The 92,481-nt window shown below is 40.9% G+C and carries 89 protein-coding genes, 1 pseudogene and 1 other annotated feature; of the genes and pseudogenes, 58 read left to right on the plus strand and 32 right to left on the minus strand.

Going from position 1 to position 92,481, the window contains the following annotated elements; translation table 11 throughout:
* Positions 1-99 precede the first annotated feature (99 nt).
* The gene (locus tag E2626_RS14695) at positions 100-1,014 is read right to left on the minus strand and encodes a peptidylprolyl isomerase (RefSeq protein ID WP_134382548.1); all 915 of its coding nucleotides are present in this window, start codon (positions 1,012-1,014) and stop codon (positions 100-102) included.
* A 177-nt stretch (positions 1,015-1,191) separates the two neighbouring features.
* On the opposite strand from E2626_RS14695, the gene E2626_RS14700 reads away from it, so the two are divergent.
* The gene (locus tag E2626_RS14700) at positions 1,192-1,275 is read left to right on the plus strand and encodes a YjcZ family sporulation protein (protein WP_134382656.1); all 84 of its coding nucleotides are present in this window, start codon (positions 1,192-1,194) and stop codon (positions 1,273-1,275) included.
* 30 nt (positions 1,276-1,305) lie between these two features.
* On the plus strand, positions 1,306-1,401 hold the full coding sequence (locus E2626_RS14705) for a YjcZ family sporulation protein (RefSeq protein ID WP_134382549.1): 96 nt from the start codon (positions 1,306-1,308) through the stop codon (positions 1,399-1,401).
* A 316-nt stretch (positions 1,402-1,717) separates the two neighbouring features.
* Here E2626_RS14705 and E2626_RS14710 read toward each other — a convergent pair whose 3' ends face one another.
* From E2626_RS14710 to E2626_RS14735, 6 genes are all read right to left on the minus strand, one after another.
* The gene (locus tag E2626_RS14710) at positions 1,718-1,906 is read right to left on the minus strand and encodes a hypothetical protein (protein ID WP_134382550.1); all 189 of its coding nucleotides are present in this window, start codon (positions 1,904-1,906) and stop codon (positions 1,718-1,720) included.
* Positions 1,907-1,997: 91 nt separating this feature from the next.
* Entirely contained in the window at positions 1,998-2,558 is a 561-nt protein-coding gene (locus tag E2626_RS14715) for a DUF3267 domain-containing protein (protein WP_134382551.1), read from the minus strand.
* Between the two features lie 181 nt (positions 2,559-2,739).
* A complete protein-coding gene (locus tag E2626_RS14720) occupies positions 2,740-3,327 on the minus strand; it encodes an HTH-type transcriptional regulator Hpr (RefSeq protein ID WP_134382552.1) in 588 nt (195 codons plus the stop codon).
* A 337-nt stretch (positions 3,328-3,664) separates the two neighbouring features.
* Entirely contained in the window at positions 3,665-4,045 is a 381-nt protein-coding gene (locus E2626_RS14725) for a YtxH domain-containing protein (RefSeq protein WP_134382553.1), read from the minus strand.
* 368 nt (positions 4,046-4,413) lie between these two features.
* Entirely contained in the window at positions 4,414-4,932 is a 519-nt protein-coding gene (locus E2626_RS14730) for a tryptophan transporter (RefSeq protein ID WP_134382554.1), read from the minus strand.
* A gap of 100 nt (positions 4,933-5,032) precedes the next feature.
* On the minus strand, positions 5,033-5,455 hold the full coding sequence (locus tag E2626_RS14735; protein ID WP_134382555.1) for an HIT family protein: 423 nt from the start codon (positions 5,453-5,455) through the stop codon (positions 5,033-5,035).
* Positions 5,456-5,617: 162 nt separating this feature from the next.
* On the opposite strand from E2626_RS14735, the gene E2626_RS14740 reads away from it, so the two are divergent.
* The gene (locus tag E2626_RS14740; RefSeq protein ID WP_134382658.1) at positions 5,618-6,367 is read left to right on the plus strand and encodes an ABC transporter ATP-binding protein; all 750 of its coding nucleotides are present in this window, start codon (positions 5,618-5,620) and stop codon (positions 6,365-6,367) included.
* Positions 6,351-7,574, plus strand: a complete 1,224-nt coding sequence (locus E2626_RS14745) for an ABC transporter permease (RefSeq protein WP_134382556.1) — start codon at positions 6,351-6,353, stop codon at positions 7,572-7,574. Before E2626_RS14740 ends, E2626_RS14745 begins: the two co-directional genes overlap by 17 nt.
* 298 nt (positions 7,575-7,872) lie before the next feature.
* On the opposite strand, the gene E2626_RS14750 is transcribed toward E2626_RS14745, so the two are convergent.
* The gene (locus tag E2626_RS14750) at positions 7,873-9,048 is read right to left on the minus strand and encodes a M20 family metallopeptidase (protein ID WP_134382557.1); all 1,176 of its coding nucleotides are present in this window, start codon (positions 9,046-9,048) and stop codon (positions 7,873-7,875) included.
* A gap of 120 nt (positions 9,049-9,168) precedes the next feature.
* On the opposite strand from E2626_RS14750, the gene E2626_RS14755 reads away from it, so the two are divergent.
* Positions 9,169-9,777, plus strand: a complete 609-nt coding sequence (locus E2626_RS14755; RefSeq protein ID WP_166786843.1) for a phosphatase PAP2 family protein — start codon at positions 9,169-9,171, stop codon at positions 9,775-9,777.
* A gap of 49 nt (positions 9,778-9,826) precedes the next feature.
* Here the strand turns inward: E2626_RS14755 and E2626_RS14760 are convergent, their stop codons facing one another.
* The gene (locus E2626_RS14760; RefSeq protein ID WP_134382559.1) at positions 9,827-10,339 is read right to left on the minus strand and encodes an antibiotic biosynthesis monooxygenase family protein; all 513 of its coding nucleotides are present in this window, start codon (positions 10,337-10,339) and stop codon (positions 9,827-9,829) included.
* A gap of 281 nt (positions 10,340-10,620) precedes the next feature.
* Here E2626_RS14760 and hemE point away from each other — a divergent pair, with 281 nt between their 5' ends.
* From hemE to hemY, 3 genes are all read left to right on the plus strand, one after another.
* A complete protein-coding gene (gene hemE, locus E2626_RS14765) occupies positions 10,621-11,652 on the plus strand; it encodes a uroporphyrinogen decarboxylase (protein ID WP_134382560.1) in 1,032 nt (343 codons plus the stop codon).
* A gap of 93 nt (positions 11,653-11,745) precedes the next feature.
* Positions 11,746-12,675 carry a ferrochelatase gene (gene hemH, locus E2626_RS14770; RefSeq protein ID WP_134382561.1) on the plus strand — a complete coding sequence of 310 codons (930 nt, stop codon included), beginning with the start codon at positions 11,746-11,748 and terminating at the stop codon, positions 12,673-12,675.
* 54 nt (positions 12,676-12,729) lie between these two features.
* Entirely contained in the window at positions 12,730-14,145 is a 1,416-nt protein-coding gene (gene hemY, locus E2626_RS14775; protein ID WP_424955139.1) for a protoporphyrinogen oxidase, read from the plus strand.
* Between the two features lie 32 nt (positions 14,146-14,177).
* Here the strand turns inward: hemY and yhfH are convergent, their stop codons facing one another.
* Positions 14,178-14,306, minus strand: coding sequence for a protein YhfH (gene yhfH, locus E2626_RS14780; RefSeq protein ID WP_082029158.1), 129 nt, complete (start codon positions 14,304-14,306; stop codon positions 14,178-14,180).
* Between the two features lie 174 nt (positions 14,307-14,480).
* On the opposite strand from yhfH, the gene E2626_RS14785 reads away from it, so the two are divergent.
* The 3 genes from E2626_RS14785 (at position 14,481) to E2626_RS14795 (ending at position 18,244) form a co-directional block, all read left to right on the plus strand.
* Positions 14,481-15,245, plus strand: a complete 765-nt coding sequence (locus E2626_RS14785) for an MBL fold metallo-hydrolase (protein ID WP_134382562.1) — start codon at positions 14,481-14,483, stop codon at positions 15,243-15,245.
* Positions 15,229-16,221: a lipoate--protein ligase gene (gene lplA, locus E2626_RS14790; RefSeq protein WP_134382563.1), complete on the plus strand. Its 993-nt coding sequence runs from the start codon at positions 15,229-15,231 to the stop codon at positions 16,219-16,221. Before E2626_RS14785 ends, lplA begins: the two co-directional genes overlap by 17 nt.
* 469 nt (positions 16,222-16,690) lie before the next feature.
* Positions 16,691-18,244, plus strand: coding sequence for a fatty acid--CoA ligase family protein (locus E2626_RS14795; RefSeq protein WP_134382564.1), 1,554 nt, complete (start codon positions 16,691-16,693; stop codon positions 18,242-18,244).
* Positions 18,245-18,289: 45 nt separating this feature from the next.
* Here the strand turns inward: E2626_RS14795 and E2626_RS14800 are convergent, their stop codons facing one another.
* On the minus strand, positions 18,290-18,541 hold the full coding sequence (locus tag E2626_RS14800) for a hypothetical protein (protein WP_134382565.1): 252 nt from the start codon (positions 18,539-18,541) through the stop codon (positions 18,290-18,292).
* A 5-nt stretch (positions 18,542-18,546) separates the two neighbouring features.
* Entirely contained in the window at positions 18,547-20,181 is a 1,635-nt protein-coding gene (locus E2626_RS14805; RefSeq protein ID WP_166786844.1) for an ABC1 kinase family protein, read from the minus strand.
* A 139-nt stretch (positions 20,182-20,320) separates the two neighbouring features.
* Between E2626_RS14805 and E2626_RS14810 the strand changes: the two genes are divergently transcribed.
* The 5 genes from E2626_RS14810 to E2626_RS14830 all read left to right on the plus strand — a co-directional run bounded on the left by E2626_RS14810 (position 20,321) and on the right by E2626_RS14830 (position 23,558).
* Entirely contained in the window at positions 20,321-21,097 is a 777-nt protein-coding gene (locus E2626_RS14810) for an enoyl-CoA hydratase-related protein (protein WP_134382567.1), read from the plus strand.
* A gap of 157 nt (positions 21,098-21,254) precedes the next feature.
* Complete coding sequence (locus tag E2626_RS14815) at positions 21,255-21,974, plus strand: AzlC family ABC transporter permease (RefSeq protein ID WP_134382662.1); 720 nt, start codon at positions 21,255-21,257, stop codon at positions 21,972-21,974.
* Positions 21,971-22,276, plus strand: a complete 306-nt coding sequence (locus tag E2626_RS14820; RefSeq protein ID WP_134382568.1) for an AzlD domain-containing protein — start codon at positions 21,971-21,973, stop codon at positions 22,274-22,276. Before E2626_RS14815 ends, E2626_RS14820 begins: the two co-directional genes overlap by 4 nt.
* Before the next feature lie 71 nt (positions 22,277-22,347).
* Positions 22,348-23,166 carry a YihY/virulence factor BrkB family protein gene (locus tag E2626_RS14825; RefSeq protein WP_134382569.1) on the plus strand — a complete coding sequence of 273 codons (819 nt, stop codon included), beginning with the start codon at positions 22,348-22,350 and terminating at the stop codon, positions 23,164-23,166.
* Complete coding sequence (locus E2626_RS14830) at positions 23,166-23,558, plus strand: thiol-disulfide oxidoreductase DCC family protein (RefSeq protein WP_134382570.1); 393 nt, start codon at positions 23,166-23,168, stop codon at positions 23,556-23,558. Before E2626_RS14825 ends, E2626_RS14830 begins: the two co-directional genes overlap by 1 nt.
* Here the strand turns inward: E2626_RS14830 and E2626_RS17280 are convergent.
* The 3 genes from E2626_RS17280 to E2626_RS14845 all read right to left on the minus strand — a co-directional run bounded on the left by E2626_RS17280 (position 23,555) and on the right by E2626_RS14845 (position 24,878).
* Positions 23,555-24,043 (minus strand): hypothetical protein, encoded by a 489-nt coding sequence (locus tag E2626_RS17280; RefSeq protein ID WP_166786845.1) that lies wholly within the window; start codon positions 24,041-24,043, stop codon positions 23,555-23,557. The two genes, E2626_RS14830 and E2626_RS17280, sit on opposite strands and share 4 nt — an antisense overlap.
* Positions 24,044-24,119: 76 nt before the next feature.
* The gene (locus E2626_RS14840; RefSeq protein WP_134382572.1) at positions 24,120-24,494 is read right to left on the minus strand and encodes a hypothetical protein; all 375 of its coding nucleotides are present in this window, start codon (positions 24,492-24,494) and stop codon (positions 24,120-24,122) included.
* Between the two features lie 144 nt (positions 24,495-24,638).
* A complete protein-coding gene (locus tag E2626_RS14845) occupies positions 24,639-24,878 on the minus strand; it encodes an IDEAL domain-containing protein (RefSeq protein ID WP_166786846.1) in 240 nt (79 codons plus the stop codon).
* Positions 24,879-25,086: 208 nt separating this feature from the next.
* Between E2626_RS14845 and E2626_RS14850 the strand changes: the two genes are divergently transcribed.
* The gene (locus tag E2626_RS14850; protein WP_134382574.1) at positions 25,087-25,728 is read left to right on the plus strand and encodes a competence protein ComK; all 642 of its coding nucleotides are present in this window, start codon (positions 25,087-25,089) and stop codon (positions 25,726-25,728) included.
* Here the strand turns inward: E2626_RS14850 and E2626_RS14855 are convergent.
* On the minus strand, positions 25,668-26,063 hold the full coding sequence (locus tag E2626_RS14855; protein WP_134382575.1) for a YhjD family protein: 396 nt from the start codon (positions 26,061-26,063) through the stop codon (positions 25,668-25,670). The genes E2626_RS14850 and E2626_RS14855 overlap by 61 nt on opposite strands.
* Before the next feature lie 162 nt (positions 26,064-26,225).
* Here E2626_RS14855 and E2626_RS14860 point away from each other — a divergent pair, with 162 nt between their 5' ends.
* The 11 genes from E2626_RS14860 (at position 26,226) to E2626_RS14910 (ending at position 44,065) form a co-directional block, all read left to right on the plus strand.
* Positions 26,226-28,205 carry a S9 family peptidase gene (locus tag E2626_RS14860; RefSeq protein ID WP_134382576.1) on the plus strand — a complete coding sequence of 660 codons (1,980 nt, stop codon included), beginning with the start codon at positions 26,226-26,228 and terminating at the stop codon, positions 28,203-28,205.
* A 186-nt stretch (positions 28,206-28,391) separates the two neighbouring features.
* Positions 28,392-29,096: a TVP38/TMEM64 family protein gene (locus tag E2626_RS14865; RefSeq protein ID WP_134382577.1), complete on the plus strand. Its 705-nt coding sequence runs from the start codon at positions 28,392-28,394 to the stop codon at positions 29,094-29,096.
* Positions 29,051-29,602, plus strand: a complete 552-nt coding sequence (gene lepB / locus E2626_RS14870) for a signal peptidase I (protein ID WP_134382578.1) — start codon at positions 29,051-29,053, stop codon at positions 29,600-29,602. Before E2626_RS14865 ends, lepB begins: the two co-directional genes overlap by 46 nt.
* Before the next feature lie 310 nt (positions 29,603-29,912).
* The gene (addB, locus tag E2626_RS14875; RefSeq protein WP_134382579.1) at positions 29,913-33,362 is read left to right on the plus strand and encodes a helicase-exonuclease AddAB subunit AddB; all 3,450 of its coding nucleotides are present in this window, start codon (positions 29,913-29,915) and stop codon (positions 33,360-33,362) included.
* Positions 33,359-37,024: a helicase-exonuclease AddAB subunit AddA gene (gene addA / locus E2626_RS14880; RefSeq protein ID WP_134382580.1), complete on the plus strand. Its 3,666-nt coding sequence runs from the start codon at positions 33,359-33,361 to the stop codon at positions 37,022-37,024. Before addB ends, addA begins: the two co-directional genes overlap by 4 nt.
* Before the next feature lie 32 nt (positions 37,025-37,056).
* Positions 37,057-38,217: a DUF418 domain-containing protein gene (locus tag E2626_RS14885; RefSeq protein WP_134382581.1), complete on the plus strand. Its 1,161-nt coding sequence runs from the start codon at positions 37,057-37,059 to the stop codon at positions 38,215-38,217.
* A 67-nt stretch (positions 38,218-38,284) separates the two neighbouring features.
* Entirely contained in the window at positions 38,285-39,193 is a 909-nt protein-coding gene (locus E2626_RS14890) for a fumarylacetoacetate hydrolase family protein (protein ID WP_134382582.1), read from the plus strand.
* A gap of 410 nt (positions 39,194-39,603) precedes the next feature.
* Positions 39,604-39,975, plus strand: a complete 372-nt coding sequence (locus tag E2626_RS14895) for a YisL family protein (RefSeq protein ID WP_134382583.1) — start codon at positions 39,604-39,606, stop codon at positions 39,973-39,975.
* Positions 39,976-40,267: 292 nt separating this feature from the next.
* Positions 40,268-41,782: a phytoene desaturase family protein gene (locus E2626_RS14900; protein WP_134382584.1), complete on the plus strand. Its 1,515-nt coding sequence runs from the start codon at positions 40,268-40,270 to the stop codon at positions 41,780-41,782.
* Positions 41,779-43,257: a phytoene desaturase family protein gene (locus E2626_RS14905; protein ID WP_134382585.1), complete on the plus strand. Its 1,479-nt coding sequence runs from the start codon at positions 41,779-41,781 to the stop codon at positions 43,255-43,257. The genes E2626_RS14900 and E2626_RS14905 overlap by 4 nt, the downstream gene beginning before the upstream one ends.
* Positions 43,235-44,065, plus strand: a complete 831-nt coding sequence (locus tag E2626_RS14910; protein ID WP_134382586.1) for a phytoene/squalene synthase family protein — start codon at positions 43,235-43,237, stop codon at positions 44,063-44,065. The genes E2626_RS14905 and E2626_RS14910 overlap by 23 nt, the downstream gene beginning before the upstream one ends.
* Positions 44,066-44,114: 49 nt before the next feature.
* Here E2626_RS14910 and E2626_RS14915 read toward each other — a convergent pair whose 3' ends face one another.
* From E2626_RS14915 to E2626_RS14930, 4 genes are all read right to left on the minus strand, one after another.
* The gene (locus tag E2626_RS14915; protein WP_134382587.1) at positions 44,115-45,497 is read right to left on the minus strand and encodes an ammonium transporter; all 1,383 of its coding nucleotides are present in this window, start codon (positions 45,495-45,497) and stop codon (positions 44,115-44,117) included.
* A 22-nt stretch (positions 45,498-45,519) separates the two neighbouring features.
* Positions 45,520-45,861 (minus strand): P-II family nitrogen regulator, encoded by a 342-nt coding sequence (locus E2626_RS14920; RefSeq protein WP_134382588.1) that lies wholly within the window; start codon positions 45,859-45,861, stop codon positions 45,520-45,522.
* 208 nt (positions 45,862-46,069) lie between these two features.
* A complete protein-coding gene (locus tag E2626_RS14925; RefSeq protein ID WP_134382589.1) occupies positions 46,070-47,413 on the minus strand; it encodes an MATE family efflux transporter in 1,344 nt (447 codons plus the stop codon).
* Positions 47,414-47,482: 69 nt separating this feature from the next.
* Positions 47,483-49,231, minus strand: a complete 1,749-nt coding sequence (locus E2626_RS14930) for a glycoside hydrolase family 13 protein (RefSeq protein WP_134382590.1) — start codon at positions 49,229-49,231, stop codon at positions 47,483-47,485.
* Between the two features lie 267 nt (positions 49,232-49,498).
* On the opposite strand from E2626_RS14930, the gene E2626_RS14935 reads away from it, so the two are divergent.
* The 5 genes from E2626_RS14935 (at position 49,499) to E2626_RS14955 (ending at position 55,731) form a co-directional block, all read left to right on the plus strand.
* Positions 49,499-50,776 carry a sugar ABC transporter substrate-binding protein gene (locus E2626_RS14935; protein WP_134382591.1) on the plus strand — a complete coding sequence of 426 codons (1,278 nt, stop codon included), beginning with the start codon at positions 49,499-49,501 and terminating at the stop codon, positions 50,774-50,776.
* Positions 50,777-50,870: 94 nt separating this feature from the next.
* Positions 50,871-52,181, plus strand: a complete 1,311-nt coding sequence (locus E2626_RS14940) for a carbohydrate ABC transporter permease (RefSeq protein ID WP_134382593.1) — start codon at positions 50,871-50,873, stop codon at positions 52,179-52,181.
* A complete protein-coding gene (locus tag E2626_RS14945) occupies positions 52,181-53,023 on the plus strand; it encodes a sugar ABC transporter permease (RefSeq protein ID WP_134382595.1) in 843 nt (280 codons plus the stop codon). The genes E2626_RS14940 and E2626_RS14945 overlap by 1 nt, the downstream gene beginning before the upstream one ends.
* An 81-nt stretch (positions 53,024-53,104) precedes the next feature.
* Positions 53,105-54,649 (plus strand): alpha-amylase family glycosyl hydrolase, encoded by a 1,545-nt coding sequence (locus E2626_RS14950; protein WP_134382597.1) that lies wholly within the window; start codon positions 53,105-53,107, stop codon positions 54,647-54,649.
* Positions 54,650-54,699: 50 nt separating this feature from the next.
* The gene (locus E2626_RS14955; RefSeq protein WP_134382599.1) at positions 54,700-55,731 is read left to right on the plus strand and encodes a LacI family DNA-binding transcriptional regulator; all 1,032 of its coding nucleotides are present in this window, start codon (positions 54,700-54,702) and stop codon (positions 55,729-55,731) included.
* Between the two features lie 18 nt (positions 55,732-55,749).
* Here E2626_RS14955 and E2626_RS14960 read toward each other — a convergent pair whose 3' ends face one another.
* Both E2626_RS14960 and E2626_RS14965 read right to left on the minus strand, forming a co-directional pair.
* Positions 55,750-57,099: a CoA-disulfide reductase gene (locus E2626_RS14960; RefSeq protein ID WP_134382601.1), complete on the minus strand. Its 1,350-nt coding sequence runs from the start codon at positions 57,097-57,099 to the stop codon at positions 55,750-55,752.
* A gap of 13 nt (positions 57,100-57,112) precedes the next feature.
* Positions 57,113-57,976 carry a DegV family protein gene (locus E2626_RS14965; RefSeq protein ID WP_134382608.1) on the minus strand — a complete coding sequence of 288 codons (864 nt, stop codon included), beginning with the start codon at positions 57,974-57,976 and terminating at the stop codon, positions 57,113-57,115.
* 146 nt (positions 57,977-58,122) lie between these two features.
* Between E2626_RS14965 and E2626_RS14970 the strand changes: the two genes are divergently transcribed.
* Positions 58,123-59,007: a YitT family protein gene (locus E2626_RS14970; RefSeq protein WP_244094352.1), complete on the plus strand. Its 885-nt coding sequence runs from the start codon at positions 58,123-58,125 to the stop codon at positions 59,005-59,007.
* 127 nt (positions 59,008-59,134) lie between these two features.
* Here E2626_RS14970 and E2626_RS14975 read toward each other — a convergent pair whose 3' ends face one another.
* A complete protein-coding gene (locus E2626_RS14975) occupies positions 59,135-59,941 on the minus strand; it encodes a Cof-type HAD-IIB family hydrolase (protein WP_134382666.1) in 807 nt (268 codons plus the stop codon).
* Positions 59,942-60,076: 135 nt separating this feature from the next.
* On the opposite strand from E2626_RS14975, the gene yjfP reads away from it, so the two are divergent.
* Positions 60,077-60,841 (plus strand): esterase, encoded by a 765-nt coding sequence (yjfP, locus tag E2626_RS14980; protein WP_134382610.1) that lies wholly within the window; start codon positions 60,077-60,079, stop codon positions 60,839-60,841.
* A 60-nt stretch (positions 60,842-60,901) separates the two neighbouring features.
* The gene (locus E2626_RS14985) at positions 60,902-61,210 is read left to right on the plus strand and encodes a metal-sulfur cluster assembly factor (RefSeq protein ID WP_134382612.1); all 309 of its coding nucleotides are present in this window, start codon (positions 60,902-60,904) and stop codon (positions 61,208-61,210) included.
* Between the two features lie 101 nt (positions 61,211-61,311).
* Here the strand turns inward: E2626_RS14985 and E2626_RS14990 are convergent, their stop codons facing one another.
* Positions 61,312-62,142, minus strand: coding sequence for an undecaprenyl-diphosphate phosphatase (locus tag E2626_RS14990; RefSeq protein ID WP_208528156.1), 831 nt, complete (start codon positions 62,140-62,142; stop codon positions 61,312-61,314).
* Positions 62,143-62,279: 137 nt separating this feature from the next.
* Here E2626_RS14990 and clpB point away from each other — a divergent pair, with 137 nt between their 5' ends.
* Positions 62,280-64,859, plus strand: coding sequence for an ATP-dependent chaperone ClpB (gene clpB / locus E2626_RS14995; RefSeq protein ID WP_134382614.1), 2,580 nt, complete (start codon positions 62,280-62,282; stop codon positions 64,857-64,859).
* Between the two features lie 35 nt (positions 64,860-64,894).
* Here clpB and E2626_RS15000 read toward each other — a convergent pair whose 3' ends face one another.
* Complete coding sequence (locus E2626_RS15000) at positions 64,895-65,080, minus strand: YjzD family protein (RefSeq protein ID WP_134382616.1); 186 nt, start codon at positions 65,078-65,080, stop codon at positions 64,895-64,897.
* 139 nt (positions 65,081-65,219) lie between these two features.
* Between E2626_RS15000 and E2626_RS15005 the strand changes: the two genes are divergently transcribed.
* The 9 genes from E2626_RS15005 (at position 65,220) to E2626_RS17580 (ending at position 74,193) form a co-directional block, all read left to right on the plus strand.
* Positions 65,220-65,402: a ComZ family protein gene (locus E2626_RS15005; RefSeq protein ID WP_134382618.1), complete on the plus strand. Its 183-nt coding sequence runs from the start codon at positions 65,220-65,222 to the stop codon at positions 65,400-65,402.
* Between the two features lie 164 nt (positions 65,403-65,566).
* Entirely contained in the window at positions 65,567-66,502 is a 936-nt protein-coding gene (locus E2626_RS15010; protein ID WP_134382620.1) for a beta-ketoacyl-ACP synthase III, read from the plus strand.
* A 54-nt stretch (positions 66,503-66,556) separates the two neighbouring features.
* A complete protein-coding gene (gene fabF, locus E2626_RS15015) occupies positions 66,557-67,792 on the plus strand; it encodes a beta-ketoacyl-ACP synthase II (RefSeq protein ID WP_134382622.1) in 1,236 nt (411 codons plus the stop codon).
* Between the two features lie 339 nt (positions 67,793-68,131).
* Positions 68,132-69,160: an ABC transporter ATP-binding protein gene (locus E2626_RS15020; protein ID WP_134382624.1), complete on the plus strand. Its 1,029-nt coding sequence runs from the start codon at positions 68,132-68,134 to the stop codon at positions 69,158-69,160.
* Positions 69,157-70,170, plus strand: coding sequence for an ABC transporter ATP-binding protein (locus tag E2626_RS15025; RefSeq protein ID WP_424955140.1), 1,014 nt, complete (start codon positions 69,157-69,159; stop codon positions 70,168-70,170). The genes E2626_RS15020 and E2626_RS15025 overlap by 4 nt, the downstream gene beginning before the upstream one ends.
* Positions 70,171-70,201: 31 nt before the next feature.
* Complete coding sequence (gene opp4A / locus E2626_RS15030; RefSeq protein WP_134382626.1) at positions 70,202-71,962, plus strand: oligopeptide ABC transporter substrate-binding protein; 1,761 nt, start codon at positions 70,202-70,204, stop codon at positions 71,960-71,962.
* 34 nt (positions 71,963-71,996) lie between these two features.
* Entirely contained in the window at positions 71,997-72,965 is a 969-nt protein-coding gene (gene opp4B / locus E2626_RS15035; protein WP_134382628.1) for an oligopeptide ABC transporter permease, read from the plus strand.
* A gap of 15 nt (positions 72,966-72,980) precedes the next feature.
* Positions 72,981-73,886 (plus strand): oligopeptide ABC transporter permease, encoded by a 906-nt coding sequence (gene opp4C / locus E2626_RS15040; protein WP_134382630.1) that lies wholly within the window; start codon positions 72,981-72,983, stop codon positions 73,884-73,886.
* 91 nt (positions 73,887-73,977) lie between these two features.
* Complete coding sequence (locus E2626_RS17580; RefSeq protein ID WP_481808268.1) at positions 73,978-74,193, plus strand: YuzI family membrane protein; 216 nt, start codon at positions 73,978-73,980, stop codon at positions 74,191-74,193.
* A gap of 13 nt (positions 74,194-74,206) precedes the next feature.
* Here the strand turns inward: E2626_RS17580 and trpS are convergent, their stop codons facing one another.
* Positions 74,207-75,202, minus strand: coding sequence for a tryptophan--tRNA ligase (gene trpS, locus E2626_RS15045; protein WP_134382632.1), 996 nt, complete (start codon positions 75,200-75,202; stop codon positions 74,207-74,209).
* 72 nt (positions 75,203-75,274) lie between these two features.
* Positions 75,275-75,485: a binding site (T-box leader), on the minus strand.
* 260 nt (positions 75,486-75,745) lie between these two features.
* Here trpS and E2626_RS15050 point away from each other — a divergent pair.
* The 6 genes from E2626_RS15050 to pepF all read left to right on the plus strand — a co-directional run bounded on the left by E2626_RS15050 (position 75,746) and on the right by pepF (position 82,840).
* Positions 75,746-76,936, plus strand: coding sequence for a putative glycoside hydrolase (locus E2626_RS15050; protein WP_424955141.1), 1,191 nt, complete (start codon positions 75,746-75,748; stop codon positions 76,934-76,936).
* A gap of 382 nt (positions 76,937-77,318) precedes the next feature.
* Entirely contained in the window at positions 77,319-77,891 is a 573-nt protein-coding gene (locus E2626_RS15055) for a GNAT family N-acetyltransferase (protein ID WP_134382634.1), read from the plus strand.
* Between the two features lie 272 nt (positions 77,892-78,163).
* Positions 78,164-78,559: a transcriptional regulator SpxA gene (spxA, locus tag E2626_RS15060; RefSeq protein ID WP_039808451.1), complete on the plus strand. Its 396-nt coding sequence runs from the start codon at positions 78,164-78,166 to the stop codon at positions 78,557-78,559.
* 475 nt (positions 78,560-79,034) lie between these two features.
* A complete protein-coding gene (gene mecA, locus E2626_RS15065; RefSeq protein ID WP_134382636.1) occupies positions 79,035-79,691 on the plus strand; it encodes an adaptor protein MecA in 657 nt (218 codons plus the stop codon).
* Between the two features lie 69 nt (positions 79,692-79,760).
* Positions 79,761-80,960 carry a competence protein CoiA gene (locus E2626_RS15070; protein WP_134382638.1) on the plus strand — a complete coding sequence of 400 codons (1,200 nt, stop codon included), beginning with the start codon at positions 79,761-79,763 and terminating at the stop codon, positions 80,958-80,960.
* A gap of 62 nt (positions 80,961-81,022) precedes the next feature.
* Positions 81,023-82,840: an oligoendopeptidase F gene (pepF, locus tag E2626_RS15075; RefSeq protein ID WP_134382640.1), complete on the plus strand. Its 1,818-nt coding sequence runs from the start codon at positions 81,023-81,025 to the stop codon at positions 82,838-82,840.
* A gap of 171 nt (positions 82,841-83,011) precedes the next feature.
* Here pepF and E2626_RS17285 read toward each other — a convergent pair whose 3' ends face one another.
* The 5 genes and pseudogenes from E2626_RS17285 to E2626_RS15095 form a co-directional block, all read right to left on the minus strand.
* A complete protein-coding gene (locus tag E2626_RS17285; RefSeq protein WP_166786847.1) occupies positions 83,012-83,185 on the minus strand; it encodes a hypothetical protein in 174 nt (57 codons plus the stop codon).
* A gap of 211 nt (positions 83,186-83,396) precedes the next feature.
* Positions 83,397-84,292, minus strand: a pseudogene (locus tag E2626_RS15080) (ClpXP adapter SpxH family protein).
* Positions 84,286-84,687 (minus strand): globin domain-containing protein, encoded by a 402-nt coding sequence (locus tag E2626_RS15085; protein ID WP_134382642.1) that lies wholly within the window; start codon positions 84,685-84,687, stop codon positions 84,286-84,288. The pseudogene E2626_RS15080 and the gene E2626_RS15085 overlap by 7 nt, the downstream one beginning before the upstream one ends.
* Before the next feature lie 110 nt (positions 84,688-84,797).
* Positions 84,798-85,430, minus strand: coding sequence for a lytic transglycosylase domain-containing protein (locus tag E2626_RS17505; RefSeq protein ID WP_134382644.1), 633 nt, complete (start codon positions 85,428-85,430; stop codon positions 84,798-84,800).
* Complete coding sequence (locus tag E2626_RS15095) at positions 85,427-86,020, minus strand: CYTH domain-containing protein (RefSeq protein WP_134382646.1); 594 nt, start codon at positions 86,018-86,020, stop codon at positions 85,427-85,429. The genes E2626_RS17505 and E2626_RS15095 overlap by 4 nt, the downstream gene beginning before the upstream one ends.
* Before the next feature lie 149 nt (positions 86,021-86,169).
* Here E2626_RS15095 and yjbM point away from each other — a divergent pair, with 149 nt between their 5' ends.
* From yjbM to E2626_RS15110, 3 genes are read left to right on the plus strand one after another with little or no spacing between them, the layout of a single operon-like run.
* Positions 86,170-86,844, plus strand: a complete 675-nt coding sequence (gene yjbM / locus E2626_RS15100) for a GTP diphosphokinase (RefSeq protein WP_134382675.1) — start codon at positions 86,170-86,172, stop codon at positions 86,842-86,844.
* Positions 86,841-87,635: an NAD kinase gene (locus E2626_RS15105; RefSeq protein WP_134382648.1), complete on the plus strand. Its 795-nt coding sequence runs from the start codon at positions 86,841-86,843 to the stop codon at positions 87,633-87,635. The genes yjbM and E2626_RS15105 overlap by 4 nt, the downstream gene beginning before the upstream one ends.
* Positions 87,613-88,536, plus strand: coding sequence for an RluA family pseudouridine synthase (locus E2626_RS15110; protein WP_244094351.1), 924 nt, complete (start codon positions 87,613-87,615; stop codon positions 88,534-88,536). The genes E2626_RS15105 and E2626_RS15110 overlap by 23 nt, the downstream gene beginning before the upstream one ends.
* 3 nt (positions 88,537-88,539) lie before the next feature.
* Here the strand turns inward: E2626_RS15110 and prpE are convergent, their stop codons facing one another.
* Positions 88,540-89,283, minus strand: a complete 744-nt coding sequence (gene prpE / locus E2626_RS15115) for a bis(5'-nucleosyl)-tetraphosphatase PrpE (RefSeq protein WP_134382650.1) — start codon at positions 89,281-89,283, stop codon at positions 88,540-88,542.
* Positions 89,284-89,597: 314 nt separating this feature from the next.
* Between prpE and mgtE the strand changes: the two genes are divergently transcribed.
* From mgtE to E2626_RS15130, 3 genes are all read left to right on the plus strand, one after another.
* Positions 89,598-90,941 carry a magnesium transporter gene (gene mgtE / locus E2626_RS15120; RefSeq protein ID WP_134382679.1) on the plus strand — a complete coding sequence of 448 codons (1,344 nt, stop codon included), beginning with the start codon at positions 89,598-89,600 and terminating at the stop codon, positions 90,939-90,941.
* Positions 90,942-91,048: 107 nt separating this feature from the next.
* A complete protein-coding gene (fabI, locus tag E2626_RS15125; protein WP_134382652.1) occupies positions 91,049-91,822 on the plus strand; it encodes an enoyl-ACP reductase FabI in 774 nt (257 codons plus the stop codon).
* Positions 91,823-91,918: 96 nt separating this feature from the next.
* Positions 91,919-92,359, plus strand: coding sequence for a CotO family spore coat protein (locus E2626_RS15130; RefSeq protein WP_134382654.1), 441 nt, complete (start codon positions 91,919-91,921; stop codon positions 92,357-92,359).
* Positions 92,360-92,481 lie beyond the last annotated feature (122 nt).

Genomic DNA, 92,481 nt, shown 5'->3' on the forward strand with positions numbered 1-92,481 from the left:
CGTCCGCGGAAAGCGAAGGAATGATCCGGCACGGCTTATGAAATTCAACAACCTGGCGGGAGGCACATGTACATGTGCCTCCCGCTTTAATTTTAATCATTAAGATTCTGTGTCTTCGCTTTCTTCAGCTGCCGGTTGTTCTTCAGGCTGTGAAAGAAAAGCTTCAAAGGTTGATGAAAGATCTTCATCTTTAATATCAATGTCCGCTTCTTTCATAAGATCCTGAATCATTGCACTTGCCTGTGTCTGGTCTGCTTTAGCAAGTTTCAAATCATGCTCAATCTCATCTTTCATTTCATCAAAGCCGGCGATTTCTGCTTCACGTGTTTCGGTTACTTCAATAATATGCCAGCCGAAACTTGATTCAATTGGCTCACTGATCACGTTTGGCTCAAGACTGAATGCTGCTTCTTCAAATGCAGGATCCATTTCTCCAGCGCTGAAAAATCCTAATTCGCCACCTGTTTCCTGTGCAGCTGGCTCAGTAGAATATTCCTTAGCCAGTTCAGCAAAATCAGCACCATCTTCCAGCTGTTGTTTTACTTCAAGTGCAGTTTCCTCATCTTGAACAAGTATGTGTCTTGCATTCACTTCTTTTTGCATTTGATCATATTTCTGCTGAACTTCTTCGTCGGTTACTTCAACGTCTTCAATTAAAGCTTTCTCCTGCAAACGATTTAATTTAATCGTGTCACGGAAAGTCTCTTCAGTATAACCCTGCTGAGACAGAATCATATCAAACTGTTCCTGGCCACCGTACTGTTCCTTCATCGCTTCAAGCTCAGCGTCCACTTCTTCTTCAGAAACTGAATATTTATCCTGAAGAATCTGTTCCAACACCATCATTTGAAGTGCCTGTTCTCCAACGGTTGTCTTCATTTCCTCATATAGTTCTTCTTTTGTAATGTCTCCGGCATTTGTTGAGACTACTACTTCACTTGCCTCTTCATCACTGCATGCTGCCAGCGCAGATACGCTTAGTGTTAATGAAACTGCTGCAATCCACTTTTTCATGTGTTTTCTCTCCTAACAATCTCTCTTTGGTGTGAAAATCTCCACTGCATACTATAACATATTTCCCCAATCCATTGTATTGTTTTCACAATCATTCCATTTTTAAAAAAGATATGTGTCCTGCCCATCCATTTCAGTAAGCAAATGAATACCATACATAAGAAAGGAGGGGTCTCCATGTCACATGGAAAAGGCGGAGGATTTGCGTTAATCGTAGTCCTGTTTATCCTCCTTGTTATTGTTGGAGCAGCCTGGTTATAAACAGAAATTAAAAGAAAGGGGGCAACATTCATGTCTCACGGACACGATAAAGGATACAACGGAGGATTCGCTCTATTAGTTGTACTATTCATCCTCCTAATCATCATCGGAAGCGCCTGGTTCTAAGAAAAGCGGAGGCAAGCGTTTAGGAGCGTATGTGATGGACTGAAGCGATTAAGATAAAGGAATCACGGTGAACGTAGTGAGCCGATGATGACTTATCGAAATGAGCTGAGGGAAGCGCACTAGCTCCTGCTTGCAGTAGCTGGACAAGAAGAAAAGTGTAAGGAGCTAGCGCCTGGAACTGGACAAAAGAAAAGCGCAGGCGAGCGCTTAGGGGCTTGTGAACAGAAAAGAGAGAGGCGGAAGCCTCTCTTTTTTGTCAACAAAAAAAGATGCCGGCAAGAGGGCACCTTTATCAGTTTACATATTTTCATAATCTTTACGCGTATAAAATCTCCACGTAAGAAGACAGAAGTAAAATCAAAATCAGAATATTAATTGTACGGAAGACTTTTGGCTGTCGCTCATTCGGAATTTCCTTCTGCACACAAAGTTTATTAGTCATTCGATTAATGGCGTAAATAATAAATACAGTAAATGCGATAAATAGTCCAATTACGGAAACCATGTTTCCCCCTCCTCGTCTCTAAGTAATACAATAACAAAAATCAGACATAATTAACAGAGTTAGCTGTCAATGATGTCTGATATACGTAATGCTAGATCCCTGGATACTGGGTTTCTTTGACTGGAATCAGGATTTCATACCCATCGTCATCCTCTTCAATGAATGCGCCTTTAGGTGATTTAAACAGAGAACGCGCATAAAGAAAGTCAACTAGACAAATGCCTGAGTGATAAGCAATTAAAATTGTAAAATAGTGCGCATATCCCTGAAATAGAGTTGCGCCATAAAAAAGAATCCCATTTAAAAACAAAAATGGTGATACGAGAGCAAGAATGAAAAACAATTTCGGAATTGGTTTATTCACTCTGACAGACATGATTGGTACGCAGAAAAATTGAAATCTGGTTTTCAACTGGATTAAACTTAAAAATCCCGCTAGCGGAAGTGTATGAAACACTTTGTGAAGCGGATATATTAATAGAAATCCGATGGTAAACCAAAGGAAATATTGATCATACATTGGTTGTTCGGAAATTAATTGTATACTCACATGTAAAAATGAAAAAACAGTCAGGACTAAAATTGCAGAAAGAAAAAAGATCCGGTAAAAGCCATACTGTTTTTTTACATTGATTGATTTCCAGCAATGCAACATGATCGCCTCCGTTCGTGACGATATTTTTTAAAAGTACAACACGTGAGATACTTTACTCTCATATGCAGGAAGTTGCAATAGGTAAATGCAAAAATTAATAATTTCTTTAGCAAAACAAAATCCTGTAAGGAAAAAGGGATGGAAAATCCTTTTTCCTTACAGGATTGAGCGCTGGAGATCAAGGAGAAGCAATCTGTTTGACGGGGTCTGCGGTTCTGCTTTTTTTAACTTTTCCTTCAACCTCTGAAAATTCGTTTTCTATATTATTGAATGATGTTTCGAAAATTTTCATGAAATCATCACCATAAATATTTTTAACAATGGCCATAACATCCATCATTTCAGGAAACTTACCATAGATTTCTCTGAGTGGGGAAGCCCCCTGAAAAACTGAATGCGTTTCGGGTGAATAATTTTCCATCAGTTCAAGAAGAAGATCGTCACCTTTTTCAGTCAATTTGATGTAAGTGTTTCTCTTATCATTCTCACGTTTTGAGAATTCAAGATAACCTCTTTCTTCAAGCTTTTTTGAAAAGTTGAAGGCAGTCGAAACATGCATTACACCGAACTTTGCTACATCAGAAATTGAAGCACCTTTGAGATGGTAAGCAATCCACAGAATATGATGTTCATTAATATTCAGGTCATACGGTTTGATCCAATTCTGCCAGTCCTTTTCAATTGCTTTCCACAATGCTTTACTCAGCTGTGCCATACGCTGGCTGAATATCATCGCCTCTTTCATCGAGTATAATTTCTCATCCATGCTGTACACCTTCTTTCATAAAAGATATTAGAGTAATAAGAATATTAGTTCAGTTTCAAACATTATAGCAATAAAGTAAAAATAAAAAAAGGTGTGAATAAATTAAATTTTCTAATAAAACAAGCTTAGCCGGTCATGAGCTGGCTTTCAGGCTGTTTAAAAATATTTAACATGTAATTGGTATGTTATTTCCAAAGAGTTTGAGAGATGGTTGACTGAAGATTAGATTGTGAAGATTTTTGTAAAGAGGAGGTAGAGCTATGCTGTTGATCGAATGTCTCGCTAACTGCAAGCAGAAGTATGATGAAGCGAAAAAAACAGCCCGCGGGCTGTTTTTTTAAGAAGTATGCTCAGGTTCTTTGCTATCCTGGTTAATTGTTTTCTCCAGTTCTTCCATTGTCGCCTGTATTGCTGAAAGCTCTTCCTGAAGATTATTAATTGCAGGATCTGCTTCACGCTTCCATGCCTGAATGGATTCTTTTAGTTCGGCGGCAACAACGCGAAGAGATTCTTTGCTTTCTTTTGAAGCATCAGCAATAGACTCTTTGACGATTTGAAGGTTCATTTGGAGTTCCAGCATATGTTCACGCCAATTATCTTTTGTGTTTCTGATTGTTCCCCGCAGTTCTTCCCCGGATTGCGGAGCCGTTATGAGTGAAGCCGCTGCTCCGGTAACCAGTCCCACAGCTAAGCCAAGTGAAAATTGTTTGAAATTCATCCCAACCACATCCCTTTTTGTATTTGTATTCTTATTGTATAAAGTAATTCATAAACTGTCCAAAGTATTCCCGACAGGAGGATTCATTTTATGCTGACATTGAAAGTGATTTTAATCGTATGTACGCTGTCTTTTTGTATACTGTTTATAAAATTCCTGTCAGATTCAATTAAACGTACCCTGTATCCCCCAAAAAGAAGGAAAGTCAGGAGAGTATTGGTCAGCGGTGGAATTATAATCCTACTCTTCATTTTAACCTATTTACTCTGGATATAAACATGCATCAGCGTTTATTAAAATATAAAGACTAGGGCTCATGGTTACATGAAAAAAGCTGCCCCTCATTTAAGGGAACAGCTTTTACAGGTTCAGGCAGCTGATTCGATCAGACTTGACCGTCTCATGATTGCCTGTGCCACAGGGTACATAACAGCCATTAATACACCATTTACAACAATTGCAGGAACAACTGCAGAAAGTGCAAGTGCCATAATTGGACCAGGAAGCCCAACAAGAATTGCGGCTGATCCGAGGAAAATGGTTCCTGAAATCAGTGTGCCAACTGCTGCGAGTATTCCAGCGCCGGCAGGCTTAACTGCAAACTTTCCTGCAAGAAGAATGATCCCGTAAAAGGCAAGTGCTGTAATTGGCTTATCAATCACATTCGGCAGAAAACCGCCTGGAAATGTTGTAGTAAGACCTGATAAAATACCTGTAGCAAGGCCGATCAGTAAAGCATTTTTAAAACCGGGAAATAATAGAATACCAAGAAACATCATTAATAATGACATATCAGGCTTCATTGTCAGTGCCCCCGGAATTAATAAGTGTAATGCTGTACCCATCCCTGCAAAAAGTGCTAATGCTACGAGTGTTCTCGTGTTCATAACTCATCTCTCCTAAGCTAAACTAATTTTTTCCTGACATGTCCTCATGACTGCCAGCGAAAATTAGACTTATTATAGCACGCTTAAAACATATTTCCTACTAATTAATTTTTGCTGCAATTGCAGCAGCCATCTCACTGCGCTGTTCGTTTGAATAGTCATCGGTATGTACTTCCCAGACAGGCTTGAAGCCGTCTTCATCGCCATGACGCGGAAGGATATGAAGGTGATAATGGAAGACACTCTGACCAGCAAATTCACCGTTATTATTAAGCAGATTTACACCTTTAAGGTTATAGGTATCTTTCATTGCATTGGCAATCTTAGGTACAACAGAAAACAGATTTGCTGCAATTTCAGGCGTCAATTCATGAAGGTCTTTTTTATGTGTTTTAGGAATCACCAGTGTATGTCCTTTTGTTACCTGACTGATATCAAGAAAAGCAAAGACATGTTCATCCTCATAGACTTTTGCTGAAGGAATTTCACCATTAATGATCTTACAAAAAATGCAGTCACTCATATTCTTCATCCTTTCTGAATTAAATTAAGTTTATTCTACCATAGTGAGTCGTTTATTATGCTACAATGCTGTCATTATATAGTTAATAAGAGATTGATCATGCGGAATTCAAAAACCACCGTACATGATGCAAATATCCACGAAGATGAAAGGGAGAAAAAGATGTCACTATTAGAAATCAGGGATTTGACCGGAGGCTATACGAGACGTCCGGTGTTAGAAGATATCAGCCTGGAAATGGAGCCCGGTAAAATCGTTGGGTTAATTGGACTGAACGGAGCAGGTAAGAGTACCACCATCAAACATATTATTGGCCTGATGGAGCCACACAAAGGAACTGTGGCGATTAATGGCATGCAGCTCAAACAGAATGCAGATGAATACAGAAAGCAGTTTTCCTATATACCGGAGGCACCAATTCTTTACGATGAATTAACACTTGAAGAGCATTTAAAATTGACCGCAATGGCTTATGGTATTGCGGAAAAGGAGTACGAGCAGCGCGTTCCGGAACTATTAAAGAAATTTCGGATGGAAGGAAAGCTGAAATGGTTTCCTGCACATTTTTCTAAAGGGATGAAGCAAAAGGTAATGATTATGTGCGCGTTTTTGATTAATCCGAGCCTGTATATTATTGACGAGCCGTTTGTTGGATTGGATCCGCTGGCCATTCAATCGCTACTCGATTTAATGGAAGAAATGAAATCAGGTGGTGCAGGTATTCTGATGTCAACGCATATTCTGGCGACAGCTGAGCGTTACTGTGATTCATTTATCATTCTCCACGAAGGACAGATCAGAGCACAGGGATCACTCGAAACACTCAGAGAAGAATTTACTATGCCTGGCGCAACACTTGATGATATTTATATTCAGCTGACAAAGGAAGAGACTAATGAAAAACATTCATAACCTTTGGGTATCCAGGCTGTCTGAATATCAAAAAGAGCTTCAGAAGTATATGCGCTATATTTTTAATGGACATCTGATGTTTGTACTGATCTTTGCTGTTGGCGGTGGGGGATATGTTTATAGTAACTGGATCAGAACGCTGGATGAAACTTTTCCTGCAGCCATTTTAATCGCTGCAGTTTTGGGACTCGCCGTCACAATGAGTCCGGTTTATACCTACTTACAAGAGCCTGATAAAGTATATTTGACACCTCTCGAAGGACAGATGAAAAGATACTTTACGAATGCACTGGTTTCCAGCTTTCTATTCCAGTCATATATCGTCTTAGTATTACTTGCTGCAGCTATGCCTTTATACGCACAGACTACAGGCGCTGCATTCACTGGCTTCTTCTGGTTGTTAGGCATTGTACTCGCTTTAAAAGTATGGAACCTGATCATGAGGTGGGTGATTTTAAAATATCAGGAGCCGTTCAATCATTACATTGATCTGGGTATCAGATTGCTGTTAAATATCCTGTTTCTGTGGAGTGTATTTGCTGATGTGCTAGTGTGGCTGCCGATTGTCATCGGACTGATTCTGGCAGGGTATATGGCTGCATTCATACGAATAACAAAAGAGAAATCGTTAAAGTGGGAGCTGCTCATTGATCTTGAAAATGCAAGACTTCACCGCTTTTACCGATTTGCGAATATGTTTACAGACGTTCCGCATTTAAAAGGACAGGCTAAACGCAGAAAGTGGATGGATCCATTTTTGAAAACGCCGGACCTGAATCCTGAAAATACATACAGCTATCTGTATACGAGAACGTTTTTGCGTTCTGATGAATATTTTGGCTTATGGGTCAGACTTACAGTCATATCGGGAGTCATTATAGGCGGAGCGGATAATCTGTGGCTGAAAGTGATCACAGCATTGTTATTCCTTTACCTGACGGGTTTTCAGCTGATTCCGCTATTAAAGAAGCACGAGCTTAAAATCTGGCCGGACTTATATCCTATTCAGTCAGGTTATCGTCATCAGTCATTTAAAAAGCTGTTAACTAAAATATTGATCGTTCAGGGAGCTGTGTTTACAGTTATTAATCTGGTGAAACTTGATTTGTATGGAGCAGGATTGACAGCTGCAGCATCAATCGCTTTTGTTATCGCGTTCGTTTCACTTTACGTGCCTGCACAGATAAAAAAACATCATATTAAGTAATTTGAACTTAAGAAAGCTGACCCTTACCATGCAGGCTGTGTTTTTCGCGGACGAACGTTCAGGCAAGGGCAGAAAAAAGCTGCCCGGGTCTTTCTCCATCGTTTTTTCGTAGGCGTCTCCGCTCCTCACTTCAAGGGACAGCTGGTTTAATGAAATGAGCATTCGATTTTAACTGGAGTGTATAAAAAATTTGTGTCTATAAACATGAAAAAATCCGTTGATCCTTTTAACTAGGAGTAATCAACGGATTTTTTTATGATAGATATTTCTACATTGTCCTTGTTCTAAATTATTTTAATCATGCTTCTTCATGGTAGTTAATCGCTGCACTTCCAAGCGTTTTCGCTGCGATCAGCATGGCTTTTTCGTTAATATCAAATTTAGGATGGTGATGTGGATAAGGGTTATCTACACCTTCAGGCTTAGCACCAGTAAAAAAGAATGTACCGGGACGGTGCTCAAGGTAATAAGCGAAGTCCTCTCCGCCCATTTGCATCTCGCTTTCCTCGATGGTCACACCAGGAATTTGTGCAGCCTGTTTTACAAGGTAGTCTGTTTCTTTCGCGTGGTTCACTACAGCAGGATAACCTCTGAAATAGTTATATTCATACGTGCAGTCCGCTGACAGGCATGTACCTTCTGTGACGCGTCCGATTTCTTTTTCAACGAGATCGCGTACTTCAGGTGCAAATGTTCTGGCCGTACCAATTAATTTTGCGGAATCTGCAATCACATTAAATGCGTTCTCTGCTATAAATGAAGCAACCGTCACAACAGCCGATTCAACCGGATTAACGCGTCGCGCAACAACCTGCTGAAGGGATGTGACCAGCTGTGAACCGGCTAAGAGAGCATCTTTTGTTTTATGAGGCTGCGCTCCATGACCGCCTGCACCCTGAATGTTGATTTCAAAACGATCCGCTGCTGCCATAAACGGTCCTGTTCTATACTGAATTTTCCCGGTTTCTTCAGTTGCCCATAAGTGCGTACCGAAAACGGCGTCGACTCCTTCAAGGCATCCCGCTTCTATCATCTCAATGGCACCACCTGGCGCATACTCCTCGGCATGCTGATGAATCATGACAAATGTTCCATGGAGTTCGTCTTTTATTGTGTGAAGTGCTTTTGCAAGGTGCAGTAGAGTTGACGTGTGACCGTCATGTCCGCATGCATGCATTTTATTTGGAATGGTAGATTTATAAGGAACGTCTTTTTCATCCTGGATGGGCAAAGCATCGAAATCAGCTCTTAATGCTACTGTTTTCCCGGGTTTTCCACCTTTAATTACAGCAGTTACGCCATTGCCTCCGACACCGGTTTTGACTTCAATACCAAGTTCTTTATAAAATGCCTCAATAAGTGCAGGCGTTTCTTTTTCTTCAAATGACAGCTCCGGGTTCTGATGGAGATGGCGACGTAATGCGACCATGTCATCGTAATATGAATCTAATATGGAAAAAAGCTTTTCATTCATATGTATTCTCCTTTCAATGGCTGTTTCTGATGAATCAGTATACCACGCGGGTTAAATTTTTTCACTCTTTTGACTAATCAGTTCTTGCTTTATAATGAAAGCAGGGAGGAGGGGATGATCTTGAAGAAATGGTTTTACCCACTCGCAGCAGTTACTTTTGCAGCGGCGGTTTTGATGATAGCTAATTTTGATAATGGCTTGTTTGACATTGATCAATTCGGTTTTGAGTTTTTTGGTGGATTGGACTTTTTATTGTTTTTCAGATTTCTGGGAGAAGAATGGTTTCTTGCGATCATCAGTATAGCGGCTGTCCTTTATTTGTGGTTCAGACGCAACCATTATCTCGGCATGCTGATCGTTTTATTTGCTGTCGGAGGCGGGAATTATTTGAATAAATTTATGCAAACGCTGATTGAACGACCGCGGCCCGGCAGCCAGGAAGATGGTTTTAGTTTTCCCAGTGGCCACGCAATGGTCACGATCATTGCAGCGGTTGTTCTGATCTATCTGATCACAGAAAAATCTGGAGATGCAGCAGGTCAGGCGTTAATGTTTGCAGTTGGCATATTAATCTCAGTGCTGGCCGGCCTCAGCAGACTCCCTGAAGAAGCACATTATTTTACTGACGTCATTGGCGGATGGCTTCTTGGTTACACCTACGCCATTGTCTGTCTCCTTGTATACGAATATTTAATGAAACGGCGTATTTCTTCTCATATAAATGAATGAATATAAAAACGGAGGCTTCATTTCGAAGACCTCCGTTTTTATATTCATTTTACTGTTCAGTATGCCCAACGTATTTCGTCACAAATGATGAACGCGGGAACATTGTTTTCTGATGGTCAATTCCTTCAGAAGTGCCGCGTTTTTCGTGAGCTTTATTGTAAGACTGAGAGTTCTGCCACTCTTTAAAAGAGTCTTCGTCAGTCCACTGCGTAAGCACGACGTAAGTATCAGAATTAACTGGTCTCAGTACGCGGATCGCCATAAATCCGGGTTCTTCCTCAATCAGACCTGCGCGGTTTTTGAAGCGGTGTTCAAAAACCGGTCTGCCTTCATCAGATACAGGGATGTTATTAAATACGAAAAAGCCGTTTTCAGTCAGTTGACCTGACTCATCAAACACTTCATACTTTCTCGGTTCATTAAAAAGCGTTTCGCTTTCAGTTTCATGAATCAGCAGCGCTGTGTCTTCACCCTGCATTTGAATCAGTGTGTCATTCGGATTTTCCTCCTGGAACTTATGTAAAAAGTCCGGTGTCCCAAAAGTCATATAAATCTTTTTCATCACAATTCCTCCTTAAAGTTACTCGTCAATTCAAATATCATTATGATCAGCCTGGGCTACAATTATATTTATACCCTTTTTAAGTACTCTTAACCACTGCAAGCGCTTTTCTATCATATGAAAAGAGGAGAATTTATGACATTTACCTGCGTCTGGTATACACTTAAAAGGAAAAGGTCTATAGTTAAAATCGAACTGAATGATCGAAGAAATACGGCGGGTTTTAGTATATAGGACCCTGCATTTGAAACAGCATATTTGAAAGGTGGAACAGACTCATTATGAGTGCATTTAACGATACGTTTTTACGTGCAGCAAGAGGGCAGGAAGTGTCACATACACCTGTCTGGTATATGAGGCAGGCGGGCCGTTCCCAGCCTGAATACCGCGCAATTAAAGAAAAATATTCATTGTTTGAAATTACGCATCAGCCGGAATTGTGTGCATATGTGACAAGGCTCCCGGTAGAAAATTACGGGGTGGATGCAGCTGTCCTTTATAAAGATATTATGACGCCATTACCTGCAATCGGTGTGGACGTTGAAATTAAATCAGGCATCGGTCCGGTGATTGATAACCCGATCCGTTCGGTAAAAGATATAGAAAAGCTTGGAATGATTGAGCCTGAACAGGACATTCCTTATGTACTTGATACGATTAAATTACTGACGACTGAACAGTTGAATGTACCATTGATCGGTTTTGGTGGTGCACCGTTTACATTGGCAAGTTACATGATTGAAGGCGGTCCATCAAAAAACTATCACAAAACGAAAGCATTTATGTATCAGGAACCCGTTGCCTGGCATGCATTAATGGACAAGCTTGCAGTTATGACGATTCGCTATACAACCGCTCAGGTTAAGGCAGGAGCGGGCACAATCCAGCTGTTTGATTCATGGGTTGGAACACTTAATGTTGAGGATTACCGCACATATATCAAACCTCATATGGAAAAGATTTTTGCTGCATTAAAAGAACTGAACATCCCATTAATTATGCACGGTGTAGGTGCAGCACATCTTGTTAAAGACTGGAATGATCTGCCGCTTGATGTTGTAGGTCTTGACTGGAGATGTTCAATTGAAGAAGCACGTGCCAACGGCGTGACAAAAACAGTACAGGGTAACCTTGATCCTTCTCTATTGCTATGTGACTGGGACATCATCGAAAAACATGTTAAACCGATCCTCGATGCAGGGATGAAGCACCCGGGTCATATTTTCAACCTTGGTCACGGTGTATTTCCTGAAGTACAGCCTGAAACCCTTAAAAGACTAACGGCATTCGTTCAGCAATACTCTGCGCGATAACACATTTATAAAGCAGATAAATGGCAGCACGATGTTCTTTTTTGCTAAAACATGATAGAGAAGCACAAAAATTGCTAATGAGGTGGAATTGACATGTCAAAGAAAAAAATGGGCCTGCTCGTAATGGCTTATGGAACTCCATATTCTGAAGACGATTTGGAACGGTATTATACGCATATCCGCCGTGGAAGAAAGCCGTCTGAGGAATTACTTGAAGATTTAAGAGACCGTTACAAAGCAATCGGTGGCATTTCCCCGCTTGCCCGTATAACTGAAGAACAGGCAAACGCACTGACTTCACGTCTGAATGAAGTACAGGATGATATTGAATTTGTGATGTATCTTGGCTTGAAACACATCGAACCATTCGTGGAAGACGCTGTAGATGAGATGAAAAAAGACGGAATTGAAGAAGCTGTTTCAATCGTACTGGCACCACATTTCTCATCTTATAGCGTGAAATCATACAACAAACGTGCAAAAGACCGTGCAGAAGAGATTGGCGGACCATCTATTACATCAATTGAAAGCTGGTACGATGAGCCGAAATTTATTCAATACTGGTCTGAAAAAGTACAGGAGACTTTCAGCAGTATGACTGAAGAACAGAGAAATAAAGCAGTTCTGATAGTGTCTGCGCACAGCCTTCCGGAAAAGATCCTGGCTGGCGGAGATCCGTATCCTGATCAATTGAAAGAAACGGCAGATATGATTGCCAAACAGGCAGGCGTGGAGCATTATGAAATCGGATGGCAGAGTGAAGGAAACACACCTGATCCATGGATCGGACCTGACGTTCAGGACTTAACAAAAGACCTTCACGAGCAGCACGGTTACACAACTTTTGTCTACACACCGGTAGGGTTTGTATCTGATCACCTTGAAGTACTTTTTGACAATGACTACGAGTGCAAAGTGGTAACAGATGAAATCGGCGCAGATTACTTCCGTCCGGAAATGCCAAACACGCAGCCATTGTTTATTGATGCAATGACAGATAAGGTCTTAAAGACTTTAGGTTAATTCATGCTTGTCCTATAGGGACGGTTCATGTGAAAATCCAGTTTACAGAAAGTGATGGTTACTGTGACACAGTCAAAGCGAAAAATCGTCATTGTTGGCGGGGGGATTACAGGTCTTGCCGCTGCATTTCGAGCACAGGAAAAAATTAATCATGAACAGTTGGACGCAGAGATCACAATTGTAGAAGCGAACCATCGTCTTGGCGGTAAGATTCAAACTGTTGTTCAGGACGGATTTGTGATTGAGCGTGGTCCGGATTCATTCCTGGAGCGCAAGATCAGTATGGGACGCTTAATTAAAGATGTAGGATTAGAGGACAAACTGGTTCCGAATGCTACCGGGCAGGCATTTATTTTAGTAAATGATAAATTGCATCCTATGCCGGGCGGCGCCATTATGGGGATCCCAACGCAAATTAAACCTTTTATGGTGACGGATCTTATCTCACTAACAGGTAAGCTGCGGGCAGCAGGTGATTTTGTCCTGCCAAAATCAGACCATCAGCGTGATCAATCACTCGGTACATTCTTCAGAAGAAGACTTGGGAATGAGGTCGTGGAGAACCTGATTGAGCCGCTGCTTTCAGGTATTTATGCCGGTGATATCGACCAGATCAGTCTCCAGTCAACTTTTCCACAGTATGGCAAACTTGAGCAGGAGCACAGAAGCCTGATTGCAGGAATGAAAAAAACGTCTCCTGCTGCAAACAGAAAGCCCGGAGACAAAAAGAAAAGCATGTTTTTAACTTTGTCTACAGGACTTGAATCACTTGTTGACCAGCTCGAAACGATGCTAGGAGACTGCGAGATTGTAAAAGGTACGAGAGTTGAATCAATTCGCAGAGGTGAGCGGTATCGGCTATCTTTGAATAGTGGGGCAGTAATCGAAGCAGACAGTGTTATTTTCACAGTTCCACATTTTACAGCCGGCTCCGTTTTTTCAGAGACTGAACTTCTTAATGAAATAGAAGATATTCCTGCCACATCAGTAGCGACAGTGGCAATGGCTTTTAATAAGGAAGAAGTCGAGGATATTCTTGATGGAACAGGTTTCGTCGTATCGAGAAACAGTGATTATACAATCACAGCATGTACATGGACGCATAATAAATGGCCGCATACTGTACCGGATGGAAAAGTACTCCTGAGATGTTATGTAGGGCGTGCCGGAGATGAAACGGTCGTCGATTTGTCTGATGATCAGATTGAAAGAATTGTGCTCGATGATCTGAATAAAATTATCAAGGTTAAGAGCAAGCCTGCCTTCACAATCGTAACGCGGTGGAAAAAATCAATGCCTCAGTATACAGTTGGCCACAGAGAAAGAATGGCGAATGTAAGAGCTGAGCTTGAAAAAAGTTTCCCGGGGGTATACCTTGCCGGCGCTTCATATGATGGGATTGGACTGCCTGACTGTATTGACCAGGGGGAAGCAGCTGCTTATAAAGCACTTAACTTTATCACACAATAAAAAAAGCGCCCTCGGCGCTTTTTTTCATTAGATCATTGAGTTCCTGCACATTTGCTGCATACAGTTGTGTAAGCTTCAGCTTGCTCTTCCATATGTTCTCCACAAGATGCACATTTCTTTGGCGGCAGGTTTCTGAAAAATTCCATTACGTTTTCAAGCATATTCATCAGCCTCTCTTTGTGTTTTGTTATAGTACTAATTACTTGTTATATGTATTGTATTATAACAGAGTGATTAAAGTCAAGGAATATTCTGAAAAAAAGAAGATAAGTGAAAAGAAAATTTATTTGAAGTATAGTTAAATGGTGAAAACGTGTACAGAGGAGGCATTTGGCATGCAGATAACGACAGTAGGTTTTTGGGGAGGCTATCCCGGAAAAGGAGAAGCGAGTACCGGTTATTTAATAGAAGAAGATAGTTTTAAGCTGTTACTTGATTGTGGCAGCGGTGTACTAGCACAGCTTCAGCGCTACATATCGCCTGAGGAACTGGATGCAATGCTCATCACTCACTATCATGCAGATCATACAGCAGATATTGGTGTCTTACACCATGCGTTATTAATTCAGCATTTTTTACAGGAAAAAGATTTTCATGTAAAAGCATACGGTCATACTGAAGATCAGTCAGGGTTTGATTCTCTTCAATATAAAAATTTAATGAGCAGTGAGCCTTACCACCCTGATCAGACGTTGAAGGCAGGCCCATTTTCGATTACTTTTCTAAAAACAATCCATCCGGTCCCATGTTATGCTGTACGTATCGAGAGCGAATCCGGGACAATGGTATTTACAGCTGACTCGGCCTATCAGGATGAATTTATTTCATTTGCTGAGAATGCCGACCTGCTTATAGCGGAATCCAACTTTTATAAAGGTATGGATGCAGCGTCTGCAGGACATATGACCAGTACAGAAGCTGCGCATATTGCTGACCAGGCGAAAGTAAAAACGCTAATGCTGAGCCACCTTCCGCATTTCGGGGATTTGAATCAGCTGCTCGGAGAAGCGAAGGAAGTTTTTAACGGTGAAACGCTGCTTGCTTCATCAGGATTAACGATTACATATCAAGGAGGAAAATCAAATGTTATTTATCGATAATAAAGGTATTACGGATCCAAAAATTAATCTGGCAATTGAAGAATATGCGCTGAAAAACCTGAATGTAGAAGAAGAGTCTTACTTGCTGTTCTATATTAATAAACCATCAATTATCATTGGAAAAAACCAGAATACAATTGAAGAAATCAATACTGATTACGTTGAAAAAAATAATATTCAGATTGTCCGTCGTCTTTCTGGCGGAGGAGCTGTGTATCATGATCTTGGAAACTTGAACTTCAGCTTTCTTACTAAAGATGACGGAGAAAGTTTTCACAACTTCAAGAAGTTCACTGAGCCAGTTGTGGATGCGCTGAAACAGATCGGTGTACCAGCTGAACTAAAAGGGAGAAACGACCTTCTAGTAGGAGAAAGAAAAATTTCAGGTAACGCTCAGTTCTCTACTAAGGGCAGAATGTTCAGTCACGGCACGCTGATGTTTGATTCTGAAATTGATCATGTCGTATCTTCTTTGAAAGTAAGAAAAGATAAAATTGAATCTAAAGGAATCAAATCAATCAGAAGCCGCGTAGCAAACATCTCTGAATTTTTAGAAGAAAAGGTAACGATTGAAGAGTTTAAACAGCTGATTCTTCGCCACATTTTTGGAAGTGAAGAAGAGATTAAAGAATATGTTCTTACTGAAGACGATTGGAATAAGATTCATAAACTGTCTGAACAGCGCTATCAGCAGTGGGAATGGAATTTTGGTAAGTCACCGAAATTTAACCTGCAGCATTCACACCGATTCCCTGCTGGCAGCATCGATGTTCGCCTGGATGTGGAAAAAGGCAGCATTGAAAACTGCAAAATCTACGGTGACTTTTTCGGTGTAGGTGATGTAAGTGAAATTGAAGAAAAGATTGTTGGCACGCGATATGAGAGGGCTGAGATCGATAAAGCACTTGAAGGTGTGGACCTGAAGCATTATTTTGGTAATGTGGATCGTGAAGAGTTTATTGATCTTTTATATTAATAGAATGAGATGGCTGGGACAACACTGCTTGTCTCAGTTTTTTTATTTGGTAACATTCTTGGTATTAATTTGTCTGACAGGCAGGTGATTCAATTAATGCTGGAGGTGAAACAATTAAGAGAAGAGATCAACCAATTATCAGGCTCATACATTCGGGATGTTTAATTATGACCGGGGATGATGCAATTAGCCTGAGGGATGAACCAATTATTTTCAACCATGAACCAATTATAATCTGTGGTGATACAAAAGATCACCGGACACTTTACCAGGCTAACAATCAGTTACATATAATCATCTCTAAATAGCTTTTATATGAATTTGCCTTAAATGAAAGCGTTATCTTGATAACAAGACTTTACTCCGTTATAATTATTAAGAATATTCGCTTCTTTGTGAATTTTAATGAATGATGATTCATTCACAACTGCGGATTTGTAACCAGACTTAAACAAAGGGGATGGATTAATTGAATTTATCAGTTCGTTTACAGGAAGCTGCTGAGCAGTTTTCCGGAAAAACAGCCTATCATTTTTTAGATCAGTCAGCTACATACGCTGAACTGAACGGTGCCGTTAATAAAATGGCGAACTTTTTTGAGAGTATTGGGATCAAAAAAGGGGACCATGTCGGGTTGCTGCTGGGTAATTCACCACACTTCATCATTGCGATGTATGCAGCGCTTCGAACAGGGGCAACTGTCATTCCGATTAACCCGATTTATACACCTGACGAAATTGCCTATATCATTCGCGATGGTGATGTGAAAGCTGTCGTGGCACTTGATCTGTTGTTGCCTTTAATTGAAAAGGCTCATGCTGCGCTGCCATCAGTTGCACACTACGTGGTGTGTGAAACGGAGCAGGGAACTGCTGAAAAACTTGCAGCATTACCTGAAGAAGTCCAGGGGAAAGTAACTGCTTTTACACAGGCGATGAGTAATCAGCAGCCTGTCTATAAAGGACCTGAACTGATTGAGGATGATACTGCGATCATTCTTTATACTTCAGGTACAACAGGAAAACCAAAAGGGGCTATGCTTTCTCACAAAAATGTTTATTCAAATGCAAAGGATGTAGCGGAATATTTAAACATCACCGGCGAAGACCGTGTGGTGACGACACTGCCGATGTTTCATGTATTCGCTTTAACAGTCGTACTGAATGCACCTTTAATTAACGGTGGTACGCTGCTGATCGTTCCAAGGTTCAGTCCTAAAGATGTTTTTGATGTTGTGGAAAAATACAAGGCAACTGTATTTGCAGGTGTGCCGACAATGTACAATTTCCTTCTTCAATATCCTGAAGCCAACAGCAACAGCTTTGAAAGTGTACGTCTGTGTATTTCGGGTGGAGCATCTATGCCAGTTGCACTGCTTGAAAATTTTGAACAAAAATTCAACGTGAGAGTATCAGAAGGATACGGACTATCAGAAGCTTCACCGGTTACGTGCTTTAACCCGTTAGATCGCGACCGGAAAGCCGGTTCAATTGGCACGTCTATCACAAATGTTGATAACAAAGTTGTCAATGAGCTTGGTGAAGAACTGCCTCCGGGCGAAGTTGGTGAATTAATCGTTAAAGGACCTAATGTGATGAAGGGCTATTACAAGATGCCTGAAGAAACTGAAGTAACGATTCGTGACGGATGGTTATTCACGGGTGATCTTGCGAAAAAAGATGACGAAGGCTACTTTTATATCGTTGACCGTAAGAAAGATATGGTTATTGTAGGTGGATACAACGTTTATCCGCGTGAAGTGGAAGAAGTGCTTTACACGCATGAATCTGTTGTTGAAGCAGCCGTAGTCGGTGTGCCTGATATGAACTTCGGGGAAGCAGTACATGCTTTTGTTGTATTGAAAGATAAAGCAGTTTCGAAAGAGGACATTCAATCATTCTGTACACAAAAACTTGCCAAATATAAAGTGCCGACACTGATTGAATTTATAGAAGAACTGCCTAAAAATACAACAGGTAAAATCCTGAGAAGAGCACTTCGTGACCAGGTAAAACAGTCTTAAACGGAAGAATTTAAAAAACGTGCCGGAGCTCAGCCGGCACGTTTTTTAAATATTAGGTTTCTTGTATCCTGAAAAGAATCTCAGCAGTAAATTAAACGGGAAGAGAATCGGATAACCGGCCACGTCAGCTTTTCTTAAAAAATCAATAAATGAGAGCTTTACCTGGCGCTGTTGCTGAATCTTTTCTTTATTCCCGCGAACGGTCACTCTGTAACCATCCTCTAAACCTTCAAGCTTAGCTTCAAAAGGTCCTTTCGAGCCGTTGTATTCACGTTCAGTTTTCGGTTGTTCAATCATTTACTTCACTCCTCATAGTCTGTCTGGATTTTTTTTGATAGAGCTTTCACTCTCATTAACCCAATTAAAGTAAGAATACCTGCGCTGCCTGCGATGATCCATTCTTCAAGAAATACCGCTCCATTTAGTGAAATAAAAGGAATCAGCGTAATATACACAGTTTCACGGCGTCTGCCTGTCAGGTCTGTCAGCCGGCTTTCTTTCCTTTTGAACGATTCCATCGATCTTCTGTAGCGTTTGGGTTCTTCAAGCGCATCAAGTATTTTTGAGGGGGCAGAAAGGTAAGGCTGTATCGTTCGCAGCACTGACTGCCACGTATTTCCCTCACCCCCGCGGTCAGCCGCCCAACGTACAATGGTCGGTCGTGCCATTTCAATAAAGTCAGCTTCCGGATAAATGGTATAAATGACACCTGTGAAAGTGGAGAGTGCTCTGCCAAAGAATGCAAACTCTGTTGGAAGCTGAATTGGCTGCGTACGGACAATTTCCTGAATGTCTTCGAGCAGTTTTTCCATCATCATGCTTTCGCCATCCTGCCAGTCGCCACTTTTATACACTGCCACAACTCTTTCTACGATTTCCTGCAAAATATCGCGGTCAGCAGCAGGAAGAAGAAATTTCATGTCTTCTAGAGCGCCAACAACCTCGCCGTATCGCTCGAAAATAATGCCTTCCACTGCTCTTTGTACAGCTTCGGCATCATTTTTGCGAATGACGCCAACCATACCGAAATCTATCAGCACAATTGTACCGTCAGGCTTAATCAGTATGTTACCGCCATGCGGATCTGCGTGAAACATACCTTCATTTAACAGCTGATCTACAAATAACAGCAGCAGTCTTTCTGCCAGATCTTCTCTATTTAAATGGTGTTTGTCAAGAAAGGTAAGATCAGTGATTTTTGATCCTTCTATCCATTCCATAACGAGCACGCGGCGGGTCGTATACTCTTCATAATATCTTGGTACAACGACACCTTCTGTATCCTTAAAACGTTCGCCGAAAGCCACGCCATTCTGCAGCTCTTTTTTAAAGTTGAGCTCATCTCCTATGACTGAGACCATTTCACCATACAGTGCATTTAAGTCAGCCTGTTTGCCAAAACTGGTGAATTTCTTAGCGAGCCAGATCACAATTTTCATTGCCTTGAAATCGGTTCTGATAATGTAATCGATGCCCGGCCTCTGGACTTTTATCGCAACAGAATCACCGTTATGAAGCCATGCATGATATACATCCCCAATTGATGCAGATGCAATCGGCTTTTCTGAAATTTTGTGCACCATGCTGCCATAGTCCGTGTTCCATTCTTCTTCGATGACCTGTTTCGCTTTTTCCCAGGGGACCGGGGGAACTCTGTCGGTTAAACCTTCAAGCTCCAGAATAAACGAGCGGGGCATAATGTCTGCTCTTGTTGACAGAAACTGCCCGACTTTAATCATCAGTCCCTCGAGTTTCAATGCGGTCTGTTTATATTCTCTGGCCTGCTTCCCTGCGAGATCCGACCACTTTTTCTCAACAGATGGATCCCATCGTCCGCGGTATCTGCGGTTGAAGAAATATACCTGGAGGAAAAACTTAACGGCCATCGTTACAATTTTATAAATACGGTAAGCAGCTACTTTTTTCGTTGCAAACACCTTCTCTCTTGCCTTCAATCAGCTAGTTACAGTTTACCACGCGGAACTGAATCTAAACGGATATGAATGTGCACGAAACCGGAACGAATGCTACAATATGTAAATGAAAAGGCTTACATAATTTGAGGAGGTTTCAGTCATGGAGACAATACAGTTAGAACAGAGAAATGGAGTGGCAACAATTACGTTGAACCGTCCTGAGGCGATGAATGCTTTTAATTATCAGATGCTGTCAGAACTCGGTCAGACTGCTGAAGCACTGCGGATTAATTCGGATGTTAGAGTGGTGGTGATCCGCGGGGCAGGAGATAAAGCTTTTAGCGTAGGTGCGGATTTAAAAGAAAGAAAAACGCTGACAGACCAGCAGGTGAAGCGGAACATTTATAAGATCGGGGAAGTGTTCAGTGCGATTGAAGGGCTTCCTCAGCCTGTCATCGCTGAAATAAACGGGCATGCTTTCGGCGGGGGAATGGAGCTTGCATTAGCGTGTGATTTCCGTGTAGCTGACAGGGAGGCGAAAATGGGGTTGACTGAAACAAGTCTCGCGATTATTCCGGGAGCAGGAGGAACCCAGCGTTTGCCGCGAGTGATTGGTGAAGCAAAGGCAATGGAGCTGATTCTGACTGCAAAGCGGTTTACAGGAGAAGAAGCTTATGGATACGGTCTTTTGACAAAAGCCGTCGAAAAAGCAGCATTGCATGATGAAGTGATGTCGTTAGCAGAAGCCATGCTTGCAAACGGACCGATTGCTCTACAACAGGCAAAATATGCGATCAAAGCAGGGATGAATGCTGATCTCCAAACAGGATTGAAGATTGAGAGAAAAGCATATGAGATGACAATTCCGACAGAAGACAGAGTGGAGGCGCTGATTGCTTTTTCTGAAAAGCGAAAGCCTGAATTCAAAGGGAAATAGACAGCAAAGAAGAGTGGCAAGGTTCACTCTTCTTTTTTTGCGCTTCAGTTAAAGGAATCAGCATTTTGCTGGCTGTATGTATGTGTATAATGTAGTAAAATGAACATGTTGTATTTTTTGTAAAATGACCGAAGCTTTAAGGGAAAGGGGTACATACATGCAAATGGCTGCGGTAAGTGAACAAAAATCAGGATTCAGAGCAGGCCTCAAAGCAGGGGTCAGTATAGCAGTAGGCTATTTGCCGGTTGCCCTCACGTTTGGCCTGCTGGCAAAAACAACCGGGCTGTCACTTTTTGAAGCGGTGCTGATGAGTCTTGTTGTCTTCGCAGGTGCTGCACAGTATATTTCGCTGTCACTCATTGCAGCAGGAGCGGGTGCTGCTGTCATTATTTTTAATACATTCATTGTGAACATCCGTCATTTTCTCATGTCTGCTTCGTTAAATGAAAAAATGGAGCCGGAATCGCGGGCTAAAAAGTCATTATATGCTTTCGGTCTGACAGACGAAACATTTACAGTCATTGCCACACGGGAAGGTAAAACATCCACCGGCTTTGCATTTGGCGTCATGCTGATTGCATATGGGAGCTGGGTTGTGAATACAGGAATCGGGCATGTGATCGGTGCAAGCCTGCCGGAATTTCTGCAGCAGGCAATGGCGATTGCCTTGTATGCGATGTTTGTCGGTTTACTTGTCCCGTCACTGAAGAAAGAAATGAAGGTGGCTTATCTGGCAGGAATCGCTGCACTTCTGAACAGTGCATTTACGATGTCTGGCTTATTGGATACTGGATGGGCAATCGCTGTCTCTACTTTGATATCTGCAATGGCAGTTGAAGCGGTCACTGTTTTAAGAAAGGGGACTGAGCTGGAATGAATATGGTTCTTGTCATTATCGGAATGGCGATTGTCACATATATCCCGCGTGTGCTTCCACTGACCTTTCTTGAAGGAAAAGAGCTGCCACCGTTTCTGCAGGGCGTTTTAAAGAACATTCCTTATGCGGTTCTTGGCGCACTGATTTTCCCTGGCATTCTGTTTATTCAGCCGGATGATATCTGGTTCGGCATAGCCGGAGCAGCTGCTGCTTTTGTGCTTGCTTTTCTCGGAGCGGATGTCATGATCGTGGTACTTGGATCTATTGTGTTTTTGTCAGTGTATATGCTGATGGGCTCCTGATCGATTAATTCCGCTTAAACAGGGAAAAGAAAGAGTAATATTTGACCCTTTCGTTTTTGGAGGAGAAGGAAATGTTAATTGAGAGAATGAAATATGCCGGGACCCGTTTTTTTAAGGAAGGCTATTATGATCATGCTGCGCAGACAGCTTACTATTTTATGCTGTCATTGTTCCCTTTCCTTATCATGGTTGTCTCAAGCACAAGCTTTTTACCGTTCTCGTCGTCAGATCTGATTGCAGTGATCAGACCTTATGCGCCACCCGAGACTTACGGATTAATCGAAACGAACTTAACCACGATTCTTGATTCCGGACAGGGGACAGTGATTTCGATCAGTTTCCTCTCAACAATGTGGCTGGCTTCTATGGCGATTCAGTCGCTTGTCCGTTCCCTCACTGATATATATAAGATTAAAAGACGTGAGAGTTATATAAAAGGATTGTTCAGTGATTTCTTTCTGACAATCGGGTTTGCATTGATTTTACCACTGACGATTCTGATTCCTATTATAGAAAACGTTGTTCAAAGAATTGCTGAGGAGACATTCCTGTTTGACGCTGAATGGCTTGTCATCTGGACGCCCCTCAGATGGGGAATCGGGACAATTATTTTATTTGTCTTTTTCTGGGTACTATACAGACACTTGCCGAAACACGGCCTTTCATGGAAAGATGTTTTGCCCGGAGCTGTATTTGCGGTGATTTCATGGCAGCTGATCTCTGAGGGATTTTCACTCTTTGTCGGCTACGGTAATTACAGTCAGCTATACGGACAGCTCGCTTCAGTTGTTGTCATGATGATCTGGTTTTATCTGACAGCGGCTGTTCTATTGTTTGGTGCGCTTTTGAATGTTCACGGTAAGGAAGGTAAGGAAAGGGGAAGTGAATGATGTCTGCTGTCGTTTTATTTGATGGGGATTGTAATGTGTGTGACTGGAGTGTTCAGTTCATTATGAAGCATGACAGTGCGGGTCATTTTCACTTTGCATCGCTGCAGGGTGAAGTCGGACATAAGATGAGAAATACGTTTGATGTGCCTCCAATGATTGATTCTGTCCTTTTGATCGAAAATGACAGGTTATATATAAAATCTGACGCTGCGCTCAGGATCTGCCGTTCACTTGACGGCCCTGTTAATCTTCTTTCGATTCTACTTTTGGTGCCGCGGCCGGTACGTGACCTGGCATATGATTCTTTTGCAAGGAACAGATTTCACTGGTTTGGGAAAAAGCAGTCATGTAAACTGCCAACGCCAGAAGAAAGACGCAGACTGATTGATTAGTCTGCGTCTTTTTCATATACATCTTCAAGGAACAGATAGTCTTTTGATTTTTTGAGTGGAACTCTGTATTCACTGCAGTATTGCTCAAGGCGGTAATAAAGATCTTTTCCATCAAACTTGTAAAGTCGTATGGATCGGCCTTTGTGGGTTTTAATCAGAGCGGCTTTTGCTGCCCAGTTTTCACGTCTGAATTTGATCTGACTGATGTCTGAGTGGTTCAATTCTCTGGTGCGTATAGGCCATTTGATAAAATAGAGGCTGTAAATTAGCCTGGAATCCTGAATGGAGAATGAGTATTGAATGAATAATAAGGAAATATGATAGAGGATAAGTGCAATAAACGAAAAACGAAAAATGGGCTCATTCCAGGAAAAAATAAGAAAAGGTATCAGGCAGAGTGCCATTAAACTTATTTGAATACGTTCTGTTTGAGCTTTGTATGTGGATGAGCTCTGTTGAGTTTCTGCAGGTTCTGAATTTTGCATAACATCCTCCTGTAGATCAGTGTTGCTTCTATACTAACATAATTGGAAACTGGTGGAATATAAAAACGAAGGCATCTCAGCCTTCGTTTTTGTCGTTATGAATGGGTGTATAGTTTTTTGGTCTGAACTGATCTTTTAAAAGTTGAATGCTGAGGACAAGACAAAGCATGCCTGACAGCCATACGAGTCCTGCGACACCAAGCAGGAAATGTATCTGATCTGAAAGGTTTTCAATGGTAGAGTCACTGAATCCGCCTCTTAACCCCATCCAGAATACAATGTATGCGATGATAGTCAGTCCAAGATGGGCAGCCAGCCATAAAAATGCGGTTTTCATACGCGGTGCGCGTTTGATTGAAAAGAGTACAAATATAAGTGCTGCAAGAGTGGCTGCGACGAATCCCCATTCAATGATGAATAAAAATGTGTCGTTTAATTCTTCTCTTATCATACGGGTGCTCCTTATCATGAATTGTATAGGATAGTTCTATTATTCATGATCAGTGTGTTAAATGCCACTATGGAGGGGTGGCGATTTTATGACAAAAGTTGAACCCCCTGCATGATTGTTGCCTGTCTGCAGGGGGCTCAAGTACTACACACCGTGTGTATCCTCTAATGTATTTAATTCTGATGAAAACTTCATAAAAGCGTCTTGATCTTTGCTGTCTAACGCTTCGTTAATAGCTGTTACAAGCTGTTCTTTGCGATGACGGACCAAAATTTCATTCAGTACCATGTCTACGTAAATCTCCATCATCGTCATTTCACTGGATTGTTTCTGAGGGACGGTTGACTCATTCATAAACTCTGCGAACGATTTGTTGTTTTCCATCTTCATCACCTCTGCTACTTTTTTTCATTATAGAGAATATCCGAAAGAATATCAACAGAAAGTTTTAAATTTTTAGACAATATAACTTTTGATACCGGAAAAATCAATGATTGCTGCTTATCCAAGAACATATTTCGAAAAAATTATGTATACATAAAGTAAATAAATAGGATATGATAGTGCCATAAAAATTTAAAGGAGTGATAAAATGGAATTTGTGACAATGATGTCGACTTACACAATTAATGCAAGTACCATGCTTTTAGAACCGAGGATTGAAGAAGGAAGACTGGCAGGAACAATCATTTATGAAAAAGACAGGCCGCCTGTATTGGTTGATATGAAACCAATGGAAATCATCGAACATTCCTGTTTATACTATTTCTCAACCTACGAAGGACGCAAAACCTCATCCAGATTCCTCACACGCATCAGCCACAAGCCTCCGATCGTGATTGACCCGGTAACAGGTATTTATTTCTTTTCAACCCACGCTGATTCAAACAAATCAAACTACTGGATTGCCCTTCATCATGTAATCAACATGGAAAAAACAGACGATATAAGCAATGAAACAACGATTACGTTATCCGGAAACGTTGATATTACTTTACCCATTTCAAGGAGGGCGACACACCTCCAGTACTTAAAAGCTTCTGTGTTATCCCTCAAGCTTCATCAGAATATCGATGGCATTCGTGAAAAAACGGAAGATACCTACAAAATCAGACTTCATCAAAAGCGCTTTATGTTTGCAGAGTATCTCGACAGAATTGAAAATGCAGATTCTCAGGACCGCAGTAAACCGGTTGACGGCGGTGACATAGATTTTAACCGTCCGACTAAATAGTACCTCAGCAGGTTCTCGACGTGATTTCTGAGCCGCGGATTGAAATAGTTATGCTGCTCTTCATAGCCCTTATACACAAACAGATACAAAGTGAAAGCTTCGTCAGATTTCAGTTTTACAACCTTCATGCCGTGATCTTTCATATACTTCTTCACAGTCGCAAGCTCACGCTGAACGGCGATCATCGTGTCTTCAATTAATTCAATATAAGGTCTTGGCAGCTTCACGCCACTTTTTTCAATCACAATCTGATCACGTTCAAGAACCTTCAGTACCATCGGCAGATAAAAAGCGTTCTCCAGACGGTCCCGATCCTCTGCAGAAATCTTGGTCATTGAAATCTCCTCCTGTAAAACGAACATGTGTTCTATATTATTTTACACAGATTTTCAAAACTTACAACTACTATTTGTTTGCATTATTCACCAAAAAATCTGATAATAGAACAAGCGGTTTATCTCGATAGCCGAAATATTTAATGCACCGGAGGAGATTTCATGACACAAAAGCGCCATATGACAGCAGAAGATCTATATAAAATCGAATCTTTAACTGACCCGAGGTGGTCACCGGATGGACAGAACGTTCTTTTTGTAAAAACACATATCAATGAAGAACATACATATACTTCAAACCTTTTCCTGCTCGACCAGGAAACCGGAGACATTGAACAGTGGACATACGGAGATCACAAAGTTTCATCACCAAGGTGGTCACCGGACGGTAAAAAAGTGGCCTTTGTTTCAAACCGCTCAGGAAAAAATCAGCTCTTTGTACTACCGGTAAAGGGCGGGGAAGCAAAGCAGGTGACTGACACTGAAAACGGTGCAGGCAATCCGGTCTGGTCACCGTGCAGCGGCAAGCTCGCATTCACTGCATCATTAGAACCGAAAGACTCTCTTATTGAAAAGAAAGAGAAAGAAGATGAAGATAAGAAATTAAAGCCTTACGTAACAGACTCAATGAAATATAAAGCAGACGGAGCGGGACTGCTGGACGATAAAAAACAGCAGATCGCAGTCATTGACCTCGCATCAGAAGAAATAAGCCAGCTGACAAAAGGCGAAGACAGTTATTCACTGTTTGCGTGGTCACCTGACGGCAAACAGCTTGCATTTGCGACAGATGCAGATGCCAAAGAAAAAGATTTCTCATTTAACAACGAACTCTATCTATATAACATTGAAGACGACAGTCGCGAAAAGATTAAAACTGCTGAAGGTTATGTCGGATTCGCAGCATGGTCACCTGAAGGGGATCAGCTAGCTTTTACAGCAGCCGCAAGAACGTATGAGAACGCTACGCACAGTGAAGTGTGGGTTTGGAATAAAGCGACAGGTGTTTCTGAATGTCTGACTGAAGGAATTGATGCACCGGCAGGAGATTATGCAATTGGTGATATTCAGCAGGGAGCAAATGTTCAGGGAGCTGTCTGGGCTGATAACAAGAGCCTTTATTTTGTCATCACGGATCAGGGGAATGTTAACCTTTATTACGCATCAACAGAAGGGGAAGTTTACCCGGCATATGAAGGGGCGCACCATGTATACGGATTTGATGTACACGGCGCTTCTCAGAAAATAGCAGCTGCGATCAGCACAACGGAAAACCCGGGAGACCTTCATGTGATTCACGTTCCAACAGGTGAAGCCAGCCAGGTGACAAATGTAAATAAACAGCTGCTTGAAGAAGTTGAAATCGTGGTACCTGAAACGGTTGCTTATGAAAGCACAGATGGCTATACGGTACACGGCTGGTTCATGAAGCCGGCAGGTTTTAAAGATGGAGAAGAAGTTCCGATGATCCTCAATATTCATGGGGGTCCTCACGCAATGTACGGCAATACATTTTTCCACGAAATGCAGTTGCTTGCAGCTGAAGGGTATGCAGTTCTTTATACAAACCCGAGAGGAAGCCACGGCTACGGACAGGAATTTGTCAACGCAGTCAGAGGAGACTATGGCGGCGGAGATTACCGTGATTTAATGGTGGCTGTGGATGGCGCACTTGAGCAGTTTGACTTTATTGACGCTGAGCGTCTTGGCGTAACAGGCGGAAGCTACGGAGGCTTTATGACCAACTGGATTACAGGGCATACAGACCGTTTCAAGGCTGCAGTCACACAGCGCTGTATCAGCAACTGGATCAGTTTCTATGGTGTCAGTGATATCGGTTACTATTTCAGCGAATGGCAAATACAGGCTGATCTCGGTGATATTGATACACTCTGGAAGCATTCACCGCTCGCTTATGCGGACCAGATCAACACACCGCTTCTGATTATGCATAGTGAAAATGACTACCGTTGTCCAATCGAACAGTCTGAGCAGCTTTACATTGCGCTGAAAAGAAAAGAAAAGAAGACAAGGCTCGTCAGATTCCCTGAATCAGACCACAACCTGTCGAGAACAGGAAAGCCGGAACTGAGACTTGAGAGACTGAATCATCTGGCTGGCTGGATGAAAGAGTATATTTAATATATAGCAGCGCTGTCCGGAAATCATTATGGATTCCGGGCAGCTTTTTTATGGGCAAAACCAATCCCCGGGTTGGTTTGTATAAGATGAAATCAGGGAAAAATGTAGCCACAATAGGCGGTATTTTCCTGACTATGCTATACTGAAAAAAATACCGCTAGTGATATTGATCAGAGGAGCGTTTGAATGACGTTGGAAACTCTTGAGGGATGGTTTACATTACAAAATCTACGTGAATTGATTGCAGAGTACCGGGCATTCGGACCACTGATCGGCTTCTTATTACCGGTTCTTGAAGCTTTTCTGCCTTTTCTGCCGCTCGTCGCTTTTGTAGTGGCGAATGCAAATGCTTATGGCGTACTCTTTGGTATACTGCTCTCATGGGCAGGCGCTTCAGTAGGAGCACTGATGGTCTTTTGGCTGATCAGACGGTTTGGACACCTGAAACTGTTTTACTTTTTGAGTAATCAAAAGCAGGTCAGAAAGCTTACGACCTGGGTGGAACGCCATGGTTTCGGACCATTATTTCTGCTGCTGTGCTTTCCTTTTACACCATCTGCACTAGTCAATGTTGTAGCGGGATTATCGCGTATCAGCGTCATGCAATATATGCTTGCTGTCGTTACAGGGAAGCTGGTCATGATTTCAACGATTTCATTTATCGGTGCAGATATCGTGTCACTGATCCGGGAACCGGTTAAAACGGCGATTGTACTTGGCGCCATTGTGCTCCTGTGGCTGGTAGGAAAAAGAGTAGAAAAAATGATTAATAAAAAAATGGAACGTGACATAGTGATGCCTGAGCGTCATAGAAAGTCTGCCGGAAATGAAAGGTTGGAGAATAGATGGAATCGTGGAAAAAAGAAGGCTTCGAATGGCTCAAAGCATTAGCAGTGGGCGTAGTCATCGTCTTAGTAGTCCGCATATTTCTTTTTTCAAATTATGTCGTAGAAGGTGTATCCATGCAGCCAACACTGCAGGATGGCAATAAACTCGTCATTAATAAAATAGGTTATCAGATAGGTGATTTCAACAGGTTTGATGTCATCGTCTTTCACGCAAATGAATCAGAAGATTATGTGAAAAGAGTCATTGGACTTCCGGGAGACGAAATCTCTTATGAAGAAGACCAGCTCTATATAAACGGAGAATATTATGAAGAACCATATCTTGAAGAATTCCGCACAGGCGATGGCCGCCTGACAGGTGATTTCACACTCGAAGAACTCACAGGGCAGTCAGAAGTTCCGGAAGGGCAGCTCTTCGTGTTAGGTGATAACAGACAGCAGAGCCTCGACAGCCGTATCTTCGGCTTTATCGATCAGGACTCCGTCGTCGGAAAAGTAAACCTCAGATACTGGCCGCTGAATGACCTTGATATGCGTTTTTATGAGTAAATTTGTTGTAGCCCAATGTTGTTTTTGCACAGCTGTGATTGGAGCGTAAGGTGGCGACTCCAGCATGAACGACGGACAGGTGAGACCCCACAGGCGCTTGCGCCGAGGAGGTCGGATGGGGCCAAGTAGCGGCCCATCCATGCGGAAAGCGTCCGCCTGAAGCGGAAATCAACAGCCAACTTTAAGAGAGCCTTATAAATAAATGAAAAGAGCTGTCCAATTGGATGGCTCTTTTCATATACCACCCGCTTTTCATTAACAGCCAATTGTAAGATAATAGCTATATGCAAACGACAAAGGAGGCACGATCATGCCGCTTACGATCAAAACAGGACGCTCGGGAACCGGAAAAACAGATGAACTCATGCATCAGATCACCGAAAAAGTGAAACACAATCCATCAGGTGATCCAATCCTGCTGATTGTACCTGAACAGATGACATTCCAGTCAGAATACCGTCTGGCACTTGAAACAGGTGGAATGGTCAGAGTGCAGGTATTAAGTTTTACCCGCCTTGCGTGGAGAATTCTTCAGGAAACCGGTGGTGCTTCGCGTATCCATATCAACCGTACCGGAGCAAGTATGCTCGTCAGAAAACTGATCAATGAACAAAAAGATCAGATGGTCATGTTCGGACGTGCAGCCGGAAAACATGGTTTTGTCGGACATGTCGAAAAAATGCTGACTGAGTTCAGGAGATATTGTATAAATCCTGAGAACCTGCTGGAAAAAACAGCTGAAATGAGTGAAACAGCTCCCAAAGCGCTAATTGATAAACTAAAAGATATCGAACGGATCTATTCCGGTTTCGATGATCAGTTAAAAGATAAATACATAGATTCAGAAGATTATTTAAGACTGCTTGCTGAAAAAATAAAAGATTCTGAGCTGATCAGCCAGGCGGATATCTACCTTGACGGCTTTCACAGCTTCACACCGCAGGAATATCTGGTGATTGAGAAGCTGCTCAGCTATTCAAAAAAAGTAACAGCTGCCGTTACCGCAGATCTGGATGCTAAAGATCCTCTGTTATTTCGACAGACGACTGATACAGTCAATAAGCTAAAAGGGATCGCAACAGCTGCCGGAGAAAAAGTACATATTGAACAGCATAAAGAAAACGCGAAATACAAAGGCAGGGGATTGTCTTTTCTAGAGCAATCTTTTGAAAGTCTCGGAGCTGTCTATGATCAAAAAGCTGATGTAACAATCATTGAAGCTGCGAATAGAAGAGCAGAAACAGAAGCAGCAGCACGGGAAATCAGAAAACTTGCAAGAAATGAGGGCTACCGCTACAAAGATATAGCGGTCCTGACCAGAAATGGTGAAGCATACCATGAAATCATTGAACCTGTTTTTAAAGACTATGAAATTCCGTACTTTATAGATAAAAAAAGAACAATGCTGAATCATCCATTGATTGAGTTCATCAGATCTTCACTCGAAGTGATCACTAAAAACTGGCGATATGAAGCAGTTTTCAGAGCAGTGAAAACAGAGTTGTTTTTCCCTGTAGAAGCAGACCAGGAACTGCTTCGAGCAAAGATGGACAGGCTTGAAAATTATGTACTGGCCCAGGGTATTCACGGAGACCGCTGGCATAAAGACTTCTATTATAAACAGTTCAAAGGACTCGATTTCGTGAGGGTGCCGCAGAATGAAGAAGAAAAAATGATACAGGATGACTTAAATGAAGCGCGATCAATGATTGCAGCACCAATGAATCAGTTTGCGGAGCGCTTGAAAAATGCAGGTACAGTCCATGCCTATTGTGAAGCGGTCTTTTTGCTTCTTGAAGAACTTGATGTGCCTGAAAAGCTCGAGCGGATGGCAGCAGCTGCTGAAGAAAAAGGGGATGTTGAATCAGCAAGGGAACACGACCAGGCCTGGGCAGCGGTTGTTGAATTACTGGATCAGTTTGTCGAGATTACCGGTGAAGATCAGCTGCCGCTTAATGAGTTTAGCGAAATTCTGGATTCAGGAATGGAAACGCTCGAGTTTTCTCTTGTTCCGCCAGCGATTGACCAGGTCATCATCGCAGATCTTGAGCTGTCACGGCTTCCGGCTGTCAGTGCATCATTTGTGCTGGGGGTAAATGATGGTGTCATGCCTGCCAGAATGCAGGATGACGGCATTCTGGCTGAGGATGACAGAATCTTTATGGAACGGGCAGGGATGAACCTGGCACCCGGAACGCGTGAGAAGCTTCAGGATGAAGACTTTGTCGCCTACCGGGCGTTTACTTCTCCTTCAGAGAAACTGTATATTTCATACCCTCTGGCAGATGAAGAAGGCAAGGCACTGATCGTTTCACCGTATATCAAGAAAGTGACAGGAATGCTGCCGGACCATAACAGGATGCTTGCGGTAAATGATCCTGTTGAGGTCCCGGCCGGGGATCAGCTCGATTATATCTGCCATCCGCTGCCGACAGCGTCATTTATGACGTCACAGCTTCAACAGCTGAGAAAAGATTATCCGGTAGCTGACATATGGCGTGATGTGTATAACTATTATGTATCTGATCCTTTCTGGAAAGAGGAAAGTAAGCGCATTTTGTCCGGTTTATTTTATGAAAATGCTGCCAGACCTTTATCGAAAGAAATGGCAGAAAGTCTGTTTGGCAGCTCCATGATGGCCAGTGTGTCAAGAATTGAGCGGATGAACAGTTGTGCATTCCAACATTTCTCAAGTCATGGATTGCGCCTTCATGAGAGAAGTGTTTTCAAGCTGGATGCACCGAATATCGGTGAGCTTTTCCACGCAGCACTAAAATGGATTTCTGAAGAACTGCTGCAACAGGAAATCAGCTGGAAGAGCCTGTCTCAAAAACAGTGCGCTGACCTGGCACAAAAGGCAGTCAGCCACATCGGCCCGCAGCTGCAATATGATATTTTAAACAGCTCCAATAAATATCGTTATATTGCAAAAAAACTTCAGGCTGTGATCAGTCAAGCCTCATATATCTTAAGTGAGCATGCACGGGCAGGAAACTTTGAGCCACTCAGAGTGGAACTTGGATTTGGACCTGGACAAGAGCTGCCACCTCATACAATTCCGCTCAGTGACGGTGATACGATGTCTCTGCAGGGCAGAATCGACCGGGTTGATCAGGCACGTAGCGGCGACAAAGTATATTTGCGTGTAATCGATTATAAATCAAGTGTCAGGGACCTTGACTTTACGGAAATTTATTATGGTCTCTCGCTTCAGATGATGACATATCTTGATGTGGCTTTAATGAATTCCGCTGAGCTGGTTCAGACAGAAGCGGAACCAGCTGGCATACTCTATTTCCACCTTCATAACCCGGTTGTTAAAACGAAAAAACCGATCAGCACTCAGGAAATGCAGGAGGAAATGTTGAAAAAGTATAAGATGAAGGGTCTCGTTCTCGGAGATGAAGAAGTAGTCCGGCTGATGGACATGACGCTTGAAGAAGGCAACTCTTCGATCATTTCGGCAGGACTGAAAAAAGATGGTACACTGCGGTCGAATTCAAAAACGGCAAGCAGAAACCAATTTAATGATATGAGGGCACACACACGATCAATGTTCCGGTCGGCAGGAGACAGAATTAAAGCTGGAGATGTTTCGATTGATCCTTATGAATATAAAAAAAGAACGCCATGTCAGTTCTGTTCATACCGATCTGTGTGCCAGTTTGATCCTGCACTTGAGCAGAATAAATACCGGTCATTAAAGCCTAAAAAAGCAGATGATTTATTTTCCGGCACGAAAGGAGGAGAAGACGATTGATTCCAGTAAAACCTGAAAACGTCACCTGGACAGATGAACAATGGAGAGCGATTTTTGAAAAAGGCAGTGATATCCTTGTCGCAGCAGCGGCGGGTTCCGGCAAAACGGCTGTACTCGTTGAGCGGTTGATTCAAAAAGTACTGGATGCTGAGACTGACATTGATCAATTACTTGTCGTTACTTTTACCAATGCGTCGGCTGCTGAGATGAAGCACCGTGTAGGAGAGGCACTTGAAAAAGCGCTGACTGAAAATCCGGATTCAAGACATTTGAGAAAGCAGCTGACACTGATCAACAAAGCGTCGATCTCTACGTTGCACTCATTCTGTCTTGAAGTGATCAGAAAATACTATTATTTGATTGATATAGATCCAGGCTTCAGAATCGCAGATGCTACGGAAGCTGAACTGCTGAAGGATGAAGTCATAGAAGAAATACTTGAGCATGAGTATGGGATTCCGGACAATCATTCATTTACTGAACTCGTGGAAGCCGTAACGAACGATAGAAGTGATGATGCGCTCCATCAGATGATCAGAAAGCTTCACACGTTCTCACGTTCTCACGCAGACCCGGGTCACTGGCTTGACGGTATCGTTGATCTTCACCGGACGGATGGTCTGCAGATTGATGACCATCCGCTTGCAAATTATGTACTGTTTCACGTCCAGCTTGAAACAGAAGGTGCAATTGAACTGATCCAGCTGGCACTTGATGCGGCAAGAAAGCCGGGAGGTCCTTCACTGAGAGCGGAAAATTTTGATGATGATATCAGACAGCTGAACATTATCCGGAATGCTGCTGGGTGGAAAGAAGTTGAAGCAGCACTGTCCGCATTTTCAATGGGTAGACTGAAGCCTTGTAAAGGGGAAGAGTTTGATGAAGCACTCGCCGAACAGGCAAAAAAGTGGCGTGATCAGGCTAAGAAGATGGTCAATGATTTAAAAGATCATTTCTTTATCCGCAGCCCTGAGCAGCTGCTGGATGATATGAATCAGATGACAGGGAGACTATCAACGCTGATTGAGCTGGTTAGAATATTCGAAAAGGAATTCAAGTCAGCGAAAGAAGAGCGCGGTTTAGTTGATTTCAATGATTTGGAACACTTTTGTCTGGAGATCTTAAGAGATCCCGGAACGAATGGTCCTTCGCAGGCAGCATACCATTACCGTAACCAGTTCAAAGAAGTACTTGTCGATGAATACCAGGATACGAACATGGTACAGGAAACAATTCTGCAGCTTGTAAAGTCAGGTAATGAAAAAGACGGGAACCTCTTTATGGTAGGGGATGTAAAGCAGTCTATTTATCGCTTCAGACTGGCAGAGCCAAACCTGTTTCTCGGAAAATACCGTACATTTCAGCAGCCAGGCAGCGGTCAGAAAATCGACCTGGCTAAGAATTTCAGAAGCCGTCCAGAAGTGCTGAACGGAGTGAACTTCATTTTCCGTCAAATTATGGGTGAGATGGTCGGGGAAATTGACTACGATAAAGATGCAGAGCTCATTCCGGGTGCACCTTATCCCGAAGATATCACAGTTCCGGTCAAGCTTGCAGTGATTGATCAGGCGGATGAAGACGCACCTCAGGAGGAAATGCCTGAAGAAGTCATGGATGAAAGAGAACTTGAGAGATCAACGCTCGAAGCCCGCTATATGATTAAAGAAATACGCGGGATGATTGACAACGGCCGTCAGATATATGATGTGAAAAAGAAGTTGTACAGGCCGCTCGAATACAGGGATATCGTCATTTTAACAAGATCCATGACATGGACGCCTGATATCATGGATGAATTCAGACAGGCAGGCATTCCGCTGTATGCAGATCTGTCAACCGGTTATTTTGATGCGACAGAAGTAGCGATTATGGTGTCTTTATTGAAAGTGATTGATAATCCGATTCAGGATATTCCGCTTGCCTCAGTCCTTCGTTCGCCCATAGTCAGATGTACGGAAGAAGAGCTGGCGAAAATCAGAGAAGCTGATCCTAAAGGCACTTTTTGGGATGCGCTTCAGGTCTACATGTCCGCTGAAGATGCTGACTCATCTTTAAAAGAAAAATGTTCATGGTTTTTGGTTTCACTTAGGAAATGGCGTGCCCAGGCAAGAACCGGAGCAGTGTCAGAACTTGTGTGGCAGCTTTTCAGAGACACACAATTCTACGATTTCACAGGGGGACTTCCCGGTGGAAAACAGCGTCAGGCGAACCTGCGCGCATTGTATGACAGAGCCAGACAGTATGAATCCACTTCATTTCGCGGGCTGTTCAGATTCCTGAGATTTGTTGAACGGATGAGAGACAGAGGGGATGACCTGGGTGCTGCAAGAGCGCTGAGTGAACAGGAAGATGTCGTGCGCATGATGACAATTCATAAAAGTAAAGGGTTGGAATTCCCGATAGTTTTTATATCAGGAATGGCACGGCAGTTCAATGAAATGGATTTGAGAGGCAGCTATCTGTTAGATAAAGACTTTGGTCTTGCGGTACCTTATGTCGATATTGAAAACAGAATCAGCAGCACGACGCTTCCTCAAATGGCGTTTAAAGAAAAGAAGCGACTGGAGAATCTTGCTGAAGAAATGAGAGTCCTTTATGTAGCAATGACACGTGCGAAAGAGGAGCTTATCCTGATCGGAACGGTACCTGATGCTGAAAAGCTGAAAGCCAAATGGACGCTTTCAGGTTCACATGATTCGTGGCTGTTACCGGAGTATACGAGAAAAGGTGCAAAAAAGTATTTAGACTGGATTGGACCGGCACTTGCGCGTCACAAGCATGCAATTCATTCTGTTCCATCAGGTTTGTTTGAAGATGCTTCTGTGTGGAATATGGAGGTGTACCACAAACAATTATTTACAACAGAACAGAAGAAAGAAGAAACTGCTGCTGAATGGCTGTCCCATGTCAAAAACCACGAAACGGTCCCGGGAAAGAGTGACCAGTACGAAGATTTAATGGAGCGGCTGAATTGGATCTATCCACATGAAGCAGCTTCTATGATTAAATCAAAGCAATCCGTTTCTTCAATTAAACGCCAGCATGAAACGTTTGACGAAACAGCGGCAGATACGCTGGTTAAGCCTTCTAAAAAATTGTATGAACGTCCTGCATTTCTTCAGCAGGAAAAGATGACTGCTGCGGAAAAAGGAACGATTATGCATACAGTGATGCAGCAGGTTCCTTTGCAGAAGATTCCGGATCAAAAAGATATAGAAGCATTAGTTGCCAAGTTGATTGTCAGAGAAATCCTTACCGAAGAACAGGCTGAAACAGTAAATGTCAGTCATGTCACTGCATTTTTCCAATCACCACTGGGGAAACGGTTGTTGAGTGCGAGTCAGGTAAGAAGAGAAGTGCCATTTACGTATGCAACATCACCGCAGAAAACGGGTATCAGTCAGCATGTTGAAGATCATGTGCTCATACAGGGGATTGCAGACTGTGTATTTGAAGATGCAGAAGGACTGGTGCTGCTCGATTATAAGACTGATTATGTAGACCGAACGCAGCCGGATGCTGAAACAATACTTGCTGAGCGTTACAGGCTTCAGCTCTCACTTTATAAAAAAGCACTCGAGGAAAGCTTGAATAGAAAAATTGATGAAGTATATTTATATTTCTTCAATGCAGATTTGACAATTAAATTAGAAGAGATCTGACCGGAATGACCGGTTAGCCGGAGGGATACGTTTTGAGTTTACAGCCAATCGATTCAACTCAGAGAATCCAAAGCCTCGATGTGATCAGAGGATTTTCTCTGCTTGGTATTTTCATTGTCAATATGATCGCATTTCATTCACCCATGTACTATTATGATCCGTATTCGTGGTGGGGAGATTCGATTAACAGGCCGGTATACTGGTGGATAGACGTTTTTGTACAGGCAAGCTTCTATCCGATTTTTGCGATGATGTTCGGAGCAGGGCTGGCGATTCAGTACATGCGGGCTGAAGAAAAAAAAGCCCACTTTACTTCATTTGCGTCACGCAGACTTGCCATTCTGCTTGGCATTGGTTTGATCCATGCATTTTTAATCTGGTCTGGAGACATTCTGATTACATATGCAGTGGCAGGATTTATACTGATCTGGATGCTGAAACTGAGCGGTAAAATGCTATTGATTTTAGGTTTTATTATTTACTTTTTACCGCAGTCGCTGCTTTCGGGAATCATGTTCTTTGCTTCAATGGTCGATCCGACAACAGTGACCTATTTCAGCTCTGTACAGGATATAGAGTCTTCGGTAGCAAACTATGGAAGCGGATCTTTTGCTGATATATTCGGACAGCGTGTGGATGACTGGACTTATGCAAACAGTCCTGCTGGATTTATTTCAATCATTATCGCCATTTTACCGCTAATGATGATTGGAGCAGGTGTGGCAAAAACAAAACTGTTCGAGAAAGCTTCTGATAAAAAGTTACTGCTTAGCCTTAGTGCCTTGATCTTTCTGGGTCTGGGCATTGCAATCAAAACTTCTCCTTACTGGGGAGAGAAAAATCTGGCGTTTGTCTTTACACAGGATTATGTCGGTGGCCCGCTTGTAGCAATGGGATACATGACGTTACTGTTGCTGATTATGACTGCGCCGCTGTCAGCAAAGCTTCTTCAGCCACTTGCTAAAACCGGGCGCATGGCATTAACAAATTATCTGCTGCAGTCCATTATCGGCACGATTATATTTTATAACTATGGATTCGGTCTGTATGGTGAGGTTACGCTGATGACGGGGACTTTAATTGCACTGGGAATTTTTGTGATGCAAGTCATCTTCTCAGAACTGTGGCTGTCGAAATTTAAGCAGGGTCCTGCAGAGAGATTATGGAGAAAACTGTCGTATTCCAAAAAATAAAACTGTCAGATTAGCAGAAAAAATGTATAATAGAAGGACAATTCAGATTTTAAGGAGTGTACATTCAATGAAATTTCTATCTTTCCGTTTTGAAGACAAACTACTTTACGGTGTCAAAGTAAAGCGAGAGGAAGCAGCATGGAATATCGTAAGAATTCACAAAGAGCTGATTCCAAATGAAAACGTACCTGAAACACTGCTTGAAGGTATTCAAAGCGGAATGGAATTACAGGAGACAGTAAGAAAGTGTATCCGTGCAGCTGAAGAAAGTGATCATGTTTCCCGTTATAAAGTGAAATTTGATGACCTTGTATGGGAAGCACCAGTACCACGTACTCCTAAAAATGTAATGTGCATCGGAAAAAATTATCGTGACCACGTACTTGAAATGGGTTCTGAAAAAGACATTCCGGAAGAATTAGTTGTTTTTACGAAAGCTTCCACATCAATTACAGGTGATAACGCATTAATCCCTTCCTATGAAGAACTGACAGATCAGCTGGATTACGAAGGCGAACTGGCAGTTGTGATTGGCAAAAGAGGGAAAAATATTCCCGAAAAACAGGCGATTGACTACGTATTCGGTTATACAATCGTAAATGATGTCACTGCCAGAGATCTGCAAAGCAAACACAAACAGTTCTTCCTTGGCAAAAGCCTTGATGAAACATGCCCAATGGGACCATACCTTGTTTCAAAAGATGAAATTCCCCATCCTCATCAGCTGAGCATCGTAACAAAAGTAAACGATGAAATCAGACAGGATGGAAATACTGCAGATATGATCTTTTCAATCGAAAAAATCATATCAACACTATCTAAAGGCATGACACTCGAGCCGGGTGACGTCATCGCAACAGGCACACCTGCAGGAGTAGGAAAAGGATTCAACCCGCCAAAATTCCTCAAAAAAGGCGACCAGGTAAAAATTTCCGTCCAGGGAATCGGCACACTGACGAACGAGATTGGTGAATAAACGTTCTAACTAAATTTATATTAGCTTGCTTAAAGCGCACGTTTGAAACAGTACCTACTGTTCTCAGCGTGCGTTTTTGTAAGAGTTATATACTGATGTCAGTAATCTGTTTGCTTTCATAGTATTATAGAAAATCATAAAATTTTAAATACAGGCTAAATAAAGCGTTGATCGCAGTGGAAGGAGGTGACTCCGGCGCGATAAGCGTGACAGCTAGACCCCGCAGAGCTTTAGCTCGAGGAGGCTCAGCGCACGCCGCGCGGAAAGCATCCGCCTGGAGCTGCGATCATAAGCGGTTTAATAGGTGAAAACATTGAAAATTCATGACTCCGACAATGTTTTCAGACAATACGACAAGGGAATATGGTAGCATATAGATAGTTCGGTATTTCGGTTCAGGAGGTTAGGGAATGTTAGACAATACACACTTACACATTACAACATGGGTACTTGGAATCGTGCTGTTCTTTATTGCGCTTGCGCTAATGAAGGGAGCTAACGCAAAAGGTGCTAAGATTGTACATATGATTCTGCGTCTGATGTATGTGCTGATCATCTTCACAGGAGGATGGTTATTCTTCCAGTTCTCATCAATTGATGCTGCACTTTACGGCGTTAAATTCCTGCTTGGGATTCTAGTGATCGGATTTATGGAAATGATCCTTGTCCGCACGAAGAAGCATAAATCAGTAAAAGTTATGTGGATACTATTTGTAATCGCGCTGCTTGCTACACTGTACTTCGGGTTCAGTCTGCCAATCGGCTTCGATTTCCTACGTTAAAAGTCGCTCATTCAGCGGCTTTTTTCTGTATATATCTATTTTATTTTCTAATGAATAGGTTGTACCCTGGAGTGAAAAGCGGGTACTGCTGAGGTCATAATCAGTAGTCTGTGTGTAAAGTAGAGTCTCTCCTGAAAAATAGGTAACATGTTAAATATAAGACTACATATCCAACACCATATTGAAAATTGTCTTCAAACCGACACATGTGTATACTATAAACATCAACTATATGTATAGTATTTGAACAACGAATGTACAACGCGAATGATTGAGGATGGAGGCTGTTTTAATGACCCGTTCAATTGCAATAATAGGGGCAGGACCAGGCGGGCTTGCAGCAGCGATGCTGTTAGCTTCGAAAGGATGTAAAGTAAATGTTTATGAAAAACATCCGTTTGTCGGAGGGAGAAACAGTTCTTTTACTATGAACGGTTATACATTCGATGTAGGGCCCACCTTTTTAAGTATGCCGGAGATAGCAGAGGAAATCTTTGAGGAGACCGGTAAAAATCTTCATGACTATGTTGATTTGATTGAACTGCCAATGATGTATGAACTGGTGTTCAAAGATAAACGAGTGAAAATGTACAGAGATCCCGATAAAATGAAACAGCAGATCAAAACATACTTTCCGGGTGATGAGGCAGGATATGACCATTTCATGTCTGATACAAGAAAGAAAATGGATGCCCTCCGTCCGATATTGCAAAACAAAATGGATCGATACACCGATTATCTTTCGCTTAGGGTTCTTAAGGCACTGCCACAGCTTTCACTTGGGAAAAGCCTCTATGACGTGTTAAGCAAATACTTCAATCATGAAGAGCTGAAGCTTGGTTTTACGTTTCAGGCAAAATACCTCGGAATGTCGCCGTGGGAATGCCCCGGAGCCTTTTCAATTCTGTCCTTTATGGAGCATGAATATGGAATTTTTCATCCTAAAGGCGGCGTTAATCAGCTTTCTAAAGCCATGGCTAAAGCAGCAGAAGAGCTTGGAGCTACCATTCATCTCGGAGATGGTGTGAAAAAGCTTCATATTAATCAGCAAAAAGAAGTGACGGGTTTTGAACTTGAATCAGGCGTTCAGGTAAAAGCCGACGAAGTTGTGATTAATGGAGACGTATCGCATGTGATGACGAACCTGGTAGATGACAGTCAACTGAAAAAGTTCAGCGCAAAGAGATTAAATGAGAAGAAGTATTCATGCTCCACTTTCATGATTTATCTTGGAGTAGATCAGGTATACGATCTGCCGCACCATACTATATCGTTTGCTGAAGACTATAAAAAGAATGTAGAAGAAATTATGCAGACGCAGTTGCTGTCAGATGACCCGTCTATTTATATTCAGAACGCTTCTGTAACCGACTCGACACTTGCACCTGATGGAAAATCCGCCCTTTATATTTTAGCGCCGGTCCCGAATAATCTGAGCGGTCTGGATTGGGAAGAGCATGAAGAGACTTTCAGAAACCTTGTGCTTGATTCCATTGAAGCTAAAACGGAATTTAAAAACATCCGTGACCATATTGAGGTGGAACGTATTATAAGCCCTAAGCACTGGGAACTGGATTTTAATGTTTTCAAGGGGGCAACATTCAGTATGGGACATCAGCTCAGCCAGATGATGGCGCTGCGTCCGCATAATAAATTTGAAGAATTAGAACGGACATGGCTTGTTGGCGGGGGGACTCATCCGGGGAGCGGTCTTCCGACAATCCTAGAATCCGCCCGTATTACATCAACCCTTTTAATGAATGAGAAAAGAAATCATATCAGCAATGAAAGCGGTGAGGCAGGATGAGGGTGTCCATTATTGGCGGGGGTATCGGCGGTATGATGTCGGCACTTCTCCTGAATAAAAAAGGATTTGAAGTTACCCTTTTTGAAAAAGAAAAAAAGCTGGGCGGTCGTTTGGCATATCATATTCACGGTGACTACAAAATTGATAAAGGTCCAACAATTGTACTCCTTCCTGAAATGCTTCAATCTTTATTAAAAGAGGCAGGTGTGTCCGAAGAAGAATATGAATTGATATCTTGTGACCCGCTTTACGATCTCCACTTTGCAGATGGTACGATCTATACCAAATACCGCGATAAACAGGCGCAGATGGAAGAGATTAACCGGGTATTCCCCGGTGAAGAAGCAGGGTATCTTGAATTTATGAGTGACATGGAAAAGAGATTTAATGAAGGAAAACCAAGATTTCTGGAGCAGTCATTTCTTAAGCGCTGGGATGCGATTCAGCCTGCTACTCTTAACTCATTACGTAAATTAAAAGCTTTTAAATCGGTATCCAGGCAGCTTCACAATTATTTTCAGGATGACAGACTGAAGACAGCTTATGCGCTGCAGACACTGTATATTGGCGGCAATCCCTTTCAAACTCCGGGCATTTATTCATTAGTATCCTACAGTGAACATGAACACGGTATTTACTATATGAAGGGTGGATACGCCAAACTTGCAGAAGTGCTGGAAAAAAAGATGATTGAAGAAAATATCCGCATTGTAAAAGAAGCGAATATTGAAAAAATCTCAATTGCTTCTGGAAGAGCAGAAGGTGTCCTGTATAATAGTAAGTATGAACAAACTGATGCAGTCGTGTTAAATGGAGACTTTCCGATTGCTGAAAAACTTATTAATAAACAGGGAAGGCAGTATCAGCCTTCATCCGGGTGTGTCCTTATATACATTGGCGCCGATGGATTGTATGACAATAGAAAAATGCATCAATTTTATTTAAGTGAAAACTTTGAGAAGAATATGAATCAGATCTTTAAAGAGCGAGTGATTCCGGAAGACCCGTCCTATTACGTTTTTAATCCATCAATTATAGATGAAACCCTCGCTCCAAAAGGGAAAAGTGCGTTATATGTCCTGGTGCCGGTTCCTTCAGAAATAGATGAAGACTGGGAGAGTGTAAAATATTCACTCAAAGAAAAAGTCCTGGAATCAATGGAGAGATCAGGATTTGAATCATTAAGAGAACGGGCTGAATGGATTGATATACGAACACCTGAAGAAGCAAAACAAGAGGGATTATATACAGGTGGAAGTTTTGGAATTGCGCCTGCATTGTTTCAGTCAGGACCGTTCAGACCGCAGTTTCAGCCTTATCCGGAACTGGAAAATGTTTTTGCAACAGGTGCTTCCACGCATCCGGGTGGCGGCGTGCCGATTGTGATGCAGGGTGCAAAGCTGTTAGCGGATGGTATGGACAGAAAGTTTTACAGAAGGGAGAGATCAGCAGATGGAACTGGCAAAAGCGTATAAAGAATGTGAGAAGGTTATTAAAATACATTCCAAAACTTTTTATCGTGCCTTTTCAATGCTTCCTTCTAAAGAGAGAAATGCGGTTTGGGCAATCTATAGCTTTTGCAGAACAGTGGATGACATTGTTGATGAAAGTGATAACCCTGAAGAAGAGCTTGCACAATTCGAAGAAGAGTTTGACCGTTTTTTATCAGGGGCGGAATTGAATGAAGCAAATTGGATTGCATTATCGGATGTTTTTAAGCGCTATGACATGAATGTGCAGGCGTTTAAAGATATGGTTAAGGGACAGAAAATGGATCTTGCACACAAAACATATGAAACAACTGATGATGTACTGGAATATTCATATCATGTAGCCAGTACAGTTGGCCTCATGCTGCTGCCGGTTCTTGCCCCGGAGAATGAAAAAGCATTACGGGATAGTGCAGTGAAGCTAGGTTATGCGATGCAAATTACCAATATTCTTCGTGATGTAGGAGAAGATCTGGATAGACAGCGCGTGTATTTACCTGCCGAAGTAATGTCGCGTCACGGCTATGATGAATCATTGCTCTTAGAGAAACAGGGAGGACAAGCTTTCATTGATACATGGGAAGAGATGGCTTCGATGGCTGAAGGCTATTACGATGAAGCAATGAAGTCCCTGTACTTGTACCCGCCTTCGAGCCGTATACCGGTGAAGGGGGCAGCGATTTTGTATCGTGCGATTCTTGATCAGGTCAGAAAGAATAATTACAACGTATTTTCAGAGAAAAACTATGTACCTGTTAACGAAAAGAATAAATTGCTATCTTCCTACCAATGAAAAGAGCATCCGCAATGTCGCGGATGCTCTTTTTGATAGATCTGATTCTCTATACACTCTCTTTATAAACTTTTTTCTTTTTAGCTGACTTACCAAGCTGGTCAAGACGTTCTACCAGGCTGCCTGACATAGCTGAATTTCCTGTTGAAGAAGAAGAAACAAGTGATTCCTTTAACTCATAAGCATTTGAACCGTGCTCAGCATAATCAAGACCCGTGATTTCTTCTTCACGTGAAACGCGGATGCCGCCAGTTGACTTCAGGATGAAGACAACAGCACTTACCGCAAGACCGGTCCAAAGAATGACTGCACCTACACCGATTGACTGAACGCCAAGCAATGCTGCGCCACCGCCGTAGAACAATCCGTTAGCCGTATCAAAAAGACCAACTGCAAGTGTACCCCAGATTCCGCAAATACCGTGAACGGCAATTGCGCCTACTGGATCGTCTTTCTTAGCGACTACATCAATAAAGCGGATACCTTCTACAAGAATCACACCAGCTACAAGACCAATAACGACTGCTCCAATAAGAGAAACGTTAGCTGTTCCAGCTGTAATACCTACGAGACCACCAAGTGCACCATTCAATGTGATCGAAGGATCAATTTGCTTAAATCTGATCTTCGTATATAGTGCTGAGGCGATTACCCCGCCAGAAGCAGATAATAAGGTAGTTGAAATAACGATTGGCACTAATGTCGGATCAGCTGCTAATGAGCTTCCTCCATTAAATCCGAACCAGCCGAACCAAAGAATGAATACACCAAGTGCGCCGATTGGAATATTATGACCCGGGATTGCGTTCACTTTTTTGCCTTCATATTTACCAATACGTGCTCCGAGGAAAGCGACTGCTACAAAAGCACCGACAGCACCAGTAAGATGAACGACTGTAGAGCCTGCAAAGTCAACAAATCCGAGTTCAGAAATCCAGCCGCCACCCCATACCCAGTGACCAACTACGGGGTAAATTGCGCCAGTCATTAACACAGTAAGAATCAAATAACTGCTTAATTTCATTCTTTCAGCTACAGCACCTGAAATGATCGTCGCACATGTAGCTGCAAAAACTGCCTGGAATAAGAAGAAACCTACATCCTCCACACCTGAAAGTGCAAAACCTGTTGTTCCGAAAAATCCATTAGAACTTCCGAACATGATACCGTATCCAACTAAAAAGTATAAAACGGATCCGATTGAAATCGTCAGGATATTTTTCAATAAAATATTGAGTGTGTTTTTAGCTCTCGTAAAGCCTGATTCAACCATTGCAAACCCTGCATGCATAAAGAATACTAAAATTGCTGCAATCATGACCCACATTGTATCCAATGAAAATTGAACGCTTTCAGCTGTTACTGGAGCGGCATAAGCGCTCGTTGTAACAAGACTCCCTAAAGCAGTAATTGATAATATTTTTTTCTTCATTATTTGTGCACCTCCAAAATTTTTAAAGAACCGCCTGTCTGCCTCGTTCACCACTTCTGATTCTGATGATGTCTTCAATAGGGGAAATGAAAATTTTACCGTCCCCAACTTCTCCAGTTGCACACGCTTCGATAATGGCATCAACAATTTCATCAGTGCGATGCTCTTCAGTAACCATTTCAACTTTTATTCTTGAAACCAGAGGGAGTTCGTAGGATGTTCCTCTGAATGCTCCTTTTTTGCCTTTTTGATTACCGCATCCTGCAGCTTCAAAAACGGTTAACCCATTAATGCCGAGATGCACAAGTTTTTCGCGAAGAGTTTGAAAAACCTCAGGTCGGACAATTGCCTCAATTTTTTTCATTTTTATCCTCCTCAATATTGATGTCAGTATACCTAACATGAATTACGTGTTAGGAAATCTAACATGAAAGCTGTTATGTTTATAATAATATTCAGAAAATTAGATAATTGCAAGTGTTTTTTTAAAAAAAGATCATTTCATGTTAGGTTTCCTTACATATAAAAAGCCCTCACCGCAGTGAGAGCTTACATGTAACCGTTTTATAAATTTATTCAGGCTGTGCAAACTTTTTCTGAACCCAGACTCTTGATTTCCATCTTCGCAGCATAAGAATTCCTCTTAGCCATTCATCTAATATAAAAGCGATCCATATTCCGATCAGTCCAAGTCCGAATACGATACCCAGTAGGTAGGCGAATAAAACTGCTACGCCCCACATAGAAAAGATTCCAATATATACAGGGAATTTAACGTCACCCGCAGCCCGTAATGAATTAATCACAACTAAGTTAAAACTTCTGCCTGGTTCAAGGATGATCGTAAGGTAGATCAGAATAGATCCCAGGAATAAAATATCTTCATTTGAAGTGAAGATACCGAGCAGTGTCTCTGAGAACACTGAAAAGATAAGCGCCATTGCAAAAGAAATGATGATTGCAATCTTTAAACTTTTGATTCCCCGCTTGTAAGCTTCTTTGTACTTTCCTGCACCAACCATATGACCTATTATAATCTGAGTTCCTTGTCCAATAGAGATGGCGAATAGAAAAATAAACATCATGATATTCAGCGTATAAACCCTTGTAGTAATGGCCTCTGTGCCGAGAGAAGCGATAAAAGCTGTAATAACGAGCTGCGAGGCGTTGTATGAAAGTTGTTCTCCTGCAGAAGGGACCCCGATTTTCAATAAGTTTTTCAGGTGAGAAACGGGCAGGCTGAATAAAGAGAAAAACGGCAGCCCTCCGTCAATTCGTCTGATTAAAAGAATAAATAACACGATTAAGCCAATTAACCTGCTGATCGCAGTAGAGTACGCTACTCCTTCTACACCAAGTACAGGGAATCCAAATGCGCCGAAAATAACAATGTAGTTTCCAGCTACATTAATTATGTTCATACCAAGAGTGACAAACATTGCATCTTTAGTAAAACTGTAACTTCTAAGTACAGCACCTAATGTCATGATCACTGCCTGTATGAAAGAGAGTCCCCCGACTATTTGTAAATAAATCGTTGCCTCGGGAAGAAGCTCGGGAGGCAAGTCCATTAGCAGCAGGATCTTATCGTCGAATATAAAAAGAAGTGCACTTAATATTAAGCTGAAGATAAGATTCGCTATGATTGAAACGACTGCGATTTCAGAGGCACTTTTCTGCTTATCAGCACCGAGGTATTGTGCGACCAGAATGGATGTACCTGTTGCCACAAATCCGAACATGACGATGATCAATGAAAGGATTTGATTGGAAATGCCGACTGCAGCAACGCTGTCATCTGAATATTGACTGAGCATGAGCGTGTCGGCATTCCCCATAAGCATGTGAAGAGAAATCTCAACGAATATCGGCCATGTCAGTGCAAATAACGTTAATTTTTTGGTAGTGCTTTTCAATGTCGAACCTTCTTTCTGATTACTTCTTTACAAAATAAATGACCGAGGCGGGGTGCCTCAGTCATTTAATTAGAAGATTTTAATCATCTTAATTTCCTGTGGTTGTAATTTTATTTTTCCTTTTTTCCATTTATGCGCTTCTTCGGTCATTAAGTCAATGGTTTTTCTCTTATTCACTCTATATGGAATTTTCAGCGTATCTTTTTTGTCAGACAGATTAATCAGAATCAGCACCGCTTCGTCATGTGACTCTCTTTTCATGACAAGGCTGTTTTCACTAATATGATAGAATGAAAGATCTCCATCATTAGCCAGAAGCGGCTCATTTTTACGCAGTGAAATCAGTTTTTTTGTGTAGTTCAATACATCCTGATCCTGATTTTCTTCATTCCACTCCATACATTTTCGGCAGCCCGGATCCATTCCGCCGGTCAATCCGACTTCATCACCATAGTAGATGCAAGGTGTTCCGTAATAGGTCAGTAAAACAGTTAAGATTTGCTTCACTCGTTGCTGATTGTTCCCGCACTCAGTCAGAATTCTTGGTGTATCATGGCTGCCAATTAAATTGAAAGCAGCTTTGTTAACAGGTTCAGGGTACATATATTGAACTCTTGTCATGTTTTCAATGAACGTTTGAACAGATATAGTTCGTTTAGCGATGAGCTGTAGGGCATTGGTTGTAAAAGGATAGTTCATCACAGCATCAAACTGGTCCCCGCGAAGCCAGGGAATTGAATCATGCCAAACCTCTCCGAGAATATATAAATCAGGGTTGATTTTCTTGACCTCTTCGCGGAATTCACGCCAAAATGCATGGTCCACTTCATTTGCAACATCAAGACGCCAGCCATCAATCTCAAATTCTCTTGCCCAGTACCTTGCAGCTTCCAACAGATAATTCTTAACTTCAGGGTGCTCAGTGTTCAGTTTAGGCATCATGTAAGTGAATGCAAACGTATCATAATTCGGTTCAGGTGTGGTTTGTACAGGGAAATCCCATATGTGAAACCAGTCTTTATATCTTGAATTCTCACCTTTCTCCAGAACATCCTGAAATGGTGGGAAAAAGAAACCGCTATGGTTAAAGACAGCGTCGAGCATCACCCTGATATTGCGCTTTTTGCATTCTCTTATCAGTTCCTTCAGTTTTTCTTTATCACCGAAGTGCTGGTCAATTTCAAAGTAATCGATTGTATCATATTTATGGTTGGATGAAGCCTCGAACAGGGGAGTGAAATAAATGCCTGTTATGCCAAGGTCCTGAAGGTAATCGAGATGGTCAATGACACCCTGGAGATCGCCCCCAAAAAACGAATCTCTTTTTGGTTCTTCGATGGCCCACGGTATTGTACCTGGCGGGTTAAGGGAGGAATCTCCATTTGCAAAACGTTCCGGGAAGATTTGGTACCATACTGTGTCATGAACCCACTTAGGTGAGGTGAAAATATCAGACTGATTCATATAGGGTAAGCAGAAATACTCTCCGATGTCTTCAGGAGCCTGCTGATGAAAGCTTTTTTCACCATAAAAAACGGTTTGTTTCTTATTAGATAGAATAAAACCATAACGCAGGCGGTGATAAGGCGGTTCAATATGTACTTCCCAGTAATCATGAAGCTGATCAGAACCTTTATAATTCATTGATTTTTCGTGCTTATTCCATTTTTCTTTTGACCAGTCATAAGGATCCCCGTGTATTAATTTCACTTGAGAAACGTCATTTTTAGCAGTTTTTATTCTGATTTGCATTTGATCTTTTGCCACAGCATAAGCCATGGACCGGTCAGCGCGATGATAGACAGCAGCTGTATTCATTATAGTTTAACCTCCTGATTTATTAAATTGATTACAACGTTATGCTAAAGAATTCATAATGTCAATTAAGCATGTTATAAATTTTTTCATCATATATTTATAAAAAGTTTGAAAAATGTATTGTAATCTTTCTAATTCTGATTATAATAAAAGGAGGTTGTGCAATCGTTTTCATAAAAAATGAAAGCGTTTAAGTTTCTCTTTTTTTAGATATTTGTGCAAACGGTTGTACAGACAAATGATAAACACCTTTAGGAGGGGTCAATGTTGAAAAAGTATCTTTCTATTTTTGCAATGGTGCTGATGTTAATCGGTGTTCTTGCAGCTTGTGCACCAGACCGTGAAGAAGAATCAGGCGGTTCGACTGATGATAATGGGGGCGGCGATTCAGAAGAAGCAGCTGATCAGCCGGAATCACTAAGTGTATGGGTTAATGACAGTGAAGAACAAAAAGCTGTACTTGATACATTATTCGCAAAGTACACTGAAGAAACTGGAATTGAAATTGAAGTAACACCAATGAACATGCTTGACCAGGTTGAATCACTTAATCTGGATGGTCCTGCAGGAAACGGGCCTGACCTGTTTTTCCAGCCGCATGACCGTATTGGTAATATCGTCCTTCAGGGACTTGCATCACCGATCGATCTTGGTGAAGCAGAAGGTACTTATTCAGAAACAGCGATCGACGCTGTAACATATGATGGTGAAATCTATGGAGCTCCACTTGTAGTTGAAACTTATGGAACATTCTACAATAAAGACCTTGTTGAAGAAGCTCCTGCAACAATGGATGAATTAATGACAATTGCTGAAGAGCAGACAGATGCTGCTACAGAGCAGTATGGTTTCCTTATGGAGGCAGCTAATTTCTACTTCTCATATCCATTCTTCGGCGCTAATGGCGCATATGTCTTTAACAACGAAGGCGGAACTTATGATGTAGAGGATATTGGTCTTAACAACGAAGGCGCTGTAGCTGGTGGAGAACTAATCCAGTCATGGTACAGCAATGGTTACATCCCGGTAGAAATCAACCCTGACATTATGAATGGTCTGTTCACAGACGGTAAAGTTGGCGTTGCAATCACTGGTCCTTGGAATATTCCGGCTTATGAAGAAGCGCTTGGCGACAGCCTTGGAACTGCTATTCTTCCAACAGTAGATGGCACAAACGCAACATCATTCGTAGGTGTTAAATCATGGATGGTTTCTGATTACTCAGAGAATAAAGATGCTGCAACAGATCTTGCACTATTCCTGACTAATGAAGAGAATTCACTTGAATACTTCGAAGGTGCAGGAGAACTTCCTGCTAACCAGGCAGCTCTTGAAAGTGATGCTGTAACATCTAATGAATTAATCGCACCATTTGCAGAACAAATTCAGTTTGGTACTCCAATGCCATCAGCTCCAGAAATGCAGCAGGTTTGGGATCCAATCAACAATGCACTGTTATTCATCGCACAAGGTGATGATGTACAGGAAGTGCTTGATGAAGCAGTTCAGCAAATCAAAGATAATATCGCAACTGCACAGCAATAATATTCATGACAATGGTGGATAGAAGGATTCCCTCCTTCTATCCACTCACTTTATAGAGAGCTATTCTCTCAACGCTCATTCGGGAGGCGATGACATGTCAACTGCTAATCCAACAGCTAGAAAGAACCATAACCCCAAGTTAGCTGTTATTCTATCAATACTTCTTGCAGGTTTAGGTCAGTTGTACAACCGCAGATATGTAAAGGGTGCTTTATTTATTATTCTTGAAGTTTCCTTCATCCTGACGCTTGGACAGTTTATTAACTACGGTATCTGGGGCATTATGACACTGGGTACACTCGCAGGAACTGATCACTCTGTATTTCTATTAATTTATGGATTTGTATCATTAATTCTTATTGCTTTTGCGGTTACTCTTTACATAGCGAATGTGAAAGATGCCAAGAGAGACGCAATCCGTCTGAAAAACGGCGAAAAAGTACCAACTTTCAAACAGGCAGCACGTAATGTTTGGGATACAGGATTCCCTTATTTCTTTGTAACCCCAGGTTTAATTATGCTTGTATTTATTGTGGTATTGCCGCTCTTATTTACAATCGCATTAGCATTTACAGACTACACTCAGTATAATCAGCCGCCAAGAAATCTCTTGAGCTGGATTGGTTTTGAAAACTTCGGACGTCTTTTCTTTGGTACAGGGTCTGGAGACAGTAATATCTGGCAGGACACTTTTATTAGTGTATTTACCTGGACAATTGTATGGACTGTAGTAGCTACAACCCTTCAAATAGCGCTTGGATTATTCCTGGCACTTTTAGTCAACGATCCGAGAATTAAATTTAAACGTTTAATCCGGACAATCTTAATTCTTCCATGGGCAGTTCCGGCTTTCGTTACGATCCTTGTATTTGCAGCAATGTTTAATGATCGTTTCGGAGCAATAAACACGGATATACTCGCAATGTTTGATCTTGCTATTCCTTGGCTCCAGGATCCATTCTGGACACGCATTGCGTTAATTATGATACAGACATGGCTTGGTTTCCCATTTGTGTTTGCATTATTCACCGGGATTTTACAGAGTATCTCAAAAGACTGGTATGAAGCAGCCGAAGTTGATGGAGCCAGCCGTATGCAGAAATTCAGCAGCATCACACTTCCTCACGTTTTGTATGCAACGGCACCGCTGTTAATTATGCAATATGCAGGAAACTTTAATAACTTTAATATTATTTACCTGTTTAATGAGGGAGGGCCAGCTGTGCGGGGTCAGAATGCCGGCGGGACTGATATCCTGATTTCATGGGTGTTTGACCTGACATTTGAATTGAATCAATATAGTATGGCCGCTGCCATTACATTAATCCTTGGATTAATCGTCACAGGTTTTGCCTTCTTCCAGTTCAGAAGAACGAGATCGTTTAAAGAGGAGGGGAATATTTAATGAGTAAGAAATTGAAATCGAATCTCGAAGTAGCATTGATTTATCTATTCCTTGCTTTTATGGCTGTAATTATTGGCTATCCTCTTCTTTGGACGGTGGGTATGTCACTGAATCCCGGAACAAGTCTTTATTCAGCTCAGCTGATTCCGGACAACTGGTCGCTTGTTCACTACAAATGGTTGTTTACAGATCCGAGCAGTGATTATTTAACCTGGTACAAGAACAGCGTACTTGTTGCCATTGCAAATGCTTTCTTCTCAGTTGTGCTGACATCTTTCGTAGCTTATGCGTTTTCACGCTACAAATTTACCGGTCGTAAATACGGTTTGTACGCATTTCTTCTATTACAAATGTTCCCTGTAATCATGGGAATGGTTGCGATTTACGTTATGCTGAACATGATCGGTCTGCTTGATTCACTAGTTGGACTTACTTTGATATATATCGGTGGTCAAATACCGTTCAACGCTTGGCTCGTTAAAGGATATTTTGATACAATACCTAAGGAGCTTGATGAAGCTGCAAGAATTGATGGTGCCGGTCATTTAAGCGTGTTTTTCAAAATTATGCTTCCGCTGGCCAAGCCGATTCTCGGTGTTGTTGCCCTGTTTAATTTCATGGCGCCATTTGTTGACTTCCTGTTGCCGCGTATTATTCTCAGAAATCCTGAAAACTTTACGCTTGCACTGGGGCTATTCAACTTTATCAGTAATCAATTTGATAATAACTTTACGCGATTTGCAGCGGGATCAATTTTGATCGCTGTACCAATTGCACTCGTCTATCTATTTTCTCAGCGTTACCTGATTTCAGGACTGACTGCTGGCGGTACGAAAGGTTAATCACTTATACTGATGCATTCTTAAAAGCACATAGCTTACGTAACTTCGGATATATTTTCCGTTAAAGGAGGAGGGGCAGAGGTGAGAAGAGTCAGTGCTCTTTTACTCATCACTATCCTCCTTTTTAATAGCGCTTTTTCAAGTGAAGCTGGCGCTGTTGAAAAGGAAGAGAGAATGTGGCAGGATGAATCAATTTATTTCCTCATGGTGGATCGTTTTTTAAATGGTGACACCTCAAATGATTTTACAGTGAACACACAGGATCCATTAGCTTATCACGGTGGCGATTTCCAGGGGATTATGAATGAACTGGATCATATTGAAGAAATGGGCTTTACGGCCATCTGGCTTACTCCGATCTTCTCCAATGAAGAAGATGGATATCACGGCTACTGGATTGACGATTTTTATGAAACAGAAGAACATTTCGGAACAATTGAAGAATTTAAAGCACTTGTTGATGAAGCACATGACAGAGGGCTGAAAGTCATTCTGGATTTTGTTGTGAATCATACAGCACCGACTCACCCCTGGATTTCAGATTCTGAAAGAGAAGACTGGTACCATGAAGAGCAGCCGATCAGGGACAACAACGACCCCGAGCAGCTTGAAAACGGCTGGATCTATGGCTTGCCTGATCTGAATACTGAAAATCCTGAAGTGCGGGAATATTTATTTGATGCTGCTAAATGGTGGATTGAAGAAACAGATATTGATGGCTACCGTCTTGATACGGTTAAACATGTTCCTGCTGAATTTTGGACTGAGTTTTCTTCAGAAGTGAAGTCAGTGAAAGATGACTTTTATCTGATAGGAGAAGTGTATGATACTGATATAAGAAAAATTGCAGAGTATGCCGATACCGGAATCGACGGTTTTGTGGATTTTCCGCTTGCTGAACAGATGAGAAACGCTTTTCAGACTGTCGATCAGTCTACATCCAGACTGTTCAATTACTGGGATTATAACCAGCAATTTTTCGACAATCCTTATGTAATGGGTAATTTTATTGATAATCATGATATGTCACGTTTTACGAGACTGGCTGCTGATAATAACATGTTCCCTGGAACAAGATGGGAGCTTGCAACTGTCTTTATGTTTACTGTTCCAGGTATTCCGATCATGTATTACGGTTCTGAAATCGCTCTGGATGGTGGAGAGGACCCTGATAACCGCAGACTGATGGACTTTAATGTGGATGAAGAGCTGAAAGAATTTATCGGAAATGTTGGTGAATTGAGACAGGACCTTCCTTCTCTGACCAGAGGGACACTCAATGTGCTGCATAATGACGCTGGTATGCTTTTGTATGAACGGGAGTATGAGGATGAAAAAACTGTCATAGCCATTAACAATACGAGCGAAACGCAGACGATTGACTTGCCGGTTTCAGATTATCGTGATGGCAGCGAGCTTCGCGGGTTATTAAATGGCGATCTTGTAAGAGAAGAAAACGGGCATTTTAGAATCATATTAGATCGTGAAGTTGCTGAAATCTATGTAGTGGCAGAAGAGACTGGGATCAATTACGGATTTTTAGCTTTAATTGCTGCCGTGTGGATTTTCTTTATCGGTTTGTTTATATTTATGAGGAAGAAAGGGAATAGAAAATCAAAAGCTTAGAGCTTTTGATTTTAATGATTTTGTAAGCGTAATCACAGGAGGTGACCATCATGTCTGTCACAATTAAAGATGTAGCTAAAGCTGCTAACGTAGCGCCATCAACTGTTTCAAGAGTAATCGCAAATAATCCCCGAATCAGTGAGCGTACAAAAGTAAAAGTAAGAGAAGCGATGGATCAGCTTGGCTATCATCCGAATTTTATTGCTAGAAGTCTAGCGAATCAGTCTACACAGGTGATCGGACTAGTCACTCCAGGTTCATCTGACGTATTCTTTCAAAACCCTTTCTTCCCGACGGTATTAAGGGGTTTAAATGAAGGGGCTCATGAACATCAATATGCGCTGCAGCTGGTAACAGGTAAAAACGAAGAAGACATTTATAACGGAGTTGTTCAAATGGTTCAGGGAGGCCGTGTGGATGGTGTTGTTTTACTCTACTCTAAAGTTGAGGACAGAATATTATCCTATCTGCAGGAACGAAATTTTCCTTTTGTCATGATCGGAAAACCGTATAAAATGCCAGAAAGTATTACGCATGTTGATAATGATAATATTCAGGCAGGGTTTGACGCGACAGAATTTCTGATTGGAATTGGCCATGAAAGAATTGCTTTTGTTGGTGGAGATAATAAGCTGGTTGTAACTGTAGAAAGACTTGAAGGCTATAAAGAAGCACTCAAGAAAGCAGGACTCCCGTATCACCCACGTTATACAGTACATGAAACCTTTTTACTTGAAGGTGGTAAAGATGCGATATGCGCCTTAATGGAGCTGCCCGAAAATGAAAGACCGACTGCACTCCTTGTTACAGATGACCTGATGTCATTGGGTGTGTTAAACACTTTAAGTGAATTGGATATGACAGTGCCTGAAGATATTTCGATTATCAGTTTTAATAACGTTTTATTTTCTGAAATGTCCAGACCACCATTAACTTCAGTTGACATTAATATTTTTCAGCTGGGATATGAAGCTTCTTCCCAGTTAATTAAAAGGGTTGAACATAAGGACGAACCACATCACCGCATAACGGTTCCGCACCATATCATAGCAAGATTTTCAACAGAATATGTAAAAAAATAAAAGAACCCGCGGGTTCTTTTATTTTTTCTTCAGTTTCTTCATCGCTTTATAGCCTATCATGTTCACAGGATCCTTTGGGGAGCTGTAGGGCGGGGCATAGGCGATCTCCAGGGTTTGCAGATCATCTACAGTTAATCCCCCGGTGATCGCTGTGCTGATTACGTCTATGCGCTTATCAGCACCTGGACCGACTGCCTGTGCACCAAATATTTTTCCATTTTCAGAAGAGAAATGAACAATCAGTGACAGCTTTGCTGCACCAGGGTAATAGCCTGCATGCTGTCTTGCATTCAACTCTACTGTTTCGAAAGACAGATTCATTTTTTCTAAGGAAAAAGCATTGTGACCGACAACTGCGGCAGTTTGCTCAAACACCTTACAAATAGCAGTACCTAAAATCCCTTTGAACGGAATCGGGTTATCAATGATATGTCTGGCAGCAATATAAGCTTCACGATGAGCAACCCAGGCAAGTGGGACTTGTTTTGGCTTACCGGTAATGAAATCAACAGACTCAATGACATCGCCGATTGCATAAATATGCTCATCATCCGTTTGCATATATTCATTTACCTTCACACCGCCAGTCGTTCCAATTGAAAGACCGGCATGCTCTGCAAGATGGGTATTAGGCTTGATACCTACAGCCAGTAAAAGAAAGTCTGCCTCGATTACTGATCCGTCAGATAGCTTGAGTGAATGATCTTCATTAATTTGCTTAACTGTAGATGATAAATGGAGGTCAACGTCATTTTCAAGCAATTCATCCTCCAGTATGTTAGAAAATTCAGGCTCAAGAAGATTAAGGACGTGCTGTGAACGCTGAACAAGGTGCACCTTTATTCCGCGAGCTTTAAAGTTCTCTGCCATCTCCAGTCCTATAAAGCCACCACCAACAAGACAGACAGATTGATAATTCTTCTGAGTAATATGCTCATCAAGTTTCAGCATGTCTTTAAATGAACGGAGGCTGTAGCAATTTCCTCTGTCAAGGTGTTTAATGTCCGGAACGATTGGAACAGCACCAGGCGAATAGACAAGCTTGTCGTAGTGTTCATCATATGTGTCATTCAGGATATGATCTTTTACAGTCACCGTTTTTTTATCTCTATTTATGCTGATTACTTCGTGACGGATCCGTACTTCAATATTTTTGTCCTTTTGAAAAGATTCAGGTGTAGCAGCAATAAGATGTTCCTTTTCTTTCACAAAACCGCCAAGATAATATGGCAGGCCGCAGTTTGCAAAAGACATCGTCCCATCCTTTTCAAACACGATGATTTCAGCTTGATCATCAAGCATTCTGAGCTGGGAAGCAAATGTAGCTCCTCCTGCGACACCGCCTATAACAAGTACTTTCTTGGTCATCTAACCATTCCTATCATCGTGAAGATTTTTTGTTCAGAAAGAAAATTGCAAGTGTGCCAGGTCCTGCGTGAGCACCAACAGCGGAACCGATCATACCCGTAAAAAATGTTGAAGTTCCGAACTCATTCTCAATCATTGTTTTCATTTCTTCAGCCAGTTCCGCATCGTCTCCGTGGCTGATTCCAATGATTTGCTGGTCGAGCTGGTCTCCACGTTCATTCATCACTTCAATAATTCTTTTTAACAGTTTTTTCTTTCCGCGGAGCTTTTCAAGCGGTACCAGCTTACCATCTTCTACATGTAACAGAGGTTTAATATTTAAGAGGCCTCCTATAAATGCAGATGCTTTTGAAACCCGTCCCCCTTTTGCAAGATAATCCAGGTCTTCTACAGTAAATAGATGCTCCATGTGCTTAAGCTGAAAATTCGCTTCGTCTAAAATTTCTTCAAATGCTGCCCCTTCAGAAAGCATTTCAGCAGCTTTCACCACGACCAGGCCATAACCAAGGGAAGCACATTTTGTATCTATTATTGTCAAATCAAGATCAGGATACTCCTCTTTTACCTGATCTCTTATCATTACTCCCGTTTGATAAGTTCCTGAAAGTTCAGAAGAGAAAGCAATATACAGACCTTTTTTTCCTGATTTCGCAAGAGCCGTAAACTCTTCTTCCATTTTTTTTGGACTCACCTGTGATGTTTTTGGGTGTCCGCCATTTCTAATTGAATCGAAGACATCTTTTGAGTTAATTGTAACCAGGTCTTCATATTCTTCATCATCAATATGTACATGGAGGGGAAGGAGTGTTATATTATGTTCTGTAAAAAATTCAGCAGGTAAATCGCTTGCGCTGTCTGCAAATAATTGGATAGTCATTTAGTGAGCTCCTTTAATGTTAGTTATAGTGTTAAGTTTAGCGATTAAATGAAACATTTACAATCACATTAGTGTTTTTGGCTCTAAAATTGATAAAGTAAAAGTGAACAGGAGAAAGAGGAAGGGGAGGGTGAAGTGTGGCAGAAATAAAAGACGCTTTCAGTATAAAGAAAGTATCAAAAGATACCTTATGGTTAGAATCGAAAAAAATTGCGATCGTCATTATAGGTGCTGTACTAAACGCAATTGCACTGAATTTATTTCTGATACCGGCAAATGTATTTGCCAGTGGTTTCACAGGAGCAGCACAGCTATTATCTAATATTTTTTATGACTTTACTCCTATTAATATTTCAACAGGGGTACTGCTTTTGATCTTAAATATCCCTGCAATTGTTTTGGGCTGGCTCAGAGTAGGTAAGATGTTTACAATTTACAGTCTGATCTCAGTCGGATTTACGACAATTGCACTTGAGATTATACCGATTGTTGAAGTATCTCCTGATATATTGCTGAATGCAGTATTCGGTGGAGTGATCGCTGGTATTGGGGTCGGATTGACGCTTAAATGGGGTGCCTCCACAGGGGGTATGGACATTATTGCGATGATTCTGTCACGTTTGAATGATAAGCCTGTTGGTATTTATTTCTTCTTGATGAACTCAGGTATCATTCTTCTTGCAAGTATGATTTTCGGCTGGGAAAAAGGCTTATATACACTGGTTACACTTTATGCCTCTACGCGAATGATCGATGCGCTTCACACGAGACATGAAAAACTGACTGCGATGATTGTCACAGATAAGTCTTCAGTTCTGAAAAAAGCGATTCATGACAAACTGGTGCGCGGAATCACGATTTTACCTGCCCGCGGCGCATTTGCAGATGATCCGAAAGAAATGCTGATTATTGTCATCACGCGTTATGAACTGTTCGAACTGGAACGGATCATTCATAAGGCAGATCCGCATGCTTTTACAAATATTATTCAGACAACCGGTATCTTTGGTTTTTTCCGGAAAGAGGATTAAATAAAGACCGGAACGATGCATGTATGTTGTGCAATCGTTCCGGTCTTTTTAAATGTCAGGCTTTGCCCCAATCATTTACTGTGTACATACATGACTGAACTTTAATACAAACAGGGGCATATCACATTTACAGGTTCAGTCTTTCTTCAAGAAAAAGTGCAATCCCGTCATCATTATTCGTATCAGTAATATGCTTTGCAGTCGATCTGACACTGTCAATGCCATTTCCCATTGCTACGCCAATTCCTGCATAGTCAAGCATTTCAAGATCATTATCTTCATCACCGAAAGCAATCACCTTATCTTTTGATATGCCGTAATGATCAGCAACTTTTTTTAATCCGACTGCTTTGTTCATTCCGGACTTGACGATTTCAATCACATGCCACGGCGCGCCCCAGCGTCTGTGATCGATGACTTCAGCGTGGACCTCGCTTAGATGTGCTCTGATTCTTTCAACATGTGATTCATCGGCATGAATCAACAGGCTTGTCGGGTTTGCAGGAAGGTAGGTTCTAAGGTCTCCTGACTTTATGTTTGGATTTCCGAAACCGAAGATGTCTAATAGTTTTTCATCGTGGTAGTGCAAATACACATCGTCCAGTATTTCCGCAACCATATTATGAAATTCAAAATCGTGAACAGCTTCAACGATTTCTTTTACCACATTCAGGTTCATAGGTTCATGGTGCAGACCCCATTGCTGATCAAGTGGGTGGTGCACAAATGCCCCATTAAAATTCACTATGGGTGTGTGTAAAGCAAGTTCTTTGTAATAAGCTTCGCTGGCTCTGAAAGGTCTTCCTGTCGCAATCATCACTTCATGACCTGCTTCTTTTGCCTTCAAGAGCGTCTTTTTCGTTCTGTCTGAAATGATTTTTTCGTCAGTCAGCAACGTGCCGTCAAGGTCTAATGCAATTAAATGCTTCTCCATATGAATACGCTCCTCCACTTCTATCATCATTCGGTTCCATTGTAGCATTCTTCAATATAACTAAGGTGAAATAGTATGCCACTTTTTGGTTGTATGATAATATATGAGCGAAAAGAATTGAAAGGAGCTACACATTTGATCGAAATACATAATAAGAAAATTGCCGGTATTCCATGTTTGCATGTAGAAAATAGCCAATCTGAAAAATCACCCGTGATCTTTTTCTTTCATGGTTTTATGAGCGCGAAGGAGCACAACCTTCATTACGCTTATCTTTTAGCGGAAAAAGGTTTTAGTGTTATTCTGCCTGACGCAGCGTATCACGGAGAACGTTCGGATGGATCCGATGAAACGGTCATGAGTACACGCTTCTGGCAAATTGTTGTGAGATCTATAGAAGAGTTTAATGCGATGAAGCTGGAACTTGTGAATCAGGGCTATGCTGAGGATCACCACATCGGAGCAGCAGGGACGTCTATGGGAGGTATTACCATACTTGGCGCGCTGAAGAGATATGATTGGATACACACAGCTGTCAGTCTGATGGGATCACCAGCATACGTTGGATTTGCAAAAGCCCAGATTCAACACTTCGAGAAGAATGGATTTAAGCTGCCGATGCGTGAAGAAGAGGTCGATGAACAGCTGAGAGTGCTGGAGGAATATGATTTAAGTCTTCATCCTGATAAACTGAATGACCGTCCTCTGTTATTCTGGCACGGAAAAGCCGATACAGTAGTTCCATATGAACCGACATATGCATTTTTTAAAGCCATTCACCAAATGTATGATAAAAAAGATAACTTGAGATTTATTTCCGAAGAAACCGAAGGACACAAAGTGACGCGAAAAGGCCTATTAGAAACTGTAAAATGGTTTGACCGTCATATGCAATCATGACAGTTTCAGTTAGAGCAGTTTTTTGGTATGATGAAGACAAAGAAATAAAGGAGTGATTAGATGGATCAGGATATGAGAGACAGCATCATGGGTGCTCTTGAACAGGTTATTGACCCTGAACTGGGTATTGATATTGTAAACTTAGGTCTAGTCTATGATGTTTTCATGGACGACGCAGGTAACGCAGAAGTTAAAATGACATTAACATCTATGGGCTGCCCGCTTGCACCGGTTATTGTGGATCAGGTTAAAGCAGCACTTGCTGATGTGCCGGAAGTAAAGGAAGTAGAAGTGAACATCGTGTGGAGTCCGCCATGGAGCAAGGACAACATGTCACGCTATGCTAAAATTGCATTAGGAATTACGTGATAACGAAAAAAAGGTTTGGCCAAGTGCCAAACCTTTTTTATATGAAAGATGTTTCATTGAAACGAAAACGATGTTTAATCGTACATACAAATGTAAGACTTTTATGAAATCCAAAGAACGAGTAATACAATTGGTCCAACAACCAAACAATAGATAGCAAAGTAAATCAGGTTACCTTTAGCCATAATATTCATAAACCACTTTAATGAAAAGTAAGAAGCGATCAGTGAAGCAATGAAAGCAAGCAAGTAAGGCACCCAGAGATCTGCAAGATTTTCATCCTGAAGAAGGTCTGAAAAACTTAACACCATACCTCCAAGACTGACAGGAACAAATAGCAGGAAGGAATAGCGAAGTGCTGTTTCCTGGTGGATACCCCGTGCCATCGCTGCCACAATTGTTGCGCCACTGCGGCTGATGCCTGGTATTAATGCAACTGCCTGGGCAAAACCAATAATGACTGCATCTTTTACAGACATTCCACTTTCACCACGTTTTCCTCGCAGGTTTCTGATGAGGAAAAGTGCAATACCGGTGATCATGAGTGTGACTGCAACAGTCTGTGGCCCTGACAAACGTGAAATATCTTCATCGAACAGCACGCCGATTACACCTGCAGGGATCGTACCGATAATGAGATAAAGGATAAAGTTAAATTCAGTTTTGTCTTCCGGTTTACGTGTTTTTATGTATCCGAGCCCTCTAGTAATCAAACGCATAATGTCTTCGCGGAAAACAATCAAAACGGCGATCAGAGAAGCTGAATTCACCATTAATTCAAAGGTGAAGTTGTTTCCTTCTATTTCTATACCGAGAAAGTATTGAGCAAGCTGAAGATGCCCGCTTGATGAAATTGGAATTGGTTCAGTAAATCCCTGAAACAGACCAAGAAAAGTAAATTTTAAAATAATCCATAATTGTTCAATATCCATAAAAATCCTCCATTATTTTAACCTGCTCTTAATTTAACCACCGAAGAGAACGGATGTAAAGCAGTTCTTCTTTACAATTTGATGAAAACAATGATAAAATATAACAAAAGGTCAAAGAAGGTCAAAGGAGTGATCTGATGAAACTGGATCAAATGACTTATAGTGTTCAGGATGCGTTTACAGAAGGAAAGCAGCTGGCTTTGGACAGCAAACATTCTTCTGTTGAAATAGAACATGTACTATCAGCTCTGACAGATAATGATTTTACGGTGCGCATATTTTCGGGCATGGATGTATCTGTGCCCGATTTAAAACAATATCTATCTGAGAGACTATCTTCTTTTCCAATCATTTATGCAGATCGATACGATCCAGTATTTACAGGAGACGTAGGAGTCTGGCTGAAAAAATCGGAAGAGGTTATGAATGACTATACTGATGAATTTCTTTCGATAGAACATTTAATGATCGGTTTGCTGAAGTTGACTCATCTAAATGTTGTGAAATATGTATTAGAAAATAGCAGCGGATCTTCAGAGCTGAAAAAAGTAGTAGATAAGATAAGAGGAGGAAGAAGAGTGACGAGCCAAAATCCTGAAGTAGCATATGAAGCACTGACTAAATATGGCCGTGATCTGGTGGAAGAAGTGAAAAAAGGAAAAATGGATCCTGTCATTGGACGGGATGCTGAAATCAGACATGTGATCAGGATCTTATCACGAAAAACGAAAAATAATCCTGTACTTATCGGTGAACCGGGGGTTGGTAAAACAGCAATCGTTGAAGGGCTGGCTCAGCGGATTGTCAGAAAAGACGTGCCGGAAGGGCTGAAAGACAAGATCGTTTTTGAACTTGATATGAGCGCTTTAGTTGCAGGTGCAAAATTCAGAGGAGAATTCGAAGAGAGACTAAAGGCTGTTCTGGCAGAAGTGAAGAATAGTGACGGTCAGATCATTTTGTTCATAGATGAGCTTCATACCATTGTTGGCGCAGGTAAAACGGAAGGGTCTATGGATGCCGGAAATATGCTAAAGCCGATGCTTGCAAGAGGTGAAATACATTGTATTGGTGCCACCACGTTAAATGAACATAGGCAATATATTGAAAAAGATCCGGCACTTGAACGCAGATTCCAGCAGGTTATGGTCCATGAACCTGATGAAGCCGATACAGTTTCAATATTGCGGGGATTGAAAGAGCGGTTTGAACTTCATCATGGAGTAAGGATTCACGATCGTGCAATCGTTGCTGCTGCAAAGCTCTCGGAACGTTATATCACTGATCGATTTCTTCCTGATAAAGCGATAGATCTAATCGATGAAGCCTGCGCGATGATCCGGACTGAAATTGACTCCATGCCACAGGAGCTTGATGAAGCATTCCGCAGAGTCATGCAGCTTGAAATTGAAGAGGAAGCACTGGCAAAAGAGAATGATACAGTAAGCACAGAACGTCTTAGAAAACTCCGTCTTGAGCTTACTGAATTGAAACAACAGGCAGAAGTAATGAAAGCAAAGTGGGAAAATGAGAAACAGTCTCTTGTTGCAGTACAGGAGAAAAAAGAAGCGCTGGATAAGTTAAGAAGAGAACTTGAAGAAGCTGAAAACAACTATGATTTATCAAAAGCAGCAGAGCTGAAACATGGACATATTCCTAAGCTTGAAAAAGAAATTACAGCACTTGAGTTTGAAAATGAAACGTCACGTGACGAAAACAGATTGCTGAGAGAAGAAGTTTCAGAAGAAGAAATCGCTTCGATCGTTGCACGTTGGACTGGCATTCCTGTCACCAGATTAATTGAAGAAGAACGCCAAAAGTTATTGAGACTCGAAGACACTCTCCAGGAGAGAGTGATCGGCCAGCAGGAAGCAGTGACAGCAGTAACAGAAGCCGTTTTAAGAGCGCGTGCAGGAATTAAAGACCCTGACCGGCCGATCGGATCATTTATCTTCCTGGGACCTACAGGAGTCGGAAAAACGGAATTGGCCAAATCATTAGCATTTACATTATTCGACAGTGAAGAACAAATGATTAGAATAGACATGTCAGAGTATATGGAAAAACATGCTGTTTCACGACTGATCGGCGCACCGCCCGGATATATTGGATATGAAGAAGGCGGTCAGCTGACAGAGGCAGTCAGAAGAAAGCCGTACTCTGTGATCCTGCTTGATGAAATAGAAAAAGCACACCCTGAAGTGTTCAACATTCTTTTACAGATGCTTGATGAAGGCAGAATCACTGATTCTAAAGGGCGGACAGTTGACTTTAAAAATACGATTATCATTATGACATCAAATATAGGGTCCAGTCATTTGCTTGAACAGTCCGGGGATCCTGAGCATGCAAGAGAGCTTGTCATGGGAGAGCTGCATCGTCATTTCAGACCGGAGCTTCTGAACCGGATGGATGATATCGTTCTCTTTAATCCTTTAAATGAAGAGCATATGAAAGGAATCGTCTATAAAATGGTTGAAGAACTTCAAAGAAGGTTGTCTGAACAGCACATTACGCTGGAACTGTCAGATGATACAGTTGCATATATTGCGAAAACAGCTTACAACCCATCATTTGGAGCGAGACCACTAAAGCGTTATATACAGAAAGAAGTGGAGACGTTGCTTGCGAAGGAACTGCTTAGAGGGAATGTTAAAGCGTACAGTCATATTACAATTCAACGGGAAGACGATCAGTATGTATTGATCGAAAATAGTTAAAAATCATGATCCCTGTAAATGGGGATCATGATTTTTTAGTGGTGTTCCGCGGGCTGCGGTTTAGGAATGATTGTACCAAGAATGAATAGTAATACAGTTACGATGACCGATATGATCGTAGCCGTCATAAATTCATAAGGAACGCCATTCATAGAACTTACAACGTAAGCCATCATATGAGTTAATAAAAACGTCCAGAAAAATGTCCAGAAGTATGTCAAAGGATTCACCTCATTTCAGAAAATACATCGCTTTCATTTTAGCACAATTTTTAAGAAAAGAAATGTACAATCGATGAAATCGTCTTCAATTTCAGTTATGATGGAAGCGTAATAGATAGAACATGAAGGAGAGAGTAAAATGGCAGATGATAAAACGATGGAATTTATGCAGATTGCAATGAAATACCTACCTGAAGCTAAAGCTAAAATGGAAGAGGCAGGAATTGAAGTGTCAGTAGAATCACTGCAGCCATTTATGTCACTTTTCGCAAAAGCGATGAATGATGCATATGAACTTGGAAAAGCAGATGCAACTAAATAAAAAATAAGCCCAGACGCTCTTAAAAGTGACTGGGTTTTTTTCTATTAAATGAAGTCAGGATTCTATTCAGAAGTTGAAAAGAATAAGATTATCATATAATATTAGTACCAACTCATAATATTTGATCATATTCAATGAAAATTCATTAGAAAGAAGGAAGATATATGCGTGCAGGTGCATTAGGAGTAGGGCGTTATTTACCTGAAAAAGTTGTGACAAACTTCGATTTGGAAAAGCAGATGGATACATCAGATGAATGGATCCGTACACGAACCGGAATTGAAGAAAGAAGATATGCAGCAGATGATGTGAATACATCTGATATGGCCTATGAAGCAGCGCTAAAAGCTTTAAAAGATGCAGATGTCCCAGGTGAAGATCTGGATATGATTCTGGTAGCGACAGTTACACCTGACAGACCGTTTCCTTCAGTAGCTACAATACTTCAGGAAAAACTGGGTGCCAATAAGGCTTCGGCAATGGATATTTCAGCAGCATGTGCTGGGTTTATATACGGCATGGTAACTGCAAAACAGTTTATTGAAAACGCCGGTTATAAAAGAATCTTAGTAGTAGGTGTTGAAAAATTAACGAAGATCACGAACTGGGATGACCGTAATACTGCAGTGCTTTTCGGTGATGGGGCAGGTGCAATGCTTCTAGGTCCTGTAGACGATTCAAAGGGTATATTATCTTTTGAACTTGGGGCTGATGGTTCTGGTGGTAAACACCTCTATCAGGCTGAAGAAGGGTTATATATGAACGGCAGAGAAGTTTTCAAATTTGCTGTGCGCCAAATGGGTGAATCCAGTATAAATGTACTTGAAAAAGCCGGTTTAACAAAAGAAGATGTTGACTATCTGATACCGCATCAGGCGAATATCAGAATTATGGAAGCAGCCAGACAAAGACTTGAATTACCTATTGAAAAGATGTCAATGACTGTGAATAAGTATGGAAATACTTCAGCAGCATCTATCATCATTTCGCTTGTGGAGGACCTCGAAGCCGGACGTATAAAAGATGGTGACCTGTTAGTAATGGTCGGCTTTGGCGGCGGATTAACCTGGGGTGCCATTGCGATGCGATGGGGGAAATAACGTTTTCTAAATACAATAATGCTTGATCTATTATTTAAGTAGGAGATGACAATCATGACAAAAAGACGTGTGGTCGTAACTGGACTGGGAATGGTATCACCAGTAGGAAATGACGTGGAAACATCCTGGCAGAGTATTATTAACGGGAAATCAGGAATCGGAGAATTAACGAGGCTGAATCAGGAAGAGTTTCCTGCCAAGGCTGTAGCAGAATTAAAAGACTTTAATATTGAAGATCATATAGAAAGAAAAGAAGCACGGAAAATGGACCGTTTTACACATTATGCAATTGTGGCATCACGTGAGGCAGTGAAAGATTCTGCACTCGATATTGCATCAAATGCCGATCGGATCGGTGTATGGATCGGAAGCGGGATTGGCGGAATGGAAACATTTGAAAAACAGTTTGAAACGTTCCAAAAGAGAGGTTATAAGCGGGTAAGCCCGTTTTTTGTTCCAATGATGATTCCTGATATGGCAGCTGGACAAGTGTCCATTGACCTTGGGGCAAAAGGAATGAATTCCTGTACAGTAACAGCGTGTGCGAGCGGAACAAATTCAATTGGTGATGCATTTAAAGTCATACAGCGTGGAGATGCTGATGCCATGGTCACAGGCGGGGCAGAGGCTCCGATTTCTCAAATGGCAATGGCAGGTTTTGTTGCCAATACAGCTTTAACTTTAAATGATGATGTGACAAAAGCCAGCCGTCCATTTGATAAGAACAGGGACGGGTTTGTGATGGGTGAAGGCGCAGGAATTCTTATTTTAGAAGAACTTGAACATGCGCTTGCAAGAGGTGCCAAAATTTACGCAGAGATTACCGGATATGGTTCTACAGGTGATGCATACCATATTACAGCTCCTGCACCTGGTGGTGAGGGCGGTGTACGTGCAATGAAGCAGTCACTTGAAGACGCCGGTTTAAAGCCTGAAGAGATCGGTTATATAAACGCCCATGGAACAAGTACAGCTTATAACGATAAATATGAAACAATGGCAATTAAAGAAGTGTTTGGTGAACATGCTTATCATCTTGGTATCAGTTCAACTAAATCTATGACAGGACATTTGCTCGGAGCTGCAGGTGGAGTGGAAGCGATATTCACAGTGCTTGCACTTAAGAATAGTGTACTGCCTCCAACAATCAACCTTGAGGAAGCAGATCCTGACTGTGATCTGGACTATATACCTAACACTGCACGTGAACAACAAGTCCAGGCGGCACTAAGTAATTCGCTCGGATTTGGTGGACACAATGCAACAATTGTTTTTAAAAAGTATGAATAAAATACAGATACCAAGGCGGGGTTTGCAAATAGCAGCCCCGCTATTACTATGAATATGAATGAATATTCATGCATCCTATTGTAATATAATTCATTTTACCTATTAAAGTTATTTAAATAATAAAGTATTGTTAATATTATGCCGAAATTTCGAATGTGAAAATATTTTTTGAAATTTTTTTATTCGACAAAACCCTTTAAAATCAACGTTAATTACAATGAGGGAGTGAATAATTGAAAAGATTTTGAAAAAACAAGTTGATATTGTAATCTATCTGTAATAGTATTTTATACAAATAATATAAATTGATTGAAAATAAGAAATATTAGAGGTGTTCAAATGGTTAGAAAAACGGCAGGACAAAATGAGACACCACTTTTAGAGATCAAGGAACTCCAGACAGGGTTTAAAATTGGTAAGAATTATTACAACGCTGTTGAAAAAGTTTCCTTGAAAGTCGACAAAAGAAAAATTGTCGGAATAGTCGGAGAATCCGGCTGCGGTAAAAGTGTAATGTCACTGTCAGTTATGCAGCTTCTTCCTCAGGGGATCGGTAAGGTCAGAGGAGGCGAAATTAAGTTTGAAGGCAGAAACCTTGAAAATCTGTCTGAACGCGAAATGAACAAAATTCGCGGTAAAGATATCTCGATGATTTTCCAGGAACCAATGACTGCACTTAACCCGGTTTTTACAATCGGTTATCAGATAGAAGAAGTACTTCTTAATCATGAGAATATTGATAAGAAGGAAGCAAGAAAGAAAAGTATTGCATTATTGAAGAGTGTTGGGATACCAAGACCTGAGAGCATCGTTGAAGAATATCCTCACCAGCTTTCGGGTGGCATGAGACAGCGTGTAATGATTGCAATGGCAATCGCCTGTCAGCCTAAGCTGCTGATTGCAGATGAGCCTACAACTGCACTGGATGTAACGGTTCAGGCACAGATACTTGAACTACTGAAAGATATACAAGAAGCGAACGATATGGCAATTATCATGATTACGCATGATCTCGGCGTCGTCTCGGAAATCTGTGACGAGGTTATTGTTATGTATGCAGGTAAAATCGTGGAAAGAACGGATGTAATCACACTATTCGAAGATCCTAAACATCCATATACTCAGCTGCTCATGAATGCAATTCCAAAAATGGATGAAAATCAGGAAACACTTGCGACGATAGAAGGACTTGTACCTTCTATTCAGAAAATGCCTCAGGTGGGGTGCAGATTTGCTAACAGGTGTCCGAAAGCTATGCCCGAGTGTACACAAATCACTCCATTGCTTGCTGAAGACGATCCGGGGCATGAAGTTGCATGTATTTTATATGAAAACAGTAAACAGCCTGAAAGGGTGGGTGACAGATGAACATGACGGAAACGCGCGAAACAGCCGCTCAGCCGCCTGAAACTGAAAAAGAAATATTACTGGATATCCAAAACCTCAAGACTTATTACCCGATAAAAGGCGGGTTCTTAAAAAGGACAATTGGTAATGTTAAAGCTGTTGATGACATCAATATTCAGATTAAAAAAGGTGAAACAATGGGTCTTGTTGGTGAATCCGGATGTGGAAAATCTACAACCGGCCGCACAATTCTCAGACTATTAACACCTACTGAAGGAAAAATCCTTTTTGATGGTAAAGACATTACAAAAATTAAAGGTAACGCTCTTAGAAAAGCAAGACAGGATTTTCAAATGGTTTTTCAGGATCCTTATGCTTCTCTGAATCCAACTCAGAGTGTTGGAGATATTATCTCTGAGCCGATTCGCAATTATCGCAGAGTCAGCAAGAAAGAGTTGAAGCCTGAAATTCTTGAGCTGCTTGGAAGAGTTGGACTGCCGGCTGAAGCATATGACAAGTACGCCCATGAGTTTTCAGGGGGTCAGCGACAGAGAATCGGTATAGCAAGAGCACTTGCGCTGAAGCCAAAGCTGATTGTAGCCGATGAGCCTGTTTCAGCTCTGGATGTATCTGTTCAGTCACAGGTGCTTAACCTGCTGAAAGAGCTTCAGGACGAATTTGATCTTACCTACTTATTTATTGCCCATGACCTCAGTGTTGTTAAACATATGAGTGACAGAATCGGGGTTATGTATCTTGGCAATATGGTAGAAGTGGCAGACAACAAAAGCTTATATGCTGAGCCGCTTCATCCATACACTCAGGCACTCATATCAGCTATACCTGAAGCAGATCCAAAGAAGCGGAAAGAACGTATTGTCCTTCAGGGTGATGTTCCTTCACCTGCTAATCCGCCTTCAGGCTGTCCATTCCATACGCGCTGCCCAATGGCAAAAGCGGAATGTGCTGAAATCAAGCCTGCTTTAAAGGAGGTGAAACCTGGTCACCACGTAGCTTGCATTCTGTACTAAGAAAAACAAACAATTTTGGGGGGAAACATTAATGAAAAAGAAATCGCTATTGCTGATGCTTACATTGCTTCTTGTGCTATCTGCATTTTTAGCAGCATGTAGCTCAGGAGAAAATGCTGAAGAACCAGCAGAAAATGACACTGAAACAGAAACACCTGATGATGGTACTGAAGATGAAGGATCCGAAGACGATGAAGCTTCAGGCGAAGCACAACAGGGTGGAACACTTACATATGGTGTAGATTCTGCTCCAGAAGGCCTTTTCAACTGGGCATTCTACGGTATCGTAACTGATGCAGACATCCTTGCTCTATTTGATGAGGGACTCATTCAGTATGACGAGAACCTTGCACCTGAACCAAACCTTGCAACATGGGAAACAGAAGATAACCAAACATTCACATTCACATTTGAAGAAGGTGTAATGTGGCATGATGGTGTTGAATTAACAGTACATGACTGGGTATTCGCACTTGAAACAATTGCAGATCCTGACTATGATGGACCACGTTTTGCTAACGTTCAAACAATCGAAGGTGCTCAAGCATACCGCGATGGTGAAGCTGACAGCATTTCCGGTCTTAACGTAATTGATGACTATAACATCGAAGTAACTTTCGATAAAGCTCGTGTAAACAACCTTGTAAACGTATGGGCATATCCTATGAGCCGTGCGCAATTCGAAGGTATTCCGGTTGCTGAAATGTCAGCTTCTGAGCAGGTACGTACAAAGCCAGTTGGTCTTGGACCATTCAAAGTTGACAGCATTACTCCTGGTGAAGCAGTTATCATGACAAGATTTGATGATTACTGGAAAGGTCCTGCTAACCTTGATGGGATTAACGTTCAAGTAATCGACAATACAACAACTGTTGGTGCGCTAGGTAATGGCGATATCGATATGATCTCTCTACAGCCTGTAAATGGTGAGGAAGTAGAAGCACTTGATAATGTAGAAGTAGTAACTTACCCAGGTCTTTCTTATTACTATGTAGGATTTAAGCTTGGAACATTCAATTCAGAAACAAATGAAATCGTTGAAGATAAAGAAAAGTATGCTGATGTGAATCTTCGTAAAGCAATGGCACATGCGATTGACCGTCAAACTTGGATTGATGCATTCTTCTTCGGATATGGTTCTCCTGTAAATGGTCCAGTACCATCAAGCCACTGGATTGCAGCTGACCCTGAAGAACTTGCAACTTACGACTATGATCCTGAAAAAGCAAAAGAACTTCTTGCTGAAGCTGGATATGAAGATACAAATGGCGACGGATTTGTAGAAGATCCGAATGGTGAAGAGTTTGTTGCTAAATTCTCACACTATGCTACTGGTAACCCGACATTTGAAACGCGTGCACAGGCAATTGTTCAGTTCTGGCAGGAAGTTGGTATCAATGCTGAACTTGAAATGGCAGAAGTAAACCTTTACTACGATATGATCGAAAAAGATGATCCATCAATCGAAACATTCTTCGGTGGCTGGGGAACTGGCGCTGATCCGGATCCAACTGCACTATGGGGATCTGACCAGCTTTGGAACTACCCACGTTACAAAAATGAAGAGTCTGACAAGCTTCTTGCTGACGCACTTGATATTGAAATTGTAGGTGACGATCAGGAAGCACGTAAAGACCTGTATGTTGAATGGCAGAAAATGATTGCAGAAGATGTTCCGATGATCTTCATCGCACAGCTTGAAGAAATCGTTGCACTTAGCAGCCGTGTTGAAAACGTTGAGTATGACGTTTCAGGTGCTAACAGCCCGCACGAATGGTCTATCGCTCAATAATATTTTGCAGTAAAGATTGATAAGGAGAGTATCTATGTTAAAGTATACAATTCGCCGAATAATCGGTATGATTCCAATGCTTCTCCTTATCTCCTTCGTAGTGTTTCTCCTGGCGAAAGCAATGCCGGGAGATTCGCTAAGTGGGGAGATTGATCCGAATAACACGGACCCTGAGTACATAGAAGAAATGCGTGAAAGACTGGGTTATAACGATCCAATTATTGTTCAGTATTTCAGATGGGTTGGCGGATTTACACAAGGTGATTTTGGAAAATCAACACGATATAAAGTACCTGTAGCAGACTTAGTAGCAGAAAGAATTCCTAATACGATATTCTTGGGTGTGACATCACTTGTAATTACGTATATCTTAGCCTTTGCAATGGGGATATATGCAGGAAGAAAGCCGTATACTTTCGGAGATAATATTATTGGTGGTCTGAACTACCTTGGTCTGGCCATACCATCCTTTATCGCCGCAGTATTCGCTATCTATTTCTTCTCCTTTAACCTTGGCTGGATTCCTTATTCAGGCTCAGTAGATCCAACGCTGCAACCCGGCACATTTGATTATTGGCTAAGCCGTATTCACCATGTGATCATGCCGGCTATTGTTTTAGGAGCATTAGCTACTGCCAGTTATACGCAGTTTTTACGAAATGACATTATTGAAAACAGCAGAAAAGACTTTGTACGTACAGCTCGTGCAAAAGGTACTCCAACATCTAAGATTTATAATGTTCATATCATGCGTAACTCGATTATCCCGCTTGTCACATTTCTTGGCTTTGATATTGCAACACTCATCAGTGGCGCGATTATCACGGAAACAATTTTTACTTACCCGGGAATCGGACAATTATTCCTGCAGTCTGTAACAAATCGTGACTATCCAACACTAATGGTTATTACAATGATGCTTTCAACTTTGACATTAGTAGGAAACCTGATTGCTGATATTTTGTATGGTGTTGTTGATCCAAGAATACGTCTGGATTCATAAAGGAGGAATTATTCAATGGTAAACGTAACAGCAGATTCAAACAAGTCACAGGAAAAAACCATTAATATGTCTCCTTGGGCAATAGCCAGACGTAAGTTTTTGAGAAATAAACTCGCTATGATCAGCAGTTTTTTCTTGTTGACAGTAATTATCATTTCATTTTTAGCACCATTTATCACAACTGCTGATATTTCAAAAGTAAATATTATGCAAATGACATTGGAACCAAGTGGTGATCACTGGCTGGGTACTGATAAATCAGGTCGTGATGTATTTACACGTCTGTTGTATGGTGGACGTGTGTCATTGCTTGTAGGTATGGCATGTACAGCATTGGTTGTATTGTTTGGCACAATTGTCGGTTCAATCGCAGGGTTTTATGGCGGAATTGTTGACTCAGCTTTAATGCGTTTCACAGATTTCGTTCTTAACTTCCCATTCCTTGTATTCGTAATTGTACTTAGTGCGATTTTCCGTGGCTATGTAGATGGATTGACAATCCTCATTGTTGTGATCAGTTTACTCAGTTGGGGCGGAGTTGCCCGTATCGTGAGAAGTAAAATTCTTGCAGAAAAAGAAAATGAGTATATACTGGCTTCAGTTTCAATCGGTTGTAAACCATCTAAAGTAATCATTAAGCACTTGCTGCCTAACGTGCTATCAACAATTATTGTTCAGTCAACCATTCTGTTTGCCGGGCTGATTGTTGCTGAATCAGGTTTAAGTTACCTTGGGTTCGGTGTACCTCAGACTATCCCGAGTTGGGGGAATATGCTTTCCGCTTCACAGGAATCTGACGTATTAGCAAACAAACCGTGGATCTGGATGCCACCGGCAATCATTTTGACGATTACAATATTATCAATCAACTTTATCGGTGAAGGCTTGAAGGATGCATTTAATCCAAAGTCAAACCGTTAATTGTAAAAGCATCTCTCTCGGGAGGTGCTTTTTCATTTCCTGGGAAATGATTTTTATAAAAACAGCATATATTAACACGGGGTGTTAAATGATGATCAGATTTTGCATTTACATAGCAGGGTTCATGATGCTTTGTTCGGGATTTATACATAGTATGATTTTCCTAAACTTAATTCCATCAGGGAATACGTCTTTAGAATACATCAAATATTTATTCAGCCATACTGAAACTTACGGGATACCGTTAGGCATTTTGTTCATTCATCTGTCTACATTAAAAAAATCCGGCAAGAGCCGGACTTCTTAGTTGGATCAATATCTTATTTTTTCTTGCGCTTTCTTCCTAATCCCATAGCAGTTTCCATTTTCTTCACCATTTTACCGGCAGTAAAATTGGCTTTTTCTGCACCCAGATCAAGAATGTCATCAAGTTCTTCTGAGTCCATCAGTTCATAATATCGATCCTGAATCGGTTTTATATGTTCTACAACTACTTCAGCCAATTCCGACTTGAAGTCACCATAACCTCTGCCGTTATAAGACTCTTCAATTTCAGAGATCGTTTTTTCAGTTAAGATAGAATAAATTGAAATCAGATTTGAGATGCCTGGTTTGTTCTCTTTATCATATTTCACAATTCCTTCCGAATCAGTCACTGCACTTTTAATTTTTTTAGTGATTTGGGAAGGTTCATCTAACATTGAGATAAAACCTTTCGCATTTGCATCAGATTTGCTCATTTTTTTTAGCGGATCCTGCAGAGACATGATTCTTGCTCCAGTTTTCGGAATTCTCACTTCCGGAACCGTAAAAATGTCATTATATTTTTTATTGAAACGTTCAGCTAAATCTCTTGTAAGTTCCAAGTGCTGTTTCTGATCCTCACCAACAGGTACTATATCGGTTTTGTACAGAAGGATATCAGCTGCCATAAGAGGAGGATATGTTAATAGTCCTGCAGACACTCCATCCTTACCGGTAGATTTATCTTTAAACTGTGTCATTCTTTCCAGTTCGCCAATATAAGAAACGCATTGTAACATCCATCCCGCCTGAGCATGTGCAGGAACTTCAGATTGAATGAATAATGTTACTTTTTCAGGATTTAAACCAACTGCAATATACATCGCAGCCAGACTCTTAATATTTTTTCTTAATTCAAGGCGATCCTGAGGCATTGTAATTGCATGCTGGTCCACTACACAAAAGTAACAATCGTAATCCTCCTGCATATCTACAAACTGCCTCATAGCGCCAATATAATTCCCCAGTGTGATTGTGCCGCTGGGCTGAATTCCTGAAAAAATTGTTTTCATAAAAAACTTCCTCTCCTTCGTGATTGGGACAAAATAAAAAAATCCGTCCCTTCCTATTAAACATAGTTAATAGGAAGGGACGGATTTTTTCCGCGGTGCCACCCTTATTGCAGTATTATACTGCCACTTAAAGCTCATAACGCAGAGCGATACGCCTTTAACTAATTTACATTCGCTAAAGAGGCTCCAAAGTCCATTCACTGCTGATGAATGTCTGCTTGCACCAACCGCAGACTCTCTGGGAAACATTCGGGCAGTTACTAATCTTTATCTCAGCCTTTAATGATATTAAAACAATTATAATCCAATTCAGGAGATCTAATCAATCATTTTAGAAAAATCCCTATTAAAAGTATGTTTCTACCTGACCAGATCCCATGGAAGAGTATGTAGCAATCATCAATGTTTAAAGTTATGAGAACAAATGATGTAAATTCAGAAATAATTAACAAAATAATTCAATATGTCGTTTCTTTTACTAATATTACTTGTTAGAATAAAAAGGTACATAAAAATGAGTTGGTAGGAGAGGTAAACGTGTCATTGAAATACATCGCAACTTCTGCAAGCGTTGCAATTTTAGCTCTGGCAGTATTTAATACTGACGTAAATGCAGAATCACAACAGGAAAAACAACATCAAATTCGTGAAATTTTACAACAGCAAAAAGAATTCCCGGAATCAATGCCCCGGTTTGTCTATGATTCAGGTCTGAACTTTGAATACCCTGATGCTGTCAGAGGTATATATGTAACTGGCCATTCTGCCGGAGGAGAAAGATTTCAAACATTACTTGATTTGATGGACAATACTGATCTTAATGCAATGGTAGTAGACATTAAAGAAGATCACGGTTATTTAACGTATATGCCAGAAGAAGATTCTAAGTTTTATGATATAGGACAGCCTTACATTAAAGAACCACGTGAAATGCTTGAAACGTTAGAAGAGCATGAAGTTTATCCGATTGCCCGAATTGTTGTATTTAAAGATTCTGTTTTGGCTGAAAACCGCCCTGACTTATCTTTCCAGGAAAATGGTTCGGTATGGGCAAATGGCCGGGGAGAGGCATTTGTAAATCCATTCTTAAAAGAAGTATGGGATTATAATATTGAAATTGCGATAGAAGCTGCTAAAATGGGATTCCAGGAAATTCAATTTGACTATGTCCGCTTTCCTGAAGGTTTCGAAACAAGGGACGATATTCTGACATATGATACAGGAGAGTACACGGATGATGGAAGCGATGATACAAATGAAAGAGTCGATGCTGTAACAGATTTTGTTGAATATGCGTCTGATCAGCTTGAACCTTATGATGTTGAAGTATCTGTAGATATCTTCGGATATTCTGCAACACTGCCTGAAGCTCCGGGAATTGGTCAAAACTTTAACCGGATCTCAGAGCATGTTGATGTCATTTCCTCTATGATTTATCCAAGTCACTGGACATCTTATTTTGGAATTGCAAAGCCGGATCTTGAACCATATAACCTTATTGCCGAATATGCGAAAGTTGAAAATGCAAAGCTCGCTGAATTGGAAAATCCACCAGTATCAAGACCATGGATACAGGATTTCACTGCATCTTACCTTGGTGCCGGTAATTATCTGGTATACGGCCCGAATGAGGTGAAAGCCCAGATTGATGCCTTATATGATAATGGGATAAATGAATTTCTATTATGGAATGCAGGAAACACTTACACAGGCGGAGTAGATTATTTGCCGTAAACAACATGAGAAAAACATCACAGAAACCGGCACATCTTTTTTGTGCCGGTTTCTGTTTTTAGATTTAGCTATGTTAAAGCCCAATGTTGTTTTTGCACAGCTGATGATTTGAGCGGAAGGGGCCATATGGGCTGGAGGTGACAGGTGAGACAGTCAGAGCCTGATTGGCTCATTGCCCGGCTGCGAGTCCCCTGAAACAGAAATCAATAGACAACTTCAAAAGAGCTTAGATTCAAACTGTATGAAATAGCTTCTTACTAAAAATAATATCAATTAACAAGTTTAAATTGTGTAAATAAGGGTATAATAATATAGTTAATTACCCTCGACAATAATACCTCTCAAACAACCAACACTTTTTAATACCGAAAGGGGACATATCATGCATTGGTATGAAAAATTAAGTGATTACTTTCCAGTAGAAGAAATGAAATCACGCGAACATATGGAAACGCTTTTAAAAGAACGAAGTGATATTTATCATAAAGATGAAGGTCCCAAACATGTACTAATGTTTGTTGAAACAGAAAATTTTATATTTATCGATTATTTATTTGTATCCGGCAGTGCAAGGGGAGAAGGGCTTGGCGGAAAGCTTATTGATAAATTGAAAGACAAAAATAAGCCAATCATTCTGGAAGTTGAACCTGTTGACTATGAAGATACTGATACTGAAAAACGGCTGCGCTTTTATAAAAGAGCAGGATTCCAGCACGCCACCTCAATCGGATATAACCGCCGTTCGTTAGCCACAAATGAAGTTAATTCTATGGAGATATTATACTGGGCTCCGGAAGATGAAAGTGAAGAATTAATTTATCAGGCAATGAAAAAAACGTACCAGGATATTCACACATATAAAGATACTAAATTTTATGGAGATGAATATGAACCTGTGGATCAGGTCCTGAAAAAAGATCGTGAAAATGCAGAAGATGTACTGAAAGAAATTTAGCATTTTCAATTAAAAGAATTTAAATGAGAATGAAATAAATGAATTGTTTAACTGATGTTTAATTGTATCGAAATCGGGAATAATGAGACTAGGACAGTATTATATATGCTTATATCACTTTAATATGACAATTTCGTTAAGGCTCTATTCAAATCCTACTTACTTGTGTATAATGAATTTAAGATATCTTTTTAAAACGATTTTAATCTAGAGATCAATTTGTTTAAGATATCGTTTGAAAAATTTTTTAATTGAGGGAGTGTGAATGGTTCATGGTAACGTTGTTCACTTCACCTAGCTGTACATCATGCAGGAAAGCTAAAGCCTGGTTGGAAGAACATGAGATTCCATATACAGAAAGAAATATCTTCTCTGAACCTTTAAGTATTGAGGAAATCAAAGAGGTACTTCGAATGACTGAAGATGGAACAGATGAGATTATTTCTACCAGATCGAAAATCTTTCAAAAACTGAACGTCGACTTAGAATCTCTGCCATTGCAGGACCTGTTCGAATTGATTCAGGAAAATCCGGGTCTTTTGAGACGTCCAATTATTATGGATGAGAAACGTCTTCAGGTTGGCTATAATGAAGATGAAATTCGAAGATTCCTGCCAAGAAAAGTACGTACTTTCCAGCTTCTTGAAGCACAAAAAATGGTTAATTAATTTTTAAGTCATATCTAATAACAAAGACTTGTCCCTTTTCAGTAATAGGACAAGTCTTTTTCTATAAGCTAAATGATAAGTAAATTTTAATATCTGATCAGATAACATCTAAATAATTCCGGACACTCATACTCATGTGCCGGGTGAGAACGACGTGACCCTTATGGCTTAATATGAGGAGTCTCGTGCTGTTGTGGTGTTAGAAAGCCGCAGACTTTTGTAAATGTCTGCAGCCTTCTTAATTTTCTCATTCTCCATTTCAGGTAAGCTTCACTGCTTGAAATAATTGATGTAATAGTCTACACTCAAATGACAATCAGCTAAATAATTAGACGCCATATAATTTCCCTTTATGGCAGAATTATCATACAATATAAGAGTAGAAAGATCACCCTATTCTTTGAGTAAGATTGTACTACCTATGACTAGGGGGGAGATTCCCTTCATCCAACACATAGGAAGGGAGAGTTGAAAGATGGAAATTGAACGCATTAATGATCACACTGTGAAATTCTATATTTCATACGGAGATATAGAGGACAGAGGTTTTGACAGAGAAGAAATCTGGTATAACCGGGATAAAAGTGAAGAGCTCTTCTGGGAAATGATGGATGAAGTTCATCAGGAAGAAGATTTCACTGTTGAAGGTCCACTTTGGATTCAGGTCCAGGCACTTGAAAAAGGTCTTGAAATCCTTGTAACAAAAGCTCAAGTAACTAAAGATGGTCAAAAGTTCGAACTGCCAATGCAGGATGATAAAAATGCTGCTGGACTTTCTAATCAAATTGAAGACTATCTTGACCAGCATTTTGATATGGAAGATGATCAGCAGGAAGACATGGAAATGAAGCTGGTTATTCGTTTTCATGATTTTGAAGATGTCATTTCACTATCAAAAAGGTTTGCTGGAGAAGACCGTTTAATAACAAAACTTTTCTCTTATGAAAACCACTATTACACGTATATTGAATTTCCGGAAAATCAGTTTGAAGAAGAAGACTTTGAAAACCTTTCAAGCTTATTATTTGAGTATGGAAAAGAATCAAACGTTACCGTGCACAGGCTTGAAGAGTATGGAAAAGTAATTATGAAAGAACAGGTATTCAACCAGGTCACACAATACTTCAGTTAATAGCCACTGTACTGTACGTTTCGAAACCATTTGGAGCTTACAGTACAGTTTTTTTTAAGGAGGAAAGTTATGCTCATTGCTGAAACACTTCAGGGAGATGCCGTATCATTATACTTAGAAAGGTATAACAGTAAAAGAATTGCCTCGCTTCGAAAACATGCTTATAGATGTCCGCTATGCAAATCCCCGGTAATATTGAAATCAGGTCAAAAAGTTATGCCTCATTTTGCTCACAAATCAATCGCACAATGTTCAGGTTTTTCCGAAGGAGAATCAAATGCACATCTAAATGCGAAGACTGAACTTAATAAGTGGTTTCAACTTCAATCTTTTTCGACAGAGCTTGAGAAATCATATGAGCCAATTCACAGAAGAACAGACATTAGTGTCAAATCCGGAAGACATGAATTCGCGGTTGAATTTCAGTGTTCAGTAATATCTTCTGAACTTCAACAAAAACGATCCTCAGATTATAGGGAAATGGGACTTATTCCATTTTGGTTATTACCTTCAGAGCTCCTCTCAAAATCAAATTTAGTAAAACTTACTCCATTTACCCAGCAATTCATTAAGTATTCCACATATCTGGATCAATATTTTTTAATTATGTATTCTGCCTCCAACCAATCTTTCACTGTGGTGGATCACATCATTCCTCTTAGTAAATCCTTATTTTATACCTCACGCTCTGTTTTCCCTCAGGATAAAGTAACCTTTCCTTCATTCCCTCTTTTATTAATGTCAGCTACAAAGGAAATGTATGATGTTCATGTGAAGATGAATGAAAAATGGATTTTAAATGTATTTAAATATCGAAGAAATATTAAAGACCCTTTGATGATAAGAATATATACGACTGGGAGTTCAGTTTTTCAGACACCTTCATGGGTGGGCCTTCTATTAAGAAGCAATATTTACTATTACTCTTCACCGATGGAGTGGCAACTATACTTATTTTTAGCGATGAAAAAATCTCAATTATTTTCCAGAGAGATACTTCTGGGAGAATTAAAAAAATTGATTGATCACCGCATAATCTTGAAAAGAACATTTCAAGAACCTTTGCCTATAAATTTTATAGACAAAACTGTTGATGAATTGTTAAAGCTCTTGATTATTTGTGATGTGGTAATAAAAAAAGGAGATGTATATACGCTTAAAATAAATAATGAAAGTGAAAATATATCAGCACAAAACAGAGCAGAAAAAGTAAGCGGGTTTCACAAAACCTTTATAAATAACATTTTGCAGGAATATAATAGAAGATAGTTGCAACTTTATTTAAAAAAAGAGAAAATAAAGAAAGTTCAAGTAATGATAGGGGGAGCAATATGTCTAGCCAGACGGTAAAAAAATTAAAAGAACGAAATGAAGTGCCGGAAGAATTAACGTGGAATTTAGAATTGGTTTTTGCAACAGATGAAGACTGGCATCAGGAATCTAAAGAGATTCTTGAAGAATCAAAGAAAGCAGAACAGATTAAAGGGACTTTAAGTGACAGTGCAGATTCCTTTTACAATGCGCTGCAGTTCCAGGATGCAGTGATGGAGCGTCTCGAGAGACTTTATACATATTCACATATGCGTCACGATCAGGACACAGGAAATTCAACTTATCAAGGCATGGACGACAGGGCTAAAAACATAGTTTCCCAGGTAAGTAGTGCATTTGCATTTATGCTGCCAGAAATTTTATCAATTGAAGAAGAAAAAATTGATGCATTTCTTGAAGAAAAGCCAGAACTCGAAACATACAGACATTCGCTTGAGGTTATCAATGCTCAAAGGCCGCACGTTTTAACTGCAGAAATGGAAGCGCTGTTAGCTGAAGCATCTGAGGTATTGAACGGATCCGCAAATACATTTGGTACGTTAAACAACGCAGACCTGACTTTCCCGACAATTAAAGATGAAAATGGAGAAGAAGTTGAAGTTACTCACGGGAGATTTATCAATTTTCTCGAGAGTGGTGACCAGCGTGTAAGGCGTGATGCGTTCAAAGCGGTATACGAAACATATGGCAAGTTCCGTAATACATTTGCTTCCACACTCGGCGGTCAAATTAAAAAAGATAATTTTTCTGCAAAAATCAGAAATTATCAATCTGCAAGACATGCTGCACTTTCAAACAACAGCATACCGGAAGATGTATATGAAAATCTTGTTGGGACAATCAATAAAAATCTTCATCTTCTTCATCGTTATGTAAAATTGCGTAAAAAGGTACTAGGACTTGATGAATTGCATATGTATGATCTTTATACACCTTTGATTAAGGATGCAGCGATGAAGGTATCTTACGATGAAGCCAAGCAATTGATGGTAGATGGATTAAAGCCGCTTGGAACTGAATATCGCAATGTGCTGGAAGAGGGCTTGTCCAACAGATGGGTGGACGTTGAAGAAAACAAAGGAAAAAGAAGCGGTGCATATTCATCTGGTGCTTTTGGGACTAATCCTTACATTCTGATGAACTGGCAGGATAACGTAAATAACCTGTTCACACTTGCGCATGAATTTGGGCATAGTGTGCACAGCTACTACTCAAGAGCAAATCAGCCGTACCATGACAGCGGATATTCTATTTTCGTAGCTGAGGTTGCATCAACATGTAACGAAGCATTGCTGAATGATCACCTGCTGGAAACAATCGATGATGAGAAAAAACGTCTGTATATTCTTAATAATTTCCTCGAAGGCTTCAGAGGCACAGTTTTCAGACAAACAATGTTTGCTGAATTTGAACATAAAATTCATCAAATGGCACAAGAAGGAGAAGCACTTACTGCGGACTCTTTGACGAAAGAATACTATGCATTAAATAAGAAATATTTTGGTGATGAGCTGATTGTGGATGAAGAAATAGGGCTTGAATGGGCAAGAATCCCTCATTTCTACTACAATTACTACGTTTATCAATATGCGACAGGATATAGTGCTGCTACTGCGTTGAGTAAGAAGATTCTTGACGAAGGTGAACCGGCGGTAGAAGAGTACATTAATAAGTTTCTGAAGGCGGGCAGCTCAGACTATCCAATTGAAGTACTTAAAAAAGCAGGAGTAGATATGACAACTGCTCAGCCAATAGAAGAGGCGTGTAAAGTTTTTGAAGAGAAGCTGAATGAAATGGAAGCATTGTTAGAAAAATAAGTGTAACCATTCTATATTTGGCTTAACGGGTGATTAAAGCAGCTTGAACCGCCTCATGGCCGTTTATCCGTGTGTACGGGAAAAGAAAATTTGCAGTTGATTTTTTAATAAAAGCGAATAGAAAAAAAGCAGGTCTACGTTTATCCCCTGGAAAACGACTGACCTGCTTTTTTATTTTCCTCTGAATCGCCGTGGGTGATAAAATGTCCACAGTAATGCAGTAATTGCTGTGAATAGAAATAGAGAAGACAGCGTAACTGAATAAATTTCCATCAAGGCAAATAAATGATAGACGAAAGCTGATGGAATAAGTACAAATATTAAGATCATCCTTAAAAACTTCATACTAAGTGCCTCCTGTAGATATTTATATGATTTTCAAACAGTTTTAGACCCAATTTACTTGTCACACTTGTAAATACATGATAAGATGAGGGTGTGAAATTGATCACATACAAACATATACCCCTTTGTTTGACCGTGAAAAATTTCTCCCATCCCCTTTGTTCGTAAGAAAAGGCCCTCACATTTGTGAGGGCCTTTTCGTTATGAAAGATTAAAAGATATAACGCCAAAAAGTACCATTAGATGCTTCGATTTTTTCTACTTTCTTATTAAACATCAACTTTTTTAATATCTTTTCTGCTTCTTTTAATGAGAGGTCATAAACTTCGGCTACTTCTACAGTAGCTGCTATTTTAAATCTTATTAAAAATTCCTCAACAGAGGGAAGCTCTTTTTTTGAAGGCTTAGTTTCAAGCATTTGTTCAACAATTTGAGAATAAATATCATATGGATATAACCCATCTACTTTAATTCCTTCATCCTCAATGTTTTCGTTAAAGAAAACTAAAGTAGGTGTACTATGAACTTCCATTTCACTGGCGATTTTAACGTCACATTGAAAAGCTTTTGAAGCTGTTGCAGAATGCATGTCATGAGTAAATTCATCCAGGTCAAGCCTGGACTTTTCAGCACATTGCAACAGTACGTCGTAGTCAGAAATATTTTTTTGTTCTACGAATAGTTGTTCCTGTATAGATCTTAGAAATCTGCTGCCTGCTTTTTTCCCTTGCATTTCAGCTGCTTTCACCGCAACAGAGGCAAGAAAAGGGGATTCAACAGGATTTTTCATCCATAGACTTCCGTCGCAGGGCATTCCTGATTTCTTAGCAGTTTCATCCCATGACTTGGCAATTTCTTAGCAGTTTCATCCCATGACTTGGCAATTTCTTTGCGTTTCTTTTCAGTCTGACAATTTAGTGTGTCAAGACTGCTGCTTAAAATATGCTTAATTCGTACATATGGTTCGTATTCTAATAATAGCTTCTTAATTTTCGGCTCCAGAGCCCAGCAATCTGAGCTTAGCGGATCGATAAATAAATAAATTTCCAGAGGCTTTTGATCTTGGTTATACCAGCTGGCATCTGTCCATTTTTTTGCGCTCAACATTGATCACCTTCATCATATTCAGGAGTGTTAACCATATGCTTAGCTGTCAGTGACAGCCGATAATACAAAGCATCCCGCAGTTCTCCTTCAAGTCCGGTTTCATCCATCGCTGCATCCATGCAATTTAACCATGCTTCGGCTCGTGAGGGTGTAATTTCATGTGGGATGTGTCTGGCCCTTAACATCGGATGACCGTGCTCCTCGGTGTAGTGCTGGGGTCCTCCAAGGTATTGTGTGAGAAACTGCTTTTGTTTGCGTGCAGTTTCAGTGAGATCTTCAGGAAAAATAGATTTAAGCTTCGGGTGATTGCCAACTCTTGTATAAAAAGCGTGAATGAGTTCAGTCAGTTTAGCTTCACCAATGATATCGTATGGTGTTTTAGTCTGTTCAGTCATAATAAAACCCCTTTACGCTCGTAGTTCGAATGTATAACTATTGTAGCAACAGACATTTCATTTCTCAAATACTTCGCTTCCAAATAAAAAAACGCCTGGAATCAGACGTTTTAAGACGTGTACGTATCCATCACCTTACGCACATAATTTGTCGTTTCTTTGAATGGTGGAATCCCATTATATTTATCTACATTACCAGGTCCTGCATTGTAGGCTGCCAAAGCAAGTTTAGGGTCCTGATTATATTTGTTCAGCATGTCACGCAGGTATTTGACGCCTCCCTGGACGTTTTCTGAAGGATCAAATATGTTTTTCACACCAAGCCACTTAGCGGTTCCAGGCATGAGCTGCATCAGACCAGATGCTCCTGCGTGACTGACTGCATCCGGATTAAAGTTGGATTCATGCTGAATGACTGACCTGACTAATTTTTCAGGTACTTGATATTTTTCTGAAGCTGCTTTAATGATTTCATCCAGTGGCTGAGCTGCTTTGCTTTTAACTTCAGCAGCCTGCATCGTTGTTTCAATAGGTGACTGTACAATAGGTGATTGCATTGACAGTGTATTCTGCAGCTTATGCTGTTCGACCAGGCTTGCTACAGATCCAAGCTCATTAGGGTTGGCTTCCATACTTTGCTGCATGAGCTGAAAGAAATCCTGCGTGCTCTTTTCAGGGTTTTGAGAACCTAATGTTCGCATTGCCTGCATTTCCATCATTTTGTTTAAAGCATTAATATTCATGAATTTCCTCCTTCACGATTTTGCATGAGGCGGGCTTTATAAAACCTTTTAATTTTATTATCGGTTTCTCTTACCGGAATTTTGTAGGACGTAAGTAATGATAAAAATATTTCTTTGCCTGCTTCGTACGAAGAGACTTCATATTCCAGTTCGTAATCCTCGTTGCCCAGATATGTACTATGATCAAGTACTAATAAACCATTTTTGTATGCAGTTTCAGATCTCCTTGTTTGGAGTGAGCCGAAATGAATCATTTCCTGCTGAGGTATGTTCATCAGTTTGAGCATATCAGATACTTCCCCGCCAATCAGGCCGCCTCCTGAAAGCATATCATCCAGATCGAGTTTGCTGATTTTCTGGTGAGTCTCCAGTATTCCTTCATCTACAGGCTGTTTTAACGTAAGCATTAGCGTACCGTTTTTTTCACGAACACGTAACGCGGAACGTGCTTCTTTCAGGTGGAATAATGGTGTGTCAAAATAATGATTAATCTGGTTCATTGGTTCATGCATTTTAAAATCTGAATAGAGTTGCTGATATTCGTATTCTGTCAGCAGATTTTTGAATTCAATTTCAAGCTCTTGAGACATGATAAACGCCCCTTTACATTAATAATCATATTATGGATGGTTTTACACAAAACTGCAATGGGAACGTGTAAGGCAAGAGGCTCTATGGTAAAATATAAGGGTAACAATAGATTGAGAAAACCTGAGTTAGACAAACTGACGGGGTGATGCTGATGAATTGGGAAGCTTTTCTGGAGCCATATAAACAGGCTGTAGATGAATTGAAAATTAAATTTAAAGGAATGAGAACACAATTTGAGCTCGAACAGACTCATTCACCGATTGAATTCGTCACGGGCAGGGTAAAACCGATTGGAAGTATTATAGATAAAGCGAGAGAGAAAAACCTTTCGCAAGATCAGCTTGCTTATCAGGTACAGGACATCGCCGGTCTCCGGATGATGTGTCAGTTTGTAGATGATATAGAAAAAGTAGTAAAGCTGCTGAGGCAGAGAAAAGACTTTATGATCGTAGAAGAGAAAGATTATATCTCTCACAAAAAATCAAGCGGTTATCGATCATATCATATGGTTATTGAATACCCTGTGCAAACAATTGGTGGGGAAAAAAAGATTTTAGCGGAAATTCAGATCAGAACCCTTGCAATGAATTTCTGGGCTACGATTGAGCATTCGCTGAATTATAAATATCAGGGGCAATTCCCGGAGGATATCCAAAACCGTCTTCAGCGGGCAGCAGAAGCTGCTTTCAGACTCGATGAAGAAATGTCTGAGATCAGAGAAGAAATTCAGGAAGCACAAGTATTTTTTCAAAAGAAAAAAGAGACTGGAAATCAGCATAAGGACAATCATAGAAATGGCTGGAGTCAAGGAGGGACAAAATGAAATTTGCAATTACGTCTAAAGGTGACGCGAAGTCCAATGCGCTCATGCACAAAATGCGGACATATTTAAAAGATTTTAATTTGGAATACGATGAGAAAGAACCTGAAATCGTAATCTCAGTTGGTGGTGACGGTACACTGCTTTACGCTTTTCACCGTTACAGTTCCCGTCTGTCCAAAACTGCATTTGTCGGTGTACATACTGGTCACCTGGGCTTTTATGCCGACTGGGTACCTGATGAAATTGAAAAACTTGTCATTGCAATTGCGAAAACTCCTTATCAGATTATTGAATATCCACTCATGGAAACAATCATCCGTTATAAAAACGGCGGTCGTGAAACACGTTATTTAGCATTGAATGAATCTACAGTTAAAAGTGTAGACGGAACGCTAGTAATGGATGTAGAAATAAGGGGACAGCATTTTGAGGTATTCAGAGGAGACGGGTTGTGCCTTTCAACACCATCAGGATCAACCGCTTATAACAAAGCACTCGGAGGAGCCATTATCCATCCATCCCTGCCTTCAATTCAATTGGCTGAAATGGCCTCAATCAATAACAGGGTATTCAGAACGGTAGGTTCACCTTTAATTATGCCCGCACACCATACTTGCATGCTTAAACCGGTAAATCGATCAGATTTCATGATTACAATTGATCATTTAACACTCGTTCATAAAGATGTGAAGTCAATTCAATATCGTGTTGCGGATGAAAAAATCAGATTTGCCAGGTTCAGACCGTTTCCGTTCTGGAAAAGAGTGCATGACTCATTTATCGATGGATAACCGCTTAATGATGGAATGGACCGTTGAAGTCGAAGAACAGGAAATGTTGTTGAGGGAGTTCGTCGGTCTGAAAGGAATATCGAAAAGAGGACTGACTGCAATCAAATATGAAGGCGGTGGACTTTTTCTGAATGGAGAGGAAGTCACAGTCAGAAAAAAAATACAGCCTGGTGACACCGTTAAAATTTATTTCCCTGAAGAAACGAGAAGTGGATCACTGGTTTCGGAAAATCTTGGTCTGGAAGTTTTATATGAAGATCAATGGCTGATCGTTGTTAATAAACCTGCTGGTATGAACACGATCCCATCCAGAGATAAACCCCGGGGGTCACTCGCAAATGGATTGGCGGGTTATTTTGACTACCACCAGATCGCTGCGGGTGTTCATATTGCTACAAGACTTGATAAAGATACTTCAGGTGTTGTACTGGCAGCCAAATATGCGCATGTTCATCATTTGCTAAGTGAAATGCAAAAATTAAACCAGATCAGCAGGGAGTATACCGCGATAGCAGAGGGTAATGTATTATTGGATGAAGGTACAATCAATCAGCCAATTTCACGTGATCCATCCAGCATTATTACCAGAATTGTAGATGCTGAGGGTCAAAGAGCAGTTACCCATTATAAAAAGGTTGCTGCAGGTCATGCGCATACAATGTTATCTTTCCAGCTTGAGACTGGAAGAACACATCAGATCCGGGTTCATACTTCATGGCTCGGTCATCCGCTGGCAGGTGACGATCTTTATGGTGGGGAAGTAAGATTTATCAACAGACAGGCCCTGCATTGCCGGAAGCTTATGCTGCATCATCCTGTTACAGGTGAGGAACTTGAAGTCGTATCACCATTGCCCGATGACATAAAGGAACTGAAAAAAAACGTTGGCATGAATGGATGACATTCATGCCATATCACTGTCTCTGAACTTTTCTGGATGGTAAACCATTGAAGATTTGACTGAGACAGTTTTCATTTCTGGATATCTCAATGCTGTTAACATATTGCCGAAAACAGCACCGGTATCAATATTAACTGTGCGATTTTTGAATCTGGCTTCATGAACCGGTGTATGACCGTACACTACCCATGGTTTTCCTTTGTAGTGTCGGGCCCAATCTCTTCTGACAGGTAATCCTTTATCATTTTTCTCTCCTGTAATATCACCATACAAGACAAAAACTGTTACGCGCTTATTTAATTGTCCAATATCTTCTTCTCTGATCCCAGCATGAGCAATGACAAGACGTTTATGATCGAGCACATGGTAAAGTGGGGCTTTTTCATACAACGAAATAAACTGTTCAGTGACCAGTTTCCTTTGATCAGCTGATAATTGCTCCAATTCTGCGGCAGTTGTTTCCAACCCGTGAATTAATTTTACGTTATTTCCTTTTAAGTATCGATAAAGCTTATTACAATGGTTACCCGGGACGTAATAAGCACCTTGTTCTTCAACTAAGGAATATACTATTTTTATGATGCTGATTGAATCGGGTCCCCTGTCTGTCAGGTCACCAACGAAAGCGAGTTTGCGTCCTCCTGTGTGTACTGGTAATCCGGATTCCCATGAATACCCGAGCTTTTTTGTTAAAGAAACAAATTCTTTAAGGCAGCCGTGTATATCACCTATAATGTCGATTTTCATATAGACCCCCTAAAAGGTGTGAATAATTGATTGACTTATATTAAAGTAACAGTTATCAATAATGTGAATGAATATGCTACTTAATATTTCACAGTTTACCACCAATACGGATAAAATATCACTTGTAGTTTTTTAAAAATGAAGGCTTTATTAAAGTTCAGTGTTGATGATGCACAGCTGATGATTGAAGCGAATGGCCGTGACTCATACGCCGGGCTGCGGAAAGCATCTGCCTGAAGCGGAAATGATAACATAGCCAAACTGAAAGGAGTGTGGATGAAGTGGCTGAACAGGAATTTGAAAGAGAAACAGGTATGGTCGATGAAACATATTTGGTAAGAGCACTGGAGAATAATGAGTTTGATATTTTCAGAGATGAATACTTTAATCTGCACCCTTATGATCGTGCACAATTTTATTTCAAATTAAATCCGGAGCTTCGTGTAAAGATATATGAATATTTATCTCCTGAGGAAATGGGAGAAATCATCGAAAATATTGATGCAGATGATGAAGATTATGAACCGCTTTTTGCAGAGATGAATGCGCAGTATGCTGCTGACACTTTATCACGGATGTATACGGATGATGCAGTTGACGTGTTAAATGAGTTAACTAAGGATCAGGCAGCAAGTTATTTAACAATCATGGATCAGGAATCGGCTAAAGAAATTAAAAACCTTCTTCATTATGAAGAATACACTGCCGGTTCGATTATGACCACTGAATTTATTTCTATACCGGAGCACTCAACAGTCAGATCCGCAATGGCGATTTTAAGAAATAAAGCACCTGACGCTGAAACGATTTATTACACTTTCGTTATAAATGAAGATAGAAAGCTGGTAGGTGTTGTGTCTTTAAGAGACCTCATTACGTCTGAAGAAGACAGGCTGATTAAAGAAATCATGTCAGACAGAGTCGTCTCAGTTTCCGTGAGTGAAGATCAGGAAAATGCTGCGAGAATGATGAAAGATTATGATTTCCTGGCACTGCCGGTCGTTGATTTTCAACAGCATTTGCTGGGGATCATTACAGTAGATGATATCATTGACGTTCTGGATGAAGAAGCATCGGATGATTATTCAAAGCTCGCAGGGGTTTCAGATATGGATTCGCGTGACCGTACACCTTTGAGAGCTGCGAAGAAACGTCTGCCCTGGCTTATTGCACTATTATTTTTAGGTATGCTGACAGCTAATTTAATCGGCAGTTTTGAAGATACCCTTGAACAGGTAGCAATCCTGGCTGTATTTATTCCGCTCATAGCGGGTATGGCAGGTAACACCGGTACACAGGCTCTGGCCGTTGCAGTCAGAAGTATTGCAACCGGGGATATTAAAGACGAAAGTAAAATGAAATTGATCATGAGGGAAGCGGGCACAGGTTTAATTACAGGGACGGTTTGCGGCATACTTGTGACCGGCATTGTGTATTTCTGGCAGGGATCTTTTTTTCTCGGTTTACTTGTCGGATTCTCAATTTTTGCTTCACTAATTGTTGCGACATTGGCAGGCTCACTCGTGCCGCTTATTATGCATAGATTTAACATCGATCCTGCTGTTGCTTCAGGCCCATTCATCACAACGATCAATGATATTATCAGTATTTTAATTTATTTCGGTATTGCAACGACGTTTATGGGGTACTTAACTTAACTAATATGAGGTTGGGACCCAGCCTCATATTTATATTGCCAGTTTTCGATGAGATGTGTTAAGTTAGTATCAGGTACTAATAACTTGTTCTATACAAGGAGGACAATATGAGCTTATCACTTAAAGGTAAAACAATTGTTGTAATGGGCGTTGCGAATAAAAGAAGTATTGCCTGGGGCATTGCAAGATCATTAGATGAAGCTGGAGCAAATTTAGTTTTTACATATGCAGGTGAACGTTTTGAAAAGCCTGTACGGGACCTTGTCAGTACACTAAAAGGTAATCATGAATTAATTCTTCCTTGCGACATTACAAATGATGAAGAGATTAAATCATGCTTTGAAACGATTAAAGAAAAAGCCGGTACGATTCACGGTTTTGCTCACTGTATTGCATTTGCTGCAAAGGAAGACCTGCAGGGTGAGTATTTAAGCACGAATCGCGATAACTTTCTTCTTGCGCATAACATCAGTTCATACTCACTGACAGCCATTGCAAAAGAAGCCCGTCCACTTATGACTGAAGGCGGGAGTATTGTTACACTGACTTATCTTGGTGGAGAACGCGTTCTTCCAAACTATAATGTAATGGGTGTTGCAAAAGCCTCACTTGATGCAAGCGTCCGCTACCTAGCAAGTGACTTAGGAAAAGATAACATCCGCGTGAACTCGATTTCTGCAGGACCAATCAGAACATTATCAGCTAAAGGAATTAACGATTTCAATTCAATTCTTAAAGAAATTGAAGAAAAAGCACCGCTCAGAAGAAATACAACACCTGAAGAAGTGGGGGACACCGCTGCATTCCTATTCAGCGATTATTCCCGTGGATTAACTGGTGAAAATCTGCATGTGGATTCAGGTTATCATATTGTAGGTTAACAAAAAGGCTTATCAGCTAGTGCTGATAAGCTTTTTTTGAATAATATTCTTAAACAATCATATACTCAACTACTACAAGTTAAAGGGAGTGAGGTATTGCACAAAAAGGGGCGTCCGCTTCTTTATGTCAACCAGCCTGAGTTTCCTGAAATAAAGCCTGTTATGCAGCATTATTTTCAGGCACCTTCAAGTCAGGAAAAAACACCTGTCAAAAAAACAAAAGTTCAGCCATTAGGATATGTGGAAGAAGTTGAGCTTGAAAAGCCTTTGAAGGAAAACGAGACTGTAAAAGAAAAGTCTTTCATGTTTAAAGAATTGAAACCATTTAAGAAAATGACACTTCAGGAAAAAGTAGATTATTTACTATCATTTGAAGGACGTAAAGCACCTTTTCAGTGCAGATTTATTAAAGATGATGGAAGCGAAATTTCGGGAGTAGTAACTAGAAGAGATCATCAGAAAATCTTGATCCGTACGCTTAAGGGAGAAGAAGCAGACCTTAATAAGAATGACTTAGTCGATATTCAAATCTATTGATAGTCATTTTCAATGAATGAAACTCACCAACAGCAAACAAAAAAGACATCCTAAAAAAGGATGTCTTTTTTCAGGTTGTTGAATTTCATAAGCCGTGCCGGATCATTCCTTCGCTTTCCGCG

This window comes from Jeotgalibacillus salarius, assembly GCF_004405125.1.
Taxonomy (GTDB): Bacteria; Bacillota; Bacilli; order Bacillales; family Jeotgalibacillaceae; genus Jeotgalibacillus; species Jeotgalibacillus salarius.

Coding starts and splice junctions, on each gene's coding strand:
- E2626_RS14695 (WP_134382548.1), bottom strand. CDS start 1,014: ATGAAAAAGTGGATTGCAGCAGTTTCATTAACACTAAGCGTATCTGCG.
- E2626_RS14700 (WP_134382656.1), top strand. CDS start 1,192: ATGTCACATGGAAAAGGCGGAGGATTTGCGTTAATCGTAGTCCTGTTT.
- E2626_RS14705 (WP_134382549.1), top strand. CDS start 1,306: ATGTCTCACGGACACGATAAAGGATACAACGGAGGATTCGCTCTATTA.
- E2626_RS14710 (WP_134382550.1), bottom strand. CDS start 1,906: ATGGTTTCCGTAATTGGACTATTTATCGCATTTACTGTATTTATTATT.
- E2626_RS14720 (WP_134382552.1), bottom strand. CDS start 3,327: ATGGATGAGAAATTATACTCGATGAAAGAGGCGATGATATTCAGCCAG.
- E2626_RS14725 (WP_134382553.1), bottom strand. CDS start 4,045: ATGAATTTCAAACAATTTTCACTTGGCTTAGCTGTGGGACTGGTTACC.
- E2626_RS14730 (WP_134382554.1), bottom strand. CDS start 4,932: ATGAACACGAGAACACTCGTAGCATTAGCACTTTTTGCAGGGATGGGT.
- E2626_RS14735 (WP_134382555.1), bottom strand. CDS start 5,455: ATGAGTGACTGCATTTTTTGTAAGATCATTAATGGTGAAATTCCTTCA.
- E2626_RS14740 (WP_134382658.1), top strand. CDS start 5,618: ATGTCACTATTAGAAATCAGGGATTTGACCGGAGGCTATACGAGACGT.
- E2626_RS14745 (WP_134382556.1), top strand. CDS start 6,351: ATGAAAAACATTCATAACCTTTGGGTATCCAGGCTGTCTGAATATCAA.
- E2626_RS14750 (WP_134382557.1), bottom strand. CDS start 9,048: ATGAATGAAAAGCTTTTTTCCATATTAGATTCATATTACGATGACATG.
- E2626_RS14760 (WP_134382559.1), bottom strand. CDS start 10,339: ATGAAAAAGATTTATATGACTTTTGGGACACCGGACTTTTTACATAAG.
- hemE (WP_134382560.1), top strand. CDS start 10,621: ATGAGTGCATTTAACGATACGTTTTTACGTGCAGCAAGAGGGCAGGAA.
- hemH (WP_134382561.1), top strand. CDS start 11,746: ATGTCAAAGAAAAAAATGGGCCTGCTCGTAATGGCTTATGGAACTCCA.
- hemY (WP_424955139.1), top strand. CDS start 12,730: ATGGTTACTGTGACACAGTCAAAGCGAAAAATCGTCATTGTTGGCGGG.
- yhfH (WP_082029158.1), bottom strand. CDS start 14,306: ATGCTTGAAAACGTAATGGAATTTTTCAGAAACCTGCCGCCAAAGAAA.
- E2626_RS14785 (WP_134382562.1), top strand. CDS start 14,481: ATGCAGATAACGACAGTAGGTTTTTGGGGAGGCTATCCCGGAAAAGGA.
- lplA (WP_134382563.1), top strand. CDS start 15,229: ATGTTATTTATCGATAATAAAGGTATTACGGATCCAAAAATTAATCTG.
- E2626_RS14800 (WP_134382565.1), bottom strand. CDS start 18,541: ATGATTGAACAACCGAAAACTGAACGTGAATACAACGGCTCGAAAGGA.
- E2626_RS14810 (WP_134382567.1), top strand. CDS start 20,321: ATGGAGACAATACAGTTAGAACAGAGAAATGGAGTGGCAACAATTACG.
- E2626_RS14815 (WP_134382662.1), top strand. CDS start 21,255: ATGCAAATGGCTGCGGTAAGTGAACAAAAATCAGGATTCAGAGCAGGC.
- E2626_RS14820 (WP_134382568.1), top strand. CDS start 21,971: ATGAATATGGTTCTTGTCATTATCGGAATGGCGATTGTCACATATATC.
- E2626_RS14825 (WP_134382569.1), top strand. CDS start 22,348: ATGTTAATTGAGAGAATGAAATATGCCGGGACCCGTTTTTTTAAGGAA.
- E2626_RS14830 (WP_134382570.1), top strand. CDS start 23,166: ATGTCTGCTGTCGTTTTATTTGATGGGGATTGTAATGTGTGTGACTGG.
- E2626_RS17280 (WP_166786845.1), bottom strand. CDS start 24,043: ATGCAAAATTCAGAACCTGCAGAAACTCAACAGAGCTCATCCACATAC.
- E2626_RS14840 (WP_134382572.1), bottom strand. CDS start 24,494: ATGATAAGAGAAGAATTAAACGACACATTTTTATTCATCATTGAATGG.
- E2626_RS14845 (WP_166786846.1), bottom strand. CDS start 24,878: ATGGAAAACAACAAATCGTTCGCAGAGTTTATGAATGAGTCAACCGTC.
- E2626_RS14850 (WP_134382574.1), top strand. CDS start 25,087: ATGGAATTTGTGACAATGATGTCGACTTACACAATTAATGCAAGTACC.
- E2626_RS14855 (WP_134382575.1), bottom strand. CDS start 26,063: ATGACCAAGATTTCTGCAGAGGATCGGGACCGTCTGGAGAACGCTTTT.
- E2626_RS14860 (WP_134382576.1), top strand. CDS start 26,226: ATGACACAAAAGCGCCATATGACAGCAGAAGATCTATATAAAATCGAA.
- E2626_RS14865 (WP_134382577.1), top strand. CDS start 28,392: ATGACGTTGGAAACTCTTGAGGGATGGTTTACATTACAAAATCTACGT.
- lepB (WP_134382578.1), top strand. CDS start 29,051: ATGGAATCGTGGAAAAAAGAAGGCTTCGAATGGCTCAAAGCATTAGCA.
- addB (WP_134382579.1), top strand. CDS start 29,913: ATGCCGCTTACGATCAAAACAGGACGCTCGGGAACCGGAAAAACAGAT.
- E2626_RS14890 (WP_134382582.1), top strand. CDS start 38,285: ATGAAATTTCTATCTTTCCGTTTTGAAGACAAACTACTTTACGGTGTC.
- E2626_RS14895 (WP_134382583.1), top strand. CDS start 39,604: ATGTTAGACAATACACACTTACACATTACAACATGGGTACTTGGAATC.
- E2626_RS14900 (WP_134382584.1), top strand. CDS start 40,268: ATGACCCGTTCAATTGCAATAATAGGGGCAGGACCAGGCGGGCTTGCA.
- E2626_RS14905 (WP_134382585.1), top strand. CDS start 41,779: ATGAGGGTGTCCATTATTGGCGGGGGTATCGGCGGTATGATGTCGGCA.
- E2626_RS14910 (WP_134382586.1), top strand. CDS start 43,235: ATGGAACTGGCAAAAGCGTATAAAGAATGTGAGAAGGTTATTAAAATA.
- E2626_RS14915 (WP_134382587.1), bottom strand. CDS start 45,497: ATGAAGAAAAAAATATTATCAATTACTGCTTTAGGGAGTCTTGTTACA.
- E2626_RS14920 (WP_134382588.1), bottom strand. CDS start 45,861: ATGAAAAAAATTGAGGCAATTGTCCGACCTGAGGTTTTTCAAACTCTT.
- E2626_RS14930 (WP_134382590.1), bottom strand. CDS start 49,231: ATGAATACAGCTGCTGTCTATCATCGCGCTGACCGGTCCATGGCTTAT.
- E2626_RS14940 (WP_134382593.1), top strand. CDS start 50,871: ATGTCAACTGCTAATCCAACAGCTAGAAAGAACCATAACCCCAAGTTA.
- E2626_RS14945 (WP_134382595.1), top strand. CDS start 52,181: ATGAGTAAGAAATTGAAATCGAATCTCGAAGTAGCATTGATTTATCTA.
- E2626_RS14955 (WP_134382599.1), top strand. CDS start 54,700: ATGTCTGTCACAATTAAAGATGTAGCTAAAGCTGCTAACGTAGCGCCA.
- E2626_RS14960 (WP_134382601.1), bottom strand. CDS start 57,099: ATGACCAAGAAAGTACTTGTTATAGGCGGTGTCGCAGGAGGAGCTACA.
- E2626_RS14965 (WP_134382608.1), bottom strand. CDS start 57,976: ATGACTATCCAATTATTTGCAGACAGCGCAAGCGATTTACCTGCTGAA.
- E2626_RS14975 (WP_134382666.1), bottom strand. CDS start 59,941: ATGGAGAAGCATTTAATTGCATTAGACCTTGACGGCACGTTGCTGACT.
- E2626_RS14985 (WP_134382612.1), top strand. CDS start 60,902: ATGGATCAGGATATGAGAGACAGCATCATGGGTGCTCTTGAACAGGTT.
- E2626_RS14990 (WP_208528156.1), bottom strand. CDS start 62,142: ATGGATATTGAACAATTATGGATTATTTTAAAATTTACTTTTCTTGGT.
- clpB (WP_134382614.1), top strand. CDS start 62,280: ATGAAACTGGATCAAATGACTTATAGTGTTCAGGATGCGTTTACAGAA.
- E2626_RS15005 (WP_134382618.1), top strand. CDS start 65,220: ATGGCAGATGATAAAACGATGGAATTTATGCAGATTGCAATGAAATAC.
- E2626_RS15010 (WP_134382620.1), top strand. CDS start 65,567: ATGCGTGCAGGTGCATTAGGAGTAGGGCGTTATTTACCTGAAAAAGTT.
- fabF (WP_134382622.1), top strand. CDS start 66,557: ATGACAAAAAGACGTGTGGTCGTAACTGGACTGGGAATGGTATCACCA.
- E2626_RS15020 (WP_134382624.1), top strand. CDS start 68,132: ATGGTTAGAAAAACGGCAGGACAAAATGAGACACCACTTTTAGAGATC.
- E2626_RS15025 (WP_424955140.1), top strand. CDS start 69,157: ATGAACATGACGGAAACGCGCGAAACAGCCGCTCAGCCGCCTGAAACT.
- opp4A (WP_134382626.1), top strand. CDS start 70,202: ATGAAAAAGAAATCGCTATTGCTGATGCTTACATTGCTTCTTGTGCTA.
- opp4B (WP_134382628.1), top strand. CDS start 71,997: ATGTTAAAGTATACAATTCGCCGAATAATCGGTATGATTCCAATGCTT.
- opp4C (WP_134382630.1), top strand. CDS start 72,981: ATGGTAAACGTAACAGCAGATTCAAACAAGTCACAGGAAAAAACCATT.
- E2626_RS17580 (WP_481808268.1), top strand. CDS start 73,978: ATGATCAGATTTTGCATTTACATAGCAGGGTTCATGATGCTTTGTTCG.
- trpS (WP_134382632.1), bottom strand. CDS start 75,202: ATGAAAACAATTTTTTCAGGAATTCAGCCCAGCGGCACAATCACACTG.
- E2626_RS15055 (WP_134382634.1), top strand. CDS start 77,319: ATGCATTGGTATGAAAAATTAAGTGATTACTTTCCAGTAGAAGAAATG.
- spxA (WP_039808451.1), top strand. CDS start 78,164: ATGGTAACGTTGTTCACTTCACCTAGCTGTACATCATGCAGGAAAGCT.
- mecA (WP_134382636.1), top strand. CDS start 79,035: ATGGAAATTGAACGCATTAATGATCACACTGTGAAATTCTATATTTCA.
- E2626_RS15070 (WP_134382638.1), top strand. CDS start 79,761: ATGCTCATTGCTGAAACACTTCAGGGAGATGCCGTATCATTATACTTA.
- pepF (WP_134382640.1), top strand. CDS start 81,023: ATGTCTAGCCAGACGGTAAAAAAATTAAAAGAACGAAATGAAGTGCCG.
- E2626_RS17285 (WP_166786847.1), bottom strand. CDS start 83,185: ATGAAGTTTTTAAGGATGATCTTAATATTTGTACTTATTCCATCAGCT.
- E2626_RS15085 (WP_134382642.1), bottom strand. CDS start 84,687: ATGACTGAACAGACTAAAACACCATACGATATCATTGGTGAAGCTAAA.
- E2626_RS17505 (WP_134382644.1), bottom strand. CDS start 85,430: ATGAATATTAATGCTTTAAACAAAATGATGGAAATGCAGGCAATGCGA.
- E2626_RS15095 (WP_134382646.1), bottom strand. CDS start 86,020: ATGTCTCAAGAGCTTGAAATTGAATTCAAAAATCTGCTGACAGAATAC.
- E2626_RS15105 (WP_134382648.1), top strand. CDS start 86,841: ATGAAATTTGCAATTACGTCTAAAGGTGACGCGAAGTCCAATGCGCTC.
- E2626_RS15110 (WP_244094351.1), top strand. CDS start 87,613: ATGACTCATTTATCGATGGATAACCGCTTAATGATGGAATGGACCGTT.
- prpE (WP_134382650.1), bottom strand. CDS start 89,283: ATGAAAATCGACATTATAGGTGATATACACGGCTGCCTTAAAGAATTT.
- mgtE (WP_134382679.1), top strand. CDS start 89,598: ATGGTCGATGAAACATATTTGGTAAGAGCACTGGAGAATAATGAGTTT.
- fabI (WP_134382652.1), top strand. CDS start 91,049: ATGAGCTTATCACTTAAAGGTAAAACAATTGTTGTAATGGGCGTTGCG.